The organism is Priestia sp. Y58, assembly GCF_029522095.1.
GTDB lineage: Bacteria > Bacillota > Bacilli > Bacillales > Bacillaceae_H > Priestia > Priestia megaterium_E.
Genome location: NZ_JAKWFL010000001.1, coordinates 746,178 through 861,520, shown reverse-complemented (window position 1 = coordinate 861,520; position 115,343 = coordinate 746,178). Strand labels below are relative to the sequence as shown.

The window sequence follows — 115,343 nt, the reverse complement described above, 5'->3', positions numbered from 1 at the left end:
GGATCAACATTAACTATGCCTTGTGAAGTATGTGAAGGAACCGGTAAAATGATTGATTCCAAAACGGCTGCTTTTCAAATTGAACGTGTAATTTGGGAACATCGCGGCGCGGAAGAAGAGGCTATTTGGATTGAGACGCGAAGTGATATTATAAATGAAATGAAGGCTCAAGGATTTCTCAACGCTTTAGAGAAAATGGTAAAAAAAATCATATATCTTACACCAAGCGATGATTATACAAACGCATTTGTTTTGCGTCAATTGGGGTCGAATGAGCAGATCCAAAAAAGGGTCTCTGCTTCTATATAAAATTTTAGAAGAAAACATGAATTCCAATTGACACTAACCTTTGATTTGTAGTAAGATTTAATATGTTGGTTTGTAGCACCCGTGCTACAACCGCTCAGAACAGGTTTTAAGTTCACTTGAACACCTGTGATGGCGAGTCTTAGTTTTTAGAGGAGGTGCAGAGAATGTACGCAATTATTGAAACTGGTGGTAAGCAAATTAAAGTAGAGGCTGGTCAAGCAATCTACGTTGAAAAACTTGCTGGTGAACAAGGCGAAACAGTTACTTTTGACAAAGTATTATTTGTAGGTGGCGACAGCGTGAAAGTTGGTGTTCCTTTCGTAGAAGGTGCAACAGTTACGGCTAAAGTTGAAAAACAAGGTCGCGCTAAAAAGATCACTGTATTTAAATACAAAGCAAAGAAAAACTATCGTCGTAAGCAAGGTCACCGTCAACCTTACACAAAAGTTGTAATCGACGCTATCAACGCGTAATTATAACAAATGATTAAGGTGACGATTTCTCGTGATGCAAATAAGAAAGTTGACGGGTTCACGATGAGTGGACATGCTGACTTTTCCGAACACGGAAAAGATCTTGTTTGTGCGGGAGCATCTGCAGTTTCATTTGGGACAATTAATGCTATCTTTTCAATAAGTGGGGTTGAACCGCACTTAGAGCAAGGTGGAGATGGTGGGTATCTCCGTTGTGAGATTCCAAAAGATGTGGATTCGTTCACGTTGGAACAGATTCAATTGCTATTAGAAGGTATGGTTGTTTCACTGAAAACGATCGAATTAGATTACAGTAATTATATAAAAATTAACGACAACTAAACAGGAGGTGGATGTCATGTTAGTAAGATTAGACCTTCAATTCTTCGCTTCTAAAAAAGGAGTAGGTAGTACTAAAAACGGTCGTGATTCAATCTCGAAACGTCTTGGTGCTAAACGTGCTGATGGCCAATTCGTATCTGGTGGTTCAATTTTATACCGTCAACGCGGTACTAAAATTTACCCAGGTGCAAACGTAGGTCGTGGTGGAGATGATACTTTATTCGCTCAAATCGACGGTATCGTTAAATTTGAACGTTTCGGTCGTGACCGTAAAAAAGTATCTGTATACCCTGTTGCTCAAGAAGCATAAGATACAAAAAGAAAACTCTAACCCAAGTAGGTTAGAGTTTTCTTTTTGTAGAATATTTCACCTATTACCCATTGGAATTTGTTATAATCGAACATATCTAAGAAGATTGATACGAGATGTTTGTCAGCGTTGTGAAATACTTATGCTCGAGTCAAAGTTAGGAGTGCTAAGATGGAAAAAGAATGGGATGTCGTAGAGGTATTAAGATACGCGCGGCATGATTGGTTAAATAAGCTGCAATTAATCAAAGGCAATCTAGCGTTGAATCGGCTTGATCGAGCGAATGAAATCATTGAAGAAATTGTAAATGAATCCAAACATGAATCCAAGTTAACAAACATCAATATGCGACTGTTTGCGGGCTTTGTTATGACCTATCACTGGAATAACCATGCTGTTCGCTTAGATGTGGAAGTGCTCGGAGAATTGAAGGATTTATCACAATACGATGAGTTCGTATACAACTGGTGTTGCTATTTGACAGAAGCACTCGAAAAGTATGTTGATTATCATGCAGAAAACTATTTGAGTATTTCAGTATGCATTGAAGAACAGGGAATTCGTTTCTTTTTTGACTTTAGTGGAATACTAACAGATATACAGAAGCTACAAAACAAGCTACAATGTTATGAGTGCGCTCAAGGAGTTGCATTGGTTGAACAGCATATGTCTGAAGATGAATTTAGCCTTATGCTCACAATAAGTGAACAGCGCTTTTGCTATTGCAGGAGCTAAGATATAGAACGGAGTGAAAAAGAAATGTTTGTAGATCAGGTCAAGGTATATGTAAAAGGTGGCGACGGTGGAAATGGAATGGTTGCCTTCCGTCGCGAAAAGTACGTACCAAAAGGAGGCCCTGCAGGTGGTGATGGTGGTCACGGTGCAGATGTCATTTTTGAAGTAGAAGAAGGATTACGTACGCTGATGGACTTCCGTTATAAGCGTCACTTTAAAGCAAGCCGCGGTGAACATGGAATGTCAAAAGGACAGCACGGACGTAACGCTGAGCCGATGATTGTAAAAGTTCCACCAGGTACGGTTGTGTTAGATGAAGATACGAACGAAACGATTGCTGATTTAGTTGAGCACGGCCAGCGCGCAGTGATTGCTAAAGGTGGACGCGGAGGGCGTGGGAATACGCGTTTTGCTACACCTGCAAATCCAGCACCGGAGCTTTCAGAAAATGGAGAGCCAGGTAAAGAGAGAAATGTAATTCTTGAATTAAAAGTATTAGCGGATGTAGGATTAGTTGGTTTCCCAAGTGTTGGAAAGTCAACGTTATTATCCGTAACGTCTGCTGCAAAGCCAAAAATTGCTGAATATCATTTTACAACAATTAATCCGAATTTAGGAGTAGTTGAAACAGAAGATAATCGCAGTTTTGTGATGGCGGATTTACCAGGGCTAATCGAAGGTGCACATGAAGGGGTAGGATTAGGTCATCAGTTTTTACGTCACATTGAACGTACCCGCGTTATTGTCCATGTAATCGATATGTCAGGTTTAGAAGGCCGCGATCCATATGAAGATTACTTAACCATTAATGAAGAGCTGCGTCAATATAATATGCGTTTAACAGAACGTCCGCAAGTAGTGGTAGCAAATAAAATGGATATCCCGCAAGCCGAAGAGAATCTAGCTGCATTCAAAGAAAAAGTAGGAGACGAAGTGAAAGTCTTTCCAATTTCTGCAGCAACACGTGATGGAATCCGCGAACTGTTATTTACAGTAGCTGATCTTGTAGAAACTACGCCGGAATTCCCAATGCAAGAAGAGGAAGATCTATCTATGCACCGCGTACTGTACAAGCATGAAAAGAAAGAAGTGGAATTTGTTATTACGCGTGATAGTGATGGCTCATACGTATTAAGCGGTGAAAAAATCGAAAAATTATTCAAGATGACTGACTTCTCACGTGAAGAATCAGTTCGTCGATTTGCGCGCCAGCTTCGAGGCATGGGCGTCGATGAAGCCCTTCGTGAACGAGGAGCAAAAGATGGCGATATTGTAAAGCTGTTTGAATATGAATTTGAATTTATTGACTAATTGTTGTTCATAGGATAAGGGGAGGGGCTTTACTTGCATAAGAGCGATAAGCAGTTTTATTTAGTTCGCGAAGATGTATTACCAGAAGCGATGAAAAAAACATTGGATGCGAAGCTGTTAATTGAACGGGGAAAAGCTGAATCGGTAGCAGATGCCGTACAAGCCGTAGACTTGAGTCGCAGTGCTTTTTATAAGTACCGCGACACGGTCTTTCCGTTTCAGACGGTTGTCAAACAGCGAATTATTTCACTATTTTTTCATATTGAAGATCGATCAGGAACTTTATCACATTTATTGAGCACCGTTGCATCATCGGGATGCAATGTGTTAACGATTCACCAAACCATCCCTTTACAAGGGCGTGCCAACGTAACTCTTTCATTAGATACAGCAAGCATGAATGTTGAATTAAATGAAATGCTGCGAAGACTGAAAAGCTTAGAGTTTGTAGATAAAGTGGACGTGCTTGGTTCAGGGGCATAATGGCAAACAGATATAGATAAGGAGAGGCATGATTGTGGGGAAAGTAGGATATTTAGGACCAAAGGCAACATTTACACATGTAGCCGTCCAAGGCGTATTTAAACAGCACGACCATATTCCATACAAAACAATTCCAGCATGCATTGATGCAGTGGATAACGGAGAAATTGAGTATGGAATTGTACCGTTAGAAAATGCACTTGAAGGATCTGTAAATTTAACACTTGATTATCTTATTCATGAACGTCGTCTGCCGATTGTTGGGGAAATTGTGCTTCCAATTCGTCAGCATTTAATGGTTCATCCATCTCGTGCAAAACAGTGGAAAAACATTGAAACGATTTATTCTCATCCTCATGCAATTGCGCAGTGTCATAAATTTTTACACGGAGAATGTACGTCAACTGCAGTAGAAGAGATGACGTCAACGGCGTTTGCTGCGAAGTATGTAAGCGAACACCCTGAGCTTAATATTGGAGCTATTGCGAATGGGTTAGCAGCCCATGAATATGGATTACATATTGCCTGCCCGAACATTCATGATTATGATCATAATACAACAAGATTTGTTATTTTGCATAAAGATGGAGGGCAAGAGGTGCCATTTTTAGCTGGAAACGGGTGCAAGACAACGTTAATGATTACACTTCCATCTGATCAGGCAGGAGCGCTTCATCAAGTGCTTTCAGCCTTCTCCTGGCGTAAGCTAAATCTGTCTAAAATTGAATCCCGTCCTATGAAAACAGGGCTTGGAAATTATTTCTTTATCGTTGATATTGAACAAAAAATGGATGAAGTATTAATCCCTGGCGCTATGGCTGAACTTGAGGCATTAGGCTGTAGCGTAGAGCTGTTAGGAAGCTATCCTCATACACTACTTGAAACAGAAATCCCGCTTTAAAGCGGGATTTTTTTGTTATAACACCTTTTTACTCATTCGAAACTAAATAGCCTTCCGCTTCAAGAGCTAAGCAGGCAGCATTCAGTTTTTCAATTGTATCTGCTTCAATCGTATGAAGGTGAATCCCATCTGTTAGCTGAGATAAATAAGTTGCGTTTGTTTCTTGAATTTTTTCTATGAACGTTTCTACTTCTTTTCGGGTTTGAATCATAACGGAAGCCGTTAATTCACCATACACAGGGTGTTCAACGGTTACATCTTTTACGAGAACGCCGTGGTCAACAAGCAGAAGAAGCTCCTTTTCAGCATCTTCTGGCGTATGCTGACAGGCAATAATTCGCTGATGCACGGTAGTTTGAGATGGGTTTTGAATATAAATATATCCTTGGCTTGTTGCGATAATGGGCTCATTTTTAGCTTTAAGCAGCGAAATATCTTGTACAATGACTTGGCGGCTAACGTTTGTTCGTTTCGAAAGTTCACTGCCTGTCATTGGTTTATTCTCTGTTTTTAACCATTGTAGAATAAGTCCTCTTCTTTCTTCTCCAAGAATTTTCTTTTGAGTTCCTAGCACCTTTAATCCCTCCTTTTACACTGTCATAAATTCTTGCTGTAATAAATGAAAAACGGATATGAGTCGATCAATATGCTTAAACGTTGAATGTTGACTGAATGAAATACGGACAAAATTCTTAGCATTCGCAGTCGATTTGCCAATCGCAAGTAGAGAAGCTAATGGTTCCTGCTGATTTACATGACAGGCACTTCCCGTAGAAATAGCAATTCCGTGACGATTACATTGTAACATAACATATTGACCCTGTATGTTTGAAAACGTTAGTCCCATAATTCCAGGAAAATGAGAGTTGCCAAGGCCTTCTACTTCTATAAAAGGAGCAAGAGGCTCTAGGTTTTCCAGTAAGTACGATTTTAAGCGCTCATAATGGCTTTGAGCGGTCTTCATTTCTGCATATGCGTATTCAGCTGCTGCAGTAAAGGCAGCAATGCCCGCTGTATTTACAGTCCCAGGGCGAAAGCCTTTTTCATGAGTTGCTTTATGGTAAATAGGCTTCCAAGAAGAACTTGAATTCATGTATACCATTCCTACACCTTTTGGTCCGTAAATTTTATGACTAGAGACTGAGATGCTATCAGCTTTCAGCTTTTTAACATCAATAGGAAGCTTACCGAAAGATTGAACACAATCACAGTGAAAGAGAATTTCTTTTTTAGATAAAAAACGGCCAATATCCTCAACTGGCTGAATTGTACCGAGCTCATGATTGATGTGCTGAATAGCTACTAGCACAGTGTCAGGTCGAATCGTCTTATTTAAGTCGTCTACACACACAACTCCGTTTTGATCTACAGGTACGTAAGATAGGGAAAATCCTTCTTTTTCAAGCTGCTGCAACGTATGAAGGACCGAAGAATGTTCAAGCTTCGTTGTCACTATATGTTTTCTTTCATCATTTTTTCCTTTTAAAAGAGAATGAATAGCTAAGTAATTAGCTTCTGTTCCCCCGCTTGTAAAAAAAAGATCATCCTCTCGACAATTTACTAACAGGCTTAATTTTTTTCTGCATAGCGTAAGTAAATTTTCTGCTTGTGTTCCAAGTGTGTGAAGACTGCTGGAGTTTCCATAATAGCTTGTGGCCGCTTCAGTATATACCTCAATTGCTTCTTGTCTCATTGGCGTTGTTGCTGCATAGTCCAGATAAATCATTTTCTCCCTCCGATAAAAAAACTTCTTGTCTTTCATTTAATAATATGTAAATATAGGTGTCAAGACACATGTAAATAAAGAGGTGTAAAATGTTAGAGGCGGATGTTTTAATTATTGGAAGCGGATTAGCAGCGTTTTCTGCAGCTTATGAACTGTGTCGTCATAACAGAGTTGTAATGGTAACGAAAGGGAAACTTGACCGCAATAACTCAGTTCTTGCTCAAGGCGGAGTAGCAGCTGCTATTGGAAGCAGCGATCACTGGAGTGAACATCTCTATGATACGTTGGTTGCGGGCAATAAGCATTGCAATGAACAAGCGGTACGCACTTTAGTGGAAGAAGGTGCGGCTGTAGTAAATGAATTGATTCATAAAGGAATGAAGTTTGATAAAAATCCAGATGGTACGCTGCATTTTGGAAAAGAAGGAGCCCATCGTGTCAATCGTATTCTGCATGCAGGTGGGGATGCAACAGGACAAGCGCTGTTCGCTTTTTTGAAAAAAGAAGTACTGCCATATATTACAGTGATTGAAAACGAAATGATTCAGCATTTAGTAACTGTAGATGGAACGTGCAGAGGCGCTATCGGACAAGGTAAAAACAACAAAATTACTATATATCATGCTCGTCAAACGGTTATTGCTACCGGAGGAATCGGCGCCTTGTACAAGCATACCTCTAACCAGCCGCTTGCGACAGGAGATGGGCTAGCGCTTGCGTACAGGGCTGGAGCAAAATTAGCGGACTTAGAATTTGTTCAGTTTCATCCGACGCTTTTGTATCAAAAGGAAGCGAAAGGTCTAGTATCCGAAGCGGTTCGAGGTGAAGGTGGCGTACTGGTAAATGAATGGAATGAACGCATAATGGAAGGCGTTCATCCCTTTAAGGATTTAGCACCGCGAGATGTTGTAGCAAGGACAATTTTTAATGAAATGAAAAAAGGAAGATCCGTATTTTTAGACATTGAAAAAGTGGCTCATTTCCAACAAAAATTTCCTACGATTACGGCACTGTGTCGGAAGTATAAAATTCAACTGGACAAAAAACGAATACCTGTTACTCCCGGCGCACATTTTTTAATGGGTGGAATTGAAGTAGATGGTTACGGACAAACAAGCGTTGAAGGATTGTATGCCGTTGGGGAAGTTTCTTCTACAGGCGTTCATGGAGCAAATCGTCTAGCAAGCAATTCATTGTTAGAGTGTCTTGTATTTGGAAAACGGACAGGGCGTCATATTTTACATAAAGCGAGAACGGTATCTCGTTATGTCCCCGTCCGTTACGTCTATAAAGGCATGCCTAAAATACTGCCTGCCACAAGACAAATTCAGCATAAAATGATGGATTGTGTAGGAATCATTCGTCATGAAAACGAATTGGCTACTATTGTGCATGAATTCACAAATTATCTGGATGGAATACCCCTTGATCAAGAAGTTATATATTCGAGGGAAGCTGCGACCATCTGCAATATGCTAACTGCAGGTTTGCTTATTGCAGAGTCCTCTCTTGCAAGAAAAGAAAGTAGAGGAGGTCATTACCGAAGTGACTTTCCGCATGAAAACCAAGAATGGGAGCATAAGCGAATTATTAAGCAGTCTGCTGCTTCAACAAAACAATCATTGATTTTATAAGCAAGGAAATCTAAAAAGAAAGGTGAAGGTAGCACAATGAACACGTTGAAATTACAAAAACTATTGCAGTCTTTTTTTATAGAAGACATTGGAGATGGAGATATAACCTGTGAAACTATTTTTTCTCCGTCTGACCAAGGGAAAGCTGTGTTCACGGCAAAGCAATCAGGTATTATCGCAGGAGTGGAATTGATTAAAGAAGGATTTCATTTAATAGACCCTGACGTGAAAGTGAATTTCGAGAAAAAAGATGGAGATGTTCTTAATCCTGGAGATAAAATAGCTACCGTTTCAGGACCCGTGCGATCTATTTTGACCGGTGAACGGGTAATCTTAAACTTACTTCAAAGAATGAGTGGCATTGCCACGATGACGCACAAAGCCGTAGCGCTGCTTGGCAGCTCACATACGCGCATATGTGACACGCGAAAAACAACGCCTGGTATGCGAATGTTAGAAAAGTATGCTGTTCGTGCTGGAGGAGGTTATAATCATCGTTTTGGATTGTACGATGGCGTCATGTTAAAAGATAACCATATTGCACATGCAGGATCTATTCTAGACGCTGTTGTGAAAGTAAGAGAGCAGGTTGGACATATGGTTAAGGTGGAAGTAGAAATTGAAAACAAAAGTCAATTGCTAGAAGCAATAGAGGCAGGAGCAGATGTCATTATGTTCGATAACTGTTCTCCAGAAGTCATTAAAGATTGGATACCACTGGTTCCCGCTCATATTGTCACAGAAGCATCCGGTGGAATTACGCTTGGCACGCTCCATTCTTTTAGAGACAGCGGAGTGGACTATATTTCACTTGGAGCTTTAACGCATTCAGCAGGGGCTATCGATATCAGCTTGGACTTATTAACAGAAAGGGGAACAGGAAATCATGAGTTTATTACAAACGCTTCAGCAGCAAACGCTGCCCGCTAAATATACGGAGCTCACAGAAAATGAAATGAAAAGAAGAGTACTAGACATCAAGAAAAAGCTCGGAAGCAAATTGTTTCTGCTCGGCCACCATTATCAAAAAGACGAAGTGTACGAGTTTGCAGATGCGGTAGGAGACTCCTTACAGCTGGCTCAAATAGCAGCTGAAAATAGAGAAGCTGAGCATATTGTGTTTTGCGGCGTTCATTTCATGGCAGAAACAGCTGATATTTTAACTGCTGAAAATCAAAAAGTCATTTTACCCGATATGAGAGCTGGCTGTTCAATGGCTGATATGGCTACTATTCAGCAAACAGAAAAGGCATGGCCTGTCTTACAGGATCTTTTCGGAGATACAATTATTCCGCTTACGTATGTGAATTCTACAGCTGCAATTAAATCTTTTGTAGGCGAACATGATGGTGCAACAGTAACATCTTCAAATGCAAAAAATATGGTGGAGTGGGCATTTTCTAAAAAAGAGCGTATTCTCTTTTTACCAGATCAGCATTTGGGCAGAAACACAGCTTATGATTTAGGTGTTGGACTAGATGAAATGGCCATTTGGAATCCTATTGAAGAAATGCTTGAATATGAAGGCGATATAAACAACATCAAGGTGATTCTATGGAAAGGTCACTGTTCTGTGCACGAAAATTTCACGGTTAAAAATATTGATTATTTACGCGAGAAGCAGCCTGAGATGAATATTATTGTTCATCCGGAGTGTTCTTATGAAGTGGTGCAAAAATCAGATTATGCAGGTTCTACAAAATATATTATTGATACAATTGAAAAAGCTCCTTCAGGCTCTAAATGGGCCATTGGCACAGAAATGAACTTAGTAAAACGGATTATCAACAGTCATCCAGATAAAGAAATTGTTTCGCTTAATCCCTATATGTGTCCTTGTTTGACGATGAACCGAATTGATTTGCCTCACTTGCTGTGGGCTTTAGAAAGCATCGAAGAAGGAAAAGAAGTAAATCAAATCAAGGTGGATAAACATACAGCAGAAGGCGCTATCAAAGCCCTAACGAATATGTTAGAACGGGCATAAAGATTTTTAAGACAATTAAACAAAGAAGGTCTAAAAGAAGACTTATTGACATATTGTTTGTGTTGATAAGTCTTTTTTTCTTTATCATAAAAACTTGAACCAAACTGTGGGCAAAATGAATAAAAAAATGGTTCAAGGCATATCTTGTGATGAACAAACAGAACTTACTTTGATTTTGCACATATAGATGGCAGAGACTCTACTCGGGAGGGGAATGACGTTGAAAATCCATATCGTTCAAAAAGGGGATACCCTTTGGAAAATCGCTGAAAAGTATGGGGTTAATTTTGAAGAGTTAAAAAAAGCGAATTCTCAATTAAGCAATCCAGACATGATCATGCCTGGAATGAAAATTAAAGTGCCGACAAGCGGAGTGCCTGTTCAAAAAGAAGGAGCTCCTTCACCTGGGATAAAAGAAATGCCTAAAGTTCAACACCCTTATAGTGACCAATCCACAAAAGCTTATCCAGTAACGGAAATTGATGAAAGTCCAGATGAGAAAAAGTCAGCTAATCAGCCTGCTCAAACACCGTTTATGCAACCGATAAAAGAAGCACCAATTGCACAGCCAAAGAAAGAAGCACCGATTGCTCAACCGAAAAAGGAAGCGCCGGTCGCCCAGCCTAAAAAAGAAGCACCAATTGCGCAGCCTAAAAAAGAAATGCCAGTTGCGCCAAAGCTTCCTAAATTAAAGCCAATTGCACCTGAGATTGATATTAACAATTATTACACCGTTAATATGGCGATGCAGGCTCCGAAAAAAGAAGCGCCAAAAGAACTACCTAAGCATGAATCGCCAGAAAGTCCTGAGATGGAGAGTATAGAAATGCCTCCTCAAATGCCATGTTACCCAATCATGCCGATATCGCCTGTAATGCCAGGCTGCGGGTTTAATTACATGCCGTGTCCTCCGCCAATGTATGCACCGCAGCCATATCCAATGCCAATGTATCAACAGGCTCCAATGTATCATCACGGTTATGAAAACGAGTCGTTTGAAGAACATGCAATGGGCGCTCACATGGCACCGATGCCAATGTATCCAATGATGCCACACAGCTGCTATGGACCGGTACAATGTTCTCCTTGTCCGCCTCCATGGGGATATCAGCAGCCTGTTTATCCGGCCTATCATCAAGCACCGATGTATCCACAAGTGCAAGGAGCTATGACAGGTGGCCATTATGAAAGTTCTTCCGATGGTTTTGGAAACGCGCCTTACCATTATGGGCAATACTATGCGCCACAGCAGCAAGGAGACTGCGGCTGCGGTGAACCAAGACCTGAAGACTATGCACCACAGCAGCCTTATCCACAGTACCAACAGCAGGTACCTTATGGCTTTCAGGACCCAAGGGCACCCTATCCAGCCCCATATGGCATGATTGGTGTACCTCCGTATCCTGCGTTTGATCCAAATGCATTTAGTATTCCAGAATACGATGAGTACGACGAAGATGAAGATTGATTATTATACACGAGACGATTTTAATTTAAATCGTCTCTTTCTCTATTTGAAAAAAAGAGATATTCACGTTGAGACCTATCGTATGAAAAAGCCTCATGTCATCATAGCGGATACGAATAAAGGAAAAAAAGTAATAAAAGCATACAGAGACAAAGGTAAAATTGAACATGTTTATCATTTTTTGTCTCAGATTCAACAAGGGTATGCTGTTAATTTCGAAGCTTACCCAGAAGGTGAACTTTATATAAAGGACCGTCATTTGTACTGGGCGATGATGCCTTTTGTTAAGCAAGTAAAAGAGGTAACGTATGAAAGTTTTCAGGATCGGGAAGAAGTATTACAAACATTGATCCGCTATCATGGAGAAGTTCATAAAAAGAAACTAGCCGCGTATACAAAGCTCTCTGAGTATGACCTTATTTTAAAATGGAAAAAGCGGCTTTCCTCTTTTCGAGAGACATCACATGTATTTAGGGAATTTAATCAATTTCATGTATATAAAGACATTGTGACTTGGGGAGAAAAAGCTTTAGTCTTAATGGAGCGCTTCAAAGATAGTGGGCTAAACTGTTCCATTATTCACGGTGACGTTGCTTCACATAATTTCTTGAAAACAAACCACTTGGGTATTGTTATGATTGATTTTGACTTATCGGCTAAAGCTCCTGCTCTCTATGACTATGTTCAGCTTGCCCAGCGCTTTTTGCCTTACGTCCAGTGGTCGATGAAAGAACTACTTCAACATTCGAAAATAAAAGAATTAAGCAAGCAGCGTTTTTTTCTTGCTTCTTTGCTATTTCCATCGATGCTGATGAGAAACTGGAATATAAATGCCTCTGCTTTATCATGGGCAAACCGTCAAAGATTAATGCAGCAATCGGTTGAAGAATGGTCCCAGCGTACTCGGTTTTATCGAGTGATTTACCAGCACTTACAAAACCTACATGACATGTAAAGAGTTTATAAACACTTCATCGAATAAGAAACGGCTCGTCTTTTAATCCTAATAGTAAGCTCAGAGTAAATAGAGCTTAAATTAGGGGGCGATTATGTTGAATAGGTATGTAGCAACTTCTTTAGCTTTTGCATGTATGATGGGACTTGGCGCTTGCAATAACAAAGACCAAGGTATGGAACAGCGCTATACAGATACGACACAGCCTGTTGGCTATCATACAAATGAAAAAGCGAATGAACATCGCGTAGATAATCCGAAAGGTCCAATGACTGAAGTTTTAGATGGGAATGGAACACCTAATTATCCGTTAAACGTAAGTGATGGACGTTTTGACAATCCGACAAACCCTTATGGAAACATCAATAATACAAATGATCGTACAAATGGCGTTGCTAATATGTATTATGGTGAAGATTATCCAAGAGACTTTACGGAAAAAGTGGCTGATCGAGCTGCAAGCGTTAAAGGTGTAGAAAATAGCCGCGCCGTTGTCCGTGGAGATCAGCTATTAGTTGCTGTAGATCCGGCCAAAGACATAAATAACGGCCGTTTAAAACAAAACGTGCTGGATAAAGTAAAGCCTATTGCAAAGGACTACAATGTTCAAGTAAAAGTAGATCATGGTGTATTTATGAACGCTCGTTCTCTTGATGACGATATTCGAAATGGAAAAGACCGAAATACGATTCAAACTAATTTCAACGGTCTATTTGAATCAGTTGATGAGAATGTCAATCATAAACATCGTTAAATGAAGAAGCAGCTGTCTGTGAAGGACGGCTGTTTTTTTGATGAGAAGACATATAAAAAAGCTGCCATTGAAGCCAGGCAGCTATTCCTCGAACATGTAACTATTAATTTTTCTTGTTAGAAGCAGATTTGCTTGTTGTTTTTGATTCCGCTTCTTCCTTTTGAGCATTAGTTTCATTTTGTTTGAGGCGACCTTCTCTTTTTTTCGTATCTGCTGGTGCCGTAGCGACACTCTTTGTATTTTTTACATTTTTTGCAGAAGAGCTTGTCTCATTAGCTTGTGTGTTTGGCTTCTCGTTGTTAGTTGTCTGACTATTATCGTATTCAGCTTCCACGTCGCTTGCTAGAGCTGCAGAAACTTGAGCGTAAGTATGGTCTGTATAGTTCATCATATTTTCGTATACTTCAGGGCTCGCGAGTCCATCAGGTTCTACGCTTGCTTCTTCTTTCTTAATCGTTTCAGTCCATTCTTTTGTTTCTTGAATAAGTTTTTTTCCTATAATTACTTCTTCAACAATAACTGGTCTTTTGGTTATTTCTACTCGTTCTTCCATGATTGGAACACGAATAATTTCATCTTCTGTAAGTGGCCCAGCGTTATAGTCTCCGTCAACTACAGGGCGACGTTCAATATAAAACTCTTCTCTCGTAACAGGAACGTGTACAGTTCTTTCTTCCTCTATTACTTTTTTGTGGAGTTTTACTTCACCGACTTGGACGCGTTCTTTTAAGACATCTAATTTTTCTTCACGTAGTTGGACGGCTCTATGCTCGTTGTGTTCCGTATAGGTTCCGTACGCTGGAGTTTGTTCAGAGCTTACGGCATCTATCAAGATTAGAATTTTACCAGCAGCTACATCTGTCTCGCACTGCACGGCTGAGAAGTCGGGTATGCCCATGCGGATTAATTTTGATTTCAAGCCGTTTCCTTGTTTGAGCCCCATGCCGCCTGTCATCATGGTAAAAAAGTTATCCATCATGACGCCAGCTAATGAACTTACGGCAGGTGAACCAGCTTCAATAATTACATTTGTATCGTGACCTATTTGAAATGTATTGCTTTTACTGTTAGAAATAACCATAATGTCTGTTTCTCGATAACCTTGACGCTTTAAATTGTGGATAACATCTAAAGCTTCTTTCTCTGAAAAAAAAGTTCCGACTACACGTTTATTCATTCTCATTACTTCAGCTCCCTTTTTTATGAAAATAGATAATAGAAGTCCTTACAATTACTTCCACTATGTACATACCCTGCGAAAATTTAATTAAAACGTTCAAGAGAAAATTTTACAAATAGTGTGCAAATGTAACAAATACTCCATGTTTTCTTAACATAATATCGTAAAAGGGATTTACTTCATAAAATAAGAGGATAAAAGAAAATAAGTAGGTCAAACTATTAGTGTAGATTTTCACAAAACCTTTTTAGATAATACTAAAAAGAGTATGATTAACGTGTGAGGTGAAGGTGAGTGAAGAGAGTCATTCATCAAGCAGCTTTTTTAATGTTAGTAAGTGTTGTGCTTTGTATAATGCCATACCGTGCAGATGCGAATGAAAAGGAGCCGATGACATTATTTCTTGAGCGCGTGTATGTGGATGGAGTCGTAAGTCAAGAAATGATCAAAAGCCCTTCTATGACAAAAAAACAATTAATGAAAAAATATAAAAATTGGCGACTGCTTAAAGAAACGGATCAAGAGCTAGTTTTTAGAACAAGCATAGACGATATTTCACCTATTTTAAAAGAGAACGGTTATGTAGGGCTTTCTGTTAACGGTATTCTCTCAGCATTTGAAGGCAAACCAGCTTCGTCGCAGCACATTATACAATCATTTTTTCAAATTGACATCAAAAGGCTTGAGAGCTATCAGCATGAACAATTAAAGAAAGGTATTCGCGTTCAATCAAAAGATGAATATCTTTCCCTCATTAATTTCTATAAAATCTATCAGCTCCAGCAGCGGCCGCTTTCGATCAAGCAGCCGTTTTTTAGTATGGTAAAATAATTATTGAATTCAACATTCTAAATTGCTTCTATTTGCTTTTGGCGATATGTTAAAATGGTATTCAGCAGTCTAGTATTGTATATATTTTAAAAGGTCATTCATCAGCACAAGTGGGCGGTTCTATTTTTTATAGATATTGTAAAATGGGTTGTCAAAGATGAAAAGAGGCAAACGTTCTCTTGAACGTCTTTTTAAAAAGCAACTTTAAAGGAAAATAGAGAACGATGCGGGCAGGATTCTTCGGAGAGAAAGTTGAAGGTCACTGCCCGCGCGTACGTGATTAAGGAGAGAGCTTATTGTTTGATTATATCAAAGGCACTGTTACATATATAAATCCTGAGTATGTAGTAATCGAAAACAACGGGATAGGCTATCAAGTCTTTACGCCGAATCCCTATGTATTTTCAATTGATGAACAGCCAAAGACGGTTTACACCTATCAATATGTAAGAGAAGATGTAATTGCACTTTACGGGTTTGCTTCTCGAGAACAAAAGGATTTATTTATGAAGTTAATTAGCGTGTCAGGAATCGGTCCAAAAGGCGGTTTAGCTATTTTAGCGTCAGGTAATCCAGCGCAGGTTGTCCAAGCTGTGGAAGAGGAAGACGAGAAGTTTTTAGTTAAGTTTCCAGGAGTAGGTAAAAAAACAGCTCGGCAGATGATTTTAGATTTAAAAGGAAAGCTGCATGATATTGTACCAGATGCTGTTCCTTCTCTATTTGCAGATTTGGACGCACAAGAAGTCAAATCTCAAAGTTCAGAAGCACTCGATGAAGCGATTGAAGCACTTAAAGTATTAGGTTATGCAGAAAGAGAAATCAAAAAAATTGTTCCGGCTTTAATGAAGGAAACGATGACAACGGATCAGTATATTAAAGAAGCGCTAAAACGATTATTGAAACAATAAGTAAGGGAGGAGTAAAATGGACGATCGTATTGTAACGGGAGATGTTCTTGGTGAAGAAGAAATCATCGAGCAAAGTTTGCGGCCGCAAACCTTACAGCAGTATATTGGTCAGCATAAAGTAAAATCCCATCTGGACATTTTTATTAAAGCTGCCAAAATGCGAAGCGAAACGTTAGATCACGTGCTCTTATATGGTCCTCCAGGATTGGGGAAAACAACCCTTGCTACTATTATCGCTAATGAAATGGGCGTGCAAATCCGAACGACCTCAGGGCCAGCCATTGAGCGTCCAGGCGACTTAGCCGCAGTTTTAACCAGCTTAGAGCCTGGAGATGTGCTTTTTATTGATGAAATTCATCGGTTAAATCGTTCGGTTGAAGAAGTACTATACCCAGCAATGGAAGATTTCTGTTTGGATATTGTTATTGGAAAAGGACCGAGTGCACGCTCCGTCCGTCTGGATTTGCCTCCGTTTACGCTAGTAGGTGCAACGACAAGAGCCGGGCTTTTATCTTCTCCTTTGCGTGATCGCTTCGGCGTTTTAAGCCGTTTAGAATATTACCAAGAAGAAGATCTTGCTTCGATAGTAGAAAGGACAGCCGCTATTTTAGATGTAGAGATTGATGAGAAAGCTACGTTTGAGATGGCTAGGCGTGCTAGGGGAACTCCGCGTATTGCGAATCGCTTGCTTCGAAGAGTCAGAGATTTTGCTCAGGTCAAAGGAGACGGAGCCATAACCGAAAGGCTTGCCAACGAAGCATTAGAAATGTTGCAGGTGGACCGTTTAGGTCTTGATCATATTGACCATAAATTATTAAGAGGGATTATCGAAAAATTTAGGGGCGGACCTGTAGGGTTAGACACAATATCGGCTACTATTGGTGAAGAGTCTCACACAATTGAAGACGTATACGAGCCGTATCTATTGCAAATCGGCTTTTTGCAGCGAACGCCCCGAGGACGAATTGTGACGCCTTTGGTCTATGATCATTTTCAGCTGGAGGTGCCTGAGCAGTGAATGATATGCCTAAGATGCTTATCACATTAGGGGGCATTTTAGTCGTCATTGGACTGTTATGGCAGTTCGTTGGCAAGCTTCCTGGCGATATTTTTATCAAAAAAGGAAATACAACCTTTTATTTCCCGATTGTGACATGTATTCTAGTAAGCGTTGTATTATCACTTATTTTTTATGTAATTGGCAAATTTAAATAATTAAGTAGAAACAGGTGAACATTTTGAAAGTAGATTTATTTGATTTTCATTTACCAGAAGAATTGATTGCCCAAACGCCGCTTGAGCAGCGAGATGCGTCAAGACTCATGGTATTAAACAAAGAAACAGGAAATGTGAAGCATCATATGTTTCATGACCTTCTTGATTATGTGCAAGAAGGAGATTGTTTAGTGTTAAACGACACGCGTGTTCTTCCTGCACGATTATTTGGGACAAAAGAAGATACAGGTGCTAATATTGAAGTATTGCTTTTAAAACAAACACAGGGCGATACGTGGGAGACGCTTGTAAAACCGGCTAAACGAGTAAAAGAAGGCACGGTTATTTCGTTTGGTGACGGACGTCTGACAGCTGTATGTAAAGAAACGAGCGACCAAGGCGGACGTTTATTAGAATTCAACTATGAAGGCATCTTTTATGAGGTTCTAGAACAACTGGGAGAAATGCCGCTGCCGCCTTATATTAAAGAGCGCTTGGATGATCAAGAGCGCTACCAAACGGTTTTTGCTCGCGAACAAGGTTCTGCAGCAGCGCCAACAGCAGGTCTTCACTTTACAGAAGAGATGCTTGAACAGTTAAAAGAAAAAGGTGTGCATATTGCATTTTTAACGCTTCATGTTGGATTGGGTACATTCCGTCCAGTCAGTGTTGACGACTTAGAAGAGCACGATATGCACTCAGAGTTTTATCAAGTGAGTGAAGGAACCGCTGCTTTACTAAACAACGTACGCGAAAAAGGCGGTCGTATTATTTCAGTAGGCACAACTTCTACCCGTACCCTTGAAACGATTGCAACTGAGCATAACGGCAAATTTGTTGCTTCTTCAGGATGGACCAATATTTTTATCTTCCCAGGGTATGAATTTAAAGCAATTGATGGAATGATTACAAATTTCCATCTTCCAAAATCTACGCTCATTATGCTTGTAAGTGCCTTAGCAGGAAGAGAAAACGTTATTTCTGCCTATGAACAAGCTGTAGCAGAGAAGTATCGTTTTTTCAGCTTCGGCGACGCGATGCTAATTTTGTAATTTAACATGAAAGGAATACATCAATGACAGCAATTCGTTACGAACATATAAAAACTTGTAAACAAACAGGAGCGCGTTTAGGGATTGTCCATACGCCTCACGGCTCATTTGAAACGCCTATTTTCATGCCAGTAGGCACATTAGCTACAGTAAAAACAATGTCTCCGGAAGATTTAAAAGCAATGGGGGCAGGCATTATTTTAAGTAATACGTATCATTTATGGCTTCGTCCAGGTCATGAAATTGTTAAAAAAGCGGGAGGCCTTCATAAATTTATGAACTGGGATCGTCCCATCTTAACGGATTCAGGCGGCTTCCAAGTTTTTAGCTTAAGTGATTTGCGCCGTATTGAAGAAGAAGGCGTTCATTTCCGCAACCATTTGAATGGAGACAAGCTTTTCTTATCTCCAGAAAAAGCGATGGACATCCAAAATGCGCTTGGGTCTGATATTATGATGGCATTTGATGAATGCCCACCTTATCCAGCAGAATATGACTACTTAAAACGTTCAGTTGAACGCACAAGCCGCTGGGCAGAGCGATGCCTTGAGGCTCACAGCCGCCCTCAAGACCAAGGTCTTTTTGGGATTGTTCAAGGCGGAGAGTTTGAAGATTTACGCCGTCAAAGTGCAGCTGATTTAGTTTCAATGGACTTCCCAGGTTATGCTGTGGGAGGGCTGTCAGTTGGAGAACCAAAAGATGTAATGAATCGTGTGCTTGAGTTTACGACGCCATATTTACCAACCGACAAACCACGTTATTTAATGGGAGTGGGATCACCTGACTCGTTAATTGATGGAGCGATTCGCGGGATTGATATGTTCGATTGCGTATTACCAACGCGTATTGCACGTAACGGAACGCTTATGACAAGCGAAGGTCGCCTTGTTGTTAAAAATGCAAAATATGCAGAAGACTTCGGTCCGATTGATCCAAACTGTGACTGCTACACGTGTCAAAATTATTCAAGAGCGTATATTCGCCACTTAATTCGTTGTAATGAAACGTTTGGAATTCGTTTAACATCTTACCATAACTTATATTTTCTGCTAAACTTAATGGAGCAAGTCCGTGAAGCCATTCGCGAAGACCGACTTGGCGATTTCCGCGATGAGTTCTTTGAAAAATATGGGTTTAACGGCCCGGACGCAAAGAATTTCTAGGTCACTACAGGAATTTTCATCAAATTTATGAATGAGTACCTGTTGATAATATAAATAAAAGGAGGAGTTTTCATGGGTGTTTTACAAAATATTTGGCCATTGCTTTTAATGTTTGTCATTTTCTATTTCTTGTTAATCCGTCCACAGCAAAAACGTCAAAAAAACGTACAGCAAATGCAATCAGCACTTAAAAAAGGTGATAAGGTTGTTACAATTGGCGGTATGCACGGTTTGGTAGACGCAATTGATGAGTCACAAGTTGTGGTTCGCAGCACTGACGGTTCAAAATTAACGTTTGACCGCAATGCTATTCGTGAAGTAAGAAGCGTAGATTAATAAAAAAACGTCACGTACATGTACGTGACGTTTTTTTATGCTTCTCGTGAACCGGCAATGTTTACGCCAACAATTCCCCCTAGAATAGCGACTCCAATAAATCCAGCGTGAAATAAGAGCTGCTGTGCAGAAAACAGGTGACTATAGCCGAGGAATTGTAGTAAAAACATTAAAAAAGAATAAGAAACACCAGTGGCTCCTCCAACGAGAAGTCCCTTTGAACCGTTTCGGCCTCCCGCGATAAATCCTCCGATAAACAGTGTAATAAATGAGAGAATAAGTAAAAATAAACGTACGGATTGTTCTTCAAGCGATGTAAATTTTAAAATAAGCGAAAAGATAATGCTAATCGCTAAAGCCATCACTAAGATTGTTGCTACTCCTGCAAATACAGCGTTGCTCATTCGTTTTGCACCCAACTTGTTTCCCCCTCATGAAATAAAAAGATAGGTGAACCCTTAGTACGAGCATATTCGGGATGACTTCAAAATAGACGCATAAAAGTAAGGCTATTTTAAAATAAATGGTACAAACTACAAGGGAATACATAAAGGAGGTCTTTGCAGTGGAACTATTGATCATGGTTGCGCGAACCGTTCTTTTATATGTAGTAGTTTTAATTATTTTTCGCGTTATGGGCAAAAGGGAAATAGGGGAGCTGAGCATATTGGATTTAGTGGTCTTTATTATGATTGCTGAAATGGCAGTAATGGCTATTGAAAATCCAAAAGATCCTTTGCTGCATTCAATTCTTCCGATGTTAACGCTTCTTATTATTCAAATCGGCTTAGCTATATGGTCTCTTAAAAGCAATCGAATGCGAAATTTTATTGATGGCAAACCTAGCATTATCATTGAAAATGGAAAAATAAACGAACATGAAATGAAAAGGCAGCGATATAACTTCAATGATTTGCTCGTGCAGCTGCGAGATAAAAATATAAAAAATGTAGCTGATGTTGAATTTGCCATTTTAGAATCTTCAGGAAGGCTATCCGTGTTTCAAAAAGATCAGCAATCAGGTGAAAAAGGCAATTTGAATTTGCCTTTTATCATTGACGGCATTATTCAAGAAGAGCATCTGCTGCATGAACATAAAACAACGGAGTGGTTAAGGACAGAACTGACAAAACGTGGGTATTCAAACTTAGATAAAATTTCATATTGCAGCTATGACAACGGAAATTTTTTTATAGATTTAGTAGATGTAAAACAATAAAACGCGGATTGCTCCGCGTTTTATTTTCGTTTAAAATAGCGTAAAACAGAAAAACGGTTTAATTCTTCCTTTGTTATCAGTCTAAAAAGCAGCAAAAACAGTACGTATACAACGCTTGTCAGTGCAATTGATAAAACGGTTCGTAAGCTCAAAGGAATGGAAGTGAAAAGGTTCATATAAGCAAAGTGTCCGATAAAACCTGATATTCCCATTACAGCAAAACTGCGGAGATACTCAAACACATGAAGCTTATACGTAATTTTTTTCATGACGGTAGACAGGTGTAAAAGAGTGACAAGCATCATTCCCACAACAATTGCAAGGCCAGCTCCCATAATACCTAGATTTGGCTGAGTTGCGAGTAAGAAGATAAGAGATGTTTTGACCGCTGCTCCTATAAAACTGTTAATCATGGCGGCTTTTGCAAGGTCTAGCGCCTGCAGAACAGCTTGAAGCGGCCCTTGAAAGTAATAAAAGATAAAAAAAGGCGCCATGACTTTGACAAAAATAGCAGCTTTGTCAGAACCATACATCAATTCCATTACCGGATTAGCAAATACATAAAGAACAACAACAGCCAGCCCGCCTGTTACAAACGACAAGCGGAGAGCTTGATGAAGCCGATATTCGATTTGCTTCATTTGATTCTGTGCAAGAGATTCACTGATTGCGGGAACCAAAGACGTGGATAGAGACACCGTTACAAAAGAAGGCAACATCAGGAGAGGGAGTGCAAAGCCTGTTAATTCTCCGTACTGCTTCGTTGCTACCGCTGTCGCTACTCCTGCGATTGCTAAACTTTGAGCTACTACAATCGGTTCTAAAAACCAAGAAATTGACCCAATCATGCGGCTTCCTGTCGTGGGAAGAGCGATTCGCATTAAGTCAAGGAACGTATCTTTGCCTGCATGTAAAGAAGCAAAAAATTTTCGTCTTACCGTTATTTTCTTCTTTCGCTTGAACATAAACACCATATAAAACAGTGAAGCTAGTTCTCCAAATACGGAAGAGAGCATAGCGCCAGCCGCAGCGTACTCAATTCCATAAGGCAAAAATGCTTTTGTACATACGGCAATTAACGTAATGCGCACCACTTGTTCGATAATTTGAGAATAAGCGGCAGGCTTCATTTGCTGCTTTCCTTGAAAATATCCGCGGATGACAGACGAGACGGCGATGATTGGAATAACTGGAATAATCGCAAGCAGCGGATAGATCGTACGTGAATCTGTAAAGAAGGTTTTTGCTACAACGGGAGCGAATAATATTAGTCCGAGCGTAAATAAAACGCTCAGCGTACACGTAATACTTAAAGAGACGACAAGTATTTTTTTTATTCTATGCCTGTCACCTAAAGCTTCTGCTTCTGCCACTAACTTGGATATGGCAACCGGTAGCCCAAGCTGTGTTAAGGTGATTACTAATACCAGCGTGGGGACCGCCATCATATAAAGTCCCACACCTTCGTCTCCAATCATTCGAGCCACCACAATTCGATTGACAAACCCGAGTACACGTGTAATTAAGCCAGCAATTATTAAAATAATAGTTCCCTGTAAAAATTTAGACATATACTCACTGCTTTCTTGAGGTTTATACAGTGAATATATGCGCCCCCGGTGTCCAAGCATGACAAGTATTCCTCATACGAGAAAGAAATTTTACGCAAAATGTCAAACGGAAAGGAGGATCGATATGACACATCCATTTATTTCAGCTTCGAAAGAACTTATACAGCCTGTCTTATCCAGCAAAATGGAAGAATTTCATATGCTTGGATATGAAGAAGTAACGGAGAACGATTTATTGAGTTATTTGGAAATGAAAAAATGGAAAAAAGAAAAGGAGCTATCTCTCCATCAAGTGGTAAATGATATTTTATCTGTTAAGATCACGCAGGTAATGAGCTATGTAACAATTGAATCTTATAAATCTGATATGTTCTCAAGTGTTAATAATGGAGAAGACTGGAAAGAATTATTAAAGTAAAGTTTGTAAACTACATGTATTAAAATTTAATAAGGTCTTTATTTGACAGACATTAGGTTATGAATGATAATTAGATTGGTCATTTATCTATTGTTATCATTTCATGTTTTTTACATAAGAAGGAGGATTTTCTGTCGATGGTTAAAAGAGGACGTATCGTTGCCTTTTTCCTCTTAGTACTGCTTGTGTTTAGTACAATCGGAACAACGATGACTGGAATTACAAAAGACATTAAACTTGGCCTCGACCTTCAAGGTGGATTTGAAATTTTATATAAAGTCAGTCCAGCTAAAAAAGGCGATGTCATTGACAAAAAAGCACTTAACAGCACGGTTGAAGCTCTGCGTCAACGTGTCGATGTACTGGGAGTTAGTGAGCCCAGCATTCAAATTGAAGGAAACGACCGCATCCGCGTTCAGCTAGCTGGTGTCACGAATCAAAAGCAAGCCAGGGATCTGTTATCAACTCAAGCAAACTTAACGTTCCGCGACGTGAACGATAAGGTGCTGATGGATGGTACAGACTTAGCGCAAGGCGGAGCAAAGCAATCGTTTGACCAAAGCAATCAGCCTAGCGTCTCACTAAAGTTAAAAAATGCGAAAAAATTTGAAAAGATCACGCGAGAGCTTTCTCAAAAACCAGCACCTAACAATTTAATTGTCATTTGGCTGGATTATGAAGAAGGAAAAGACTCGTATCAAAAAGAAGCGACAAAACAAAATCCGAAGTATCTATCTGCAGCCTCTGTTAGCAGCGTGTTAACACAGCCAGATGTTGAGATTTCAGGTGGCAACTTCACAGTGAAAAGCGCAACGCAGCTGGCGGAATTGCTAAATGCCGGATCGCTGCCGGTTAAATTAGATGAGCTATACTCTACATCCGTTGGAGCACAGTTTGGAGAAGAAGCCCTTCACACCACTATATTAGCGGGTATTATCGGCATCGGAATTATCTTCCTTTACATGCTGTTTTTCTATCGTTTACCGGGGCTTATTGCCGTTATTACACTCAGTTTTTATATCTACTTAAACTTAGTGGTATTTGACTGGATGCACGTGGTTATGACGCTTCCAGGTATTGCGGCTCTTATTCTAGGCGTAGGTATGGCAGTAGATGCGAATATCATTACCTACGAGCGGATTAAAGATGAACTGAAAACAGGGAGATCCGTTATATCGGCTTACCGGGCAGGAAATCGTCGTTCACTTGCGACCATTTTTGATGCTAATATTACAACGATGTTAGCGGCTCTTGTATTATTCTTTTATGGTCAAAGTTCAGTAAAAGGATTTGCCACAACGTTAATGATCGGGATTGTGCTAAGCTTTGTAACTGCTGTTTATGGTACTCGTTTACTAATGAGTCTCTTAGTAAACAGCCGCTGGTTTGATAAAAAACCAGGTTACTTTGGCGTGAAGAAAGAGCAAATTCACGATTTGAGCAAAGATGATGGCACAACCGTGTTACCTACAGCGTGGGATAAAATTGACTTTGTTAAATACCGTAAAGCATTTTTTACGTTCTCAAGCGTGCTCGTCATTATCGGTATTATCTCGGTTGCTGTGTTCAGGCTGAACCTCGGTATTGACTTTACGAGCGGAACTCGCATAGAGATTCCGGCAAATCATACCGTTACGCAGGCTGAGATACAGCGCGAAATGAAGTCTCTTGATATCGAAACGGATGACGTAGTTATTACAGGAAAAAGTAATGATACGGGTGTCGTACGTGTAGTTGGGGTCTTGAATAAAAAAGAAATTGCGAATTTAAAAGATCACTTTAAAGATAAATACGGTTCTGAACCAAATGTAAGCACCGTTTCACCGACAGTTGGAAAAGAACTGGCGAAAAATGCGATGCTTGCAATTGTAATTGCTTCAATCGGAATTATCATTTATGTAACGATTCGATTTGAATTTTACATGGCGCTTGCAGCCGTGCTTGCCCTGTTGCATGATGCGTTCTTTATCGTTACGGTCTTCAGCTTAACGAAGTTAGAAGTTGATTTAACGTTTATCGCTGCAGTCTTGACGATTGTTGGTTACTCAATTAACGATACGATTGTTACGTTTGACCGCATTCGTGAAAATATGCAGAAATTTAAATCCAAAACGTTTGACGATTTGGCGTTTATCGTAAATCTAAGTTTGCGTGAAACGTTTACTCGCTCAATGAACACCGTGTTAACAGTTGTAATTGCAGTTGTAGCACTTCTTCTATTCGGAAGTGAATCGATTCAAAACTTCTCAATTGCCCTGTTAGTAGGCTTAGTCCTTGGTGCATATTCATCTGTGTTTATTGCTGCTCAGCTATGGCTTGTGTGGAAAGGAAAACAGTTGAAGCGTGAGGAACAAAAAGAAGTAGAAAGCAAGTAATTCAAAAACGTGCGAAGTATTCGCACGTTTTTTTTGTGCATAAAAATTCAAGACGTACTGTCAGAAAAATATGCTTATTTTCTTTCGTTGCTCCATTTCATCCACTCTAGTATAATAATGTGGGTTAAGGGGTGAAGAGACATGTTACAGTCAAAAAAACGTTGGAATGTTCAAGAATGTGATGAACAACTTGTTAATGAATTTGTAGAAAACCTCAATATTACACCTCTAGTAGCTTCGTTATTACTTAATAGAGGCATGACAACAGTAGAAGCGGCGCGTGAGTTTTTACACGTTGATGCACAAACGTTCCACGATCCGTTTTTATTGCACGATATGGACAAAGCAGTAGCTCGTATTCAGCAAGCAATTGATCATAATGAAAAAATTATGATCTATGGAGATTACGATGCTGACGGCGTCAGCAGCACTTCTGTTATGTTATCTGCTTTACAGCAGCTTGGCGCTGATGTTGATTTTTATATTCCTAATCGCTTTACAGAAGGTTATGGGCCGAATAAGGCGGCATTTGATAAAATAAGCGCAGGCGGCTATCAGCTGGTGATTACGGTAGACACAGGTATTTCGGCAGTCGAAGAAACTGCGTATGCACGTGAACTAAACTTTGATTTAATTATTACTGATCACCACGAGCCGGGGCCGGTTTTACCGGATGCTTATGCAATTATTCATCCAAAGCTGCCGGGAAGTACATATCCATTTAAAGAACTGGCAGGTGTAGGAGTCGCTTTTAAACTCGCTCATGCGCTGTTAGGGGAGCTTCCAGAACATTTGTTAGAACTAGCAGTAATTGGGACGATTGCTGACTTGGTTCCTTTAGTCGACGAAAACCGCTTAATTGCTCGCAAAGGTCTTGACTATCTCAAGCTCACGAAGCGCACCGGAATTGAAGCGCTGCTGAGCGTATGTGGAGTAAAACGTGAAGAAATTAATGAGGATACAATCGGATTTGCGATGGCTCCTCGTATTAATGCAGTAGGACGTCTCCAAGATGCCGATCCAGCTGTTCATTTGCTTATGACGACAAATGCTGAAGAGGCAAAAGGTTTAGCTAAAGAAATTGATGCGTTAAACAAGGAAAGGCAGCAAATCGTAAACGATATTACAGAAGAAGCCGTTGAATTTGTGGAAGATATGTATCCTCCGGATGAAAGCAGCGTTCTTATTGTAGAGGGAGAAGGATGGAATGTAGGCGTTGTTGGAATTGTCGCTTCTAGGCTCGTAGAAAAGTTCTACAGACCAACAATTGTATTAAGTATTGACTCTGAAAATCGTATTGCTAAAGGTTCAGCAAGAAGTATTGAAGGCTTTGACTTATTCGCGAACTTATCTAAATGCCGTGACATTCTGCCGCATTTTGGAGGGCACCCAATGGCAGCCGGCATGACATTAAACAGCGATGATGTAGAAGAACTGCGCAGACGCCTTAATGAACAAGCAAGCAACGTGTTAACTCAACAGGATTTTATTCCAATTACATCAGTTGATACAGTATGCACCACAGAGGAAATCACGCTGGAAAACATTGAACAAATGAGTGCGCTTGCTCCATTTGGTATGCATAACCCGAAGCCAAAAGTTCTCATTAAAGATGTTCATACAACATCTATGCGGAAAATTGGTGCTAATAAAAATCATTTAAAACTTGTATTTGAAGACAGCGGTGTATCGGTTGATGCAGTAGGATTTGGGTTAGGCTATATATTAGATGAAGTATCTCCTATAGCTAAAGTATCATTAGTAGGTGAACTATCTATTAATGAGTGGAACAATATGCGAAAGCCGCAGCTGATGGTGGAAGATATTTCTGTAGATGAATGGCAGATGTTTGATTATCGCAGTGCAGTTGATGTCAAACGTTTCTTTCAGCAGGTGTTTACGGATCAAATGAAAGTTGTTGCTTTTCACGCTTCAACAATTGATAAATACAAGTCGCTGCTGCCGATGGAGCATGTTGTTCTTATTCAAAATGAAGAACAGGCAAAAGCATGTGTGTTTGCAGAGGAACAGATCGTTTTATTAGATTTGCCTCCTTCACAAAAGTGGCTTGAATGTTTATTTGTTCAAGGTATCCCTTTTAGAATATACGCTATTTTCTTAACGGAAGAAGACCATTATTTTGATACAATCCCAACTCGCGATCATTTTAAATGGTTTTACGGCTTTTTAGCGAAAAAGGGTCCATTTGATTTAAAACGCTACAAAGAGGATTTAGCGATTCATAAGGGCTGGTCAAAAGAAACGATTGATTTTATGGCAAAGGTGTTTTTTGAGTTAGAATTTGTTACAATAAACAATGGCTTAATTTCGTTAGTGAAAAATTCTGCGAAACGTGATTTAATAGAATCTGCGACTTATCGCCAAAAGCAGCAGCAGATTGAAATAGAAAAAAACTTTATTTATACGTCATATGTACAGCTTAAAAATCAATTTCAAGATATTTTTAAGCGTTCGATTGAATGAGGAGGCAACATTAGAATGAATTTTAAAGATTATATTACAATTGTACCTGACTGGCCAAAACCAGGTATTACATTTAAAGATATCTCAACATTAATGGATAACGGTGATGCATACCGTGCCGCAACGGATGAGATTGTAAAATATGCTAATGATAAACAAGTTGATATTATCGTAGGACCGGAAGCTCGCGGATTTATCGTTGGTTGTCCAGTAGCATATGCGTTAGGTATCGGTTTTGCACCTGTTCGTAAAGAAGGAAAATTACCGCGTGAAGTAATCAAAGTAGATTACGGTTTAGAATACGGTAAAGACGTATTAACGATTCACAAAGATGCAATTAAGCCAGGTCAGCGCGTGTTGATTACAGATGATTTATTAGCAACAGGCGGTACAATTGAAGCGACAATTAAGCTTGTCGAAGAATTAGGCGGAATTGTTGTTGGAGCTGCGTTCTTAATTGAACTTTCTTACCTTGACGGCCGTGACAAACTAGACGGTTACGATGTATTCACATTAATGACGTATTAAGAAGAACGATCACATAAAAAAGAGTACCTGATACAGGTGCTCTTTTTTCGTTAAAAAACGTTAATACGTAAAATGGAAATGATGTAAATTTGATAAATTAAACGCAAAGGCTTTACATCCTTGGATTTTTTCAAGATAATAGTTACAATATGAATTAAAAATGCTAGTTGATAAAAGGTGATTTCATGGCAAATGAGCAAGTCCTAACAGCGGAACAGGTCATTGACAATACGAAGCGATATTTAAGTGAAGAAGACGTGGCTTTTGTACAAAAAGCATATGATTTTGCAAAAGAAGCTCACAAAGAACAATATCGCAAGTCGGGTGAACCATACATTATCCACCCGATTCAAGTCGCAGGAATTTTAGTTGATCTAGATATGGATCCAGCAACAATTGCAGCTGGATTTCTACATGATGTGGTTGAAGATACAGAGATAACACTAAAAGATTTAGAAAAAGCTTTTAATGAAGAAGTAGCAATGTTAGTAGACGGCGTAACGAAACTGGGGAAAATTAAATATAAGTCTAAAGAAGAGCAGCAGGCTGAAAATCACCGCAAGATGTTTGTAGCAATGGCTCAAGATATTCGAGTCATACTGATCAAACTTGCGGATCGTCTTCATAACATGCGTACGCTAAAGCATTTACCGCAGGAAAAGCAGCGACGCATTTCAAATGAAACGCTTGAAATTTTTGCTCCTCTTGCTCATCGTCTTGGTATTTCAAAAATTAAGTGGGAGCTTGAAGATACAGCTTTACGTTACTTAAATCCTCAGCAATATTATCGCATTGTAAATTTGATGAAGAAAAAGCGTGCGGAACGCGAGCAGTATTTGGCTGAAGTTATCGATGAAGTTCGAGAGCAAGTAGATGAAGTATCGATTAAAGTTGAAATTTCAGGACGTCCAAAACATATTTATTCCATCTATCGTAAAATGGCACTGCAAAACAAGCAGTTTAATGAAATTTACGATTTACTAGCTGTGCGCATTATTGTAAATAGCATTAAAGACTGCTATGCGGTGTTAGGAATTATTCACACGTGCTGGAAGCCAATGCCAGGACGTTTCAAAGATTATATTGCAATGCCAAAACAAAATATGTACCAGTCTCTTCATACGACGGTTATCGGACCAAAAGGTGATCCGTTAGAAGTTCAAATTCGAACGTTTGACATGCACCAAATTGCTGAGTATGGAATTGCTGCTCACTGGGCTTACAAAGAGGGGAAAACAGCTGAGCATGCTTCATTTGAAGAAAAGTTGACGTGGTTTAGAGAAATTTTAGAATTTCAAAATGATGCAAACGATGCAGAAGAGTTTATGGAATCTCTAAAAGTTGATTTGTTTTCTGACATGGTTTACATTTTTACGCCAAAAGGCGACGTCATTGAGCTTCCTTCGGGTTCTGTTCCAATTGATTTTTCCTATCGTATTCACTCTGAAATCGGAAATAAAACCATTGGAGCAAAAGTCAACGGCAAGATGGTTACGCTTGATTACCGTTTGAAAACGGGGGACATTATCGAAATTTTGACGTCTAAGCATTCGTATGGTCCAAGCAAGGACTGGTTAAAGCTTGCTCAAACGTCTCAAGCCAAAAATAAAATTCGCCAATTCTTTAAAAAGCAAAGCCGCGATGAAAATATTGAAAAAGGCAAAGAGCTGGTTGAAAAAGAAATTCGTCAAATGGAGTTTGACTTAAAAGAAGTATTAACAGCTGATAATATCAAACGAGTAGCGGAGAAGTTTAATTTCTCAAACGAAGATGATATGTATGCAGCTATTGGATATAACGGATTAACTGCGGCTCAAGTAGCTAATCGTTTAACCGAGAAGTGGAGAAAGCAGCGCGATCAAGAACAAGAGATCCAAATTGATGATATTGCACGCGACACTGCGGCCAAGCGTGTTCGCCAGCATAAACGAAAAGATTCCGGGGTTATCGTACCGGGTGTAGAGAACATGCTGATTCGCTTGTCTAAATGCTGTAATCCAGTTCCTGGAGATGAGATTGTTGGTTTTATTACAAAGGGGCGGGGAGTATCTGTTCATAGAGCAGATTGTTTAAACGTTCACACAGATGATGCTGAAAGTCGTCTTATTCCTGTAGAGTGGGAAACACATATTAAAGAAGGCAAAGAGTTTAACGTGGAAATTGAAATTTCAGGATACGACCGCAGAGGCTTACTAAATGAAGTTCTGCAGGTTGTAAACGAGACTAAAACGAATATTTCAGCCGTTTCAGGAAAATCGGACCGAAACAAAATGGCTACGATTCATATGTCAATTTCTATTCATAACATCAGTCACCTTCATAAAGTGGTTGAGCGCATTAAGCAGCTCCGAGACATTTATTCAGTTCGCCGAATTATGCATTAAGAAAGGTCGTTATACATGAGAGTAGTCGTACAAAGAGCAAAGAATGCAAAAGTAACTGTTGCAGGTGAGACGGTCGGTGAGATTAAGCACGGATATATGCTTTTAGTGGGCATTACCCATGACGATACTGAAGCTGATGCAGAGTATGTAGCGGATAAAATTGTGAATTTGCGAGTGTTTGATGATGAGTCTGGCAAAATGAATTTGTCGCTTCTAGATATAGAAGGAGAAATTTTATCGGTATCTCAATTTACGCTTTACGGAGATTGCCGAAAAGGCAGAAGACCAAACTTTATGGGAGCTGCTAGGCCAGATCATGCTGTAACGCTTTACAACTATTTTAATAAAGTATTATCAGAAAAAAATGTTCGAGTAGAGACCGGCGCATTTGGTGAAATGATGGACGTATCATTTACAAATGACGGACCGGTCACACTTATTGTAGAAAGCAAAGAAAAAACGCAGGATCACAGATGAGCCTGCGTTTTTTCTTTGCTTTGAAAGTAATGATTTAACCCTTCAGCGATAGCGGACGTAATCATTTGCTGATAACTGATGGAATTAATATATGTTTCTTCCCGTTCGTTGCTTAAAAAGCCCAGCTCAATTAATGTACTCGGACGTGTATTTTCGCGAAGAACATAGTAGTTTCCAAAACGCTCTCCTTTGTCTTTCAATTTTGCATGATTAATAAGGGACTGATGAATAGAATGTGTGAGTGGACTGTCCTGATGCTGATGGTAATAATACGTCATAAGGCCAGTTAGCTGTGAGCTGTTCGTACTGTTGTAGTGAATGCTTATAAAAGCATCTGCTTTAGTCGATTGCAGCGTGCGCTGTGAAAGTAGAACGTACTCATCATGGGTGCGGGTTAAAATGACGTGTGCGCCTTCTTTTTGAAGTTTGTCTTGTAAAATAAGTGCTGTTCGGAGAGTGAGGTCTTTTTCATACGTGCCTTGTGTGCCGATGGCTCCTTTGTCTTTTCCTCCATGGCCTGCATCAATAATAATTGTTTTGCCCTTTAGGTGCTGCAAGCTTTTACTCAGCGTATAAACAGGCTGGCGTTGCGCTACTTGCATGCTAGGCTGAACGCTGCGGAGCGCTACGGTTTTCGTGAATTTTTTAAACACCCAGCCTTGAATACCCGAGTTTTCTACATAGTACCAATCTCCTTGACGGTCTGAAACGGATAGTCTTGTATTCTTCGTCAATTTATTTGTAATTGAAAATGAACGTCCTGGACCGCTGCGTACATGAAGAGAGTCAGCTGTTACAATAATGGGTTGATGCACCGGTACATTTGGGCGCTCAAATGAGGAAGAGCACAATAACAAAAGGATACTTGCAGCCAAAACAGATACCGACTTCATGTTAAGATGGCGAATAGATAGACCTCCTTTTTATAACAAAATAGAGTATTCGATGAAAATAAAAAAAATCCTTTCTCTTATGTAAAAACATCTTTTTTGGGCAATGCTAATAAAAGGATAAGTAAGTGTAGGCAGGGAGGAAGAAACGATGAAGTTTAGTGAAAAAGGTGAACAATCATTTCAGCAGGTAAATCCGGTATTTGGCATTCATTTTCATGATTTTATTGATAGAGAAAGTGAAGCTTCATCCCTTGAATTGGCTTCGGAATTTGGTTTAACGCTTCGAGATATTCAGAAACTAAGAAAACAATTAGACCGCTCTTAACATGAAAGGTGCTTGACAACTGCTCATTTCATTCGTAATATAGAAAGCAATTGCTAAATTAAAATGAATGTATAAAATTTTTATATTGATAAGCCAAAGATCGAGAAAAGTAGTAAAGATGACACATGGCTAGAGAGGAAATGTCTTAGGCTGAAAGCATTTCTACATGATGACTTTATGAAAGAACACTCAGGAGGCTTCACTCTGAAAAGGGAAACTTAGTAGGAGATGAACGTGTTCGTGCGTTAACGAAATGAGTGGAAACATGTCATATGTTTCAATTAGGGTGGTACCACGTGAGATCAACTCTCGTCCCTACTATGGAAAAATAGTAGAGGCGAGAGTTTTTTTGTATTGTAAATTTTAAATATAGGAGGCATATCACGTTATGTCAGTTCAAATACCTAGAGGAACACAAGATATTTTACCGGGCAAAGTAGAATATTGGCAGTTTGTTGAACAGCGAGCAAGAGAAATCTGCCGTGCGTTCAACTACCAAGAAATTCGTACACCAATGTTTGAACACACTGAATTATTTTTGCGCGGAGTGGGAGAAACAACAGATATCGTGCAAAAAGAAATGTACACATTTAAAGATCGAGGTGACCGCAGCTTAACGCTTCGCCCAGAAGGAACAGCTGCAGTTGGACGATCATTTGTTTCAAATAAAATGTTTGGAAATCCAACGCAGCCAACCAAGCTGTTTTATATTGGCCCTATGTTTCGCTATGAACGACCTCAAGCGGGACGTTTCCGTCAATTCGTTCAGTTTGGTGTAGAAGCATTAGGGGTAAATGATCCAGCTATTGATGCTGAAGTTCTTGCCCTGTTAATGAGCTTTTACCAATCGCTTGGATTGAAAAAATTAAAGTTGGTTGTTAACAGTTTAGGAGATACAGAAAGTCGTCAAGCTCACCGTCAAGCGCTTATTGACCACTTTGCACCTCGCATTGGAGAGTTTTGCAGCGACTGCCAAAGCAGATTGGAGAAAAATCCTCTTCGTATTTTAGACTGTAAAAAAGATCGGGACCATGAACTGATGGCTACAGCGCCGTCTATTCTTGATTATTTAAACGACTATTCAAAAGAATATTTTGAAAAAGTACAGCAGTACTTAACCGATTTAGACATTGACTATGTTGTAGATCCGACGCTAGTACGCGGGTTAGATTATTATAATCACACAGCATTTGAACTAATGAGTGAAGCAGAAGGATTTGGCGCCATTACAACTCTTTGTGGCGGAGGCCGTTATAATGGGCTGATTCAAGAAATCGGCGGACCTGAAACACCGGGTATCGGATTCGCTTTAAGTATCGAACGCTTATTATCTGCATTGGAAGCAGAAGGAATTGAGCTTCCGGTAGAAACAGGCGTAGATTGCTATGTAGTAACCATGGGCGATGAAGCAAAAGAAAAATCCGTTTCAATTGTAAATACGCTTCGACGTGCAGGCTTTGTAGCCGATAAAGATTATCAAGATAAAAAAATGAAAGCTCAGTTTAAAGCAGCTGATCGTGTACAAGCAAAATTTGTTGTTGTTCTAGGTGAAGATGAGCTAGCAAAACAAGTTGTAAACGTAAAAAATATGGAATCTGGCGAACAGCAAGAAGTATCAATTGATGAATTGGTCAGCTATTTGCAGGAACAAGTATAAGGGGGAACCATGATGACAAAACGTTCATACTACTGTGGAGATGTAACAGAACAAGCAACTGGCGAAACAGTTCTATTAAAAGGATGGGTTCAAAAACGCCGTGATTTAGGGGGATTAATCTTTATTGATTTACGCGACCGCGGCGGAGTTGTACAGGTTGTATTTAATCCTGAAAAATCTGCTGAAGCGCTAAAAATTGCTGAAGATGTACGTAATGAATTCGTATTAGAAGTGCAAGGAACTGTTGTAGCTCGTGAAGAGGGAACCGTTAACTCGAACTTAAAAACAGGTAAAATTGAAGTTCACGCTGAGCAGATTACGGTGTTAAACAAAGCCAAAACACCTCCTTTTGCCATTGCAGATCAAACGGAAGTATCAGAAGATGTTCGATTAAAATATCGTTATTTAGACCTTCGACGTTCTGAGATGTTTAACACGCTTAAAATGCGCAATGACATTACAAAAACAATTCGTGACTTCTTAGATCAAAATGACTTTTTAGATATTGAAACACCTATTCTAACGAAAAGTACGCCAGAAGGCGCACGTGATTATCTTGTGCCAAGCCGCGTGCACGAAGGGGAGTTTTATGCTCTTCCTCAATCACCGCAAATCTTTAAGCAGCTGCTAATGGTAAGCGGAGTTGAGCGTTATTATCAAATCGCTCGCTGCTTCCGCGATGAAGACTTGCGTGCAGATCGTCAGCCTGAATTTACTCAAATCGATATTGAAACATCATTTTTATCTCAAGAGGACATCATGACAATGACGGAAGAAATGATGTCTAAAGTAATGAAGCGCGTAAAAGATTTAGATGTAACGACGCCTTTCCCGCGCATGTCATATGATGAAGCGATGAGCCGCTACGGTTCGGATAAGCCGGATACACGTTTTGAAATGGAGCTAGTCAACTTATCAGAGCTTGTGAAAGACTGCGGGTTCAAAGTATTTAGCGCAGCAGTTGAAAACGGCGGAGAAGTAAAAGCGATTAATGTAAAAGGTGCCGCTTCTGGCTATTCACGTAAAGATATCGATGCTCTAACAGAGTTCGTGAAAATTTACGGTGCTAAAGGGTTAGCATGGCTGAAAGTTGAAGCTGACGGCTTAAAAGGACCGATTGCAAAATTCTTCAATGAAGATGAGCAAAAGCAATTTGCTGAAGCTCTTCAAACGGAAGAAGGAGATTTACTTTTATTTGTAGCTGATAAAAAGTCAGTTGTAGCAGATGCACTTGGCGCTCTTCGTCTAAAGCTTGCAAAAGAACAAGGAATTATTGATGAAACGAAATTTAACTTCCTATGGGTAACAGATTGGCCTCTTCTTGAGCATGACGAAGAAGACAACCGTTACTACGCGGCTCATCATCCATTCACAATGCCAGTTCGTGAAGATTTACCAATGTTAGAAAGCGATCCTGGACAAGTCCGTGCACAAGCATATGACTTAGTATTGAATGGTTACGAACTTGGCGGAGGATCTTTACGTATTTACGAGCGTGATATTCAAGAAAAAATGTTTAAAACGCTTGGATTTACATTAGAAGAAGCATATGAGCAGTTCGGTTTCTTACTTGAAGCATTTGAATACGGTACTCCTCCTCACGGTGGAATTGCGTTAGGTCTTGACCGTTTGGTTATGCTTCTAGCAGGACGCACAAACTTGCGTGATACAATTGCCTTCCCTAAAACAGCAAGTGCAAGCTGTCTATTAACAAACGCACCTGGTGAAGTAAGTGAAGCGCAATTAGACGAGCTTCATTTGCAGGTAAAAAAGCAAAAAACAGAAGCGTAATCGATTGAACCGTCTGTTAAATCGAGCCTGTCACTGGAACATGACAGGCTCGATTTTTTTTGTTTTACTTATTAATTGCAAAGTGATTTTTTCTGTGATAAGATACTTTCAAGAACTAAATAGTCCTGATGTGTTCGTCCTTAATCCAGTTTTGACCGAACAATTTTTTGCTTGGGAGCTCGGAGTTTTTAACGAGCGTACATGCCTCATCTCGAGGACTTACAATGGTTAAAGCAGAGCACCCACCTGCCGAGAGCGGGTTCAAAACGAAGGCACTCGAGACGGCACGATCGGGACTAGCATACATATAAGAAATCCTCTATGTAATTATTTGCATAGAGTTTTTTTATGGATAAATAACGAATGCTCATGTTCGTTTTGCTAAAAATATGGTATAGTCAATTTCGTTGTTTATTTGAATTAATCGTACACGTTGGTGTATTTAATAGAGGAGTGTTTTAACATGTTGCATCAGTTTTCGCGTAATGAACTGGCGATAGGAAAAGAAGGGCTAGCTACTTTAAAAGGCAGCACAGTTGCTATTTTAGGGATAGGAGGAGTAGGGTCATTTTCTGCTGAGGCTTTGGCTCGGTCAGGAGTAGGGCGTTTAATTCTTGTAGATAAAGACGATGTTGATATTACAAACGTAAATCGTCAAATTCATGCGCTGCTTTCTACGGTAGGTCAGCCCAAGACAGAATTAATGAAAAAGCGTATTTTAGATATTAATCCAGACTGTGACGTTGTTTCTCTTCAAATGTTTTATACGGAAGAAACATATGAAGAGTTCTTTAGTTACAAACCGGACTTCGTAGTGGATGCATCCGATACGATTTCGTATAAGATTCATTTAATGAAAGAATGTTTAAAACGTGATATTCCGATTATTTCAAGTATGGGTGCTGCGAATAAAATGGATCCAACACGTTTTAAAATTGCAGACATTTCAAAGACACATACAGATCCGATTGCAAAAGTGGTTCGTACTCGTCTGCGTAAAGAAGGAATTCGCAAAGGAATTAACGTCGTTTTTTCTGATGAGCGTCCAATCGTTATTCGTGAAGAAGTTCGCAAAGAAGTAGGAAACGATCAAGCGCAAATTCGCAAAGCGAAAATGCCCCCATCTTCTAATGCTTTTGTTCCATCTGTAGCAGGGTTAATTATGGGCGGTCATGTTATCAATGAATTATTAAGTGATATTAAGATTCGCCGCGTAGGTGATGAATAAAAAGAAGGCTATCGCAGCCTTCTTTTTTTTATGGAAATATCTGTTCTATTTATGCTTTGGATGGAATCTTCTGTTTGATATGTATAAAAAGTACTAATAAATTGAAAAATATGGCTTGAAGGTGAATTTACACTGTATTAAAAAAAGAGATTTATGTAAATTTATTTAACGCTTTATTTACATAAAATTTACGTTTTGGCTTTCTTTCTTTTGTATCTTCTACAGTAATATTCAGAAAGTCTTATATATCAAGGGTTTCGATAGAAATAAGAAAAAATAAACCCCAAATAAGTAAGTTTACAGTAACTTAAAATTCACTTCATATAAAGACAACAATCTACTCGTATAATGTGTCTTGTACCTGTTGTTCGAGTACAAAGGACTAGTACTAATTACACATATATTTATTGGAGGGTAATGTAATGAAAACAAAGGGTTTTAAAGTAACATTAGCAGCTTTTTTAATGGTAGGAGCACTAGCAGCATGTGGTAAAGACGGAGCAAGCAACGATAGTGGTTCGGGCAGCAAAAAAGAAGTGTCAGGTACGTTAACAGCGGCGGGATCTACAGCTTTACAACCACTTGCAGAAGAAGCAGCGAATGGAATTACTGAAAAATATCCAAACCTTTCAGTAACGGTACAAGGTGGAGGTAGTGGAACTGGTGTTAACCAAGTAGCATCAGGAGCAGTTGACATTGGAAACTCTGACGTTCCAGCAGCCGATAAAATCGAAGATAAATCAAAAGCAGATAAACTTGTAGATACGAAAGTAGCGGGCATTGGGTTCGCACTTGTTGTAAATAAAGATGTAAAAGTAGAATCGTTAACAAAAGAGCAAATTCAAAAGATTTTCTCTGGCGAAATTAAAAACTGGAAAGAAGTTGGCGGAAACGATGAAAAAATTAACGTAATCAACCGTCCAGCATCATCTGGTACACGTGCTACATTCGAGAAAACATTAATGGGTGACGCAAAAGTAAATGATAGCGTCGGTACAGCTCAAGATTCAAACGGAGCGGTTGAGCAATCAGTAAACTCAACTCCGGGAGCAGTAAGTTACCTTGCTATGTCGTATTTAATTGGCGATAAAAAAGAAAGTTTAAAAATGCTTAATATTGATGGTGTGGAGCCAACAACAGAAAACATTGTTTCTAAAAAATATCCGTTTTGGTCTTATGAGTACATGATTACAAACGGTGAGCCAAAAGATGGTGCAAAAGAGTACATTGACTATGTAGCTGGTAAAGACTTTGCTAAGCAAGTAGAAGATATGGGATATATCCCAATGACTGAGTTCAAAAAATAAGAGTGTTTTTAAAAAGAATAGGGCTGACTAACACAGTCAGTCTTATTCTATTTGAATGTTAATAAAGTATATAGCAAATAAAAAGAAAAGCGAATATATACTGAATATGTAAGGAGACAGAGCGATGAAGGGGAAAAAATCCATTAATTATGTAAAAAGCGAATACATTGGCCGTACGCTTTCTACATTTTGCGGTATTTTAATTGTACTTGTTACGTTAGCTATTATCGTATTTATTTGTGAAAAAGGCATACAGTCATTTTTACAAAGTAATATATCAATCGGTGAAATGTTGACTTCAACAAAATGGAGCCCAAACAATAAAGAATACGGGGCACTTGTGTTTATTCTGGGTTCCATGCTTGTATCAATCGGAGCCGTTATTATAAGTGCTCCAATTGGAATTGCTATCGCCATTTTTAACAACTATATTTCGCCTAAATTTGGGTCAACGGTTTTACGACCGGTTTTAGAACTTTTAGTCGGAGTTCCTTCAGTGGTATACGGCCTTTTAGGGGTTACCATTTTAGTGCCGCTTCTTCGCGATAACTTCGGCGGAGTGGGCTTTAGTTTGATTGCCGGAATTATTGTCTTAAGCGTCATGATTCTTCCGACAATTGCAAGTATTGCTGACGATGCAATTCGAAGCGTAGCACCTGAATATTTAGAAGCTTCTTATGGACTAGGTTCAACAAGATGGCAGGCAATTAGCCGAGTTATTATTCCATCTGCTAAAACAGGTATTTTAACAGGTATCGTGTTAGGGCTTGCCCGTGCATTCGGAGAAGCGCTAGCTGTTCAAATGGTTATCGGAAATACGGTTAAGCTTCCTGAAAGCTTATATAGCCCAACGGCAACATTAACAGGTATTTTAACAATGGATATGTCTAATACGTTAAACGGAACGGCATGGAATAACGCATTGTGGACGTTAGCTATGATTTTACTGCTTATTTCTTTCGTGTTCATTTTAATTATCCGAGCAATTGGGAAACGAGGTGCTCATCAATGAGAAACAAAAATGCACGCACAGTAAATAATATATGGACAGGTATTTTTTATGGCATTGCCGCTCTAGTTGTGTTGCTATTAGTGTATTTAGTTGTTGAAATTATCGCTAAAGGCTGGGGATTTTGGGATCCGAACTTTTTATTTGGAAAGCCAAGCAATACGATGGCAGGAGGCGGTATCGGACCCCAGCTGTTTAACTCGTTCTACATGCTTGTTTTAACGTTGATCATTTCTATTCCTCTTGGTTTAGGAGCCGGAATTTACTTAGCGGAGTACGCGAAGCAAGGTCGTTTCTTAAATTTCGTCCGCTTATGTATTGAAACAATGGCGTCATTACCGTCCATTGTAGTTGGTTTATTTGGATTATTAATTTTCGTCACATTTTCCGGCTGGGGCTATACGCTTATCGGCGGAGCACTTGTGATTACAATTTTGAATTTACCGGGTTTAACGCGCGTATGTGAAAGTGCAATTGCATCTGTTCCTGCGAGTGTGAAAGAAGCAAGTTTAGGTTTAGGTGCAACTAAATGGCAGACAATTGTCAAAGTCGTCATTCCATCAGCGATTCAACAAATTATCACAGGCGTTATTTTAACAGCGGGACGAATCTTTGGAGAGGCAGCTGCATTGATTTATACGGCTGGCCTAACGACGCCGATGTTAAATTCAAATGCCGACTTAACGAGTCCTGTAAATCCGTTTAATATTTTTCGACCAGCAGAGACGCTTGCCGTCCACATTTGGAAATTAAACTCTGAAGGAATCGTACCTGATGCAAGATTGATTGCAACAAAGTCAGCTGCTATTCTAATCATTATGGTTCTGTTGTTTAACATAGTCGCTCGTTTAGTCGCTAAACTTTTAGACAGCTACTTTAAAGGTTCAACAAAAACGAAAAAACGAAAAGACGTTAAAAGTGCAGCTTAATAGATAAAAACAAAAAAGAAAATGGCTTTGAAACTGTGCAACAGTTTCAGCCATTTTCTTTTTTTAATGTCTCTAAACGATTGAAAACTTTTGAAAAGTATTTTTCTTGTCCATTTTGTTTAGGATGAAAATATTGTTTGTTTTTGATGCGATCCGGTAAATACTGTTGAAGGACCCATCCGTTATCAAAATCATGCGGGTATTGATATTCAACGCCTCGGCCAAGGTTCTCTGCTCCTTTGTAATGAGCATCCTTCAAATGAGGGGGAACGTCGCCGGACAGCCCTTTTTTAATATCACTTATCGCTTCATCTAATGCTTTGTAAGCAGCGTTGGACTTCGGCGATAGGCAAAGCTCAATAACGGCGTTTGCAAGCGGGATACGTGCTTCTGGGAGTCCTAATCGCTCAGTTGCTTGAATAGCTGCGAGAGTTCTCATGCCGGCATCCGGGTCAGCTAGTCCAATGTCTTCATAGGCAACGACTAAAAGGCGACGATTGATGCTGATTAAGTCTCCTGCTTCAATTAGCCGTCCTAAATAATGAAGAGCAGCATTTACGTCGCTGCCGCGAATCGATTTTTGAAAAGCCGATAATACATCATAGTGAGCGTCACCATTTTTATCATGTGAAAAATATTTTTGCTGCAGACATTCTTCTGCCGTCTGTAAGGTAATAACGATTTTACCATCGCTTTCACCTGTTGATAAAACAGCCAGTTCCAGAGCATTCAAAGCCGAACGCACGTCACCGTTACAGCTGTTGGCAAAGTGGTTCATGGCGTCATCTTCTACGATGATTTTTCTATCCCCAAATCCGTTGGATGAGTCGTTGAGTGCTCTTGTCAGCGCCATTTTGATATCATCTGGCCTAAGAGATTTTAATTCGAAGATTTGACACCTGCTTCGAATAGCAGGATTAATCGCGTGATAAGGATTGCTTGTTGTCGCTCCGATTAGAATGATCATGCCATTTTCTAAATAAGGAAGCAAAAAGTCTTGCTTGGCTTTGTCAAGGCGATGAACTTCATCTAACAGCAGAATTACTTTGCCTGACATTTTGGCTTCTTCGGCGACAATTTCCATATCTTTTTTATTGTTTACAACGGCATTTAACTGACGAAACGCCGTGTTGGTTGTTTTTGCAATAGCTGTGGCAATTGTTGTTTTTCCAACGCCTGGAGGTCCATATAAAATCATCGAGCTTAAGTGATTTGCTTTTACCATTCGATAAATCATTTTATCTTTGCCAACTAAATGCTGCTGTCCGATAACGTCATCTAAATCAGTCGGACGCATTCGAAATGCGAGAGGTTTTGTAGCCATGTTTTTCTCCTTTTTTTTCTTTCACTGTATCACAAGAGGTGAATAGGTGGTGGAAATTTATCTTATAGGCATAGTATGTTATAATATCAACAGTTGCATTTGCAAGAAATGCGTATAGAGAAGTTCATATAGCTTAGTAAAAAACGACTCATCACAGCATTCAGTGACAACGTGAGGGTCTTATTTTTTTCATAAATAAAAAAAGTGTATTGAAGGAGTGTATCGTATGAAAATTTCAACAAAAGGACGCTACGGTTTAACGATTATGATTGAGCTTGCGAAGCGCTTTGGCGAAGGTCCTATCTCGCTTAAAACTATTGCTCAAACGCATGACTTATCTGAACATTATTTAGAGCAGCTTATTTCACCGCTGCGTAACGCTGGGCTTGTAAAAAGCGTGCGCGGAGCTTATGGAGGTTACATCTTGGCACATGAACCTGCTAACATTACTTCTGGCGATATTATTTCTGTTTTAGAAGGTCCTATTAGTCCTGTAGAAGGAATCGAAGATGAAGAGCCTGCAAAACGCGAGCTGTGGATTCGTATTCGAGATGCAGTTAAAGAAGTGCTAGATAGTACAACGCTTGAAGATTTAGCCAATCATTCTGATGATGATCAAGCGTCTTATATGTTTTATATTTAATAATGAGCTAGGAGGCGTTTATTTTGGAACGTATTTATGTTGATCATGCAGCAACGTCTCCAATACATCCAGCAGTCGTTGAGAAAATGACGACTTTTATGCATGAGTACTTTGGAAATCCGTCTAGTATTCATCACTACGGGCGGGAAAGTCGACGCTATTTAGACGAAGCTCGCCAAACGATTGCAGCAAGTATTGGAGCACACGAAAATGAACTGATTTTTACAAGTGGTGGGACAGAAGCAGATAATATGGCACTGATCGGAGTCGCTCTTGCAAACCGCCATAAAGGAAATCATATTATTACCACGCAAATTGAACACCACGCTGTGCTTCATACGTGTGAATATTTAGAAACACAGGGCTTTGAAGTGACTTACTTACCAGTTAATGAGTACGGACAAGTATCTGTGGATGAAATAAAATCAGCCCTAACGGATCAAACAATTCTTGTGTCGGTGATGTTTGGAAATAATGAAGTAGGTGCTATTCAGCCAATTGGAGAAATTGGAGTTCTATTAAAAGAGCATGGAGCATATTTCCACACGGATGCAGTGCAAGCTTATGGATTAATTCCGTTAAATGTGCAACAATTAGGTGTCGATCTTTTATCCGTTTCGGCTCATAAAATTAACGGACCAAAAGGGATGGGCTTTTTATATGCAGCTGCTCACGTTTCACTGTCTCCTTTGCTATTTGGAGGAGAACAAGAGCGCAAACGACGAGCTGGAACTGAGAACATGACAAGTATTGTCGGATTTGAAGAAGCTGTGAAAATTTCGCAACAAACGCTGCAAACACGTGCAGATGAATATAGAAGATACAAAGAAATAATGGTAGCTGTTTTGAAAGAAGAAGGTATTTCATTTGAAATTAACGGACATCTTGAAAATGCTCTGCCACATGTGTTAAATTTATCATTTCCAAAAACAAATGTTGAATCGATGCTCGTAAATTTAGACTTAGCAGGAATTGCGGCATCGAGCGGTTCAGCTTGCACAGCGGGAGCAATCGATCCTTCTCATGTGCTTGTAGCTATGTTTGGAAAAGGGTCTGAACGTTTAACAACTTCTATTCGATTTAGCTTTGGCTTAGGAAACTCTGCTGAGCAAATTGAAAAAACCGCACGTCAAACAGCAAACATCGTTAAGCGACTAACGATGTAAATAGCAGCCATCAGTAGGGTCTTCATCCCTCACTGATGGTTTGTGTCGTTTCTTTCGCTTTTTAGCGAACAATTTAATTAAAATGAAGAAAACGGAGGTGGCGAAGTTGACAAAATCACCTAAAGATACACGTGTAGTAGTCGGAATGAGCGGAGGCGTCGATTCATCTGTAGCAGCTCTTTTATTAAAACAACAAGGATACGATGTGATCGGAATCTTTATGAAAAACTGGGACGATACGGATGAAAACGGCGTTTGTACTGCGACTGAAGATTATAACGATGTTATTCGCGTATGTAATCAAATTGGTATTCCCTACTATGCAGTCAACTTTGAAAAACAATATTGGGATAAAGTATTTACCTACTTTTTAGATGAATATAAAGCAGGTCGTACACCGAATCCTGATGTAATGTGTAATAAAGAAATTAAATTCAAAGCCTTTTTAGAGCATGCAATGACGCTAGGAGCAGATTATCTAGCGACAGGACATTATGCACGCGTTGCGTACCGCGACGGGGAGTATAAAATGCTTCGAGGCGTAGATGGAAATAAAGATCAAACGTATTTCTTAAATCAATTAGGACAAGATCAGCTTTCCAAAGTAATGTTCCCAATTGGTGAAATTGAGAAATCAAAAGTGCGTGAAATTGCGAAAGAAGCAGGCCTTGCTACAGCAACGAAAAAAGACAGCACAGGTATTTGCTTTATTGGTGAACGCAACTTCAAAGAATTTTTAAGTCAGTATCTTCCTGCTCAGCCAGGTGTAATGCAAACGCTTGACGGCGAAGTGAAAGGCAAGCATGACGGTCTCATGTACTATACAATTGGCCAACGCCATGGTTTAGGTATTGGAGGCAGCGGTGAACCTTGGTTTGTAGTCGGAAAAGATTTAGAAAAAAATGTTTTGTACGTCGATCAAGGCTTTCACAATGACTTGCTCTATTCTACATCTCTTACAGCAACCAATGTCAGCTGGGTAAGCGACCTTGACTGGTCGTCACCAATGACGTGTACAGCAAAATTCCGCTATCGTCAAACTGATTCAGCAGTAACTGTTGAAAAAGTCGATGATGATACAATTAAAGTTATTTTTGCTGAACCTGTTCGCGCAATTACGCCAGGTCAAGCAGTTGTGTTTTACAAAGACGATGAATGTCTTGGCGGAGCAACAATTGACAAAGTATTTCAAGAAGAAGAGCAAATCTGGTACGTATAATTCATATAAGCAAGAACGAAAAACCTCGGCCGTATATAGCTGAGGTTTTTCTATGATATACTTTACTTATTGGGTAAACTAATAACTTACATATTCTAGATTTTCATGATGTGAAAATCTCTTAAATCATAACTAAAACAGTGGAGTGAACGAAAAAATGACAGATAAAAATCAGCTAGGAATTCAGTATATGCAGGAAGGGAAATTTGAAGAGGCTGCTAAAACATTTTCAGAAGCAATTGAAGATAATCCAAAAGATCCAATTGTGTATGTGAATTTTGGCAATTTGTTAGCGGCTGTTAGTGAGATGGATCGTGCTTTGAAATTTTATGAACGTGCGATTGAATTAGATGAAGAAACGGCAACAGCGTATTACGGAGCAGGAAATATTTATTTTAATGCAGAGCAGCTTGAGCAGGCAAAGCACTACTTTGATTTAGCAATCAAAAAAGGCTTAGATTCATCCGATGCGTACTTTATGCTTGGTTTAACGCTGTTTCATATGGAAGAGATTCGTTTTGCGATGCCTTATCTTCAGCGAGCGGTAGAACTAAACGAACATGATGTAGAAGCAAAATTTCAGTACGGTCTTTGTTTAGCACAGCTCGAAATGGTAGATGAAGCGATTGCTGAATTTCTTAAGGTAGTCAATCAAGAGCCAGAACACGCCGATGCTTTTTATAATTTAGGCGTAGCGTATGCCATGAAAGATGACAAAGACAAGGCGATTGAGATGTTAGATGAAGCTTTAAATGTGCAGCCAGATCACGTAATGGCAGCAAATGCCAAACAAGTTCTGTCTACATTAGAACATTAAGAAAGCGGGTAAAGGAAGGATAACATGAACGAAGAACAAGTGAACCCTTCACAGCCAGAACGTCATTATATAAGCGGCACGTCGATTGTAACGGTCTTTCATAACGAAGAAAACTTATATAACGTTACGCGGATACGGATCAAAAAAACAAATTTAGAGATTGAAGATAAAGAAACGGTCGTTACAGGCTATTTTCCTAAGCTGAATGAAGATGAAGTATACACGTTTTACGGTGACTTCAAAGAGCATCCAAAGTTTGGTCTGCAGTTTCATGTTGAACAGTTTAAAAAAGAACTTCCGCAATCAAGGCAAGGGGTTGTTCAGTACCTGTCTAGCGATTTATTTCACGGAATCGGTAAAAAAACCGCTGAAAACATTGTGGACGCCCTAGGAGAACGCGCTATTTTTCGTATTTTGCAAAATGAGTCTGTGCTAAAAGAGGTTCCGAGGCTTTCAGCCGACAAGGCAGAAGCTTTAGTCACGCAGCTTCGTGAACATCAAGGGTTAGAAGAAGTAATGGTAAAGCTGACAGACCTCGGGTTTGGACCGCAGCTTTCGATGAAGATTTTCCAAGCGTACAAACAAGAAGCGCTTGAAATTGTTCAAAATAATCCTTATCAGCTCGTAGAAGATATTCAAGGTATTGGCTTTAGCAGGGCCGATGAACTTGGAAAGAGACTTGGTATGGCAACCAATCATCCTGATCGTTTGCGTGCAGGTATTTTATATGTCATTGAGCAAGAATGCAATCAAATGGGACATGTATACGTCACGGCAGATCAGCTGTATGGAAAAACAGCAGAGCTTCTTCGAAAAAGCAGGCATGAGAATCTGTCTGAAATGGATCTTACAAGAGAAGTGGACGCATTAAAAGCAGACAAAAAGCTTATCATTCAAGACGAAAAAATTTATTTTCCGCCCCTATTCTATGCTGAAAAAGGGCTGGTTAAAGCTATTCAAAAAATTATGGCTCAAACGCAGTACGAAGAGCAGTTTCCGGAATCAGAATTCTTATTGGCACTGGGTGAACTAGAAGAGCGGTTAGACGTGCAATATGCACCTTCTCAGCGCAAGGGCATACAAACCGCTTTAATGTCTCCGATGCTTCTTTTAACAGGTGGACCAGGTACAGGGAAAACAACGGTTATTAAAGGAATAGTCGAACTCTATGCAGAACTTCACGGATGTTCGTTAAATCCAGGGGATTATAAAAAAGATGAAGCTTTTCCTGTTTTACTTGTGGCACCTACGGGACGAGCTGCTAAACGAATGAGCGAAGCGACGGGACTTCCGGCAGTTACAATCCACCGATTATTAAAATGGAACGGACAAGAAGGATTTGATCATAATGAGGAGAATCCAATTGACGGAAAATTACTGATTGTGGATGAAGTATCAATGGTAGATTTGTGGCTTGCTCATCAGCTGTTTAAATCTCTTCCTGCTAATTTACAGGTTATTTTAGTTGGAGACGAAGACCAGCTTCCTTCAGTAGGTCCGGGACAGGTGTTAAAAGATTTACTGAGCTCAGAAGTAATTCCTACCGTCCGTCTGACGGATGTATACCGGCAAGCCGAAGGATCTTCAATTATTGATTTGGCTCATGAAATAAAAAAAGGAAAGCTTCCGGAAGACTTATCAAGGCAGCAAGGAGATCGTTCTTTTATTCGTTGTCAAGGACCGCACATTACGAACGTCGTGCAACAAGTTTGCGGGAATGCGTTAAAAAAAGGCTATACGGCTAAAGATATTCAAGTTCTAGCTCCTATGTATAAAGGTCCTGCAGGGATTGATAAGCTGAATGAAGTTCTTCAGGAATTATTCAACCCGGCTTCTGAGCAAAGAAGAGAGCTTAAGCACGGAGATATTACGTACCGAGTCGGAGATAAAGTGCTGCAGCTTGTAAATCAGCCGGATAGCAACGTATTTAACGGAGATATGGGAGAAATCGTCTCGGTTTTCTTTGCCAAAGAAAATACGGAAAAACAGGATATGCTGGTTATTTCATATGAAGGAAATGAAGTAACTTACACAAAGCAAGATTTTAATCAAATAACTCATGCATACTGCTGTTCCATTCATAAATCACAGGGAAGTGAATTTCCCATTGTTGTGCTTCCAATTGTTAAAAGCTATTACCGGATGCTGCGACGCAATTTACTTTATACCGCCGTTACGCGAAGCAAACAGTTTTTAATTTTATGCGGCGAAGACGAAGCGTTTCAGCTTGGAGTCAGCCGAAATGAAGACAGCGTCCGACAAACGAATTTACAGCCCTTGCTTCGAGAAAGCTTGGATAACGACATAGAAGATCCCGAAATTCCCTTTATGAAAGATGCAAATATTGGGATGGAAAACGTTACGCCGTATGATTTCATGTAACCTTTCGCATGCTAACAAAGAGTTAAATAAACTCCTTTGTTGCCATCCTTCTTTGCTAATTGTCAGAAAATAAAGTATGGGCATGGAAAGAAGTGGACATAATGCGTTTATATAAGTAGAACGTATAAAGAGGTGTCGACTTTGTTTAAATGTCCAAACTGTAAAAGTATTGACGTTGGCAAAATTGGTGTAAATCAGTATTACTGCTGGAATTGTTTTATTGAAATGACTATTTCAAAAGGACAAATTAATACTCACCAAGTAGAAGAAGATGGAACATTGAGCTCGCTTGATGATTTGTTCTCAGACGACGAGCGCACAATCAATTTCTAATTCTTTTTTACCGGGAGGAAGAGCAATGGGCAGAATCATTCCGTCAGTAGTCGCTTTCGGTCTTGGAGCTTATGCATTTAAAATGGCAGATGATCGAGAGATGTTTACAAAAAGAAATATGAAAAAAATGCGTAAACGTATGATGAAAGCTATTCACTAATAAAAAAAGCACTATTGCACTTAGCTGCAATAGTGCTTTTTTGCAGGCAGAAGAGACAACTGCATGTATAAACTCCTTTCTTTATCAAAAAATAGAGGAGAGGAGGAGTTTACGTTGAAAGATAGTTCATTCAAATGGTTCTATAGATTCGGACTGCTGTTATTAGCGCTGCTGTGCATATTAGTCTTTTTTAAAGTCCAGTTTTTATGGCTTCCTGTTATTTACATGTTTTTAAAAGCACTGCTGCCTTTTTTTATTGCAGCATTCATTACATATTTACTTCATCCGCTTATTGAAAAAACGCATGATAAAGGCGTGCCTCGTCCTCTAGCTATTTTACTGATCTACATCATCTTTTTTGGAGGAATTGGGTTTGGAGCCTATAAGTCGTACCCTATTTTTGTGGAACAAGTAAAAGATTTAAACGAACAGCTGCCTCATTTTACGAATACATATAGACATTGGGTAGAATCGATTCATGATCGTACAACTTCACTTCCAAACGGTGTACATGAGAAAATTGAAGGCAGCATTGATGATGTAGAGGCTACGCTCAACGTGTGGCTTACAAAAGTGGCCGAAGGATTAAAGTCATTGATTACCTCTTTTTTGATTTTAATCATTATTCCATTTATTGTTTTTTATATGCTGAAGGATTTTTCCTCTATTAAGAAAGCAACAGCTTATGTTACGCCTAAAAAGTGGCACAAACCAGGCGAACGTTTTTTATCGGATGTGAATGAATCGCTCGGCAATTACATTAGAGGGCAGTTTTTTGTTTGTCTCATTATTGGTGTGATTGCCACGGCGGCACTGTGGTTCTTTCATGTACCTTATGCACTTCTTTTAGGCTTCATTATTGGCGTAACGAATATCATTCCTTATTTTGGCCCGATTATTGGTGCGGTTCCAGCAGCTATTATTGCAGCCACAATCTCGATAAAGTTGGTTATTACCATTGTCATTATAATCTTTGTGCTGCAGTTTCTAGAGGGAAATGTGCTGTCTCCGCTTATCGTAGGAAAGAGCCTTCATATTCATCCTTTGTTTATCATGCTTGCGCTCCTTTTAGGAGGAGAATTTGGAGGAGTATTGGGTCTCATTTTGGCTGTGCCAATTTTAGCAGTCATTAAAATATCTATTTTGCATATCCGCTCTTATACGCTCAAACATTGACAAAGAGCGGTTAATTTGTCATAATATCGCCATAAGAAAACGCTACATATTTTAAACACAATGATGGATCGAGTACGTTGCACACTGGTTTTTAGAGAAGGGCTTCCTTGGCTGAAAGAAGCGCTAAACAAAGAGCAGCTGAACGCTAGTCCAGAGTGCAGGCTAAAACCTGCCGTGTCAGCAACGTTAACGCTATGAAGGTGATAAATGCTTTTGGCATTTATAATCAGGGTGGTACCGCGAGTTCAACTCTCGTCCCTGCTACAGGGATGAGAGTTTTTTTGTGTGCAAATAACTAGCAATTGCTTTTGTACACAGAGAAAATAGATGCTTTTATGTCATCATTTTTTTGTCTATAAATAAGAAGAGTATTAAAGGAGGACCAATCATGAAAAAACTGACGTCAGCACAAGTTCGTCAAATGTATTTAGATTTCTTTAAAGAAAAAGGCCATGATGTAGAACCAAGCGCATCTTTAGTTCCGCATGAAGATCCATCTTTATTATGGATTAACAGTGGAGTAGCTACATTAAAAAAATATTTTGATGGTCGTGTTATTCCTCAAAATCCGCGTATTTGTAACGCACAAAAATCCATTCGTACAAACGATATCGAAAACGTAGGTAAAACGGCTCGCCATCATACGTTTTTTGAAATGCTTGGTAATTTCTCTATCGGTGATTATTTCAAAGAAGAAGCCATCCAATGGGCATGGGAATTCTTAACGAGCGATAAATGGATTGGATTCGACGCAGATAAGCTATCTGTAACAGTTCACCCTGAAGATGAAGAAGCATTTAAGATTTGGAATGAAAAAATGGGCGTGCCTAAAGAGCGCATCATTCGTTTAGAAGGTAATTTCTGGGATATAGGAGAAGGTCCGAGTGGTCCAAATACAGAGATCTTTTATGATCGCGGAGAAGCATATGGAAATGACCTAACTGATCCGGAATTATATCCAGGCGGGGAAAATGAGCGTTATTTAGAAATTTGGAACCTTGTATTTTCTCAATTTAATCACAATCCTGATGGCACGTACACGCCGCTTCCAAAGAAAAACATCGATACGGGAATGGGCTTAGAGCGTATGGTTTCTGTTATTCAAGACGTGCAAACAAACTTTGATACAGATTTGTTTATGCCAATTATTGAAGCAACAGAAAACATTTCAGGCGCTAAATATCGTACAAATGATGAGCAAGATACGGCATTTAAAGTCATTGCTGACCATATTCGTACGGTAACATTTGCTGTAGGTGATGGTGCGCTTCCTTCAAATGAAGGCCGTGGATATGTGCTGCGCCGTTTGTTACGCCGAGCAGTTCGTTATGCTAAAAAGTTAAACATTAATCGTCCGTTCATGTACGAGCTAGTGCCGGTAGTAGGTGAAATCATGGTTGATTTCTATCCGGAAGTAAAGGAAAAAACGGATTTTATCCAGCGCGTAGTAAAAAATGAAGAAGAACGTTTTCACGAAACGTTAAATGACGGACTAGCTATTTTGGCAACTGTTATTAAAAAAGAAAAAGCGCAAAACAGTGATACGGTACAAGGCGAAGATGTTTTCCGTTTATATGACACGTATGGATTCCCTGTTGAATTAACGGAAGAATATGCAGAAGATGAGAACATGAAAATTGATCATGCAGGTTTTGAACGTGAAATGGAAGCACAGCGTGAGCGTGCGCGTGCTGCTCGTCAAGATTCTAGTTCTATGCAAGTTCAAGGCGGGGTACTTGGTGAAGTAACCGTTGCAAGTGAGTTTGTTGGTTATGATAAAAATGAAGTAAAAACAGTTGTTGAAGCAATTATTGTAGACGGTGAGCTTGTTGACCGCGCTGAAGCTGGAACAGAAGCGCAAGTCATCTTAAGCCACACGCCATTCTACGCAGAAAGTGGCGGTCAAATTGCGGACCAAGGTACGATTCAAAGTGCTTCAGGAACAGCGGAAGTAAAAGACGTTCAAAAAGCGCCAAACGGCCAAAATGTCCAAACGGTAGCTGTAACAAACGGTGAGCTTGTAAAAGGCGAAACATACACGGCAACGCTTGATGAAGAAAACCGCAGTGCGATTGTGAAAAATCATACGGCAACGCATTTATTGCATCAAGCATTAAAAGATACGTTAGGAACGCATGTTAATCAAGCGGGTTCTTTAGTAACAGCGGATCGCTTGCGCTTTGACTTCTCTCACTTTGGTCAAGTGACACAGGAAGAGCTTGAGAAAATTGAACAAATCGTTAATGAAAAGATTTGGGACAGCATCTCTGTACAAATTGAAAACAAAGCAATTGACGAAGCAAAAGCGATGGGTGCAATGGCGCTATTTGGTGAGAAATACGGAGATATCGTGCGCGTAGTACAAGTAGGCGACTACAGCTTAGAATTATGTGGTGGATGTCACGTGCCAAATACATCCGTTATCGGTTTATTTAAAATTGTATCAGAATCGGGAATCGGTGCAGGTACTCGACGCATTGAAGCTGTAACTGGAAAAGCTGCCTACCAGTTAATGAACGATCAAGTAGGCTTACTAAAAGAAGCTGCGGCAAAAGTAAAATCCAACCCGCGTGATTTAGTAGGGCGCGTTGAAGGGTTACTAGAAGAAATTCGTAATCTTCAGCGTGAAAATGATTCATTATCTACAAAGCTTGGCAATATTGAAGCTGGCAATCTTGTTGACCGCGTGCAAAACATTAATGGTGTGAATGTCCTAGCAGCAAAAGTGAATGCAACGGATATGAATAACCTTCGTGCAATGGTTGACGATTTAAAACAAAAATTAGAATCCGCTGTGATCGTATTAGCTTCTCCACAAGGTGAAAAGGTAAATATCATTGCAGGTGTAACAAAAGATTTAATTGCTAAAGGCCATCATGCTGGCAAACTTGTTAAAGAAGTAGCGACGATTTGCGGCGGAGGCGGAGGCGGACGCCCTGACATGGCGCAAGCTGGAGGAAAAGACGCTAGCCAAATTGAAAAAGCACTTGGCACTGTAGAAGAATGGGTTAAATCCGTTTAATTCTCCTCTTTCTTGGTGTACAATATAAATAAGACTTAGCATAGTGCACAATGTGTTCACAAATTAAGAGAGTGAGGTGGGACCGTGAGTTCATTTGATAAAACCATGCAATTTAATTTTCAAGATGAGCCAGCTGAAACAAACGTACATGAAGTATTGTTTACGGTTTATGACGCACTGCAAGAAAAAGGCTACAACCCAATCAACCAAATCGTTGGGTATTTGTTATCAGGAGACCCTGCTTACATTCCTCGTCATAACGATGCGAGAAACACAATTCGCCAGTTAGAGCGAGACGAGCTCATTGAAGAACTTGTTAAATCTTATTTACAACAGCATCGAAAGGATTCATAAATGCGCGTATTAGGATTAGATGTAGGAACCAAAACAATTGGTGTGGCAGTTAGTGATGAAATGGGATGGACAGCGCAAGGAATTGAAACAATTAAAATTGCAGATGAGCAGATGGAGCAATCATATCCTCGTTTACAGCAGCTAATTGACGAATATTCCGTAGAGAAAATCGTAGTGGGTCTTCCTAAAAATATGAATGGTACGATTGGCCCTCGAGGCGAAGCGTGCATTGAGTTTGCTGACAACGTCAAAGAAAAACTTAACATTGAAACGATGATGTGGGACGAGCGCTTGTCGACGATGGCAGCAGAGCGAGTACTGCTGTCTGCCGATGTAAGCCGCAAGAAACGCAAAAAAGTAATCGATAAAATGGCAGCTGTTATGATTCTTCAAGGATACTTAGACAGCAAGCAGTAAGAAAAGCAGCAGGCTTTGCCTCAGCTGAAAAGTTATGAATTTCCCTTTTGCATATTCTTTTGTACGTAAAAGGGAAGTGAAATAACTGAACGGCTTGCTTTTCGCTGAAGAAAAAGTTAAGCTAAGAGCTTACAATATAAAATGAGGTGCAAACATGAGCGTAGAAGAAAATAAAATTACAATCGTCGATGAGAATGGAAATGAGCAACTATGCGAAATTTTATTCACATTTGATTCTGATCAATATAACAAATCATATGTAATTTACTATCCAATCGGAGCAGACCAAGATGATGAAGAGGAAATTGAAATTCATGCATCTGCTTTCACACCAAGTGAAGATGGTCAAGACGGTGAGCTTCAACCGATTGAAACAGAAGAAGAGTGGGACATGGTTGAGGAAATGGTTAATACATTCCTTGACGAAGAAGGTGAATAATTATAGTGAAAAAGCTGATGACAATCGTTATCAGCTTTTTTTTACATAGCGGCTGTTCTTTTTAGATATAAAAAGGTTTTTCCTTGCATTCTTAGGGCAGATTGTATGATAATGACGAAAAATAGGATAAATTGTAGTATAATAATTCCTGCGTGTGAGAGTGCATTTTAATAAAAGAATTCATTGTTTGAACGGATGAAACTAGACTTTGGGCAGACAATAACATAAATCATGGAAAAAATTTAGAAGAGGCGAGAGTTTAAGGAAGCGATACCATCTCACACCTATAGGCGATACGAATGAATCGCAATCTCATGTCTCCTCTCTGTTCATACTTATAAAAAATCAAGAAGAAAAGAGGTGAAACTGGTTGTATCTTCTTTTACAGAAGTAGATTTAACCAGGAAGCTGCTTGTCGCAACAAACATTTTTACCACCTAATCGTTCAAGAAAAAAACGAGTTATTTTTATTACAATTATCGTACTTCTTTTACTAGTTGGCGGTGCATTTTTCTATGCTCAATCCCGCTTAACGCCCGTGGATCGAAATAGCAATAAAAAAGTAAATGTGACCATTCCACAAGGTTCTTCCGTCCAATCGATTGGTACGGTATTGAAAAAAGAAGATTTAATTAAAAGTAAAAGTGCATTTCGCTATTACGTAAAATTAACCCATGTGTCTGGATTTCAAGCTGGAACGTATTTATTTTCTCCTTCCATGAGCTTAGGGGAAATGGTTGAAAAAATGGAAAAAGGCGAGGTTTCAAAACAACCTGATATTCGTGTCACGATTCCAGAAGGACGCCAGCTTGTCGAAATTGCTGATATCATTGCTAAAAATACAAAGTTTACAAAAGACGAAGTCATGAAAAAGCTAGACGATAAGGCATTCGTCAATAAAATGAAAGAAAAATATCCAGATTTAGTAACGGATGAAGTGATGCAAAAAGATATTAAACATCCGCTAGAAGGTTATTTATATCCCGTTACGTATGATTTTTATGATAAAAATGTGTCGTTAGATGAAATATTGGATAAAATGGTAGGGAAAACAAATAATGTATTAGGTCAGTACAGTGGGCAAATGGAGAAGAAAAAATTCAGTGCACATAAATTGTTAACAATGTCTTCTCTGATTGAAGAGGAAGCAACTGCAAAAGTCGACCGAGAAAAAATTGCCAGCGTCTTTTATAATCGCCTTGAAAAAAATATGCCTCTTCAAACGGATCCAACCGTCTTATATGCCTTAGGAGAGCATAAAGACCGCGTGTTCTATAAGCATTTAGAAGTGGACTCTCCTTACAATACGTATAAAGTAAAAGGGTTGCCTCCAGGACCAATTGCCAGCTCTGGTTTGATGTCAATCAAAGCTGCGTTACATCCAGCCAATACAGATTATTTATACTTCTTGGCCACACCTGAAGGAAAAGTTATTTTTACCAAAACGTTAGAAGAACATAACAAAGAAAAAGCCAAGCATATTACAGGTAAAGAAAAGCAAAATACCGAAAAATAATTGGAAATTTAAAATTGGGGAATCGCGATACTTCGCATTCCCCATCTTTTATGTTAAAATATATCGGGTTTACGTAAAAACGAAAAAAACTTATAATAGACTAGTTGTCTTACTATTTTGCAGTAATGAAACGTTATGAAAACATAATGTAAAATGTACTTCTGAGAACGGAGGAAGTGTTTTGCTTTTACAAAACGTAGAGCAGTATGTGGAAAAGCTTATTCCTAAGCGCCAAGAGCTTATTGAAGAAATGGAAGCTTATGCAAAAGAACATCACGTTCCGATTATGGAATTGATTGGTGTTGAAACGCTATTGCAAATTCTTCGTCTTCATCAGCCAAAACATATATTAGAAATTGGAACAGCGATTGCATATTCGTCTATCCGAATGACCCATGCGCTTCCAGAGGCACGAGTGGTTACGGTAGAACGAAATGAAGAGCGTTACCAAAAAGCGCAAGAATTTATTGAACGGGCGGGAAAACAAGATAAAATTGTGTCGTTGTTTGGAGATGCACTAGAGCTTAGAGATGAGATTGAACGTCATGGTCCTTATGATGCAGTTTTTATTGATGCAGCTAAAGGTCAGTATCAGCGTTTTTTTGAACATTATGAGCCGATGCTATCTTCTAAAGGAATGATTATTTCGGATAACGTACTATTTAAAGGTCATGTAGCGACCGATTTGGCCGAAGTAGAAACACGTCGACGCCGCAGCTTAATTAAAAAAATTCAGGCATACAATACGTGGCTGATGAATCATCCCGATTATTATACAACTATTCTCCCTATTGGAGACGGAATCGCGATTAGTATTAAAAGAGGTGACCAAGAATGAAAAAACCAGAACTATTAGTGACACCAACTGCAGTTTCAGAAATCGAATCATTACTACAAGCTGGAGCAACAGCTATTATGGTTGGTGAACAGCGCTACGGTTTGCGTTTAGCAGGTGAATTCAAACGTGAAGATATCGTAGAAGCTGTAAATATTTCTCATCAGCATAATGCAAAAGTCTACGTAGCGATGAACGGATTATTTCACAATGATAAAATCGCCGAACTAAATGAATATATTTTATTCTTAAAAGAAGCAAGCGTGGATGCGATTGTCTTTGGAGATCCTGCTGTATTGATGGCAGTGCGTGAAACAGCTCCAGAAATGAAGATGCACTGGAGTACTGAAACAACGGGAACAAACTGGTATTCATGTAACTACTGGGGGCGTAAAGGAGCTAAGCGTGCAGTTCTTGCTCGTGAGTTAAGCATGGATAGCATCATTGATATCAAAGAAAAAGCCGAGGTAGAAATTGAAGTTCAGGTGCATGGCATGACGTGTATGTTCCAATCAAAACGTTCACTTCTTGGCAACTACTTTGAGTATCAAGGAAAAGTCATGGAAATTGAAAATCGTAAAGTAGAAAAAGATATGTTTTTACTTGATAATGAGCGAAACAATAAGTATCCAATTTTCGAAGATGAAAATGGAACGCACATTATGAGTCCAAATGATATGTGCATTATCGATGAGCTGTCGGAAATGATTGACGCTGAAGTAGATGTATTCAAAATTGACGGCGTATTAAAGTCACCGCAATATATTTTAGAAGTAACAAAAAAATATCGTCAAGCGATTGATTTATGTGTAGATGACCGTGAAGAATACGAAAACGTTAAAGACGATTTGTTAGAAGAAATTGAAAGCTTGCAGCCAATTAACCGCCCGTTAGACACAGGGTTTTTCTTTAAAGAAACGGTATATTAAAAAGCTTGCAAAGAAAGATAAACAAAGGAGGTACAAACGATGGCTGTTCAAATCGATACTGTAGTAGAAGGTAAACGAGTTATTACTAAGAAGCCTGAGTTGTTAGCTCCAGCCGGTAACCTTGAAAAATTAAAAGTTGCCGTACACTATGGAGCAGATGCTGTGTTTATCGGAGGAAAAGAGTTTGGCCTTCGTTCAAATGCAGATAACTTTACATTTGAAGAAATGGCAGAAGGTGTTCAGTTTGCAAACAAATACGGCGCACGTATTTATGTTACAACAAACATTTTTGCTCATAATGAAAATATGGACGGACTTGAAGATTATTTAATGGGATTAGAGCGCGCTGGTGTTTCTGGAATCATCGTAGCTGATCCGTTAATTATCGAAACCTGTCGACGCGTTGCACCTAAGCTTGAAGTACATTTAAGTACGCAGCAATCACTTTCAAACTGGAAAGCCGTTCAGTTCTGGAAAGAAGAAGGATTAGAACGTGTTGTGCTTGCTCGTGAAACGGGTGCTGAAGAAATGCGCGAAATGAAAGAAAAAGTGGATATTGAAATTGAAGCTTTTATTCACGGAGCGATGTGTATTGCTTATTCAGGCCGCTGCGTGCTAAGTAACCATATGACAGCACGTGATTCAAACCGCGGAGGCTGCTGTCAATCATGCCGTTGGGACTATGATTTATTTAAAGTAGAAGACGGTAAAACGGAAACGGCTTTATTTGATGAGCAAGACGATCCGTTTGCAATGAGTCCAAAAGACTTAAATTTAATTCAATCTATCCCTCAAATGATTGAGCTGGGTATTGATAGCTTAAAAATTGAAGGACGTATGAAGTCGATTCACTATATTGCAACAGTGGTGAGCGTATATCGCAAGGTGATTGACGCATACTGTGCAGATCCTGAGAATTTTGTGATTCAAAAAGAATGGCTTGATGAGCTAGACAAATGTGCAAACCGTGATACGGCTCCTGCCTTTTTTGAAGGAGTTCCTGGAGTGGATGAGCAAATGTTTGGCGTACACGGCAAGAAAACAAAATTTGATTTTGCTGGTTTAGTATTGAATTATGATGAAGAAACAAGCATCGTGACATTGCAACAGCGTAACTATTTTAAACCGGGAGAAGAAGTGGAATTTTTCGGTCCGGAAATTAAAAACTTTACGCAAAAAATAGATAAAATTTGGGACGAAGATGGCAATGAACTAGATGCTGCGCGTCATCCGCTGCAAATTGTGAAATTTAAAGTGGACCAACCTCTATTTTCATATAACATGATGCGAAAGGGGATTTAAATATAAAATGGGGAAAAAGCCCGTTGTAATCGGTATCGCTGGTGGATCCGGTTCTGGTAAAACAACTGTAACCAAAGCTATTTATGAGTATTTTAAAGGGCATTCTATTATGCTTCTTGAGCAAGACTATTATTATAAAGATCAAAGCGATGTACCGTTTGAACAGCGTTTGCAAACAAACTACGATCATCCTTTAGCATTTGATAATGATTTGCTGATTGAACACTTGCAAAACTTATTAAATTATGAGAGCATTGACAAACCGGTATATGATTACGCAATTCATACGCGTTCTGAGAAGGTAATTAGAGAAGAACCAAAAGATGTTATTATCTTAGAAGGTATTCTTGTACTAGAAGATCAGCGCTTGCGTAATTTAATGGATATCAAGCTATACGTAGATACAGATGCGGATCTTCGTATCATTCGTCGTATGCTTCGTGATATTAAAGAACGAGAGCGTACGCTTGAGTCAGTTGTTGATCAGTACGTATCTGTCGTTCGCCCGATGCATAATCAGTTTGTTGAACCAACAAAACGTTATGCAGATATTATCATTCCTGAAGGCGGTCAAAACCACGTAGCAATTGACTTGATGGTCACTAAAATTCAAACAATTCTTGAACAAAATGCCATTTTATAATAACATAGCATAGATGCAGGAATTTTTTTGAAGACAATGCAGACATATTCTGCTAACTAAACACAAACATTATAAAGAATAGAGAAACGAGCAGCTTCTATTTTGAAGCTGTCATTTCTCTATTAACTGATTTTTCCACAGAGTGGAAAATTTTTTGTACATACAGAAATGGACTGTATACACTAGAGATTTTGAGTTCAAGAAGGAGTGAAGGGATTATGGCACAAGAAAAAGTATTTCCAATGACAGAAGAAGGAAAGCTAAAGCTAGAGCAAGAGCTAGAATATTTAAAAACAGTAAAACGTAAAGAAGTTGTAGAGCGTATCAAAATTGCCCGCAGTTTTGGAGATTTATCGGAGAACTCTGAGTACGATTCTGCAAAAGACGAGCAGGCTTTCGTAGAAGGCCGTATTACAACGCTTGAAAATATGATTCGCAATGCGAAAATTATTGAAGAAGATGTAGAAAATTCTTCTATTGTATCATTAGGTAAATCTGTAACATTTGTAGAGTTGCCAGATGGTGACGAAGAAACGTATACAATTGTAGGGAGTGCAGAAGCAGATCCGTTTGAAGGGAAAATTTCAAATGATTCGCCAATTGCTAAAAGTCTAATGGGCAAACAAATTGGAGATCAAGTAACTGTTCAAACTCCTGGTGGAGATATGTCAGTGAAAATTGTATCTGTTAAGTAAAACATATGGTTGGAAGCGTTCTACTGAATGCTCGTAAGTAAAAAAGCTGACACGCGTCAGCTTTTTTTATATGATTTTAAAAAACGGAGAGAATAGAAAAGATATGCAAGAAAGGAAAGATGAAGATGAAAGATATCGATTTTACTAAAACAGCGCTTGTTTTAATTGATTTACAAAAAGGGATTGTTCCAATTGGAGGAGACGAAATTGTGGAGAAATCTGTTCAGCTTGTGAATCGTTTCAGGGAACAAAATGGATTTATTGGCTTTGTACGAGTAGATTTTCAAGATGGAAAAGATGCATTGACGCCAGAAACGGATCAAAACCCATCTGTTCCTCAAGAAAGACCTGCAGACTGGGCGGAATTCGATCCAAGACTTAATGTTCAAGAGAATGATTACGTTGTGACAAAACGTCAGTGGGGAGCCTTTTTTGGGACAGATTTAGACCTTCAGCTTCGCCGAAGAGGAATTGATACAATTGTCCTTTGCGGAATTGCAACAAATATTGGTGTGGAAAGCACAGCTCGTGAAGCATTTCAGTATGGGTATAATCAAATTTTTATCACGGATGCCATGGCGACATTTACAAAAGAAGAGCATGAAGCAACTCTTTCTTACATCTTTCCGAAAATAGGAAAGCTAAGAACGACTCAACAATTTTTAACGGAAAATTAATAATAAAAACTTGCTGAATCAGCAAGTTTTTTTGTGAAATGAAAAAAAGAATGAATATTTCTTAAGATAATGGTTTTAAAAGTAATGGCGACGTCGACACTTGTAAAGAGTGAGGTGTAGTCATGAAAATAATTCACAAGCGAATTTATATTACTCTTATTTTTATTTTATTATTAATTAGCGGACTGGGAGCACGTCTTGTTCAACTCCAGCTTGTCAGCACAGAATCTTTTACTGACAAAAAGATTAACTTAATCGAAGGAAGCGTAAAACAGCGTACGCAGGAAATGGTGGTAGACGACGGGCGAGGGAAATTTGAAGATAAAAATGGACAGTCTTTAACATCTATCACGCATAATCGCTTAGTCCTGTTTCCATTTTTAGAAAAAATGAAGTGGCCTGTTCAGCAAGTAAGCGAAATCGTGGGAATACAACCAAAGGAACTAACGAACAGACTAGCGAATGCTAAAACACCGGTTATTATTACAAAAGAATTATCCCATGCACAAGTCGAACAAATAAATGCATTAAAGGTGCCTGGCGTATTTGGAATTCCTCTAAAAGATGAGCGTCCAGTTCCTCTTGCTGAACATTTAATCGGACTAGAGGCACAAAGCAAACAAATAATTGAAGAGAAGTACAGTGACAAATTGAAAAATGGAGCCATTAAATCAACTACGCCTGTAGGTATCTCAGGGATGCAGAGGGCTTTTGACGAGTTTTTGCTGCCTGAACAGGAGTCTAAGCTCCTTTATCATGTTGATCGCCTAGGTGGGCCTATGTTTGGCATCGATGTAAAATACACGGGCACAGCTAACCCTTATTATCCAGTCAGTGTGCGTACGACGCTTGATTTGTCTGCTCAGGAGCTAGTGGAGAATACATTAAATCATTATAAGTTAAAAGACGGAGGAGCCGTCTTAATTGATATAAAAAGCAATAAAGTAATTGCGATGGCCAGCAGGCCTTCGATTAATAAGAAAGATCCATTTAAAAAGCAAAACGGTTCAGACAGCGTAGAAAATCGTTTGCTGACGCCACAAACTCCTGGATCTATATTTAAAACCGTAACAGCAGCTGCAGCGCTTGAGCAAAATAAAATTCAGCCTTCTTTGACCTATAACTGCGATAAAAGTATTTATGGCAATAATGTAGAAGAAGATCATCAAAAAGGGCAGCTGACGTTTGAAGAAAGCTTCGCGCAAAGTTGTAATGCAACGTTTGCCCAGCTAGCAAAAGAAATGATAATATCTAATCCGAATATCCTTGAACAATATGCTGATAAGTTAGGACTTATTCAGCCTGTAGGATGGACGGGTGATGTGTTTCACTTTGAACATTTTAAGCAGTTTTTAGGAGAGAAGTCGGGAAGAGTTTGGACAAATGCAAGAGAAAAAAAAGTACCAAATGCTGTAGCTCAAACGGCAATTGGACAGCTTGATGTAAAAGTGACTCCGCTTGCAGTAGCAAATATGATGGCGACAATTGCACGCGGAGGAGAAAAGAAACAGGTAAAAGCTGTAGATGCGCTAGAGTACAAAAACAACACGTCATTGTATACGTTTAAAGAGCATGAGCTAAAAGGAGATACCATTAATAAAGCCACAGCTGCTTCTATGCAGCAGCTTTTAAAAAGTGTCGTACAGAGCGAAAAAGGAACAGGAAGAAGATTTCAAACGCTTCCTTATGAAGTGGCAGGAAAGTCAGGAACTGCTGAAATCAATGTGAAAGACGATATCGTCAATAAATGGTTTGCGGGTTACTTTCCTGCAGATGATCCAAAATATGCAATGGTAGTAGTGGATTTAAATACAAAAAGTGCGATATCTCCCACAAACAGCGTATTTTATGATATTGTTAAAGGGATGTATGACTTAAATACACGTTAAAACAAGAAGAATTTGTAAAAAATATTACAAATATACTTCAAATAAATTTTGATGCTTCATGTATAAGAAAACACATGTTAGAATAAAGCATTATAAAAGTTGGAGGAAATTGTAGCAATGAATAACAATCGTTCTTCAAGACACGAAAACAAAGAAAAAAAAGTAAACCGATTATATAATCTGTTAATTGCTGTCGTAGCAGTTTTAATTGTATTTGTCGGTGGTACGATGATTCTTGGAAACAAGGATAAATCGGATAACCAAGCGGAAACAACTCAAAACAATCCGCAAACAAATGACCAAAAAACGGACAAGACGGCTAAAAAAGACGATGATTCTTCGAAAGATGATCAAGCGACAGATGATCAAGCAACGGACGATCAAAGTTCTGAAGATGACCAAAGCTCTGAAGATGATCAAGCAACAGATGAAGAATCAAACGACTCAGATTCACAGGCTGAAGTAGAGAAAAATCCAGAGCCTGGTGTGGCAGAACGCAAGGTAGATCCTTCATGGGATTCAGTAGGTACGTCACAAGATGCACCTGCAGCAACATATAAAAAAGGATCAACGGATTGGAACGAAATGCTAAAAGCTGTAGGCGAAGGGTCAGGCATTAGCCCAAGCAATATGACGGTATGGCGTTTAGGGAATAACGGTGGCGTAGGTAAAGCCGTAGCTACGGTTAGTCCTAAAGGCAACTCATCAACAAAGTACCGCGTTCAGATTGAATGGGTAGATGGAGAAGGCTGGAAGCCCGCAGTAGTGGATAAGCTTCAATAAGAAAAGCAGCGCGCTAGCGCTGCTTTTTTAATTTGAAATGAACAACTGCAGAGTAAAGCTTTTTACCTTGTTCATAATCCACAGACATTTGGTGAGATATGCTATGCACCTCAAGCAAAATCGCTTTATTTTGGTCTATTTTTTCCGCAATTTGTTTTTCAAGCATTTTAACGTCAGGCGCTTCAAAAAATTCTATTTTATCTTCAATCATTTCAAATTCAAAATTCATCTTACGACCTCCTTACCTCATTACTATAGTATAGCAAATAGAAAGTTAAAAGCTTAAAATATTTGTAAATGAAGAACAAAAGATAGCTAAAAACATACTATATCCATAAGAATTATTAGTTATAAGGAGGCGTTTTTATGGGTCTAGAGTTTTTAGATATCTTTGAAAAGTGGGCGAATGAGTATGATGCATCGGTAAGCGGGAAAGATGAACAGTATAGAGAAGTGTTTCGCAATTATAATGAAATCTTAGAATATGTAGCAGACCGTTCAATAGGGCATGTGATAGAATTTGGAACAGGGACTGGAAACTTAACAAAAAAACTGTTAGAAAAAAAACTGACTGTAGTAGGAATTGAACCTTCAGTACCAATGAGACAATTGGCACACCAGAAATTAGGGGCAGATGTTTTAGTTACACCAGGAGACTTTTTACAATTTGATACATCATTGTTTCCAGCAGAGAGCTTAGTTAGTACGTATGCTTTTCATCATTTAACAGATAAAGAAAAAGAAGAAGCTGTGATAAACTATGGAAAGTTACTTCAAACCGGTGGTAAAATAGTGTTTGCTGATACAATGTTTGAAACAGCAGATTCATTTGCTGATACCATTGTTCAGGCAAAACAAAAAGGATATACGCAACTAGCAGAAGATCTCGAGAGGGAATACTATACAACGATTCCCGTCTTAAAGCAAATCTTTGAAAGCAATGGTTTTCACATAACCTTTACACAATTTAATCACTTTGTGTGGGTATTGGAGGCAACGAAACAATAGTAGAAAGAGGTTTTAAAATGAAAGTAGCAATCATTGGAGCAATGGAAGAAGAAGTGACGATTTTACGCGATAAAATTGAGAATCGTCAAGAAACAGTAATCGCAGGATGTGAATACTCGACAGGAACAATCAGCGGCGTGGAGGTTGTATTATTAAAATCAGGTATTGGAAAAGTAAATGCTGCGCTATCTACAGCCATCTTACTAGAGAAGTTCAAACCTGATTACGTTATTAACACAGGATCAGCAGGCGGCTTTCATCCAGAGTTAAACGTAGGGGATGCGGTCATTTCAACAGAAGTTCGTCATCATGATGTAGATGTAACGGTATTCAACTATGAATACGGTCAAGTGCCAAACTTGCCTGCAGCTTTTAAAGCAGATGAAAAACTAGTTCGTCTTGCTGAAGAAAGCGCTCTTGAAGTAACGGATATGAAAATTGTAAAAGGACTAATTGCTACAGGAGATTCGTTCATGAACGATCCTGTGCGCGTAGAGTTTGTTCGCTCTAAGTTTCCAGACCTGTATGCAGCTGAAATGGAAGCGGCGGCTGTTGCTCAAGTATGCTATCAATTTGGCGTGCCGTTTGTTATTCTTCGTGCTCTTTCTGACATCGCCGGCAAAGAATCAAATGTTTCTTTTGAGCAATTTTTAGAAAAAGCGGCTGTTAATTCAACGAAATTAGTATTGAATTTTATTACAAAATTAAAATAAGCTGTTCGTAAAATATAGAGTTTGTTTTCGTCTACACTCTGCATCGTTTGTCATAACATGGGGTGTAGACTATATTTTTATCTTAATTCCTACTTTATTTATAGGTTAAGTTATATTATTTCGATAGCGAGGTGTTCAAGATTATGAAGGTAGTCAAAAACGTTCATGAATTGATTGGAAACACACCTATGATTGAGATTACACAATTTGATTTACCTAGGGAAATCAGGATATTTGCCAAACTGGAATATGTTAATCCAGGAGGAAGTGTAAAAGATCGTTTAGGAAAAGAACTGCTGCAAGAAGCTCTTGGCTCTGGAAGACTGAAGCGAGGGGGAACGGTGGTTGAGCCTACTGCTGGGAATACGGGGATCGGGCTCGCTTTAGCTGCTCTTCAGCACGACATAAACGTCATACTTTGTGTTCCAGAAAAATTCAGTATTGAAAAACAGCAGCTTATGAAGGCTTTGGGGGCAACGGTGGTTCAAACGCCTACTGAAGCTGGTATGAAAGGTGCTATAAACAAGGCTCAAGAGCTGCTGCGTGAAATACCTGGTTCTTATTGCCCTCAGCAGTTTGCTAATCCGGCCAACCCTATGACTTATTACAAAACCTTAGGGCCAGAAATATATGAACAGCTTGATGGAAAAGTTGACGTGTTTGTAGCTGGGGCAGGTACAGGGGGAACATTTATGGGTACAGCGAAATTTTTGAAAGAAAAAAATCCTTCTCTAAAAACAGTCATTGTGGAGCCAGAAGGTTCAATTTTAAACGGAGGGAAATCCGGCCCTCACTTAACTGAAGGAATTGGAATGGAGTTCATCCCTGATTATATGGAGCAGTCTTATTTTAATGCTATTCATACTGTTGAAGATGTTTATGCTTTTCAAAGAGTGAAAGAGCTGGCTTTAAAAGAGGGGTTACTAGTAGGGAGCTCTTCAGGAGCAGCCTTCGAAGCAGCCCTGATCGAAGCAAAAAATGCAGAAAAAGGGGCTCATATCGTCACGATTTTTCCGGATAGCAGCGAACGGTACTTAAGTAAAAATATTTACAGTGGAGGAAGATAAGATGAAACGCAAAACACAGTTGATTCATGGTGGAATCGTTGGCGATGAACAGACGGGTGCTGTCTCTGTTCCTATTTATCAAGTGAGTACTTATAAACAAGAGGGAGCAGGAAAACATACGGGATATGAGTATTCGAGAACCGGTAACCCTACACGGCATGCCTTAGAAGAACTTATCAAAGAAATTGAAGGAGGGTATGCTGGGTTTGCGTTTGGATCTGGTATGGCCGCTACTACTGCCGTGTTCATGCTGTTTAACAGCGGAGATCATGTGTTAATTACAGATGACGTATACGGAGGAACGTATCGAGTGATCACAAAGGTACTAAGCCGTATCGGCATTGAGGCTACTTTTATTGATACAAGCGATATCGAAAATATCGAGAAAGAAATTCGCCCTAACACAAAAGGCATTTTTATTGAAACTCCAACGAATCCTCTTCTAAAAATTACTGACTTGCAGCATGCTTCTTCAGTAGCTAAACAACACCATTTACTTACCATCGTTGACAACACATTTAGTACGCCGTATTGGCAAAATCCTATCGAAAAAGGCGCAGATATTGTTCTGCACAGTGCAACTAAGTATTTAGGGGGACACAGTGACGTTGTAGCAGGGCTAGCAGTGGTGAATTCGCCTAAATTAGCTGAAGACCTTCATTTTATTCAAAATGCGACTGGAGGCATTTTAGGACCTCAAGATTCTTGGCTTTTAATGAGAGGGATTAAAACATTAGGAATACGAATGGAAGAACATGAATTCAATACGGGGAAAATAGTAGAATTTTTACTTGCTCATCCTGCTGTTACAAAAGTATATTATCCAGGATTAAAAACCCACCCAAACCACCTCATTGCTAAAAAGCAGGCAAGAGGTTTTGGGGGAATGGTTTCGTTTGATGTGGGAAGCGAAGAGAAAGCGGAAGAAGTACTGAGCAAAGTGAAGTATTTTACATTAGCAGAAAGTTTAGGAGCCATCGAAAGCCTCATTTCCATTCCTTCTAAAATGACTCATGCTTCTATACCGAGCGACCGACGTAAAGAGCTAGGAATTACAGATGGATTAATTCGTATTTCTGTAGGCCTTGAAGATGTAGAAGATTTAATTGAAGACTTAGAAAGAGCATTGGAATAAAGGTGGTAAAAATAGGATTTTCATAGACCTATAGATCTATGATAGAGTAGAGTTATAACATTCTACTGAGAAGGTGATTGTATGAAAGCTCAACACATCAAAGCAAAAATTGAAGATTACAGCCGCTTTATTTACGTCCTTCTAGCCGTAAGTACATTCTTGTACATTGGTGTTATGATTGGCCAAGGTGAAAAAAGTGATATGCAGCTTGGAATAATGGAAGCAATCGTTATTCTTTTTGCCGCCCTTGCCTTTTATTTTAGTTATCAAACTAAAAAACTGAAAAAAGAACTAATGAAAGAAAAAGAATAATAGATATAAAAAGACGATCATACATCGTCTTTTTTTTATGAGGGTTGAAAAAAATAAAAAAATTCCCTATTTTTCAAAAAAACAGTTTACTTTTTATGAGTTCGTGGATATAATTACCATTGTAAGGAAAATACTTTATTAAAAGGAGGTCGAGTCATATGTTAAGACGTTTATCAGTTATGGATCATCCAGTTTCAGCTATGTTCAAAAATCGTCTATATACGTATACTATTCGGCCGTGTTCCTGTATCAAGTAACTTTCTTACCTTGATCATTAAAACACGTTAATTCACCACAGGTGCGAATAGTATCCCTGTGGTTTTTATTATTTTTCAGCCACAGGATGCTTATGCATTACTGTGGCTTTTTTGTGTATAAGGAGGTGATTGTAATGACACTGAACATTTTCTTTTTAACTATTACCATAAAGTCCCGTCAATACTCAGAGGCAGAAATTAAGCATGAACAGTATGTAAGACAATTAGAAGAAGAAATAAAAGACCGCAAGTATGAGTTTTATCGTCATTTCTAATTTGAACAGTGGAAAGGAGTGGATGAATGATGATTAATCAAAAAGGATATATCGTTGTATGGCTGCTTGTGGAGAAAGATTCCACCTAAATGATTAGTAGGGGGAGTAATGATGTGTTTGCTACGGATTATTATTTGGAAATTATTTTAAAAAAAGAGCGGAAAGAAGGATTAATTCTCCTTCTTTCCGCTCTTTTTTTTCTCTTTTTCGGCTCTGTAAAATTCGTGAAACATTTTCATCAGCGCTCGCTTTTCAATTCGCGAAACGTAACTTCTTGAAATATTTAATTCCTTTGCAATTTCTCGCTGGGTTTTTTCATCCTGCAGATCCAAACCGAAGCGGCCAACAATTACTTCCTTTTCTCGATCATCGAGGATATCGATGTATTCTTTTATTTTTTCTAATTCCATATTTAGTTGAATCATATCAATTACATCGTCTGATTCTGATTTTAATACATCAATCAAACTGATTTCATTTCCTTCTTTATCCTGGCCAATTGGATCATGCAGCGACACATCTTTTTTTGTTTTTTTGAGCGCTCGCAAGTGCATCAATATTTCATTTTCAATACAGCGTGCGGCATAAGTAGCTAATTTTGTTCCTTTTCCTTGCGAATAACTTTCGATTGCTTTAATTAAACCGATTGTCCCAATTGAAATTAAATCTTCCGCATCCTCTCCCGTGTTTTCAAACTTTTTAACAATATGCGCAACGAGTCGGAGATTGTGTTCAATAAGAAGATTTCGTGCTTCTTGATCTCCTTGTTCCATTAAAGATAAATATCTCTTTTCTTCAGCAGCAGACAAGGGTTGAGGAAACGCATTGTTTTTTACGTAGGAAACAAGGAAAACCAATTCTTTAAAGAAATAGCCTAGTGCGGTAAATAATGCAGACATCTCTTCACCTCCATAAGGGGATATCAACCTGTGAGAGACTAACATTACACTATATGTAAAAAGAAGGATGTCTTTGCCTGTACGTTTAAAATTCCCCTCGGGGACAAGAGAGTTTGAAAAAGTCCACAGATTTCTCTTTAGAGATAGTTACCAGCCTATACAGAGAAAAAGTGTGTACATACGCTAGTAGTAGTTCATAGTGTAAGGAGGGAGAGTATGTACGGTTACGGAGGCTGCTGTTATCCTAATTATCCAGCTTACCCATGCGGAGGAGGCTTCGGCTGGGGACTTGGATTGTTGATTGTTCTATTTGTTCTGTTATTAATTTTCGGAAGCTTCTATTGGTTTTTTAGCTGCTGGTGTTAAAAAAAACTCATGCATGTGCATGAGTTTTTTTAGGTGACATATCCTACCGAATAGAAACATTCATTTTTAAGAATTCTTAAGGAATTTTCGCTTTGTTTCTTAAAGAAGATGATTTATTCTATAATTAAGAAAAGAAGCAAGATGATAATATTCCTCTGTAAAAGTAAATGGAGCTCTATACTTTTTTTAGCTTGAAAGTACTAATCATCAAGCAAGCGAGTACGATAATTAAAAACATATAAAAGTGTGAAGGTAAATAAGGGACGCCCAAGTAGCTAAGAGTTAATAAACAACCTGCTGCAGTAATAGGGAGCCCTGTAAAATACCCAGTATTTTCTGTGATGTTAAAGCGGGCAAGACGAAGTGCTCCGCAAGCAATGTAACAGATGGTAACAATTGAACCTGCAGCACCAAAGTGAGACAAAATACTCTGATAAAGTAGTAGAGCTGGAGCGATGCCAAATGATATAATATCGCACATGGAGTCCAGTTGTTTTCCAAGTTCAGATTCAATTTGCAGCTTTCTGGCTACCATGCCGTCGAATCGGTCTGCTAACGCTGCTAAAAAAATTAGTAATAAACTTAAGTTCAATTCATTTTTCATGACAAATAAAATAGCAAAGCTTCCTAAACTTAAATTAACAATGGTTAAGGAGTTTGCCGCTTGGGATCTCAGCTTTTTAATTGTATGATCTAGATAGTCTAATAAAAACAATTTCCTCACTCCTTTAAAGGATGGAATGAACTAAAGGTAAAAATAATGGTAATTTCATTGTAGACGCAAACCTTATTCTAGTAAAGAACTATTCAGTATGTGGAGGTAAAATTATTGTTGCAGCACCTGTATCGAACGTTTATTGAGCTTACGAATCACCAAGGATCATCGAAGCTCATTCGAAAATTCACTTTCTCTAAATGGAGTCGGTTTGTTATACCCTCCTATACAAAAGTTTTTAAAGTAAATAAAGAAGAAATGGACAAGCCTCTGCATCATTATCAAAACTTACACGAGCTATTTATTCGCCGTTTGAATCCTTCTGCCCGTCCGGTCGATCAGCAGAAAGACAGCGTTGTCAGTCCTGTAGATGCAAAGATAGAAGCATATGGAGTCATTACGCCTCAAAAAGAAATGATTGTAAAAAACAAACCTTATTCTATACAGGAAATGGTTTCAAATGATCTCATTCTTGAAAAATATATAGAGGGACAGTTTATTATCCTCTATCTTAGTCCGAAAGACTATCATCGCATTCACAGTCCTCTTAAAGCCCGAGTAGGGAATACGTGGACCGTTGGACAAAAGTCTTATCCAGTAAATTCATTAGGAATCAAGTACGGGAAAGAACCGCTGGTGAAAAATTTCCGGAAGCTCACGGAGTTAACATTTGAAAATGGTCACATGCTGATGGTAAAAGTAGGAGCCATGTTTATCAACAGCATTGAAGCGGTTTCTAAAAAAGAAGTAGTCGAAAAAGGGGAAGAAATGGCTTACTTCACGTTTGGTTCGACTGTCATTTTATTATTTGAGAAGAACTCAATCACTTTTGATTCTAACGTTCACTCAGGTTCTTATGTAAAGTATGGAGAACCAATTGCTCATTTGAAAAAATAGAGCCTATATAATAAAAGAGTAGATAGATAAATGAAGATGCAGCTTTCTTTTATTAAGAAGGCTCTTTTATTCGTTAAGAAGGAATTTGTATGTTAATCTTTAATGATCTTCTTTCAATTTCCTCTTCAATTAATTTTATAAAATCAGGGCTTAATTGCAGTTCGGTTGCTTTGCTGTATGATTCAATAAGCAGCTCATCTGATAATTTTCTCATAAGATTGCCGCCACCTCCTACTAAAATAAATATCCTAAAAAGTTATATTTAAATGCTAATAAATTCCTTATTTATAATCTAACATGAATCAAATAAAGGAACAATCGTTCTGTTATCCACAGCTTTCGGTGGATAAAATGTGGGTATGTTGTTTATAATTACCATTAATTGCTGAACTATAACAGAGGATAATGTGTATAAACTTATCCACATAATTAGGCTTATCATTTTTTGTCGAAAACTTTTAACAGAATTTGTTTACCACTTACCCTATTTGATAAGTAATAAACGTTTTCTGCACTATTTTTTATTTTAAGTTTGCAGAGAGTGAATATATCGTAAGCCCACGAACAAATAGAGGTTTGCTACCTTTTGTCAATAACTTTCTGTATAAAGTTAAAGCATTCACAAGGCATATCCTTTATACTAAGAAAAGACCTGTTTTTGAAGAGAATAAAATTTTAGGTTGGAAAATAGCAAGAAGTCGTTATAATGATAGACGGCGTTAATTTTAGTATGTAACTATATATTCGAGGTGCATGATACGTGTTGAAACTTTTTTTACCAAATGAACATGTGAAAAACGTGTTTCAAATTAAGCCAGACGATTTGAAAGAGCGCGGAATAAAAGGAATTATTACCGACTTAGATAACACGTTGGTGGAATGGGATCGCCCTGATGCCACTCCGGAATTAATTGAGTGGTTTCAGTTAATGAAAGATAGTGGAATTAAAATTACGATTGTATCGAATAATGTGGAGAAACGAGTCAAGCTGTTTTCAGATCCAGTTGGACTTCCATTTGTATATAAAGCACGCAAACCGATGCGTAAAGCATTTAGAAGAGCTCTTCGTGATATGGAGCTGCAAAAAGATGAGGTTGTAGTTATTGGCGACCAGCTTTTAACGGATGTATTAGGAGGAAATCGCCTAGGCGTATATACGGTTTTGGTTGTACCAGTTGCGCAAACAGATGGATTTGTAACGAAATTTAACCGTAAAATGGAACGAAGAATTCTAGGTTGGATGAAACGAAAAGGTATGATTAACTGGGAGGATTAAAACGTGAGTGAAGAAAAATTACAGTGCGTAGGATGCGGAGTGGAGATTCAAACAGAACGACCGGATGAACTTGGCTATGCTCCAAAATCAGCACTAGAAAAAGAAGCTATTATTTGCCAGCGATGCTTTCGCTTGAAGCATTATAATGAAGTACAAGATGTTTCCTTAACAGACGATGATTTTTTAAAAATCTTAAATGGAATTGGTCAAACGGACGGTTTGGTTGTAAAAGTTGTAGATATCTTTGACTTTAACGGCAGCTGGTTACCTGGTTTGCATCGATTTGTTGGAAATAACAAGGTTCTTTTAGTGGGAAATAAAGCAGACTTACTGCCAAAGTCTATAAAGAAAAATAAACTAATTCATTGGATGAAGCGAGAAGCGAAAGAGCTTGGGCTAAAATCAGTGGATGTGTTCCTCATGAGCGCGCAAAAAGGACAAGGAATTCGCGAAATTGCCGAAGCCATTGAACATTACCGCGAAGGTAAAGATGTATATGTTGTGGGATGTACAAACGTTGGTAAATCAACATTTATTAATGCCATTATTAAAGAAGTAACGGGAGAAGAAGATATTATTACTACATCTCAATATCCGGGTACAACGCTGGATATGATTGATATCCCGCTTGATAACGGCGCGTCTTTATATGATACGCCTGGTATTATTAATCACCATCAAATGGCTCACTATGTAGATAAACGAGACTTAAAGTTAATTTCTCCTAAAAAAGAAATAAAGCCGAAGGTTTATCAGCTAAATGAAGGGCAAACGTTATACTTTGGAGGACTGGCGCGCTTAGATTATGTACAGGGAGGCCGCAAGTCATTAACATGTTATGTATCGAACGATTTGCATATTCATCGTACGAAGCTTGAAAAAGCAGATGAGTTGTATGAAAAGCAAGCAGGTGAACTGCTTCAGCCGCCGCGCCCAGAGCAAATGGATGAATTTCCTGAACTGGTTGCACATGAATTTACAATAAAAAATGAAAAAACGGATATTGTTTTTTCAGGGCTTGGCTGGGTGACGGTTAATGAGTCAGGTTCAAAAGTTGTGGCGCATGCACCAAAAGGAGTCGGCGTATTTGTGCGCGATTCTTTAATTTAAACAAAAAGGGGAAAAAATCTTGAGTACATTATATGGGCTAGTTGGTTATCCGCTTGGGCATTCACTATCGCCATTGATGCAAAATGATGCCTTTAAACGTCTGAATATGGATGCTCATTATGAAGCTTTTCCAATTGAACCTGTTCATTTTGAGTCAGCCATTGGAGAGCTAAAAGATAAAAACATTCAAGGATTTAATGTCACGATTCCTTATAAAGTTGATATTATGAAGTATTTGGATGAAGTCGATCCATTAGCAAAGGCAATTGGCGCTGTAAATACAGTTGTTAATCAAGATGGCCGTTATATTGGATACAATACCGACGGAGAGGGGTATGTGACGTCTTTACTCAAAGCAGTAGAAGGAAGCTTATCCCAAAAAAGAATTTTAATTATTGGAGCTGGAGGGGCTGCAAAAGCTATTTTTTATACAATTGCAGCTCAGCATGCTCCCGAGGTAATTGCGATATGCAATCGTACCGTCGAAAAAGCAGCTGTATTAGCTAACGAGCTGCCTTTTTCGACGAAAACGGCGGCGATGTCTATTTCTGATGCAGAAAAACAATTAGATACATTTGATATTATTATTAATACCACTTCAGTGGGGATGTATCCTAACGTTGATGAGCTGCCTTTAGCACTTACTTTATTGCAAAAAGAAGCCGTAGTCAGCGATATTATTTACAACCCTTTAAAAACAAAGCTTTTAAAAGAGGCTGAAGCAAAAGGGGCAGGCATTCATAACGGTGTCGGTATGTTTGTACTGCAAGGTGCACTTGCATTTGAAAAGTGGACGAACGTCCGTCCTGACGAAGAGGCAATGGAACACATTGTTCTTTCAACACTAACTAAGAGATAAGATACAACGGAGGTTTTTATGTTAACAGGTAAACAAAAACGTTTTTTACGTTCAAAAGCACATCATTTAAATCCAATTTTCCAAGTAGGAAAAGGTGGAGTCAATGAAAATATGATTGGTCAAATTGCTGATGCATTAGAAGCAAGAGAATTATTAAAAGTAAGCATTCTGCAAAACTGTGACGAAGATCGTGACACGGTTGCTGCTCGATTAACAAAAGGAACAAAAGCAGAGCTTGTACAAGTGATTGGAAATACAATTGTATTATATAAAGAATCACGCGAAAATAAGCAGTTAATGCTTCCAAAAGTGAAATGAAATAGAGCGGGGAAACCCGCTCTATTTAAAAATGAAGTAAATTAAAGGAGTCGGGGATTGTTGAAGAGTATTGGAATTTTAGGTGGAACATTCAATCCGCCTCATTTGGGGCATTTAATGATGGCAAATGAGGTTTTGCATGCCTTGAAATTAGATGAGATATGGTTCATGCCGTCGTATATTCCACCTCATAAAACAATCAAAGAGCCTATTGAGCCATATCATCGTTTACAAATGCTAAAGCTAGCTATTGAAGAACATGATCAATTTACCTTGCAGCCGATTGAATTTGAGCGCAAAGAGCCTTCATATACATATGATACGATGAGAATACTAACAGAAAAATATCCAACGTATCAGTTTCATTTCATCATTGGTGCTGATATGGTAGAATATTTGCCGAAGTGGTATGAAATTGATGAATTAGTCAATTTGGTTACATTTGTAGGTGTAAAACGCCCGGGGTATACCATTACGTCCCCTTACCCGATAAAAGAAGTAGAAGTTCCGCAGTTTGATGTCTCCTCTTCCTTTATTCGCAAACGAGTAGTAAAGAAAGAAACCATTCGTTATTTTATACCTGCTGGTGTTAAACAATATATCGAGGAGAATCAATTATATGAATCGAACTGAGGCATTAGAAATTGTAAAGAAACAGTTAACAGAACGTCGTTATATTCATACTGTCGGGGTAATGGAAACAGCAATTGAATTAGCTAAGCGTTTTGAAGCAGACGAAAAAAAAGCAGAACTGGCTGCTATTTTTCATGACTATGCCAAGTTTCGTCCAAAGGAAGAGATGAAGCAAATTATTATTGATCAAAACATGAACCCTTTTTTATTGGAATACAATACCGAATTATGGCATGCTCCAGTAGGCGCGTTTTTAGTGAGAAATGAAGTAGGGATTATGGATAAGGAAGTATTGGATGCAATTGCTTACCATACATCCGGAAGACCTGGCATGACGTTACTTGAAAAAATCGTGTACGTTGCTGATTACATTGAACCCAGAAGGAGATTTCCAGGTGTTGATGAAGTGCGGGAGTTAGCTAAAACCGACTTAAATGCAGCACTTATTCAATCACTGAAAAACACCATTTCTTTTTTAATGACTAAACATCAGGCCGTTTATCCCGATACGATGATGACATATAATGATTTAATCTTAGGAGGTCAAACACATGACTGAACGTGAATTGCTATCTCTTGTTGTAGAAGCAGCAGACGATAAAAAAGCAATCGATATCGTAGCGTTAAATATGGAAGGAATCTCACTTGTGGCAGATTATTTTGTTATTTGTCACGGTAACTCAGATAAACAAGTGCAGGCAATTGCTCGTGAAATTAAAGAAAAAGCACACGAACAAGGCATTTCTGTGAAGCGTTTAGAAGGATTTGAGCAGGCTAAGTGGGTTCTTGTTGATCTTGGAGATGTTGTGGTTCACATTTTCCATAAAGATGAGCGCGGATATTATAACTTAGAACGCTTATGGGGAGATGCACCATTTGTAAGTTCAGAAGAGCTACAGCTATGAGCAGGTACGGAGAATTTGCCTACGTATATGATCAGCTAATGGCAGACGTTCCGTATGACGATTGGGCTGAATTTTTTAATCAGCAGGTGGCAAAAGCGAAAACAAAGCCTGACAGTATATTAGACCTTGCCTGCGGCACGGGAGAACTCTCCGTTCGATTTGCAAAAGAAGGTTTCTCCGTAGTAGGCGTTGATTTGTCTGACGATATGCTTATGGTAGCCCAGGAAAAGGCGGCAGAAGCAGGGGTAACGCTATCTCTTTTTCAGCAAAACATGGCGGAACTTGAGTTATTGAAAGAGTTCGACTGTGTAGTAATCTTTTGTGATTCTTTGAACTATTTGCAAAGTGATAAAGAAGTTCAAGAAACCATTCAACGTGTATATAAGCACTTAAAACCAGGTGGGCTCTTTATATTTGATGTTCATTCAGTGCACAAGATGAAGGACGTATTTGGAAATCAATCTTTTTCTTACGTAGATGAAGACGTGTCATATATTTGGAACTGCACCTATGACGATACAGACATGCGCGTAGAGCATGATATTACGTTTTTTGCTTATGATGAAGAAATGGATGCATATCATCGCTTTGATGAGATGCATGCTCAACGCACTTGGTCGATTGACCATTATCAATCATGGCTGAGCGAAGCTGGTTTTATAAATATAGAAGTAAGTGCAGATTTCAAAATGAGTGAGCCTACTTCAAACAGTGAGCGCATCTTTTTCTCTGCGCAAAAAAAAGAAGCCGAGTAGAGGCTTCTTTTTTTGTTTTGAAGCAGGATTTTCACAGAAATTATGGAATAAGATTATCAAACTGATTGTGAACAAGCTCAATGTCTTCGTCAAATTTTTCATGTGTTTTTTGAAATACGTGCACAAACATCTCTCCGAGTTCAGCTTCTAAAACTTTAATACCTTCTCCGGTTACACCGCCTTTTACGCATACTTTATCCTGTAAGGTAGGAAGCGTAAATATTTCTTTTTCCAACAGTTTTCCCATTCCAATAATCATATCACTGGCCATGACGGTAGCTTCTTCTTCAGAAATATTTGTTTCTTGAACTGCTGCATCAATAAAGCGTTGAAGCAAAAAGCTGAAAAATGCAGGACCGCAGCTTACGATATCGGATGATACGCGCGTAATCGTTTGATCAATAGCCACAGGCTTTGACATAGATGAAAATAATTCATGTAAATAACTTTGGTAAAAAGGCGTACATCTTTCTCCAAACGTGAAAAGAGAAACACCTGCTAATGCCCGATTCGTAATGCTAGGGATAATTCTAGCTGCTTGACTCGGAATGAGGCGTTCGATTTGTTCTACGCTAATTGGACTGGTAATGGATACAATGCAATGGTCTTTCGTCAGCAGTGGTTCTAATTTTATTAAAAGGGGGTGAATATCCAATGGCTTAACACAAATAAAAATGACTTTGGATGCGTGAACAACTTCTTCAGCTGTATCAGCAACATGAATTTTTTTATGCTGCTGTTGAATCTCTTTCGCTCTTTTTTTTGTGCGATTCATAATAGTAATTTTAGAAGGACGTACGGCTTTTGATTCAATAAACGCATCAATTAATATTTTCCCCATGTTTCCTGTTCCGATAAACCCTATGTTCACTGATTCATTCCCTCCTTCAAAAGCCTTTTCTTCTAAACACTATGAAGACATAATGGAATTTATGACGTTACTTCAAAATTCAAAGGAGTGTACAATTTGACTTTTTCAAAAAAACAATGGCTAATTGGGTGCATTTGTTTAGCAGCTGGATTGGCTTTTTATATCTATCGCACAGGCGGAGAGAAACCGGAAAGTCCTCTTCAAACCTCAGATATTATAAGGGCAGAATCATCTGCTGCAAAAAAAGAAGGAGGGTCGTCTGATCAAGTAATTTCGAGCCAAGATTCTCCGTTTGTTATGGTGGATATTAAAGGAGCTGTTCAGAAGCCTGGTGTATACCAGCTTCCGAAAGATGCAAGGGTAAAAGATGCTCTAGCACAAGCCGGAGGCGCTACGAAAGAAGCGGACTTAAGACAGCTCAATTTAGCTAGCAAGCTACAAGATGAAATGGCAGTTTACATTCCAGCTGCTGGAGAAGAAATCCCCCCTTCATCTCCTGTTTCTTCAATCTCTTCCTCAGGAACTTCAAACGATCAGCCCCTTGTTAATATCAATACAGCGAACACTGATGAACTGCAAACGTTAAATGGCATTGGACCTTCAAAAGCGAGTGCCATCATTTCATATCGAGAGGAAAATGGCTTGTTTCAAACAGTAGAGGATTTGGGGCAAGTATCAGGTATTGGCGAGAAGTCGCTAGAAAAAATCAAAGCTCAAATTACGGTACAGTAGAGACTTATTGACGAAAAAGGAAAAGAAACGCTACACTATGAAAGAGACAAGTATAATTATAATTATTCAGTTTTAAATAAAAAGGTAGGGAATGAGATGAACCGGATTTCATGGGATCAATATTTTATGGCACAAAGCCATTTGCTAGCTTTAAGAAGCACTTGTGAACGTCTGGCTGTTGGGGCTACAGTGGTGCGTGATAAACGTATTATAGCTGGAGGATACAACGGCTCGATCAGCGGAGGCGTGCATTGTGCTGACGAAGGCTGTTATGTGATTGATGGACACTGTGTAAGAACTGTCCATGCAGAAGTGAATGCACTGCTACAGTGTGCTAAGTTTGGTGTGAAAACAGAAGATGCGGAAGTATACGTCACGCATTTTCCGTGCTTAAACTGCTGTAAAGCCCTTATTCAAGCGGGAATTAAAACAGTATATTACGCTAATGATTACAAAAATCATCCTTATGCTGTTGAGTTATTTCAACAGGCGGGGGTGAAAACAGCAAAAGTTGAACTTGATGAAGCAGTCATTGACTTAAAAAGTAAAGAGAAGCTTCAATTTGTGACGGATGTTCTCGCTCGTTTAGAAAAAAGCGGAGCGGACGAAGCAGAAGTGATGAATTTACAGCGTGAAGCTCTCGCTTTATTTACGGCAAATTAAAGGTAAAAGAGGTTTTTTACTTGGTAACAGTAAGAAGCCTCTTTCTTTTAAGAAGAAAGGAGCTAAAAGTGAAAGGATATTATATTTACTGTGCTTTTAGCATGATGATAGCTTTATATGTATATGATAATCATTCCGCTGTAAGCCTGTTTTTGCTAATCGTGCTTTTCATTTTTCAATGGCTACAATGTCCGAGGAAAGTGGTTATTGCTTCTGCACTGTTGAGTGTTTTGTGCGTCTACCTATTAGCTGAGACAAATAAGCATAACAAAACGATTCTTTTAGCTGAATCTTCTTCTTTTACAGGCGAAATTTCATCTGTGCCGCATAGTGACGGCGACAAGCTTACTTTTAAGTTTACGGTTCAAAATGAAGAAGTCATGGCTTTTTATAAACTAAAAACGTTGGAAGAGAAACAGCAGCTCGAAAAGCTAACGATTCATCAAGTTTGTCAACTAGCGGGGCAATTAACTTCTCCTTCACCTGCTCGCAACCTTCATTCATTTGATTATCAGCAATATTTGTACCATCAGTCCATTCATTGGCAGCTTAACGTTAAGAGACTTGATTTGGTAAAATGCCACCTCCCCACTTTAACTCCACTTACGTACCTTACCTTTATTCGTCAAAAAGGAATTAATTATATTCAACAAACTATGTCGGATCCAGGCGCTGGGTTTATGCAAGCACTAATTTACGGCGAGCGCACTGGTATCGAAGAAGAGAGTATCAAGCGCTATCAGCAATTTGGTTTAATACACTTGCTTGCCATATCAGGTCTTCATGTTGGACTGCTGACAGCAATGTGTTTTTATTTGCTCATTCGGATTGGAATAACGCGCGAGCGAGCCATTACGCTTTTACTTGTGCTTCTTCCTGTATACATGGTTTTGGCTGGTGGCAGCGCTTCAGTTGTCCGAGCTGTTTTTATGAGTATGCTGATGCTTATATCGATAAAAATACAAAGAAAAATTCTTTTAGTTGATAGCATCAGCCTTGCTTTTATGGCCATGCTGCTTTTTAAGCCGTACTATTTATTCGATGTAGGATTTCAGCTTTCTTTTGCCGTTAGTTTTGCATTGATTTTATCCAGTCAGACGATTTTACCTCGTTTTCATTCTTCTTTCAGCCAGCTCATGGCTGTTTCAGCGATTGCACAAGTCAGTTCACTTCCTTTATTGCTGTACTATTTTTATGGAGTATCTCTCCTCAGTTTGCCATTAAATATGGTTTTTGTACCGTTGTTTTCTCTTGTTGTATTACCTCTTTGTTTGCTCATTCTTTTTGTTCGTATCCTCTTGCCGGGAGTGAGTGAACTGCTGGAGCAAATTCTTCATGTTCTTTTACTTTTTTGTGAAAAATTGCTTGGCTTTTTTGAGTGGATTCCCGCTGATTTTATAACGGGGAAACCCCACATTGTTCTGTTTTTGGGCATGTACTTATGCATTTATGCTTTATTTGTGGCGGTCGAAGAAGGAAAATTTTTCGTTCGCTATATGTTTCTTCTCGTGGCATTGTTAGCCGCCCAATGTACGTATCCTTATTTGAATCCAAAAGGAACGGTCACAATGGTTGATGTAGGACAAGGAGACTGCTTTATCATTGAGCTTCCTTATCGAAAAGGTGTGTATATGATCGATACCGGAGGAACCGTTTCATTTCCAAAAGAACCATGGCAAAAACGTCGTTCTTCTTTTGACGTGGGAGAAGACGTACTTATTCCCTTTTTGCATTCAAAAGGAATAACAAGGGTAGATAAAATGATTATCACACACGGCGATTATGATCACGCAGGGGCGGCACAGCATTTATTTTCACAAGTGGATGTCGGAGAGCTGGTGCTTGGGGAAAAAGCTGAATTAAATGACGTAGAGACTGGCTTGGTGATCGCTGCTCAAAAACAAAGCATGCCTGTTCAAATTGTTCAGCAAGGAGATAGCTGGCAAGGAGGAGGTGTCGTATTTCAGATTATTTCTCCGACAGGTTTCGAAGAAACGAGCAACAACGGCTCAATTGTAATAGACGCTAAGTTAGGAAATTTAAGATGGCTATTCACCGGAGATTTAGAAAAGGAAGGAGAACAAAGAATATTGAAAGACTTTCCAAACCTTAAAGCAGATGTATTAAAAGTTGGGCATCATGGCAGTAAAACCTCAACTTCAGAAGAGTTTGTTCAACATTTAAATCCTAAAGTAGCGCTTGTTTCAGCGGGACAAAAAAATCGTTATGGTCATCCTCATCAAGAAACATTAGAGCTTCTGAAAAGCTACGGGGTGTATATTTATCGAACGGATGAAGATGGTGGAGTAATGTATGAATTTACAAAAAAGTCAGGAACGTTTTCGCAGCAACTTCCATAGTCTATAGTAAGAAAAACGAACTAAAAAAGACTGCTAAGAAGCAGCCTTGAAGCAATTTTACGAACCCAAGTAGTGAATCACAGTTGCAATAACAAATAAGGCAGTGAAAAAGCCAAATGAAACACCAAATCCTACGGCAGAATCGACAGCGTCGTTGCGTTTACTTTGGACACTTTCTTCAAATTGGTTCATTAACACCCCTCCTGTTTACAGTATAATCTAACTTTTTTTAAAAATCTAGACAATTTAAAAGCGTTTTCACAAACTGACAACAGTTAACAACTATACTTTACGAGCATGAGGAGAAAATAGAGATAAGGGTTTAATCATTAACAAATAAGTAACCTAGGGCTTATATTGTTGATGTTTATCATAAACTGAGGAATTGTCGCTTTAAGGCAATTCCTTTTGTATTGTTGCCAAAAACTCATAACACCTTTACGATAGAAATTGTATTTTGTTTATCAGTAACTATACATAATCAATATAGATGAATAAAAAAGAGGAGCGTATATACGTTGGCAGTTGATAGCTTAAAAAGTATTACCAAAAATAATATAGCCCCCGTTTACTTAATACACGGGGTCAATGCATTTATGAGTAAAAAGATTAGAGATAAAATCGTCGACTATACGTTGAATGAAGAAGATAAAGAATTTAACTTGTCACTATACGATTTAGAAGAAACATCGATTGATCAAGTTCTAGAAGATGCTGAAACGCTTCCTTTTTTAGGAGACAAGCGTGTAGTAGTTGCGAAAAATGCAGCATTTTTAACGGCTGAAAAATCGAAAGATAAAGTAGAGCATGATCTAGCAAAACTTCAGCAATATGTGGAGCAGCCCCCGTCTTTTTCAACGTTAATTCTGCTAGCTCCTTATGAAAAGCTGGATGAAAGAAAAAAAATAACAAAATTATTAAAAAAACAAGCAGCTTACATCGAAGCGAACGAATTTGGTGAAAAAGAAATGAAGCAGTGGATTCATAATTTACTTTCAAAAGATGGAGTGAATATGGATGAAGATGCTGTGACGCTGCTTATTCAGCTTGTGGGTCTTAATGTAACGCTTGTGACGAATGAAATTGAAAAAATGGCGTTATACGTTGGACAAGGCGGAGTTATTACAAAAGAAGTTGTGCTTAAGCTTGTGGCAAAAACGCTTGAACAAAATGTATTTACGCTTATTGACGCTGTTATTCAGCGAAAGGTTTCTACTGCTTTAAATATGTATCAGGATTTACTTCGTAATAACGAAGAGCCTATTAAAATTTTATCTTTGTTAGCGACACAGTTTCGTTTGATTTATCATACGAAGCAGCTGTCTAGTCAAGGGTACGGTCAGCAGCAAATTGCTCAAACGATTAAGGTACATCCGTTTCGTGTGAAAATTGCTTTGCAGCAGAGCAGAAGTTTTGAGGAACAGCAGCTTAAAGAAATTTTAAAGGATTTAGCAGAGGCAGATTATGAAATGAAGACGGGAAAAATGGATAAAGCGCTTATTTTACAGCTGTTTTTATTAAAAAGAGCGCAATAAAAAAACGATCCTAATGGGATCGTTTTTATCTCAATTATGCAGATAAACCGTTAAGTTTTACTGCTAAGCGAGATTTTTGACGAGCTGCAGCATTTTTGTGGATAATACCAGATTGTGCAGCTTTGTCTAATTTTTTAGAAGCAACAGCAAATGCTGCTTTTGCGTTATCTACATCGTTGTTTTCAACTAAAGCTTCAAAGTTTTTGATTGCAGTACGCATAGCTGATTTAGCTTGAATGTTATGAGCACGGCGAGCTTCAGTAGTTTTTACACGTTTGATAGCTGATTTAATGTTTGGCATCCGTTTCACCTCCCGAAATGATAACAATCGAGATTATATAGAACTCGACATTCTTCACAATAAGAACAAAAGATATTTTATCAAACACAAGGACAGAATGCAATAGCCTTGACAAGGAATTTTATATGACAGACCTTTCTTTAAAAGCTTGTAGCTGATATTACGCCCTTCCTTCCACTTTTCATTTCTTAAATGCATGAATCTGCCAGTCCTCGGTGACAATAATTTCAACAAAGATTGTCTAGGAGGTTAAGAAATGGAAAAAGAACTTGATTTAAGTCAATATAGCGTGCGTACGGATTTAGCTGTCGAAGCAAAAGACATAGCGTTAGAAAACCAGCCTAAACCGAATAACCAGTCAGAAATCAAAGGCGTAATTGTAAAAGAAAAAGAAGAACAAGGTGTCAAAATTTCAATGGTAGAAATTACGGAAGAAGGCGCAGAAGCAATCGGTAAGAAAAAAGGCCGATATGTAACCCTTGAATCGGTAGGCATTCGCGAACAGGATACCGAAAAGCAAGAGGCCATGGAAGAAGTATTTGCTAAAGAGCTGAATTTTTTTATTAAAAGCCTCAACATTCCAGATGATGCTAGCTGTCTTGTAGTGGGTCTTGGAAACTTAAGTGTTACACCAGATGCGCTTGGACCAAAGGCAGTAGATAATTTGCTGATTACAAGACATTTGTTTGAGCTACAGCCTGAAAGCGTGCAAGATGGCTTTAGACCTGTTAGCGCCATTGTTCCGGGAGTAATGGGAATGACGGGTATTGAGACAAGTGATATTATCTTTGGCGTTGTAAAGAAAGTGAATCCAGATTTTATCATTGCAATTGATGCGCTTGCCGCTCGTTCGATTGAACGGGTAAATGCTACCATTCAAATTTCAGATTCGGGTATTCATCCGGGATCTGGCGTTGGAAACAAGCGCAAAGAAATCAGTTATGAAACACTTGGCATTCCAGTTATTGCAATAGGTATTCCAACCGTGGTAGATGCTGTTTCCATTACAAGCGATACAATTGACTTCATCTTAAAACATTTCGGCCGAGAAATGAAAGAGCAGGGAAAGCCGTCTAAGTCGCTGCTTCCGTCCGGTATGACGTTTGGAGAAAAAAAGAAGCTCACGGAGGATGATCTTCCCAATGAAGAGCAGCGTCAAACGTATCTCGGTATGATTGGCACTCTTCCCGATGAAGAAAAAAGACGTCTTATCCACGAAGTGCTTGCGCCTCTAGGCCATAACTTGATGGTCACGCCAAAAGAAGTGGATATGTTTATTGAAGATATGGCCAATGTAGTTGCAGGAGGACTCAACGCTGCTTTACATCATGAAGTAGATCAAGAGAACTTTGGGGCGTATACTCATTAATACGCTTTTAGATGAATGAGTTTTTCAGAATATAGTCATAATGGTTAGTACCTACAGAAGATCGAGAAGTAAGGGGTCTAATAATATGATTAAATTTACTTTAAAATCAGTGGTGCTAACTGTCTTTTTACTGTGCGTCGTATTTTTGGGAATGCAGACGGCTCAGCAAGGGTTAATTAAAATGAAGGGATATAATGATCCTTCGATTGAACACGTTATTAATGTGTCTAAAACGTCAGATGGTCAGGTGGAAGCTGCTGTTTTAGGTTCAAAAAAAGTCGTGAATATTGATGAAAAACAGCAGTTTTTAGAAAAACGAAAGGCTTTTAACTTTTTCTCCTCGCTAGGTCAAAGTCTAGCGGAAGGCGTGAAAAGCACAATAGGAAAAGCTTTTGAGGCTATCCATCATCTTCTTAATTAAAAGCAGAATCTCTTTCTGCTTTTTTGTATGGAAAAATCCCCAATGGAATGCTTATTGAATGTTGACGAATGTGTTGTTATAATTTAGTTTAGTGTATTTTGCCGATTTTCAGTAGGAGTGAAAAAAATATGGATAGAGAAGCAAGATTGAAACGACAATCGAAAATCAGAAACTTTTCGATTATTGCTCATATAGACCACGGTAAGTCAACATTAGCAGACCGTATTTTAGAAAAAACAAATGCGTTAACACAGCGAGAAATGAAAGCTCAGCTTTTGGATTCGATGGATTTAGAACGTGAACGTGGAATTACCATTAAATTAAATGCTGTGCAGCTTCAATACAAAGCAAAAGATGGAGAAGAGTATACTTTTCATCTAATTGACACACCGGGACACGTCGATTTTACATATGAAGTGTCACGAAGTTTAGCGGCGTGTGAAGGTGCTATTCTAGTAGTAGATGCGGCTCAAGGTATTGAAGCTCAAACACTAGCAAACGTGTATTTAGCACTTGATAACAACCTTGAAATTTTACCTGTCATTAATAAGATTGACCTGCCGAGTGCAGAGCCAGAGCGAGTGCGCCAAGAAGTTGAAGACGTAATTGGATTAGATGCGTCGGAAGCTGTATTAGCTTCAGCTAAAGCAGGAATTGGTATCGAAGAAATTTTAGAACAAATTGTTGAAAAAGTTCCTGCTCCTGAAGGGGATCCAGATGCACCGCTTCAAGCGCTAATCTTTGATTCATTTTATGATGCATACCGAGGTGTAGTTGCATCTATTCGTATCGTACAGGGACGAGTAAAAGTAGGCGACAAAATTAAAATGATGGCAACAGGAAAAGAGTTTGAGGTAACGGAGCTAGGTGTGTTAACGCCAAAAGCCGTTGCTAAAGATGAACTTTCTGTTGGCGACGTAGGGTTTTTAACAGCAGCTATTAAAAACGTTGGAGATACGCGAGTAGGGGACACGATTACTCTTGCTAAAAATGGAGCAAGTGAACCTCTTCCTGGTTATCGTCGTCTGAATCCAATGGTATACTGCGGGCTGTATCCAATTGATACAGCGAAGTATAACGATCTTCGTGAAGCACTAGAAAAGTTAGAGCTAAATGACTCTGCACTTCAGTTTGAACCAGAGACGTCTCAGGCCTTAGGGTTTGGTTTCCGATGTGGATTCTTAGGGTTGCTTCACATGGAAATTATCCAAGAGCGTATTGAGCGCGAATTTAAAATTGATTTAATTACAACAGCTCCAAGCGTTATTTATGACGTGTATTTAACAGACGAGACTCATCTGTCTGTAGATAACCCGTCTAATATGCCGGACCCACAAAAGATTGAACGCGTGGAAGAACCGTATGTGAAGGCAACGATGATGGTACCAAACGATTATGTTGGTGCTGTGATGGAGCTTTGTCAGAAGAAGCGAGGCAACTTTATTGATATGCAGTACTTGGATGCTAATCGCGTGAGTATTGTATACGAAATTCCGCTAGCTGAAATTGTATATGATTTCTTTGATCAATTAAAATCAAATACAAAAGGCTACGCGTCGTTTGATTACGAGCTTATCGGATATCAGCCTTCGAAGCTTGTGAAGATGGATATTCTCTTAAACGGCGAAACGGTCGATGCACTGTCCTTTATCGTGCACAGAGATTCAGCTTACGATCGTGGTAAAGTCATTGTAGAAAAGCTTAAAGAGCTTATTCCACGTCAACAGTTCGAAGTGCCGATTCAAGCGGCAATCGGTCAAAAAATTGTGGCACGTTCAACAATTAAAGCCATTCGTAAAAACGTTTTAGCAAAATGTTACGGAGGAGATATCTCTCGTAAACGTAAACTTCTTGAAAAACAAAAAGAAGGTAAAAAACGTATGAAGCAGGTCGGTTCTGTTGAAGTACCGCAGGAAGCATTTATGGCTGTGCTTCGCATGGACGAAGATTAATAGCTGAAATTCTATTATTTAACATGTCGAATTAGTTTTGAAAATCAAGCTAATCTGATACGATAGTAAAGAGTTTTGAGCGCTGTAAATAAGTGTGAACGAACATAGATAAAAATACCGCAGAGAGACTCTGCGGTATTTTTATCATTTATAAATGTGATTGAGGTGAAAGTCCATGGTGAAGGCAGCATATCTGCATATCCCGTTTTGTCATCATATTTGTCACTATTGTGACTTTAATAAAGTGTTTTTTAAAAATCAGCCTGTTATGCCGTATTTAAAAAGCATGCGAGAAGAAATGAAACAAACAGTCGAACGTTATCCAACGACCAATTTAAACACGATATTCGTTGGGGGTGGGACGCCCACAGCGTTAGATGAACAGCAGCTAGAGTATTTTTTAGAATCCATTCGTATGTATCTTCCTTATGACGAAAAAGGTGAGTTTACATTTGAAGCGAATCCGAATGAATTGACAAAGGAAAAGCTTCAGCTTCTTCATGATTATGGCGTGAATCGTTTAAGCATTGGTGTACAAACGTTTAATGAAAGATTATTGGAGAAAATTGGACGTGTGCATTCAAATAGACAGGTATTTGATTGTGTTGAGCAAGCGAGAAAGATTGGAATGTCGAATATAAGCTTAGACTTAATTTATAGCCTGCCGGAACAAACGGTGGCCGATTTCTCTTCTACGCTTCAAACCGCTTTTTCATTAGAGGTAGAGCACATGTCTGCCTATTCGTTGATTATTGAACCTAAAACGGTATTTTATAATTTAATGAACAAAGGAAAGCTTCCTCTGCCTGCTCAAGAAGAAGAAGCAGCTATGTATGAGCTGCTCATGAAAGAAATGGACAAACAAGGTTTTCATCAATATGAAATCAGTAATTTCGCAAAGCCAGGCTACGAGAGTATTCATAATCTAACCTATTGGAACAACGACGATTATTACGGAATTGGCGCAGGCGCACATAGCTATATAGACGGAATAAGACGAGCAAATATTGGACCATTAAAAAAGTACATTGATTCGGTCGAGCAAAACGGAAATGCATATCTCAATGAAGTGAGCGTGACCGAGGCTGAAAAAATGGAAGAAGAAATGTTTTTGGGCCTTCGTAAAACGAAAGGAGTCTCAAAAGAGGAATTTAAGAAAAAATTCAATCGAGAATTAAAAGATGTATTTGGAGAACCTATTCAAGAATACAAAGAGAAAGGACTTTTGGGTGAAGACAATGGCTCAGTCTTTTTAACACACAATGGTCGATTTTTGGGGAATGAAGTTTTTCAAGCCTTTATTGGGATAATCTAATATCAAATCGTTGACATCGCTATAGTGATTTGGTAATTTATTATTAGATTTAGCACTCAGAGTTTTAGAGTGCTAACAGAGGTGATGAAGCGTGCTTACTGATCGACAGTTATTAATTTTACAAGTCATTATTGATGATTTCATTCGATCTGCGCAGCCGGTAGGCTCTCGAACATTATCTAAGAAAGAAGAGTTTAATTTTAGTTCGGCTACGATTCGTAATGAGATGTCAGACCTAGAAGAACTTGGATTTATTGAAAAAACTCATACTTCTTCAGGGCGCGTTCCGTCTGAGAAAGGTTATCGTTATTATGTTGATCATCTAGTGTCCCCGCAGCATTTGAAAGCAAGCGACGTCTCGACGGTACGTTCGGTATTTGCTGAACGCATTGTAGAACTGGAGCAGCTCGTTCAAAAGTCAGCGCAAATTTTATCTGATTTAACGAGTTTAACGTCCATTGTGCTAGGGCCAAAAGCGGTCAGCCATAAGTTAAAACAGCTGCAGATTTTACCTTTAACGGCTCAGTCAGCTGTTGCCATTATTGTGACCGATACAGGACACGTTGAAAGTCGGACGATTACGCTGCCGAGCAGTATTCAACCTTCCGATATTGAAAAGATGGTTAACATTTTGAACGAAAAGCTCATCGGCGTTCGCATTACTGATTTACATGATAAAATGTACAAAGAAGTAGCGACGCTTTTAAAAAGCCACATTCAAGGGTATGAGCAGACGATGGATATGCTCAATGATGCATTAAAGCTCAACATGAATGGCAAATTAGTAGTTGGCGGCAAAACGAATATGTTTGCTCAGCCGGAATTTCATGATCTTAATAAAATTCGCGGGCTGTTTAACATTATTGAACATGAACAGCAGTTTTATAAGCTGTTAAGCCCAAATGAGGCTGGCATACATGTGAAAATTGGTCATGAAAATAAATTGAATGAAATGGTAGGATGCAGCTTAATTACAGCTAGTTATTCCTTTGGTCACGAACAGCTCGGCACAATTGCTATACTGGGACCGACCCGTATGGAATATGCACGTGTAATTAGTTTGCTTACATTGCTATCATCAGATATGTCTCAAGTGTTAACAAACTTGTATAAAGAATAAAGGAATCGGGTGGAATATATTACTTCCATCCTTTCCCTGTGATAAAATAAAAATCGTTGTTTAAAATGTGAAAATGTGTGTAAACATTTAAGGGAGGTGAATGAATTGTCAAACGAAAAGCAAGTAGAAGAACAAAACGAAGAAGTGGTTGAAGAAGTTCAAACAGAAGCTGCTGAAGCAACTGAAGCTGAAGCGTCTGAGGAAGTAAACCCTCTTCAACAAGAAAATGATCAATTAAAGCAACAGCTTGAAGAAGAAGAGAATCGCTACTTACGTCTACAAGCTGATTTCGATAATTTCCGTCGTCGTTCACGTCTCGATGCAGAAGCTGCTCAAAAATACCGTGCTCAATCATTAGTTGCGGATATTTTACCAGCACTTGATAACTTTGAACGTGCATTACAAGTTAACACAGCGGACGAACAAACTAAATCTGTGCTGCAAGGTGTAGAAATGGTATACCGTCAATTGGTAGAGGCACTTCAAAAAGAAGGTGTTGAAGCAATTGAGTCAGTTGGGAAAACATTCGATCCATACGAGCATCAAGCAGTGATGCAAGTAGAGGACGATGAATACGAATCGAACACGGTAGTAGAAGAACTTCAAAAAGGTTACAAATTAAAAGATAAAATCATCCGCCCTGCGATGGTTAAAGTGAATCAATAACACTACATATTATGAAGGAGGTCATTGTCAATGAGTAAGATCATTGGTATCGATTTAGGTACAACTAACTCTTGTGTCGCTGTATTAGAAGGCGGCGAACCAAAAGTAATTCCAAATCCAGAAGGAAACCGTACAACGCCATCAGTTGTGGCATTCAAAAACGGTGAGCGTCAAGTTGGGGAAGTAGCGAAACGTCAAGCTATTACAAACCCTAACACAATTATTTCAGTTAAACGTCATATGGGTACAGACCATAAGGTGGAAGCTGAAGGCAAGCAATACACGCCGCAAGAAATGTCAGCTATCATTCTTCAACATTTAAAAGGTTACGCTGAAGAGTATTTAGGTGAGCCTGTAACAAAAGCTGTTATCACAGTTCCTGCTTACTTTAATGATGCTGAGCGTCAAGCAACAAAAGATGCTGGTAAAATTGCTGGTTTAGAAGTAGAGCGTATTATTAACGAGCCTACTGCAGCAGCGCTTGCATACGGATTAGAAAAAACAGATGAAGATCAAACAGTTTTAGTTTACGACCTTGGTGGCGGTACGTTTGACGTATCTATTCTAGAACTTGGCGACGGCGTATTTGAAGTTCGCGCAACTGCAGGCGACAACCGCCTTGGTGGTGACGACTTTGACCAAGTAATCATCGACTATTTAGTAACTGAATTCAAAAAAGAAAACGGCGTTGATCTAAGCAAAGATAAAATGGCGCTTCAACGTTTAAAAGATGCGGCTGAAAAAGCGAAAAAAGATTTATCAGGCGTAACATCTACACAAATTTCTTTACCATTTATCACTGCTGGAGAAGCTGGTCCTCTTCACTTAGAGGTATCTTTATCACGTGCTAAATTTGACGAGTTATCAGCAGGTCTTGTTGAACGTACAATGGCCCCTGTGCGTCAAGCTTTAAAAGATGCAGGTCTTTCTGCAAGTGAGCTTGATAAAGTAATCTTAGTTGGTGGCTCAACTCGTATCCCAGCGGTACAAGATGCAATCAAAAAAGAAACTGGTCAAGATCCTCATAAAGGTGTAAACCCTGATGAAGTAGTTGCACTTGGTGCAGCAATTCAAGGTGGCGTATTAACTGGTGATGTAAAAGACGTTGTATTACTAGACGTAACGCCTTTATCACTAGGTATCGAAACAATGGGTGGCGTATTTACAAAGCTAATTGAGCGTAATACGACAATTCCAACAAGTAAATCACAAGTATTCTCAACGGCTGCAGATAGCCAAACGGCTGTAGATATTCACGTTCTTCAAGGTGAGCGTCCAATGTCTGCAGACAACAAAACGCTAGGTCGTTTCCAGTTAACTGATATTCCTCCTGCACCACGCGGAGTACCTCAAATCGAAGTATCATTCGATATTGATAAGAACGGTATCGTAAACGTTCGTGCAAAAGATTTAGGTACAAACAAAGAGCAGGCTATTACAATTAAATCTTCAACTGGTTTATCAGATGACGAAATCGAACGCATGGTAAAAGAGGCGGAAGAAAACGCAGATGCTGATAAGCAGCGTAAAGAAGAAGTGGAACTACGCAACGAAGCAGATCAATTAGTGTTCACAACTGAAAAAACATTAAAAGATCTTGAAGGAAAAGTAGAAGAAGCTGAAGTAACAAAAGCTAACGAAGCAAAAGATGCTTTAAAAGCTGCGATTGAAAAGAATGACCTTGAAGAAATCAAAGCGAAAAAAGATGAACTTCAAGAAATCGTTCAAGCGTTAACTGTAAAATTGTATGAGCAAGCTCAACAAGCTCAGCAAGCAGGTGAACAAGGCGCTCAAAATGATGATGTTGTAGATGCAGAGTTTGAAGAAGTAAACGACGACAAAAAATAATGCATCTTGACGACTAACGTGAATGACGCCATGGTGCGATTCACATCTTTTTAAAAAGTCAAAGTCAAGCTTATTTCTTGGCTTTGACTTTTTTAACGTGGAAAAGCGAAAGGGAAAGTTTTTCTCTTGGCTCTCTGCGTGCACGGGAGCAATAGAAAGTAACTTTTATGTTGCTATGGAATTATTAATAATGATACAATTACGTTTATGTGAAACGATTCGGGAGTGAGTATTGATGAGTAAGCGAGATTACTATGAAGTACTCGGTATCAGTAAGAGCGCTACAAAAGATGAAATAAAAAAAGCATACCGCAAGCTTTCTAAACAATATCATCCAGATATTAACAAAGCGGAAGATGCTGCTGACAAATTTAAAGAAGTAAAAGAAGCGTATGAAGTATTGAGTGATGACCAAAAAAAAGCACAATACGATCAATTTGGTCATACTGATCCAAATCAAGGCTTTGGCGGCTTTGGTGGAGGCGGCTCAGACTTTGGCGGCTTCGGCTTTGAAGATATTTTCAGCTCGATCTTTGGTGGTGGTGGTCGCAGACGTGACCCTAATGCTCCGAGACAAGGTGCCGATTTACAATACACGATGACACTTTCTTTTGAAGAAGCTGTTTTCGGAAAAGAAACAACAATTGAAATTCCACGTGAAGAAACGTGTGAAACATGTCACGGTTCAGGTGCAAAACCTGGAACAAAAGTCGATACATGTTCGCACTGTAATGGTTCAGGTCAGTTGAACGTTGAACAAAACACGCCGTTTGGCCGCGTAGTAAATCGACGTGCGTGTCATCATTGTAATGGTACGGGAAAAATCATTAAAGACAAATGTGCAACGTGCCACGGTGACGGTAAAGTAACAAAACGACGTAAAATTAATGTTAAAATTCCGGCTGGTGTAGATGATGGTCAACAGCTGCGCGTAAGTGCTCAAGGAGAACCAGGGGTAAATGGTGGTCCTCCAGGAGATTTATACGTAGTGTTCCACGTGCGCACTCATGAATTCTTTGAACGTGATGGAGACGATATCTACTGCGAAATGCCTTTAACGTTTGCTCAGGCAGCGCTGGGTGATGAAGTAGAAGTACCAACTCTACACGGCAAGGTGAAGCTGAAGATTCCAGCTGGTACACAAACGGGAACGAAATTCCGTTTAAAAGGAAAAGGTGTGGCAAACGTACGAGGATATGGTCAAGGAGATCAGCATATTCACGTTCGAGTTGTAACTCCAACAAAAATATCAGAAAAACAAAAACAATTATTGCGTGAGTTCGCTGAACTGAGCGGTCAAGAAGCCGTTGATGAGCAGCATGATTCCTTTTTTGCAAAAGTAAAACGAGCAATTAAAGGAGAATAATTGTCTTTCATAGTAAACAGAGACAGGTTGGTAAAGGTACTTTGCCAACCTGTCATCTGTCATGTTCATATTTAAAATCCTATATTACTGAAGGCAGAAAGGATGAAGTTGGTAGCAATGAAATGGTCTGAAATTTGTATTCATACAGCGCAAGAAGCAATTGAACCCATCTCTCATATTTTACATGAATCAGGAGCTAGCGGGGTAGTCATTGAAGATCCTGCTGATTTAGTGAAGGACAGAGATACAACTTTTGGTGAAATCTACGATTTAAACGTAGAAGACTACCCAGAAGAAGGTGTAGTGATTAAAGCATACCTTCCAGTTAACAGCTTTTTAGCAGAAACTGTGGATGGTATCAAAAAAGAAATTAATGGACTGCTTGTTTACGACTTTGATTTAGGAGCTAACAAAGTTACGATCAGTGAAGTGAACGAGGAAGAGTGGGCCACTGCTTGGAAAAAATATTACCATCCCGTGAAAATTTCAGAGCGTTTTACGATTGTACCAACTTGGGAAAACTATGAAAAAGTAAGCACAGATGAATTGATTATTGAGCTTGATCCCGGAATGGCTTTTGGAACAGGTACGCATCCAACGACGGTTATGTCTCTTCAAGCATTGGAAAGAACAGTGAAAGCAGGAGATACTGTTATTGACGTGGGTACAGGTTCAGGAGTGCTAAGTATTGGCGCAGCTCTATTAGGAGCAAGTAATGTACAAGCTCTAGATCTTGATGAAGTAGCGGTACGTTCTGCCCGCGAAAATATTGAACTAAATCAAGTTGGGAACGTCGTAACAGTAGGTCAAAACAACTTATTGCAAGGTATAGAAGGACCGGTTGACATTGTTGTGGCGAATATTCTAGCTGAAGTAATCGTTCGTTTTGTAGACGATGCTGCAAAAGTATTAAAGCCAGGAGGCATGTTCATTACATCAGGCATTATTAGTGCGAAAAAAGAAGATGTCAAAAAAGCATTAACGGGAGCGGGCTTTGTTATTCAAGAAGTCACGCTTATGGAAGACTGGGTAGCAATTATTGCTCAAAAACAAGCTTAACAAGTGAGAAGGTGTCAAGATGCAACGTTATTTTCTGCCAAATGATCAATTTCAAGGGCAAAGTGTCATAGTGATACAAGATGATGCCCATCATATCTCACGCGTCATGAGAATGAATGAAGGATCACAGTTTATTGCCTGTAATGAACAGGGGCAAGCTGCTTTGTGTGAAATTGAAAATATTTCCGCTAACGAAGTGAAAGCATCTATTATAGAATGGATAAGCGAAGAAAAAGAGCTTCCAGTCCATGTTACAATTGTGAACGGTCTGCCTAAAGGGGATAAGCTCGAGCTTATTATCCAAAAAGGGACAGAACTTGGGGCGTATAAGTTTATCCCTTTTATTGCGGCTCGTTCAGTTGTTAAATGGGATGATAAAAAGAGTCAAAAAAAATTAGATCGCTGGAACAAGATTGCTAAAGAGGCTGCAGAACAATCTCATCGTACGATTGTACCAGCAGTAGAAACCCCAATTTCTTTTAAGAAACTAGTAGAAATTAGCGGTGACTATACTCATAAAGTTGTAGCCTATGAAGAAAGAGCAAAGCAAGGAGAAACATCTCATCTGCACGCTGTTCTTTCGGCTTTAAAACCCGGCAATTCCGTGCTTGTGGTTGTAGGCCCCGAGGGTGGTTTGACCGAGCAGGAAGTAGAAGTATTAGAAGAAAATGAATTTACAATAAGCGGATTTGGTCCGCGAATTTTACGAGCAGAAACAGCTCCTTTATATGCGCTGTCTGCTATATCTTATCAAACTGAGTTAATGAGGTGACGATTATGTCAACAGTTGCTTTTCACACGCTAGGGTGTAAAGTAAATCACTATGAAACAGAAGCAATTTGGCAATTGTTCAAAGGCCAAGGCTATGAGCGTGTTGAATATGAACAAACTGCCGATGTATATGTAATTAATACATGTACGGTAACAAATACAGGAGATAAAAAAAGCCGTCAAGTTATTCGCAGAGCTGTGCGAAAAAATCCAGATGCGGTTATTTGTGTAACTGGGTGTTATGCTCAAACTTCGCCAGCTGAAATTATGGCCATTCCTGGTGTTGATATCGTAGTAGGTACACAAGATCGCGTTAAGATGCTTGATTATATTGAACAATTTAAAAAAGAGCGTCAGCCGATTAACGGCGTAGGAAACATTATGAAAACACGCGTGTATGAAGAGCTAGATGTACCGGCTTTTACAGACCGTACGCGTGCTTCGTTAAAGATTCAAGAAGGCTGTAACAACTTCTGTACATTTTGTATTATTCCATGGGCGCGCGGTTTAATGCGATCTCGTGATCCTAAAGAAGTAGTAGCACAAGCACAGCAGCTAGTGGATGCGGGCTATAAAGAAATCGTGTTAACAGGTATTCACACTGGCGGATACGGAGAAGACATGAAAGATTACAATCTTGCCCAGCTTCTTCGTGATTTAGAGTCTCAAGTAAAAGGATTAAAACGCATTCGTATTTCGTCAATTGAAGCAAGTCAAATTACGGACGAAGTGATTGAGGTACTAGATCAATCAGAAATGGTTGTACGTCATTTGCATATTCCTCTTCAATCAGGTTCAAATACGGTATTGAAGCGCATGCGTCGTAAGTATACAATGGAGTTCTTTGGTGAGCGCTTAAACCGTCTGAAAGAAGCTCTTCCTGGATTAGCGATTACATCAGATGTGATTGTTGGCTTCCCAGGTGAAACAGAAGAAGAATTTATGGAGACGTATAACTTTATTAAAGAGCACGGTTTTTCAGAGCTTCACGTATTCCCGTATTCTAAACGTACAGGTACGCCAGCAGCTCGTATGACCGACCAAATTGATGAAGAAGTAAAAAATCAACGTGTGCATCGTTTAATCGAACTTTCAAATCAATTGGCAAAAGAATATGCTTCAACGTTTGAAGGAGAAGTACTAGAAGTAATTCCGGAAGAAAAATATAAAGAAGATCCTGAAAGTGGTTTATATGTAGGATATACTGATAACTACTTAAAGGTTGTGTTTAAAGCGTCTGAAGAAATGGTTGGAAAGCTTGTAAAAGTGAAAATTTCAAAAGCTGGATATCCTTATAATGAAGGTGAGTTTGTTCGCGTGCTAGATGAGGTTCATCTTCAAGATCAGGTGAAAATGAGCTCATAACACTTATTGGAAAGCTGCGTGTTTACGCAGCTTTTTTCATACGTGTAAAAAAGCTGAACGAGTAATGTTTTATCGAGAAAGTTCATAAAATAAAGGGGGAATAACTGCATTACTTTATGTAAAGCGGTTGACCTTAAGGAATCATTATATTATAATTGCAAAAGACATGTCTAACATGTCATTTCATTATGATGTTAGTGGTTTTGTTCGGAGGGAGGGAATTAGAATGTCAAGAACAGTTGTTCGTAAAAACGAATCGCTTGAAGATGCTCTTCGTCGCTTCAAACGTTCAGTTTCAAAAACTGGTACGTTACAAGAAGCAAGAAAGCGCGAATTCTATGAAAAGCCTAGCGTAAAGCGTAAGAAGAAATCTGAAGCTGCTAGAAAACGCAAGTTCTAATAAGAGGGTGGATTTATGAGTCTTCTCGAGCGTTTAAATAGTGATATGAAACAAGCGATGAAAAACAAAGAGAAAGAGAAGCTTGGGGTCATTCGTATGGTCAAAGCATCTCTTCAAAACGAAGCCATTAAGTTAGGCACTGACCTAACTGAAGCAGACGAGTTGACGGTTATTTCTCGCGAATTCAAACAACGTAAAGACTCCCTCCATGAATTTGAGAAAGCAGGTCGTCAAGATCTTGTTGATAAAATTCATTCTGAATTAGCGGTTTTAGAAGTTTACGCTCCTAAACAGCTAACTGAAGAAGAGTTATCTGAAATTATTAAAACGACGATTGAAGAAACGCAGTCTTCCTCTAAAGCTGATATGGGGAAAGTTATGGGAGCGCTTATGCCGAAAGTAAAAGGCAAAGCGGATGGCTCTCTTGTTAATAAGCTTGTCCTTCAACACTTATCATAAAAAACACCTTACCTTGTGTAAGGTGTTTTTTATATGGATAACAATCGAACGTATGTTTTGCTTTTCTGGTGCAAAGAATAAAATAGATAAATTTTAAAAAATTTGAAACTATTGTTAAAGTTATTCGTATATACAGATACATGCTCATACTATCTATGGAAGGAGGGAAGTGTATTCGGTGAAAACCTTATTTTCTTTCGTGTGCTTTCTTATCTTAGCCACTGGGTTATTCCCCACTATTAGCACCGCTGACGTGAAGCGTGTACACGTTATTCCTGTAAATAAAACAGTAGAAAATGGACTGCTTTCTTTTCTAAACAGATCCATTGAAGATGCGGAAAATGACGGTGCAGATTTGATTATATTGGACATAGATACTCCTGGAGGAGCTGTAGATGCAGCTTCTGAAATAGCTAAAAGCTTAACCTCAACACCTATTCCTACCGCTGCTTTTGTCGATAAAAAAGCATTATCGGCCGGAGCGTATATTGCACTTAACGCCGATCAAATTTATATGACACCCGGTTCTACAATGGGATCGGCAGCTGTGATTGACCAACAGGGAAATGCCGCAGGAAAAAAAGCTCAGTCCTACTGGTTATCGGCTATGAAGAGCGCAGCAGAACAAAATAACCGAAACCCTAAATATGCAGAAGCGATGGCAAATATAAAGGTGGTAATACCTGAGCTCAACTTAAAAGGGAACGAATTGCTGACGCTCACTCCGAAGCAAGCCGAGCAAGTTGGTTATTCAGAAGGGACTGTAAAAAATTTAGACGATCTCCTAAGCGTACTTGGCTATGAAGATGCTAAACTGACGTATGCAAAAATGAGTGTAAGTGAACAAATTGCTCGTTTTCTTACCCATCCGCTTGTTGTACCCATTTTATTATCCATTGGTGCTTTAGGAATTGTAATTGAATTGTTTACGCCTTCATTTGGTATTGCGGGCTCTATTGGAATAGCTTCACTTCTTTTATTTTTCTATGGTCATATGGTAGCAGGATTAGCTGGAATGGAAGCGCTCGTTTTATTTATAGCGGGAATTATATTGCTTCTGTTAGAGATTGTAGTACCAGGCGGAGTTTTAGGACTGCTAGGACTTGGAGCTATCATTTTAAGTTTTTTTATGTCAACAGATAATAATGTCGAAATGGGAATTTCTCTTGTAATTGCAATAGTGGTGGCACTGGGAGGTGCGTTTGTGATGATGAAATTTTTTAAAAAAAAGCTTACACCTTTCAAAAAAATGGTGCTTAATGATTCACTTAATACCGAATCTGGCTATGTGTCGAATCAAAATCGTTATGAATTAATAGGAAAACAAGGCAAAACAACAACACCGCTTCGTCCTTCAGGTACCGTGCTCATCGATGAAGAGTATGTGGATGTAGTCACTGAAGGCGGATATTTAGACAAAGATGTGTTAGTAAATATTATAAAAGTAGAGGGATCAAGGGTTGTGGTGCGGAAGCTTACAGAGCCTTTGAAAAAGGAGGACCTTAATTAATGGAAGTAGGTAGCGTATTGTTTTTTGTAGTTATTGGTCTAGCAATTATTGCTTTAGCTGTTTTTTTCACTTTTGTACCAATTATGCTATGGATTTCAGCATTAGCAGCAGGCGTTCGTATTAGTATTTTTACACTGGTCGGAATGAGACTTCGTCGAGTGATACCATCTCGCGTTGTGAACCCGTTAATTAAAGCAAGTAAAGCAGGTTTAGGTATTACCATTAATCAATTAGAAAGCCACTATTTAGCAGGGGGTAATGTTGACCGCGTGGTAAATGCGTTGATTGCAGCGCACCGAGCAAATATTGAGTTAACGTTTGAGCGCGGAGCAGCTATCGACTTAGCGGGCCGTGATGTGCTAGAAGCTGTACAAATGAGCGTTAATCCAAAAGTTATTGAAACACCTTTTATTGCAGGGGTGGCTATGGATGGAATCGAAGTCAAAGCAAAAGCCCGAATTACCGTTCGTGCAAACATTGATCGACTAGTAGGGGGAGCCGGAGAAGAAACGATTATTGCCCGTGTTGGCGAGGGGATTGTTTCTACAATCGGTTCGCAAAAAGATCACAAAAAAGTATTGGAAAATCCCGATATGATTTCTCAAACGGTGTTAGGAAAAGGGCTGGATTCAGGAACAGCGTTTGAAATCTTATCTATTGATATTGCTGACATCGATATTGGTAAAAATATTGGGGCAGTTCTTCAAACAGATCAAGCGGAAGCAGATAAAAATATTGCACAAGCAAAAGCCGAAGAACGTCGTGCTATGGCCGTTGCTCAAGAACAAGAAATGCGTGCAAAAGTAGAGGAAATGCGTGCAAAAGTAGTAGAAGCAGAAGCAGAAGTACCGTTAGCGATGGCAGAAGCACTGCGCTCTGGCAATATTGGTGTCATGGATTATATGAATATTCAAAACTTGACTGCTGATACGGATATGCGTGATTCGATTGGAAAAATGTCTAAAGAAGACGATGAGAAATAATGAATCAGCTTAACAAGGAGGTTTTCTCCTAATGAATATCGTTGAAACGCTTATTAAACTAATTATTAATAATGCTTTCATTTTTGTCATCATTGGAGGGATTATTTTTAACGTTGTGCAGCGTTTTATGGCTCAGTCAAAAGAGGAAGAACAGCAGCGTTCTAAAAGAGCTCCTATGCCTCCTGTAAACAATCCTTCAAGGCGGGAAAGACCTAGATATCGTCCTGTCAAAGAAGAGCCAAAAACAGCTCGTATGGAGCCGGAAACTGTTCCTTCAGCAGAAACAAATCCTTTACAAGAAAAATTGGAAGAGCTAAAAAATCGTCCGCATCATGAACCGTCTATTCAAAAGAAAATCACGGTTGACAAACCAAAAATCACGGGTGAGAAAAACGTTCTCAAGCCCATTTCTCGTAAAGAAGCTGTTCAAGGAGTGGTATGGTCCGAAATTCTGGGGCCGCCAAAATCGAAACAACGTAAATATAAACGATAAATAGATGTGATACATTAACCCCCTTTCTCATAAACATGAGATGAAAGGGGGTTCTTTTTATGAGCAAAAAGTGGAGACACCAAATGAAAAGATGGATGACAAAAACAATGGAACTACCCGCTGATGTATTAATGGATCTTCCCCGTATTACGTTAGTTGGACAAATACACATTTATATTGAAAATCATAAAGGTTTATTAGCCTTTTCTGATACTGAAATACGCGTGTTACTAAAACAGGGACAAATGTTAATTCGAGGTGAAGGACTGGTCATTAAAGTAATACTGCCAGAAGAACTGGTTTTAGAAGGTAAAATCAATCAAGTTCTTTATTTAGAACAATAACACAAGGAGGAAAAAAATGAAGAATGGATGGACAAACTTTGTTATTGGTACCGTACGTATTCGAATTGTTGGAAAAGGAATTGAACGTTTCTTAAATAATTGTGTGAGACAACAGATTATGATTTCGAATGTCCATAAAGTTGACGGTCAGCTAGCGACAGCAACGATATTATTGAAAGATGTAAAGAAAATTCGTATACTAATTCGCAACGCAGATTGTAAAATTTATTTTATAAGAGGCAGAGGTTTTCCTTTTTTAACAAAACGAGTGATCAAAAATAGCGGGTTTGCTTTAGGTTTTCTTTCTTTTTTTATTATTCTTGGTTTGCTTTCTAACATGGTGTGGAAAGTGGAGATTAGCGGTGCAGAACCACAAACAGAACATCAAATGACGAAGCAGCTCGCCAAAATAGGTGTAAAAAGAGGAGAGTTTCAATTTCTGTTAGAGAGTCCTGAAAAAATTCAGCGCTATTTAACGGATAATATGAACAATATTACCTGGGTGGGAGTAGAAGTGCGCGGCACTTCTTATCACTTCCAAGTGGTTGAAAAAAATGAGCCCAAGCCTCAGCAAAAAACACCTTACCAACATTTAATTGCTAAAAAGAAAGCCATTATTACGAATTTGTTTGTCGAAAAAGGACAACCTTTAGTCAAGGTTAATGATTTTGTCAATGAAGGCGAGGTCCTAGTTTCCGGTATTATTGGAAACGAAAAAAATAAAAAAGTAGTAGCTGCTAAAGGGAAAGTCTACGGTGAAACATGGTATAAGTCTGAGGTAGAAGTGCCTTTAAAAACTGATTTTCAGGTATTAACGGGTAATGGATATACGAAGCACTATTTAGATTTTCAAGCTTTTAAAATGCCTCTTTGGGCTTTTAACAAAGAAAAATACGGTTCAAAGGTGACAGAAAAAGTGGAGCATCCACTCTATTTTTTTAAATGGAAATTACCTCTGTCGTATGAGAAAGTTGCTGTACGAGAAGAACAGAACTCTCAGCGCGTCTATTCTAAACAAGAGGCGGTGGAAAAAGCTTTGGAAATCGGTCGAAAAAAATTACTATCAACTTTAGGTGAGGATGCTAAAATAAAAGGTGAAAAAGTTTTGCACCAAGAACAGGACAATGGTAAAGTTAGATTATCAATACATTACCAAGTTATAGAAAATATTGCGAACACTCAACCAATTATTCAAGGAGATTGATGAATGTCAGAACAGCTAGTAACAATTAACGTACAACTTGATGATTCAAACGAAGCCATTTCATTATTTGGCGTACAAGATGCGAATTTAAAGCGAATTGAAGAAGAAATGCAGGTCTCTATCATTTCAAGAGGTGAGACTGTTGTAGTCTCGGGAAGTACAGAAAATGTTCAGCTAGTGGAAGAAATGCTTAAAAAGTTACTGAACATTATCCGAAAAAATATTTCCATATCTGAACGAGATGTTGTGTATGCGATTCAATTAGCTAAGAAAAATTCTCTCGAGTTTTTTGAAGATGTATATGAAGAAGAGATTGGTAAAAATGTAAAAGGTAAGACTATTCGTGTTAAGACATTAGGACAAAGTCAATACATTTCTTCTATTAAGAAAAATGATTTGGTATTTGGAATTGGGCCTGCTGGTACCGGTAAAACGTATTTAGCCGTTGTCATGGCCGTTAATGCTCTTAAAAATGGTCACGTACAGCGTATTATTTTAACACGTCCTGCTGTTGAAGCAGGTGAAAGTCTTGGCTTCTTGCCAGGAGATTTGAAAGAAAAAGTAGATCCTTACTTGCGGCCTCTGTACGATGCATTACATGATGTATTAGGAACAGAACACACGCAACGCCTAATCGAACGCGGAGTTATTGAAATAGCACCCCTTGCTTATATGCGAGGTCGTACACTAGATGATGCGTTTGTTATCTTAGACGAAGCGCAAAACACCACGATGGCGCAAATGAAGATGTTTTTAACACGACTAGGATTTGGGTCCAAAATGGTGATTACAGGAGATATTTCACAAATTGATTTACCAAAAGGAGCTCAGTCTGGTCTAGCAGCTGTCTCGAAAATCCTGACCAATGTTAAAGGTATTTCATTTGTTCATCTAGAACAGTCAGATGTTGTGCGCCATCCACTTGTGGGACGCATCATTCAAGCGTACGAACAAGCTGACCAAAAGACCCTTTCTTAATAGGGTCTATTTTTTGTAAAAGGGGGTACGTTTGTGTCAACGTTTCGGATAATCAAGCAAACAATGGCACAGATCGAGCGATTACGGTTAATTCAAATTGGGTTATATGCCTTGTTAGGTGTAATGATGTTTGCGTCTATGTATAGCAATGTAAAGCCGCAGGAATTAGATCTCAGATTACTGTCTATTTCCCCGCAAACCATTTACTCACCCGTTACCATTGAAGATAAAGAGAGTACAGAGAAAAAACGGGCAGAGGCAGAACAAGCCGTTGAAGATGTGTATACACAAAAAACAGAATACGCACAGAACCAAGTCGATCTTGTTGCATCTATTTTTGATGCGATGATGGAAGTTAATACAGAATATGAAAAAGAAGATCATGAAGATGACAGTATCGATGCCGTATTAAAAACCAAACAAAAAATGCTAGAGGACAAGCTTCCTGAAGACATTCAAAAAAACTTGCCAAAGGATACCATTAAGCAGCTGCTTCAGTCTTCTAACAGTGATTTATCGATTGCAAAAGATGCTGTAGTCACGGCCGTTCATCATGTGATGAAAGATCAAGTGAAGATTAGCGATGTAGAAGAGAAAAAAGACCAGGTAGAAAGTCAGCTTGTTTACACCAATGTCAGCAATTCCCTGAAGGATTCAATGAATGCAATTGCTAAATTCGCTATCATTCCAAATGTGATTTATGATCCACAAAAAACAGCTGAAAACCGTCAAGCAGCTGTGGAAAAAGTGGAGCCTGTCCGAATCAAACAAGGCCAAATTATTGTAGAAGAAAATCAGCTTATTAATCCCGATATATATCGTCAGCTCCAGCTCGCGGGATTGTTGAATAATAAAGGATCTATTCAGCCTTTTGCGGGGTTAGCTTTGCTGATTGTAATGATGATAGCGGGCCTCATTTACTATTTGCGTGAATTTCACACCAAGACATATCAGCCCTTGCTGTTGTATGTATTGGTAGCAACCATTACGATTGGCCTCATGAAAATCTTAAGCTTGTTTCAGCAAATTGATTTATCGGAAATTGGTTTCTTAGCTCCTGTTGCGGTGGGAGGTTTGCTGATTCGAATTTTAATGGATGAACGCATTGCTATTTTATCAAGCATTGTATTTGCTATTTGTGGAAGTATTATTTTTAATGGTGAATTGACAACCTCGTTTAATATGAACATCGGGATCTACTTTTTAATTAGCAATATTGCTGCTATTTTATTTTTAAGCAGGCAGCACAGACGTTCACGGATTTTGCAGGCAGGTCTATTTGTGGCTATGGTAAACGTAATTATCAGCTTTGCGATTATTTTTATTAAAAATGGCCAAATCGGCACTGTAGAGCTTGGCTATTACAGCATGATGTCAATTGCCTCTGGTGTTATTGCTTCGGTTTTAACTATAGGTTTGCTTCCGTTTTTTGAAAGTGGATTTGGCATTTTATCTACGATGAAGCTGATTGAATTATCGAGTCCTAATCATCCGCTATTACGCAAAATCTTAACCGAAACACCTGGAACATATCATCATAGTGTAATGGTGGCAAACTTATCTGAAGCGGCGTGCGAAACGATAGGAGCTAACGGTTTATTAGCGAGAGTCGGAGCTTATTACCACGATATCGGTAAAACGAAGCGACCGCAGTATTTTATTGAAAATCAAATGAATATTACTAATCCGCATGATAAACTAAGTCCTAAGACTAGTAAAAATATTATAATCGCACATGCTACAGATGGAGCTACTATTTTGCGGAATCATAAGTTTCCAAAAGAGATTGTAGATATTGCAGAGCAGCATCACGGAACGACCTTGCTTAAGTTTTTCTATCATAAGGCACTTGAACAGACAGAAGAAAAAATTGATGAAAAAGAATATCGCTATCCTGGACCAAAGCCTCAGTCGAAAGAAGCAGCGGTTATCTGCATAGCTGATAGTGTAGAAGCAGCCGTAAGGTCAATGTCCAATCCGACTCCGGAAAAAATTGAGAACTTGGTTCGAAATATTATTAAAGATCGCTTGCAGGATGAACAGCTTAGCGAGTGTAACGTAACGCTCAAAGAGCTAGAGTTAATTCGCCAAGCACTATGTGAAACTTTAAATGGGATTTTTCATTCCCGAATCGAATATCCAGAGATAAAAAAAGAGAAGGTGAAGGTATGAGTTTAGTTATTGATTTTATTGATGAAACAAACGAAGTAAGTGAAGAACAGCAAAAAGAGCTTGAGCAGCTGCTTGAAGCTGCTGCTATATATGAAAATCTGCAAGAGGATGCAGAAGTATCCGTTACATTTGTGGATAATGATCGAATTCAAGAAATCAATCATCAATACCGCCATAAAAATCAGCCAACGGATGTAATATCGTTTGCGCTAGAAGAAATGGGCGAAGATGAAATGCAAATTATCGGAGATGAGATGCCAAGAGTCCTAGGGGACATTGTCATTTCGATTCCAAAAGCTCATGAGCAAGCAGAAGAATACAATCACTCATTTATGAGGGAACTAGGATTCTTAACGGTTCACGGTTTCTTGCATTTGCTTGGATATGACCATGAAACATCAGAAGATGAAAAAGAGATGTTTACACGTCAAAAAGATATTTTAGAACAATATGGACTCTCGCGATAAAAAGGGGATAGCTAAAGTTGTCAGTAGCTTTGGTTATGCAATAGAAGGGTTTCTTTATGTTTGTAAAACACAGAGAAATATGCAAATTCACGTAGCAGCTTCTTTCATCGTCCTTTTCTTAGGCACCGTGCTGTCAATTACAGCTGGTGAATGGACGGTTGTGCTACTTCTGATTGCAGGCATGTTCAGCTTGGAGTTAATGAATACAGCGGTTGAAAAAGTTGTCGATTTAGCTTCTCCTGAATATCACATACTAGCAAAACACGCAAAAGATGCAGCCGCAGCCGCGGTGTTGGTCTATGCGTGTTTTGCTGTCCTTATAGGAGGAATTATTTTCTTAAAGTATTTGTTTTAAAAAGGATTCTTTTTGGTTCTTTACACCCCCGTGGTATAATAAAAAAGGACAAGTTAAAAGACATGTAGAAGCGCAAAAGGAGAGCGGATAAATGGATAAGACCGGACTGATTGATGAGGCGAAAAAGGCTCGTGAAATGGCTTATGTACCGTATTCAAAATTTAAAGTTGGTGCAGCTTTATTGACGAAAGATGGAAAGGTTTATCGCGGCTGCAATATTGAAAATGCAGCTTATAGCATGTGCAATTGTGCTGAGCGTACGGCTTTATTTAAAGCCTATTCAGAAGGTGATAAAGAGTATGCAGCACTTGCTGTAGTAGCTGATACTGATCGTCCTGTTTCTCCGTGTGGAGCATGCAGACAAGTAATCTCTGAGCTTTGTCCAAAAGAAATGAAAGTTATATTAACCAATTTAAAAAATGACATACAAGAATTAACTGTGGAAGAATTACTTCCAGGAGCATTTTCATCGGAGGATTTACATGAGTAATAATAAATTTAAGTCAGGTTTTGTTTCAATTATTGGAAGACCCAACGTAGGGAAATCAACTTTTTTGAACCGAGTAATTGGTCAAAAGATTGCGATTATGAGTGACAAACCGCAAACAACTAGAAATAAAATTCAGGGTGTGTACACGGAAGATCAGGCGCAAATTGTGTTTATTGATACACCAGGAATTCATAAACCCAAGCATAAATTAGGCGACTTTATGATGAAGGTAGCGCAAAATACGCTTAAAGAAGTAGATTTAATTTTATTTATGATTAACGCAACAGAAGGCTTAGGTCGAGGCGATGAATTTATTATCGAGCGTTTAAAGGATACAAAAACGCCTGTTTTCCTTGTGATTAATAAAATTGATGAAATTCATCCAGACGAATTGTTTTCAATTATCACGAATTATAAAGACTTATATCCTTTTGCTGAAATTGTGCCAATTTCAGCTTTACAAGGAAATAACGTGGAGCGTTTGCTTGATCAAATTAAGCAGCGATTGCCGGAAGGTCCGCAATATTATCCGGCAGATCAAGTGACAGATCACCCAGAGCGCTTTATTATTACGGAATTGATTCGTGAAAAAGTACTGCATGCAACGAGAGAAGAAATACCTCATTCTATTGCCGTTGTGATGGATTCTATGCAAAGACGAGATAATGGTGCTGTTTACGTCGGCGCTACAATTATCGTCGAAAGAGATTCACAAAAAGGCATCGTAATTGGAAAGCAAGGAAAGATGTTAAAAGAGGTAGGAAGAAAAGCAAGAGCAGACATTGAAGCCCTTTTAGGTTCAAAAGTATTTTTAGAACTATGGGTAAAAGTGCAAAAAGATTGGCGAAACCGATCGTCGCATCTCCGTGACTTTGGATTTAGAGAAGACGAATACTAATCATTTAAGTTCTTGTTTGCATTGATTTATATCCCTTCATAAAAGAAGGTAATTTGTAAAAAATTGTGTTACATGATTTTACGTCGGAAGGCTATTCTAAACATAAGGAATTGAAATATGTATCTGATCTTTATGGTTAGAAAGGTGGGAGTTCTATGTTGAATTTTACTTGGAACATTTTTTCACAAACAGGTAGCATTGATACTTATCTCATTTTTAAGGAACTTGAAAATGAAGTGAAAGAAAGACCCGAAACATATGAGGACAACAGCGAAAGTCTCAATTCTCCCTTGTCTTAGCCTTCTGTAAGATGGCGGTGATGATGATTGTTTAAAAAGTGTGAAGGAATTGTCATTCGAACGAATGATTACGGTGAATCAAATAAAATTGTCACCATTTATTCACGTGAACTCGGAAAAGTGGGTCTCATGGCAAGAGGGGCAAAAAAGCCCAGTAGTCGCTTAGCTTCCGTCACACAATTATTTACGTATGGATACTTTTTTATACAAGCAGGTTCAGGAATGGGTACTCTCCATCAAGGAGAAGTTATCTCATCTATGAGAAGCATACGCGAAGATATCTTCACAACAGCGTATGCTTCTTATATTCTTGAATTAACGGATAAAGCTACTGAGAACAATAAACCAAATCCATTTCTTTTTGAACTGCTGCACCAAACCATTCATTATATGAACGAAGAGTATGATGCAGAGATCTTAACATTTATTTATGAAATGAAAATGTTAAACGTTCTAGGTCTTCATCCTACATTAAATGAATGTGCAGTCTGCCACCAAGGTGAAGGAACATTTCATTTTTCCATTCGAGAAGGCGGGTTTATTTGTCATCGATGCTTAGAAAAAGATCCTTATCATTTGAAAATTAGTCCGATGACGGTTAAACTATTAAGGCTATTTTATTATATTGATTTAAAGCGGTTAGGTTCTATTTCTGTTAAGCCTGAAACAAAAAAACAATTAAAGTTTGTAATTGATCAATATTACGAAGAATATTCAGGATTGTTTTTAAAAACAAAGCGGTTTTTGAATCAGATGGAGTCTTTAAAACAATCGCTCTCTGATGAGAAATAGAAAAGATAATCAGTGATATGCAAGGAATTGCTGTCGCTAGGGTGCCTCGTAGTGTGTAGAGGACACCCTTTTTACTGTGGAGCGAAGGGGCAGTTTCACTTGTTGTAAGCGTAATGCCTGCTTTTTTTGAGAAGCCGTGGTAAAATAAACGGCATTCTAAAAAGATAAAATGCTAAAATTAATAAGTTATAGCTTTTACTTTTGCTTAAAAAGTATATAATGTTTTATAAATAGTATGTCACATTTAATGATTAGGTGGTGAGTACAATCGAACTGAACAAACGACAAGAACAAATTTTGCAAATTGTCAAAGACGAAGGCCCTATTACAGGCGAGCATATTGCAGATCAGCTTAGCCTTACGCGGGCAACGCTAAGACCGGACTTGGCTATTTTAACAATGGCTGGTTATTTAGAAGCGCGACCGCGCGTAGGTTACTTTTACACAGGTAAAACAGGAGCACAGCTTCTTACAGATAAAATAAAAAAAATACAGGTGCAAGAATATCAGTCTATCCCGGTAGTCGTGAACGAAAATGTGTCGGTATATGATGCTATTTGTACAATGTTTCTAGAAGACGTGGGGACCCTTTTTGTAGTGGATGAGAAATCCCAGCTAGTGGGAGTACTGTCGCGTAAAGATTTATTGCGCGCGAGTATCGGAAAGCAAGAGCTCACATCTATTCCTGTTCATATTATCATGACGAGAATGCCCAACATTACATATTGCTATCGCGAAGATTTGTTAATTGATATTGCTAAGATCTTAATTGAAAAACAGATTGATGCTATGCCCGTTATTAAAGAGGGAGACGGCAATTTTGAAGTGGTGGGACGCATTACCAAAACAAATATTACAAAATTACTAGTAGCATTAGCAAATGATGAAGTATTATAAGTGAAAAAGGATTAAAAAGGGGATGCACAAAATATGAACAACCCATGTCTTTATGTCATTTCGGATTCTGTAGGTGAGACAGCTGAACTAGTTGTAAAGGCTGCATCAAGTCAGTTCAATATGACGGACTTTGTAATTAAAAGAGTACCTTACGTAGAGGACATCGCAACACTTTCAGAAGTGGTTTCAGTAGCGAAGTTGAACAACGCTATTATTGGCTTTACGCTAGTAAAGCCCGAAATGAGAGAATTTTTAATTCAAGAAGCGTCCAAGAACGGGGTAGAGGTATTTGATATTATTGGACCTTTAATTGATAAAATTCAATCTTCTTATCAACTTTCTCCTCGCTATGAGCCTGGAATGGCTAGAAAATTAGACGAAGATTATTTTAAGAAAGTAGAAGCAATTGAATTTGCAGTGAAATATGATGATGGGCGTGATCCGAGAGGCATTCTTAGAGCGGATATCGTATTAATCGGAGTATCAAGAACATCTAAAACACCTCTTTCTCAATTTTTAGCACACAAGCGTTTGAAAGTAGCTAATGTTCCAATTGTACCTGAGGTAGATCCACCAGAAGAGCTGTTTCATGTATCACCTGAGAAGTGCATAGGGCTTACTATTAGTCCTGAAAAATTAAACGATATTCGTAAAGAGCGTTTAAAGTCTCTTGGGCTAAACGATAAAGCAATTTATGCTAATATTGGCCGTATTAAAGAAGAACTTGAATTTTTCCAAGGGATTGTAGATAAGATTGGCTGTGAAGTGGTGGACGTATCCAACAGAGCCGTAGAAGAAACAGCTGGTATCATTCTCAATACCATCAAAAAGAAATAAACGATGGATCTCCTCTGTGCGTGACAGAAAGGAGATTGCTTTCTTATGTTTGTATGCTGTAAGCCTAAGAAAATATACCAAAGATGAATATGACAGAACTTTTAAAAACAAGTGACTTTGGTATAGAAAATATAGGTTGTTTATATTATAATAAAAAATTGTGATAAAAAAGAATAGTTTTAGGTTTAGACTTTGTTAAGAACGAATAAACTATTTATATAAAAGTCAAGTCAAAATCGAAAAAAGTATTCGACAAATGCCATCTACAGGAAATAACAAATTGTTAGAAGGAATCTCTGGAGGGATGTAGAATACAGAGTTATAGCAAAAGAAAAAGTAAAGTTTTTGTCGATGCTGATGCATGCCCTGTTAAAGCAGAAATCGTTGAACTTACACATACATATGACATCGAGCTTGTATTTGTTGCTTCCTATGCTCACATGCAAACAAATCCTACACCAGGAAAATGGGTCTATGTGGATGCAGAAAAGGAAGCCGCAGATTTATATATTTTAAATCACGCAGTCAAGCAGGATATTGTTGTAACTCAAGATACTGGCTTAGCAAGCATGTTAGTAAGTCGAGGGGTTTACGCACTGTCTCCTCGTGGAAAGTACTATAATGACGACGAAATGAATACGGTGCTTTTCTTTCGCTATGTTTCTGCAAAAGAGCGACGGTCAGGCCGTCATACTAAAGGCCCAAAGGCATTTAGTGAAGAAGATCGCCAGCATTTCATTCAAGCTTTTGAAAAAATGTTGTCGAAACTTGCAGGAATTTAGCACTTAGTGAAGAATATTATATGAAATACGGAGCTGTTACTATGGCAAATCGAATTCCTGATGAAGTAATCGACCGTATTCGGCATTCAGTAGATATTGTCGACGTCATAAGCGATTATGTACAACTAAAAAAACAAGGGCGCAATTATTTTGGACTCTGTCCGTTTCATGGGGAAAGCACACCGTCTTTTTCAGTATCGCCTGATAAACAAATTTATCATTGCTTTGGATGCGGTGCAGGAGGGAATTCATTTTCATTCGTAATGGAATTAGAAGGACTGTCCTTCACGGAAGCAGCCCAGCAGCTTGCTGAAAAAGGAGATATTCCTTTCGAACATGAGATACATCCTCATGAAGAAGATAATCAAAAGCCTAGCAATAAAATGATTGAAGCACACGAGCTTTTAAAGAAATTTTACCATCATTTATTGGTAAATACAAAAGAAGGCCAAGATGCTTATGATTATTTAATAAATCGAGGGTTTTCACGAGAAATTATCGATGAATTTGAGATAGGTTTTGCTTTAGATTCGTGGGAATTTGTAAGTAAGTTCTTAACAAAACGTGGGTTTAATCCGCAAGAGATGGAACATGCAGGTTTAATCATTAAACGCAACCAAGATGAAACGTACTTTGATCGTTTTCGTGATCGAATTATGTTTCCTATTGCTGACTTGCAAGGCAAAACAATTGCATTTTCAGGGCGCCTGCTAAAAGAGATAAAAGGGCAGCCTAAATATTTAAACAGTCCCGAAACTTCTATTTTTAACAAAAGTCGCACACTCTACAACTTTCACCGCGCTAAAAAACATATACGCAAAAATCAGCAGGTTATTTTATTTGAAGGATTTGCAGATGTTATTTCGGCTGTTAAAGCCGGTTGCCCGAACGCAATTGCAACAATGGGAACTGCCTTAACAGAAGAACAAGCCAAGATTATTCGCCGAAATGTAGAGTCCGTTATCATTTGCTACGATGCAGATTCTGCTGGAATTGAAGCAGCGCACAAAGCAACTGCTATCTTAACAAATGTGGGTTGTACCGTTAAGATTGCTGTGATGCCGGATGGTTATGACCCGGATGATTATATTAAAGAATACGGGGCAGAGAAGTTTCAAAATGATGTTATTAATAGCAGCTTGACCTTTATGGCATTTCAAATGAGGTATCTTCGCCGAAAACGAAATCTACAAAATGAATCTGAACGTATGCAATACATTGAAGACGTTTTGAAGGAAATAAGCCTCCTTACGAAAGCCGTAGAGCGAGATCATTATTTACGCCAATTGGCACAAGAGTTTTCCATTTCATTAGATGCGCTTAAAGAACAGCAGTATCAAGTGTATCGAACTGAAAAAAAGAAAAAGGATAATGATTCTCCAAATCGAAATAATATAAATAGACAACCAGTCGTAAAGAGAAGCTTATTACCGGCTTATCAAAATGCAGAACGTTTTTTGATCGCTCATATGTTGAAAGATAAGGATGTAGCATTTAGAATTCAAGACCGACTTCAAGGTCAGTTCAATGTCGAGGAACATCGTGCGCTTGTTCTATATTTGTATGCTTATTACGAGGAAGGACACGAGCCTAATCCGAGCGGATTTATCGAGCGGTTGCCCGAGTCTTCGTTGTCTAGTCTAGCTTCAGAATTGGCGATGATGTCAATCAATGATGAATTGTCGGAGCAAGCTTTGAATGATTATATCCAAACGATATTGATTTACCCACAAAGGGTAGCAATAGAAAAAAAAGAAGCAGAAAAGCAAGAAGCAGAGCGTCAAAAAGATTATTTAAAAGCTGCGACAATAGCAATGGAAATTTTACAGTTGAAAAAAACGTTAAAATAAACGATATTGCGTATTAGTCCCACTTTTAGAAGGTTTTCCTTAAAATTTTGGAAGGAGGGGATCTGATGGCTGAAAAATCAGCTCAATCAAAACAACTTGATTCAGATTTAACAATTGAACAAGTAAAAGATCAATTGACCGAAATCGGAAAAAAACGTGGTGTACTCACATACGAAGAAATTGCAGAGCGTATGTCGAACTTCGAAATTGAATCCGATCAAATGGATGAATATTATGAATACCTTGGAGAACAAGGTGTTGAAGTAATGAGTGAATCTGAAGCAAATGATGACGATGCCGATCCCGATATTCAAGAACTGTCAAAAGAAGAAGAGTTTGATTTAAATGATTTAAGTGTACCTCCTGGTGTGAAAATTAATGATCCAGTTCGTATGTACTTAAAAGAAATCGGACGCGTTGACTTATTGTCAGCAGAGGAAGAAATCAATTTAGCAAAACGTATTGAAGAAGGCGATGAAGAAGCGAAACGTCGTCTTGCTGAAGCAAACTTACGTCTTGTTGTAAGTATCGCTAAACGCTATGTCGGGCGCGGTATGCTGTTTCTTGATTTAATTCAAGAAGGAAACATGGGTCTTATTAAAGCGGTAGAAAAATTTGATTATCGCAAAGGTTATAAATTCAGTACGTATGCGACATGGTGGATTCGTCAAGCTATTACTCGTGCAATTGCTGACCAAGCAAGAACGATTCGTATTCCCGTTCATATGGTTGAAACGATTAACAAGCTAATTCGTGTTCAACGTCAGCTTCTACAAGATTTAGGTCGCGAACCATCTCCTGAAGAAATTGCAGAAGATATGGATTTAACACCAGAAAAAGTTCGTGAAATCTTAAAAATTGCTCAAGAGCCGGTTTCTCTTGAAACACCAATTGGTGAAGAAGATGATTCTCATTTAGGTGACTTCATTGAAGACCAGGATGCAACATCACCTTCTGAACATGCTGCATATGAATTATTAAAAGAGCAGTTAGAAGACGTCCTGGATACGTTAACAGATCGCGAAGAAAATGTTCTTAGACTCCGCTTTGGTCTGGACGATGGACGTACGCGTACGCTTGAAGAAGTAGGAAAAGTATTTGGCGTAACGCGTGAGCGTATTCGTCAAATTGAAGCTAAAGCGCTTCGTAAGCTTCGTCATCCTAGCCGAAGCAAACGTTTAAAAGATTTCTTAGAATAGATAAAAGCGTAAATAACGCTTATGAGATAGCTTCTTTCCTAGAGGAAAGGGGCTATCTATTTTTTTTATGGAACAAATTTCATAAAAACACATTTTGAAGAAGTATATTGATTTTTTTACCAACTTTTCTTCTTTCATATATTTTACTGAATTGTCCTTCGTTTTGCAAATGCTCCTTTATATTATTTTGTTACAGAGCATAAGCTGTTCAAATTCCTTTTAAACATCCGAAAAATGGAATCGCTATCATTTTATTCATGCTTTGATTAGTACTTCTCTATTATAACATGAAAAAATTAAAACGTTTTAAAAGTTGAGAAAATTTACAAAAATGAATTATAATTAAATAATGTAAGCGTATACATTTTTTTAGGGGGAATAAAAATGAATTTTGAATTAACCAATGAACAAAAGATGATTCAAAGGACGCTCAGAGAGTTTTCAGAGGCGGAAGTAGCACCGAATGCATTAGAGCGCGATCGAAGTAAGCAATTTCCGCTTGATGTTTTTAAAAAGTTAGGTGAGCTTGGGGTAATGGGTCTTCCTTTTCCTGAAGAATATGGAGGCGGAGGAGCAGATACGGTTAGTTTTGCTATTGTCGTAGAGGAATTAAGTAAAGCTTGTGGCTCTACAGGAATTACATACTCAGCTCATGTTTCGCTCGGAGGCGCACCTATTTATTTATTCGGAACAAAGGAGCAAAAAGAACAGTACCTACCTGCTTTATGCTCCGGAGAATCTTTTGGAGCGTTTGGTTTAACCGAACCGAACGCAGGAAGTGACGCGGGGGGAACGGAGACAGAAGCAGTGTTGAAGGATGGAACATTTAGGATTAATGGAAGTAAATGCTATATTACGAATGCCAGCTATGCAAAGTTTTTAGCTTTAACAGCTGTTACAAATCGTACAGAAGGGAAAAAAGAAATTTCAGCTATTATCGTGCCTACAGAAGCTCGAGGTTTTACTGTAATAGACAATTACGAGAAAATGGGTCTACATGCTTCAAATACAACTGAACTCGTTTTAGAGGATGTTGAAGTGCCTGAAGAGAATTTACTCGGTGTAAGAGGAGAAGGCTTTAAACAATTTCTAATGACGCTTGACGGGGGAAGAATTGGAATTGGCGCAATGGCCGTTGGAATCGCCCAAGCGGCTTATGAAAAAGCACTGTCATATGCGCAGGAAAGAAAGCAATTTGGGAAAGCTATTTCATCGTTTCAAGCGATTCAGTTTAAATTAGCTGATATGGCGATGAAAATTGAGTTAGCAAGAAATATGGTGTATAAAGCAGCGTGGTTAAAAGACCAAGGAAAGCCATTTACGAAAGAAGC

At 38.8% G+C, this 115,343-nt stretch carries 122 protein-coding genes, 1 other RNA gene and 2 other annotated features (2 of these 125 cut by a window edge); of the genes, 109 read left to right on the top strand and 14 right to left on the bottom strand.

Annotated elements, in window-relative coordinates; genetic code table 11:
• The 8 genes from MMB68_RS04575 to pheA all read left to right on the top strand — a co-directional run.
• Positions 1-309, top strand: the end of a protein-coding gene (locus tag MMB68_RS04575; RefSeq protein ID WP_277548289.1) for an Rne/Rng family ribonuclease. 1,161 nt of this gene lie to the left of the window's left edge; the window shows 309 of its 1,470 coding nt (coding positions 1,162-1,470); its start codon lies beyond the left edge, outside the window; the stop codon is at positions 307-309.
• 78 nt (positions 310-387) lie between these two features.
• Positions 388-459 (top strand) — a sequence feature (ribosomal protein L21 leader region).
• Positions 460-473: 14 nt separating this feature from the next.
• Positions 474-782: a 50S ribosomal protein L21 gene (gene rplU / locus MMB68_RS04570; protein WP_013059337.1), complete on the top strand. Its 309-nt coding sequence runs from the start codon at positions 474-476 to the stop codon at positions 780-782.
• A 9-nt stretch (positions 783-791) separates the two neighbouring features.
• On the top strand, positions 792-1,124 hold the full coding sequence (locus MMB68_RS04565; protein ID WP_013059336.1) for a ribosomal-processing cysteine protease Prp: 333 nt from the start codon (positions 792-794) through the stop codon (positions 1,122-1,124).
• A gap of 16 nt (positions 1,125-1,140) precedes the next feature.
• Entirely contained in the window at positions 1,141-1,434 is a 294-nt protein-coding gene (gene rpmA / locus MMB68_RS04560; protein ID WP_013059335.1) for a 50S ribosomal protein L27, read from the top strand.
• 171 nt (positions 1,435-1,605) lie between these two features.
• Positions 1,606-2,169, top strand: coding sequence for a Spo0B C-terminal domain-containing protein (locus tag MMB68_RS04555; protein WP_221784629.1), 564 nt, complete (start codon positions 1,606-1,608; stop codon positions 2,167-2,169).
• Between the two features lie 24 nt (positions 2,170-2,193).
• Positions 2,194-3,480 carry a GTPase ObgE gene (gene obgE, locus MMB68_RS04550; RefSeq protein ID WP_045292154.1) on the top strand — a complete coding sequence of 429 codons (1,287 nt, stop codon included), beginning with the start codon at positions 2,194-2,196 and terminating at the stop codon, positions 3,478-3,480.
• Between the two features lie 33 nt (positions 3,481-3,513).
• A complete protein-coding gene (locus tag MMB68_RS04545; protein WP_013059332.1) occupies positions 3,514-3,963 on the top strand; it encodes an ACT domain-containing protein in 450 nt (149 codons plus the stop codon).
• 28 nt (positions 3,964-3,991) lie between these two features.
• Positions 3,992-4,864, top strand: a complete 873-nt coding sequence (pheA, locus tag MMB68_RS04540; RefSeq protein ID WP_013059331.1) for a prephenate dehydratase — start codon at positions 3,992-3,994, stop codon at positions 4,862-4,864.
• Positions 4,865-4,892: 28 nt separating this feature from the next.
• On the opposite strand, the gene MMB68_RS04535 is transcribed toward pheA, so the two are convergent.
• Complete coding sequence (locus MMB68_RS04535; protein ID WP_221784628.1) at positions 4,893-5,438, bottom strand: transcription repressor NadR; 546 nt, start codon at positions 5,436-5,438, stop codon at positions 4,893-4,895.
• Positions 5,439-5,453: 15 nt separating this feature from the next.
• Positions 5,454-6,590 carry an IscS subfamily cysteine desulfurase gene (locus tag MMB68_RS04530; RefSeq protein ID WP_221784627.1) on the bottom strand — a complete coding sequence of 379 codons (1,137 nt, stop codon included), beginning with the start codon at positions 6,588-6,590 and terminating at the stop codon, positions 5,454-5,456.
• 89 nt (positions 6,591-6,679) lie between these two features.
• Between MMB68_RS04530 and nadB the strand changes: the two genes are divergently transcribed.
• The 6 genes from nadB to MMB68_RS04500 all read left to right on the top strand — a co-directional run bounded on the left by nadB (position 6,680) and on the right by MMB68_RS04500 (position 13,388).
• Entirely contained in the window at positions 6,680-8,224 is a 1,545-nt protein-coding gene (gene nadB, locus MMB68_RS04525; protein WP_221784626.1) for an L-aspartate oxidase, read from the top strand.
• A 36-nt stretch (positions 8,225-8,260) separates the two neighbouring features.
• Positions 8,261-9,154 carry a carboxylating nicotinate-nucleotide diphosphorylase gene (gene nadC, locus MMB68_RS04520; protein WP_221784625.1) on the top strand — a complete coding sequence of 298 codons (894 nt, stop codon included), beginning with the start codon at positions 8,261-8,263 and terminating at the stop codon, positions 9,152-9,154.
• On the top strand, positions 9,111-10,211 hold the full coding sequence (nadA, locus tag MMB68_RS04515) for a quinolinate synthase NadA (protein ID WP_264408592.1): 1,101 nt from the start codon (positions 9,111-9,113) through the stop codon (positions 10,209-10,211). The genes nadC and nadA overlap by 44 nt, the downstream gene beginning before the upstream one ends.
• Before the next feature lie 214 nt (positions 10,212-10,425).
• The gene (gene safA / locus MMB68_RS04510) at positions 10,426-11,679 is read left to right on the top strand and encodes a SafA/ExsA family spore coat assembly protein (protein WP_277548285.1); all 1,254 of its coding nucleotides are present in this window, start codon (positions 10,426-10,428) and stop codon (positions 11,677-11,679) included.
• Positions 11,669-12,634, top strand: coding sequence for a phosphotransferase (locus MMB68_RS04505; protein WP_260506751.1), 966 nt, complete (start codon positions 11,669-11,671; stop codon positions 12,632-12,634). Before safA ends, MMB68_RS04505 begins: the two co-directional genes overlap by 11 nt.
• 94 nt (positions 12,635-12,728) lie before the next feature.
• Positions 12,729-13,388, top strand: coding sequence for a YhcN/YlaJ family sporulation lipoprotein (locus tag MMB68_RS04500; protein ID WP_264408590.1), 660 nt, complete (start codon positions 12,729-12,731; stop codon positions 13,386-13,388).
• A gap of 103 nt (positions 13,389-13,491) precedes the next feature.
• Here MMB68_RS04500 and MMB68_RS04495 read toward each other — a convergent pair whose 3' ends face one another.
• A complete protein-coding gene (locus MMB68_RS04495; RefSeq protein WP_264408589.1) occupies positions 13,492-14,571 on the bottom strand; it encodes a YsnF/AvaK domain-containing protein in 1,080 nt (359 codons plus the stop codon).
• A 291-nt stretch (positions 14,572-14,862) separates the two neighbouring features.
• On the opposite strand from MMB68_RS04495, the gene MMB68_RS04490 reads away from it, so the two are divergent.
• The 7 genes from MMB68_RS04490 to yajC all read left to right on the top strand — a co-directional run bounded on the left by MMB68_RS04490 (position 14,863) and on the right by yajC (position 20,073).
• A complete protein-coding gene (locus MMB68_RS04490; protein WP_221784621.1) occupies positions 14,863-15,399 on the top strand; it encodes a BofC C-terminal domain-containing protein in 537 nt (178 codons plus the stop codon).
• 296 nt (positions 15,400-15,695) lie between these two features.
• Positions 15,696-16,307, top strand: coding sequence for a Holliday junction branch migration protein RuvA (gene ruvA / locus MMB68_RS04485; protein WP_013059321.1), 612 nt, complete (start codon positions 15,696-15,698; stop codon positions 16,305-16,307).
• Between the two features lie 16 nt (positions 16,308-16,323).
• Complete coding sequence (ruvB, locus tag MMB68_RS04480; RefSeq protein ID WP_221784620.1) at positions 16,324-17,325, top strand: Holliday junction branch migration DNA helicase RuvB; 1,002 nt, start codon at positions 16,324-16,326, stop codon at positions 17,323-17,325.
• Complete coding sequence (locus tag MMB68_RS04475) at positions 17,322-17,522, top strand: DUF2905 domain-containing protein (RefSeq protein ID WP_013059319.1); 201 nt, start codon at positions 17,322-17,324, stop codon at positions 17,520-17,522. The genes ruvB and MMB68_RS04475 overlap by 4 nt, the downstream gene beginning before the upstream one ends.
• Positions 17,523-17,545: 23 nt before the next feature.
• Entirely contained in the window at positions 17,546-18,574 is a 1,029-nt protein-coding gene (gene queA, locus MMB68_RS04470; protein WP_264408588.1) for a tRNA preQ1(34) S-adenosylmethionine ribosyltransferase-isomerase QueA, read from the top strand.
• Positions 18,575-18,597: 23 nt separating this feature from the next.
• Positions 18,598-19,737 (top strand): tRNA guanosine(34) transglycosylase Tgt, encoded by a 1,140-nt coding sequence (tgt, locus tag MMB68_RS04465; RefSeq protein WP_013059317.1) that lies wholly within the window; start codon positions 18,598-18,600, stop codon positions 19,735-19,737.
• Between the two features lie 72 nt (positions 19,738-19,809).
• The gene (gene yajC / locus MMB68_RS04460) at positions 19,810-20,073 is read left to right on the top strand and encodes a preprotein translocase subunit YajC (protein ID WP_013059316.1); all 264 of its coding nucleotides are present in this window, start codon (positions 19,810-19,812) and stop codon (positions 20,071-20,073) included.
• A gap of 35 nt (positions 20,074-20,108) precedes the next feature.
• Here yajC and MMB68_RS04455 read toward each other — a convergent pair whose 3' ends face one another.
• Positions 20,109-20,492, bottom strand: coding sequence for a TIGR04086 family membrane protein (locus MMB68_RS04455; RefSeq protein ID WP_013085105.1), 384 nt, complete (start codon positions 20,490-20,492; stop codon positions 20,109-20,111).
• Positions 20,493-20,638: 146 nt separating this feature from the next.
• Here MMB68_RS04455 and MMB68_RS04450 point away from each other — a divergent pair, with 146 nt between their 5' ends.
• Positions 20,639-21,292 (top strand): DUF421 domain-containing protein, encoded by a 654-nt coding sequence (locus MMB68_RS04450; protein ID WP_406626925.1) that lies wholly within the window; start codon positions 20,639-20,641, stop codon positions 21,290-21,292.
• Positions 21,293-21,312: 20 nt separating this feature from the next.
• Here the strand turns inward: MMB68_RS04450 and spoVB are convergent, their stop codons facing one another.
• The gene (gene spoVB / locus MMB68_RS04445) at positions 21,313-22,923 is read right to left on the bottom strand and encodes a stage V sporulation protein B (RefSeq protein WP_264408587.1); all 1,611 of its coding nucleotides are present in this window, start codon (positions 22,921-22,923) and stop codon (positions 21,313-21,315) included.
• A 64-nt stretch (positions 22,924-22,987) separates the two neighbouring features.
• On the opposite strand from spoVB, the gene MMB68_RS04440 reads away from it, so the two are divergent.
• The 6 genes from MMB68_RS04440 to dtd all read left to right on the top strand — a co-directional run bounded on the left by MMB68_RS04440 (position 22,988) and on the right by dtd (position 31,529).
• Positions 22,988-23,281 carry a post-transcriptional regulator gene (locus MMB68_RS04440; protein ID WP_025750585.1) on the top strand — a complete coding sequence of 98 codons (294 nt, stop codon included), beginning with the start codon at positions 22,988-22,990 and terminating at the stop codon, positions 23,279-23,281.
• A 137-nt stretch (positions 23,282-23,418) separates the two neighbouring features.
• Positions 23,419-25,656, top strand: a complete 2,238-nt coding sequence (gene secDF / locus MMB68_RS04435; protein ID WP_257041500.1) for a protein translocase subunit SecDF — start codon at positions 23,419-23,421, stop codon at positions 25,654-25,656.
• Positions 25,657-25,797: 141 nt separating this feature from the next.
• Entirely contained in the window at positions 25,798-28,140 is a 2,343-nt protein-coding gene (recJ, locus tag MMB68_RS04430) for a single-stranded-DNA-specific exonuclease RecJ (protein ID WP_264408586.1), read from the top strand.
• A 15-nt stretch (positions 28,141-28,155) separates the two neighbouring features.
• Positions 28,156-28,668 carry an adenine phosphoribosyltransferase gene (locus MMB68_RS04425; RefSeq protein ID WP_013059309.1) on the top strand — a complete coding sequence of 171 codons (513 nt, stop codon included), beginning with the start codon at positions 28,156-28,158 and terminating at the stop codon, positions 28,666-28,668.
• A 185-nt stretch (positions 28,669-28,853) separates the two neighbouring features.
• A complete protein-coding gene (locus tag MMB68_RS04420; RefSeq protein WP_014458138.1) occupies positions 28,854-31,052 on the top strand; it encodes a RelA/SpoT family protein in 2,199 nt (732 codons plus the stop codon).
• Between the two features lie 15 nt (positions 31,053-31,067).
• A complete protein-coding gene (gene dtd, locus MMB68_RS04415; RefSeq protein WP_221784616.1) occupies positions 31,068-31,529 on the top strand; it encodes a D-aminoacyl-tRNA deacylase in 462 nt (153 codons plus the stop codon).
• Here dtd and MMB68_RS04410 read toward each other — a convergent pair.
• Positions 31,520-32,404: an N-acetylmuramoyl-L-alanine amidase family protein gene (locus MMB68_RS04410; RefSeq protein WP_260506748.1), complete on the bottom strand. Its 885-nt coding sequence runs from the start codon at positions 32,402-32,404 to the stop codon at positions 31,520-31,522. The genes dtd and MMB68_RS04410 overlap by 10 nt on opposite strands.
• Before the next feature lie 166 nt (positions 32,405-32,570).
• Here MMB68_RS04410 and MMB68_RS04405 point away from each other — a divergent pair, with 166 nt between their 5' ends.
• The 8 genes from MMB68_RS04405 to pstA all read left to right on the top strand — a co-directional run bounded on the left by MMB68_RS04405 (position 32,571) and on the right by pstA (position 40,668).
• Entirely contained in the window at positions 32,571-32,747 is a 177-nt protein-coding gene (locus MMB68_RS04405; RefSeq protein WP_013059305.1) for a hypothetical protein, read from the top strand.
• Between the two features lie 87 nt (positions 32,748-32,834).
• Positions 32,835-33,067: a binding site (T-box leader), on the top strand.
• 68 nt (positions 33,068-33,135) lie between these two features.
• Positions 33,136-34,404 carry a histidine--tRNA ligase gene (gene hisS / locus MMB68_RS04400; protein ID WP_221784614.1) on the top strand — a complete coding sequence of 423 codons (1,269 nt, stop codon included), beginning with the start codon at positions 33,136-33,138 and terminating at the stop codon, positions 34,402-34,404.
• A 12-nt stretch (positions 34,405-34,416) separates the two neighbouring features.
• Positions 34,417-36,195 (top strand): aspartate--tRNA ligase, encoded by a 1,779-nt coding sequence (gene aspS, locus MMB68_RS04395; protein WP_221784613.1) that lies wholly within the window; start codon positions 34,417-34,419, stop codon positions 36,193-36,195.
• Positions 36,196-36,314: 119 nt separating this feature from the next.
• Positions 36,315-36,496: non-coding RNA, 6S RNA (ssrS, locus tag MMB68_RS04390), on the top strand.
• A 162-nt stretch (positions 36,497-36,658) separates the two neighbouring features.
• On the top strand, positions 36,659-37,423 hold the full coding sequence (locus MMB68_RS04385) for a tRNA threonylcarbamoyladenosine dehydratase (protein WP_013059302.1): 765 nt from the start codon (positions 36,659-36,661) through the stop codon (positions 37,421-37,423).
• A 422-nt stretch (positions 37,424-37,845) separates the two neighbouring features.
• Positions 37,846-38,730 carry a phosphate ABC transporter substrate-binding protein PstS family protein gene (locus tag MMB68_RS04380; RefSeq protein WP_260506747.1) on the top strand — a complete coding sequence of 295 codons (885 nt, stop codon included), beginning with the start codon at positions 37,846-37,848 and terminating at the stop codon, positions 38,728-38,730.
• 124 nt (positions 38,731-38,854) lie between these two features.
• The gene (pstC, locus tag MMB68_RS04375) at positions 38,855-39,742 is read left to right on the top strand and encodes a phosphate ABC transporter permease subunit PstC (protein ID WP_013059300.1); all 888 of its coding nucleotides are present in this window, start codon (positions 38,855-38,857) and stop codon (positions 39,740-39,742) included.
• On the top strand, positions 39,739-40,668 hold the full coding sequence (gene pstA / locus MMB68_RS04370) for a phosphate ABC transporter permease PstA (protein ID WP_028410590.1): 930 nt from the start codon (positions 39,739-39,741) through the stop codon (positions 40,666-40,668). Before pstC ends, pstA begins: the two co-directional genes overlap by 4 nt.
• 46 nt (positions 40,669-40,714) lie before the next feature.
• On the opposite strand, the gene MMB68_RS04365 is transcribed toward pstA, so the two are convergent.
• The gene (locus MMB68_RS04365; protein ID WP_264408585.1) at positions 40,715-41,992 is read right to left on the bottom strand and encodes a replication-associated recombination protein A; all 1,278 of its coding nucleotides are present in this window, start codon (positions 41,990-41,992) and stop codon (positions 40,715-40,717) included.
• A gap of 226 nt (positions 41,993-42,218) precedes the next feature.
• On the opposite strand from MMB68_RS04365, the gene cymR reads away from it, so the two are divergent.
• The 21 genes from cymR to MMB68_RS04260 all read left to right on the top strand — a co-directional run bounded on the left by cymR (position 42,219) and on the right by MMB68_RS04260 (position 63,389).
• Positions 42,219-42,635 carry a cysteine metabolism transcriptional regulator CymR gene (gene cymR / locus MMB68_RS04360; RefSeq protein WP_013059297.1) on the top strand — a complete coding sequence of 139 codons (417 nt, stop codon included), beginning with the start codon at positions 42,219-42,221 and terminating at the stop codon, positions 42,633-42,635.
• A gap of 23 nt (positions 42,636-42,658) precedes the next feature.
• The gene (locus MMB68_RS04355; protein WP_028411684.1) at positions 42,659-43,801 is read left to right on the top strand and encodes a cysteine desulfurase family protein; all 1,143 of its coding nucleotides are present in this window, start codon (positions 42,659-42,661) and stop codon (positions 43,799-43,801) included.
• A 106-nt stretch (positions 43,802-43,907) separates the two neighbouring features.
• Positions 43,908-45,020: a tRNA 2-thiouridine(34) synthase MnmA gene (mnmA, locus tag MMB68_RS04350; protein ID WP_277548278.1), complete on the top strand. Its 1,113-nt coding sequence runs from the start codon at positions 43,908-43,910 to the stop codon at positions 45,018-45,020.
• Between the two features lie 157 nt (positions 45,021-45,177).
• Complete coding sequence (locus MMB68_RS04345; RefSeq protein WP_013085089.1) at positions 45,178-45,837, top strand: tetratricopeptide repeat protein; 660 nt, start codon at positions 45,178-45,180, stop codon at positions 45,835-45,837.
• 24 nt (positions 45,838-45,861) lie between these two features.
• Entirely contained in the window at positions 45,862-48,219 is a 2,358-nt protein-coding gene (gene recD2 / locus MMB68_RS04340; RefSeq protein WP_277548276.1) for an SF1B family DNA helicase RecD2, read from the top strand.
• Positions 48,220-48,360: 141 nt separating this feature from the next.
• Positions 48,361-48,552, top strand: coding sequence for a hypothetical protein (locus MMB68_RS04335; RefSeq protein ID WP_013059292.1), 192 nt, complete (start codon positions 48,361-48,363; stop codon positions 48,550-48,552).
• 25 nt (positions 48,553-48,577) lie between these two features.
• A complete protein-coding gene (locus MMB68_RS04330; RefSeq protein ID WP_013059291.1) occupies positions 48,578-48,712 on the top strand; it encodes a YrzQ family protein in 135 nt (44 codons plus the stop codon).
• Positions 48,713-48,826: 114 nt separating this feature from the next.
• Positions 48,827-49,888: an AI-2E family transporter gene (locus tag MMB68_RS04325; RefSeq protein ID WP_013059290.1), complete on the top strand. Its 1,062-nt coding sequence runs from the start codon at positions 48,827-48,829 to the stop codon at positions 49,886-49,888.
• 388 nt (positions 49,889-50,276) lie between these two features.
• Entirely contained in the window at positions 50,277-52,910 is a 2,634-nt protein-coding gene (gene alaS, locus MMB68_RS04320; protein WP_264408582.1) for an alanine--tRNA ligase, read from the top strand.
• An 84-nt stretch (positions 52,911-52,994) separates the two neighbouring features.
• Positions 52,995-53,264, top strand: a complete 270-nt coding sequence (locus MMB68_RS04315; RefSeq protein WP_013059287.1) for an IreB family regulatory phosphoprotein — start codon at positions 52,995-52,997, stop codon at positions 53,262-53,264.
• The gene (gene ruvX / locus MMB68_RS04310) at positions 53,265-53,681 is read left to right on the top strand and encodes a Holliday junction resolvase RuvX (RefSeq protein WP_013059286.1); all 417 of its coding nucleotides are present in this window, start codon (positions 53,265-53,267) and stop codon (positions 53,679-53,681) included.
• Between the two features lie 154 nt (positions 53,682-53,835).
• Positions 53,836-54,120 (top strand): DUF1292 domain-containing protein, encoded by a 285-nt coding sequence (locus tag MMB68_RS04305; RefSeq protein ID WP_013059285.1) that lies wholly within the window; start codon positions 53,836-53,838, stop codon positions 54,118-54,120.
• Positions 54,121-54,532: 412 nt separating this feature from the next.
• Positions 54,533-55,636: an endolytic transglycosylase MltG gene (mltG, locus tag MMB68_RS04300; protein ID WP_063248491.1), complete on the top strand. Its 1,104-nt coding sequence runs from the start codon at positions 54,533-54,535 to the stop codon at positions 55,634-55,636.
• Between the two features lie 181 nt (positions 55,637-55,817).
• On the top strand, positions 55,818-56,474 hold the full coding sequence (locus tag MMB68_RS04295; RefSeq protein WP_013059283.1) for an O-methyltransferase: 657 nt from the start codon (positions 55,818-55,820) through the stop codon (positions 56,472-56,474).
• Positions 56,471-57,400: a peptidase U32 family protein gene (locus tag MMB68_RS04290; protein WP_028410597.1), complete on the top strand. Its 930-nt coding sequence runs from the start codon at positions 56,471-56,473 to the stop codon at positions 57,398-57,400. The genes MMB68_RS04295 and MMB68_RS04290 overlap by 4 nt, the downstream gene beginning before the upstream one ends.
• Before the next feature lie 39 nt (positions 57,401-57,439).
• Positions 57,440-58,702 (top strand): peptidase U32 family protein, encoded by a 1,263-nt coding sequence (locus MMB68_RS04285; protein WP_013059281.1) that lies wholly within the window; start codon positions 57,440-57,442, stop codon positions 58,700-58,702.
• Between the two features lie 7 nt (positions 58,703-58,709).
• Positions 58,710-59,345, top strand: a complete 636-nt coding sequence (gene udk, locus MMB68_RS04280; RefSeq protein WP_013059280.1) for a uridine kinase — start codon at positions 58,710-58,712, stop codon at positions 59,343-59,345.
• 218 nt (positions 59,346-59,563) lie between these two features.
• Entirely contained in the window at positions 59,564-60,040 is a 477-nt protein-coding gene (gene greA, locus MMB68_RS04275) for a transcription elongation factor GreA (RefSeq protein ID WP_013059279.1), read from the top strand.
• A 119-nt stretch (positions 60,041-60,159) separates the two neighbouring features.
• Entirely contained in the window at positions 60,160-60,717 is a 558-nt protein-coding gene (locus tag MMB68_RS04270; RefSeq protein ID WP_481861937.1) for an isochorismatase family protein, read from the top strand.
• A gap of 122 nt (positions 60,718-60,839) precedes the next feature.
• Positions 60,840-62,606, top strand: coding sequence for a peptidoglycan D,D-transpeptidase FtsI family protein (locus tag MMB68_RS04265; RefSeq protein ID WP_277548270.1), 1,767 nt, complete (start codon positions 60,840-60,842; stop codon positions 62,604-62,606).
• A gap of 117 nt (positions 62,607-62,723) precedes the next feature.
• The gene (locus MMB68_RS04260; protein WP_013059276.1) at positions 62,724-63,389 is read left to right on the top strand and encodes a YrrS family protein; all 666 of its coding nucleotides are present in this window, start codon (positions 62,724-62,726) and stop codon (positions 63,387-63,389) included.
• Positions 63,390-63,402: 13 nt separating this feature from the next.
• Here MMB68_RS04260 and MMB68_RS04255 read toward each other — a convergent pair whose 3' ends face one another.
• Complete coding sequence (locus MMB68_RS04255; RefSeq protein ID WP_221784608.1) at positions 63,403-63,618, bottom strand: DUF2536 family protein; 216 nt, start codon at positions 63,616-63,618, stop codon at positions 63,403-63,405.
• 137 nt (positions 63,619-63,755) lie between these two features.
• Between MMB68_RS04255 and MMB68_RS04250 the strand changes: the two genes are divergently transcribed.
• The 6 genes from MMB68_RS04250 (at position 63,756) to MMB68_RS04225 (ending at position 68,156) form a co-directional block, all read left to right on the top strand.
• Positions 63,756-64,397, top strand: coding sequence for a class I SAM-dependent methyltransferase (locus MMB68_RS04250; RefSeq protein WP_115654934.1), 642 nt, complete (start codon positions 63,756-63,758; stop codon positions 64,395-64,397).
• 17 nt (positions 64,398-64,414) lie between these two features.
• Positions 64,415-65,110 (top strand): 5'-methylthioadenosine/S-adenosylhomocysteine nucleosidase, encoded by a 696-nt coding sequence (gene mtnN / locus MMB68_RS04245; protein ID WP_028411671.1) that lies wholly within the window; start codon positions 64,415-64,417, stop codon positions 65,108-65,110.
• A gap of 143 nt (positions 65,111-65,253) precedes the next feature.
• The gene (locus tag MMB68_RS04240; RefSeq protein ID WP_221784607.1) at positions 65,254-66,177 is read left to right on the top strand and encodes a PLP-dependent cysteine synthase family protein; all 924 of its coding nucleotides are present in this window, start codon (positions 65,254-65,256) and stop codon (positions 66,175-66,177) included.
• Between the two features lies 1 nt (position 66,178).
• Complete coding sequence (locus MMB68_RS04235; protein ID WP_264408580.1) at positions 66,179-67,312, top strand: bifunctional cystathionine gamma-lyase/homocysteine desulfhydrase; 1,134 nt, start codon at positions 66,179-66,181, stop codon at positions 67,310-67,312.
• An 81-nt stretch (positions 67,313-67,393) separates the two neighbouring features.
• Positions 67,394-67,624: a YrhC family protein gene (locus tag MMB68_RS04230; RefSeq protein ID WP_013059270.1), complete on the top strand. Its 231-nt coding sequence runs from the start codon at positions 67,394-67,396 to the stop codon at positions 67,622-67,624.
• Between the two features lie 391 nt (positions 67,625-68,015).
• Positions 68,016-68,156 (top strand): YrzI family small protein, encoded by a 141-nt coding sequence (locus tag MMB68_RS04225; RefSeq protein ID WP_013059269.1) that lies wholly within the window; start codon positions 68,016-68,018, stop codon positions 68,154-68,156.
• 170 nt (positions 68,157-68,326) lie between these two features.
• Here the strand turns inward: MMB68_RS04225 and sigK are convergent, their stop codons facing one another.
• Complete coding sequence (sigK, locus tag MMB68_RS04220; protein WP_013059268.1) at positions 68,327-69,055, bottom strand: RNA polymerase sporulation sigma factor SigK; 729 nt, start codon at positions 69,053-69,055, stop codon at positions 68,327-68,329.
• 216 nt (positions 69,056-69,271) lie between these two features.
• Here sigK and MMB68_RS04215 point away from each other — a divergent pair, with 216 nt between their 5' ends.
• Positions 69,272-69,421, top strand: a complete 150-nt coding sequence (locus MMB68_RS04215; RefSeq protein WP_014458166.1) for a hypothetical protein — start codon at positions 69,272-69,274, stop codon at positions 69,419-69,421.
• 175 nt (positions 69,422-69,596) lie between these two features.
• On the opposite strand, the gene pssA is transcribed toward MMB68_RS04215, so the two are convergent.
• Positions 69,597-70,136, bottom strand: coding sequence for a CDP-diacylglycerol--serine O-phosphatidyltransferase (gene pssA / locus MMB68_RS04210; protein WP_013059266.1), 540 nt, complete (start codon positions 70,134-70,136; stop codon positions 69,597-69,599).
• A 114-nt stretch (positions 70,137-70,250) separates the two neighbouring features.
• Between pssA and MMB68_RS04205 the strand changes: the two genes are divergently transcribed.
• Positions 70,251-71,033: a phosphatidylserine decarboxylase gene (locus MMB68_RS04205; RefSeq protein ID WP_221784604.1), complete on the top strand. Its 783-nt coding sequence runs from the start codon at positions 70,251-70,253 to the stop codon at positions 71,031-71,033.
• Positions 71,034-71,106: 73 nt separating this feature from the next.
• Here MMB68_RS04205 and MMB68_RS04200 read toward each other — a convergent pair whose 3' ends face one another.
• Complete coding sequence (locus MMB68_RS04200) at positions 71,107-71,247, bottom strand: sporulation histidine kinase inhibitor Sda (protein ID WP_028410607.1); 141 nt, start codon at positions 71,245-71,247, stop codon at positions 71,107-71,109.
• A gap of 549 nt (positions 71,248-71,796) precedes the next feature.
• Here MMB68_RS04200 and MMB68_RS04195 point away from each other — a divergent pair.
• From MMB68_RS04195 to MMB68_RS04160, 8 genes are read left to right on the top strand one after another with little or no spacing between them, the layout of a single operon-like run.
• Positions 71,797-72,309, top strand: a complete 513-nt coding sequence (locus tag MMB68_RS04195; protein ID WP_013059263.1) for a YqeG family HAD IIIA-type phosphatase — start codon at positions 71,797-71,799, stop codon at positions 72,307-72,309.
• Positions 72,310-72,312: 3 nt separating this feature from the next.
• Positions 72,313-73,419: a ribosome biogenesis GTPase YqeH gene (gene yqeH / locus MMB68_RS04190; protein ID WP_269871084.1), complete on the top strand. Its 1,107-nt coding sequence runs from the start codon at positions 72,313-72,315 to the stop codon at positions 73,417-73,419.
• A gap of 19 nt (positions 73,420-73,438) precedes the next feature.
• Complete coding sequence (gene aroE, locus MMB68_RS04185; RefSeq protein ID WP_277548267.1) at positions 73,439-74,278, top strand: shikimate dehydrogenase; 840 nt, start codon at positions 73,439-73,441, stop codon at positions 74,276-74,278.
• Between the two features lie 18 nt (positions 74,279-74,296).
• On the top strand, positions 74,297-74,596 hold the full coding sequence (gene yhbY / locus MMB68_RS04180; protein WP_013059260.1) for a ribosome assembly RNA-binding protein YhbY: 300 nt from the start codon (positions 74,297-74,299) through the stop codon (positions 74,594-74,596).
• 60 nt (positions 74,597-74,656) lie between these two features.
• Complete coding sequence (locus MMB68_RS04175; RefSeq protein WP_116073727.1) at positions 74,657-75,229, top strand: nicotinate-nucleotide adenylyltransferase; 573 nt, start codon at positions 74,657-74,659, stop codon at positions 75,227-75,229.
• Positions 75,216-75,788, top strand: a complete 573-nt coding sequence (gene yqeK / locus MMB68_RS04170) for a bis(5'-nucleosyl)-tetraphosphatase (symmetrical) YqeK (RefSeq protein WP_277548266.1) — start codon at positions 75,216-75,218, stop codon at positions 75,786-75,788. The genes MMB68_RS04175 and yqeK overlap by 14 nt, the downstream gene beginning before the upstream one ends.
• A complete protein-coding gene (gene rsfS / locus MMB68_RS04165; RefSeq protein WP_013085071.1) occupies positions 75,781-76,134 on the top strand; it encodes a ribosome silencing factor in 354 nt (117 codons plus the stop codon). The genes yqeK and rsfS overlap by 8 nt, the downstream gene beginning before the upstream one ends.
• On the top strand, positions 76,131-76,889 hold the full coding sequence (locus MMB68_RS04160) for a class I SAM-dependent DNA methyltransferase (RefSeq protein WP_221784601.1): 759 nt from the start codon (positions 76,131-76,133) through the stop codon (positions 76,887-76,889). Before rsfS ends, MMB68_RS04160 begins: the two co-directional genes overlap by 4 nt.
• A 40-nt stretch (positions 76,890-76,929) precedes the next feature.
• Here MMB68_RS04160 and comER read toward each other — a convergent pair whose 3' ends face one another.
• Entirely contained in the window at positions 76,930-77,760 is an 831-nt protein-coding gene (comER, locus tag MMB68_RS04155; RefSeq protein WP_221784600.1) for a late competence protein ComER, read from the bottom strand.
• A gap of 96 nt (positions 77,761-77,856) precedes the next feature.
• Here comER and MMB68_RS04150 point away from each other — a divergent pair, with 96 nt between their 5' ends.
• From MMB68_RS04150 to MMB68_RS04140, 3 genes are all read left to right on the top strand, one after another.
• Complete coding sequence (locus MMB68_RS04150) at positions 77,857-78,492, top strand: helix-hairpin-helix domain-containing protein (protein WP_406626924.1); 636 nt, start codon at positions 77,857-77,859, stop codon at positions 78,490-78,492.
• Between the two features lie 96 nt (positions 78,493-78,588).
• Positions 78,589-79,155 carry a ComE operon protein 2 gene (locus MMB68_RS04145; protein ID WP_014458174.1) on the top strand — a complete coding sequence of 189 codons (567 nt, stop codon included), beginning with the start codon at positions 78,589-78,591 and terminating at the stop codon, positions 79,153-79,155.
• Between the two features lie 68 nt (positions 79,156-79,223).
• Entirely contained in the window at positions 79,224-81,515 is a 2,292-nt protein-coding gene (locus MMB68_RS04140) for a DNA internalization-related competence protein ComEC/Rec2 (protein ID WP_277548263.1), read from the top strand.
• Positions 81,516-81,572: 57 nt separating this feature from the next.
• Here MMB68_RS04140 and MMB68_RS04135 read toward each other — a convergent pair whose 3' ends face one another.
• Positions 81,573-81,707, bottom strand: a complete 135-nt coding sequence (locus MMB68_RS04135) for a YqzM family protein (RefSeq protein WP_013059251.1) — start codon at positions 81,705-81,707, stop codon at positions 81,573-81,575.
• Between the two features lie 326 nt (positions 81,708-82,033).
• Here MMB68_RS04135 and holA point away from each other — a divergent pair, with 326 nt between their 5' ends.
• Positions 82,034-83,050 carry a DNA polymerase III subunit delta gene (holA, locus tag MMB68_RS04130; RefSeq protein ID WP_221784596.1) on the top strand — a complete coding sequence of 339 codons (1,017 nt, stop codon included), beginning with the start codon at positions 82,034-82,036 and terminating at the stop codon, positions 83,048-83,050.
• A gap of 34 nt (positions 83,051-83,084) precedes the next feature.
• Here the strand turns inward: holA and rpsT are convergent, their stop codons facing one another.
• Complete coding sequence (gene rpsT / locus MMB68_RS04125) at positions 83,085-83,351, bottom strand: 30S ribosomal protein S20 (protein WP_013059249.1); 267 nt, start codon at positions 83,349-83,351, stop codon at positions 83,085-83,087.
• Between the two features lie 256 nt (positions 83,352-83,607).
• Here rpsT and gpr point away from each other — a divergent pair, with 256 nt between their 5' ends.
• The 32 genes from gpr to MMB68_RS03965 all read left to right on the top strand — a co-directional run.
• On the top strand, positions 83,608-84,720 hold the full coding sequence (gene gpr, locus MMB68_RS04120) for a GPR endopeptidase (protein ID WP_013059248.1): 1,113 nt from the start codon (positions 83,608-83,610) through the stop codon (positions 84,718-84,720).
• Positions 84,721-84,805: 85 nt separating this feature from the next.
• Complete coding sequence (locus MMB68_RS04115) at positions 84,806-85,141, top strand: DUF3679 domain-containing protein (protein ID WP_277548261.1); 336 nt, start codon at positions 84,806-84,808, stop codon at positions 85,139-85,141.
• 128 nt (positions 85,142-85,269) lie between these two features.
• Complete coding sequence (gene lepA, locus MMB68_RS04110) at positions 85,270-87,093, top strand: translation elongation factor 4 (protein WP_013059246.1); 1,824 nt, start codon at positions 85,270-85,272, stop codon at positions 87,091-87,093.
• Positions 87,094-87,268: 175 nt separating this feature from the next.
• Entirely contained in the window at positions 87,269-88,408 is a 1,140-nt protein-coding gene (gene hemW / locus MMB68_RS04105; protein WP_221784594.1) for a radical SAM family heme chaperone HemW, read from the top strand.
• Between the two features lie 91 nt (positions 88,409-88,499).
• Positions 88,500-89,528 (top strand): heat-inducible transcriptional repressor HrcA, encoded by a 1,029-nt coding sequence (hrcA, locus tag MMB68_RS04100; protein WP_277548259.1) that lies wholly within the window; start codon positions 88,500-88,502, stop codon positions 89,526-89,528.
• Positions 89,529-89,633: 105 nt separating this feature from the next.
• Positions 89,634-90,194 (top strand): nucleotide exchange factor GrpE, encoded by a 561-nt coding sequence (gene grpE / locus MMB68_RS04095; protein WP_221784593.1) that lies wholly within the window; start codon positions 89,634-89,636, stop codon positions 90,192-90,194.
• Between the two features lie 30 nt (positions 90,195-90,224).
• Positions 90,225-92,042, top strand: coding sequence for a molecular chaperone DnaK (gene dnaK, locus MMB68_RS04090; protein WP_221784592.1), 1,818 nt, complete (start codon positions 90,225-90,227; stop codon positions 92,040-92,042).
• A gap of 235 nt (positions 92,043-92,277) precedes the next feature.
• A complete protein-coding gene (dnaJ, locus tag MMB68_RS04085; RefSeq protein ID WP_013059241.1) occupies positions 92,278-93,408 on the top strand; it encodes a molecular chaperone DnaJ in 1,131 nt (376 codons plus the stop codon).
• A 117-nt stretch (positions 93,409-93,525) separates the two neighbouring features.
• Entirely contained in the window at positions 93,526-94,467 is a 942-nt protein-coding gene (gene prmA, locus MMB68_RS04080; RefSeq protein ID WP_013085059.1) for a 50S ribosomal protein L11 methyltransferase, read from the top strand.
• A 19-nt stretch (positions 94,468-94,486) separates the two neighbouring features.
• Complete coding sequence (locus MMB68_RS04075; RefSeq protein ID WP_221784591.1) at positions 94,487-95,239, top strand: 16S rRNA (uracil(1498)-N(3))-methyltransferase; 753 nt, start codon at positions 94,487-94,489, stop codon at positions 95,237-95,239.
• A 5-nt stretch (positions 95,240-95,244) separates the two neighbouring features.
• On the top strand, positions 95,245-96,603 hold the full coding sequence (mtaB, locus tag MMB68_RS04070; protein WP_025750549.1) for a tRNA (N(6)-L-threonylcarbamoyladenosine(37)-C(2))-methylthiotransferase MtaB: 1,359 nt from the start codon (positions 95,245-95,247) through the stop codon (positions 96,601-96,603).
• A gap of 226 nt (positions 96,604-96,829) precedes the next feature.
• The gene (gene rpsU / locus MMB68_RS04065) at positions 96,830-97,003 is read left to right on the top strand and encodes a 30S ribosomal protein S21 (protein ID WP_013059237.1); all 174 of its coding nucleotides are present in this window, start codon (positions 96,830-96,832) and stop codon (positions 97,001-97,003) included.
• A 15-nt stretch (positions 97,004-97,018) separates the two neighbouring features.
• A complete protein-coding gene (locus MMB68_RS04060) occupies positions 97,019-97,462 on the top strand; it encodes a GatB/YqeY domain-containing protein (RefSeq protein ID WP_013059236.1) in 444 nt (147 codons plus the stop codon).
• 178 nt (positions 97,463-97,640) lie between these two features.
• Positions 97,641-98,972 (top strand): NfeD family protein, encoded by a 1,332-nt coding sequence (locus MMB68_RS04055; RefSeq protein ID WP_221784590.1) that lies wholly within the window; start codon positions 97,641-97,643, stop codon positions 98,970-98,972.
• A complete protein-coding gene (gene floA, locus MMB68_RS04050; RefSeq protein ID WP_013059234.1) occupies positions 98,972-99,955 on the top strand; it encodes a flotillin-like protein FloA in 984 nt (327 codons plus the stop codon). The genes MMB68_RS04055 and floA overlap by 1 nt, the downstream gene beginning before the upstream one ends.
• A 31-nt stretch (positions 99,956-99,986) precedes the next feature.
• Positions 99,987-100,448 carry a hypothetical protein gene (locus MMB68_RS04045; protein ID WP_014458186.1) on the top strand — a complete coding sequence of 154 codons (462 nt, stop codon included), beginning with the start codon at positions 99,987-99,989 and terminating at the stop codon, positions 100,446-100,448.
• A 59-nt stretch (positions 100,449-100,507) separates the two neighbouring features.
• Positions 100,508-100,792, top strand: coding sequence for a sporulation protein YqfC (yqfC, locus tag MMB68_RS04040; RefSeq protein ID WP_013059232.1), 285 nt, complete (start codon positions 100,508-100,510; stop codon positions 100,790-100,792).
• Positions 100,793-100,808: 16 nt separating this feature from the next.
• On the top strand, positions 100,809-101,996 hold the full coding sequence (gene yqfD / locus MMB68_RS04035) for a sporulation protein YqfD (RefSeq protein ID WP_028411649.1): 1,188 nt from the start codon (positions 100,809-100,811) through the stop codon (positions 101,994-101,996).
• A 3-nt stretch (positions 101,997-101,999) separates the two neighbouring features.
• Positions 102,000-102,974, top strand: coding sequence for a PhoH family protein (locus MMB68_RS04030; protein WP_014458188.1), 975 nt, complete (start codon positions 102,000-102,002; stop codon positions 102,972-102,974).
• Between the two features lie 63 nt (positions 102,975-103,037).
• A complete protein-coding gene (locus tag MMB68_RS04025) occupies positions 103,038-105,146 on the top strand; it encodes an HD family phosphohydrolase (protein WP_035335158.1) in 2,109 nt (702 codons plus the stop codon).
• The gene (ybeY, locus tag MMB68_RS04020) at positions 105,143-105,613 is read left to right on the top strand and encodes an rRNA maturation RNase YbeY (RefSeq protein ID WP_014458190.1); all 471 of its coding nucleotides are present in this window, start codon (positions 105,143-105,145) and stop codon (positions 105,611-105,613) included. Before MMB68_RS04025 ends, ybeY begins: the two co-directional genes overlap by 4 nt.
• The gene (locus MMB68_RS04015) at positions 105,597-105,968 is read left to right on the top strand and encodes a diacylglycerol kinase family protein (RefSeq protein ID WP_277447063.1); all 372 of its coding nucleotides are present in this window, start codon (positions 105,597-105,599) and stop codon (positions 105,966-105,968) included. Before ybeY ends, MMB68_RS04015 begins: the two co-directional genes overlap by 17 nt.
• A gap of 91 nt (positions 105,969-106,059) precedes the next feature.
• Entirely contained in the window at positions 106,060-106,458 is a 399-nt protein-coding gene (locus MMB68_RS04010) for a cytidine deaminase (RefSeq protein ID WP_013059226.1), read from the top strand.
• Entirely contained in the window at positions 106,451-107,356 is a 906-nt protein-coding gene (gene era / locus MMB68_RS04005) for a GTPase Era (protein WP_221784589.1), read from the top strand. The genes MMB68_RS04010 and era overlap by 8 nt, the downstream gene beginning before the upstream one ends.
• 155 nt (positions 107,357-107,511) lie before the next feature.
• Positions 107,512-107,655, top strand: coding sequence for a YqzL family protein (locus tag MMB68_RS04000; RefSeq protein WP_014458193.1), 144 nt, complete (start codon positions 107,512-107,514; stop codon positions 107,653-107,655).
• A 27-nt stretch (positions 107,656-107,682) separates the two neighbouring features.
• A complete protein-coding gene (recO, locus tag MMB68_RS03995; protein ID WP_013059224.1) occupies positions 107,683-108,447 on the top strand; it encodes a DNA repair protein RecO in 765 nt (254 codons plus the stop codon).
• 258 nt (positions 108,448-108,705) lie between these two features.
• On the top strand, positions 108,706-109,344 hold the full coding sequence (ccpN, locus tag MMB68_RS03990) for a transcriptional regulator CcpN (protein WP_025750542.1): 639 nt from the start codon (positions 108,706-108,708) through the stop codon (positions 109,342-109,344).
• A gap of 33 nt (positions 109,345-109,377) precedes the next feature.
• On the top strand, positions 109,378-110,181 hold the full coding sequence (locus MMB68_RS03985; protein ID WP_014458195.1) for a pyruvate, water dikinase regulatory protein: 804 nt from the start codon (positions 109,378-109,380) through the stop codon (positions 110,179-110,181).
• Positions 110,182-110,492: 311 nt separating this feature from the next.
• Complete coding sequence (locus MMB68_RS03980) at positions 110,493-110,963, top strand: YaiI/YqxD family protein (RefSeq protein WP_080564741.1); 471 nt, start codon at positions 110,493-110,495, stop codon at positions 110,961-110,963.
• A gap of 41 nt (positions 110,964-111,004) precedes the next feature.
• The gene (gene dnaG / locus MMB68_RS03975) at positions 111,005-112,813 is read left to right on the top strand and encodes a DNA primase (protein WP_221784588.1); all 1,809 of its coding nucleotides are present in this window, start codon (positions 111,005-111,007) and stop codon (positions 112,811-112,813) included.
• 65 nt (positions 112,814-112,878) lie between these two features.
• Entirely contained in the window at positions 112,879-114,012 is a 1,134-nt protein-coding gene (gene rpoD / locus MMB68_RS03970) for an RNA polymerase sigma factor RpoD (protein ID WP_014458197.1), read from the top strand.
• A 384-nt stretch (positions 114,013-114,396) separates the two neighbouring features.
• Positions 114,397-115,343: the 5' portion of an acyl-CoA dehydrogenase family protein gene (locus MMB68_RS03965; protein WP_016765585.1), read on the top strand. The gene runs 193 nt beyond the window's last position; only the first 947 of its 1,140 coding nucleotides appear in the window; it begins with the start codon at positions 114,397-114,399; the stop codon falls past the right edge of the window.

Coding starts and splice junctions, on each gene's coding strand:
- obgE (WP_045292154.1), top strand. CDS start 2,194: ATGTTTGTAGATCAGGTCAAGGTATATGTAAAAGGTGGCGACGGTGGA.
- MMB68_RS04305 (WP_013059285.1), top strand. CDS start 53,836: ATGAGCGTAGAAGAAAATAAAATTACAATCGTCGATGAGAATGGAAAT.
- ruvB (WP_221784620.1), top strand. CDS start 16,324: ATGGACGATCGTATTGTAACGGGAGATGTTCTTGGTGAAGAAGAAATC.
- rplU (WP_013059337.1), top strand. CDS start 474: ATGTACGCAATTATTGAAACTGGTGGTAAGCAAATTAAAGTAGAGGCT.
- ybeY (WP_014458190.1), top strand. CDS start 105,143: ATGAGTTTAGTTATTGATTTTATTGATGAAACAAACGAAGTAAGTGAA.
- pstA (WP_028410590.1), top strand. CDS start 39,739: ATGAGAAACAAAAATGCACGCACAGTAAATAATATATGGACAGGTATT.
- MMB68_RS04330 (WP_013059291.1), top strand. CDS start 48,578: ATGGGCAGAATCATTCCGTCAGTAGTCGCTTTCGGTCTTGGAGCTTAT.
- MMB68_RS04145 (WP_014458174.1), top strand. CDS start 78,589: ATGAACCGGATTTCATGGGATCAATATTTTATGGCACAAAGCCATTTG.
- MMB68_RS04060 (WP_013059236.1), top strand. CDS start 97,019: ATGAGTCTTCTCGAGCGTTTAAATAGTGATATGAAACAAGCGATGAAA.
- safA (WP_277548285.1), top strand. CDS start 10,426: ATGACGTTGAAAATCCATATCGTTCAAAAAGGGGATACCCTTTGGAAA.
- MMB68_RS04285 (WP_013059281.1), top strand. CDS start 57,440: ATGGCTGTTCAAATCGATACTGTAGTAGAAGGTAAACGAGTTATTACT.
- MMB68_RS04135 (WP_013059251.1), bottom strand. CDS start 81,707: ATGAACCAATTTGAAGAAAGTGTCCAAAGTAAACGCAACGACGCTGTC.
- MMB68_RS04260 (WP_013059276.1), top strand. CDS start 62,724: ATGAATAACAATCGTTCTTCAAGACACGAAAACAAAGAAAAAAAAGTA.
- rpmA (WP_013059335.1), top strand. CDS start 1,141: ATGTTAGTAAGATTAGACCTTCAATTCTTCGCTTCTAAAAAAGGAGTA.
- yqfD (WP_028411649.1), top strand. CDS start 100,809: ATGAAGAATGGATGGACAAACTTTGTTATTGGTACCGTACGTATTCGA.
- nadA (WP_264408592.1), top strand. CDS start 9,111: ATGAGTTTATTACAAACGCTTCAGCAGCAAACGCTGCCCGCTAAATAT.
- era (WP_221784589.1), top strand. CDS start 106,451: ATGAGTAATAATAAATTTAAGTCAGGTTTTGTTTCAATTATTGGAAGA.
- mtnN (WP_028411671.1), top strand. CDS start 64,415: ATGAAAGTAGCAATCATTGGAGCAATGGAAGAAGAAGTGACGATTTTA.
- MMB68_RS04045 (WP_014458186.1), top strand. CDS start 99,987: ATGAATATCGTTGAAACGCTTATTAAACTAATTATTAATAATGCTTTC.
- MMB68_RS04215 (WP_014458166.1), top strand. CDS start 69,272: ATGTACGGTTACGGAGGCTGCTGTTATCCTAATTATCCAGCTTACCCA.
- MMB68_RS04500 (WP_264408590.1), top strand. CDS start 12,729: ATGTTGAATAGGTATGTAGCAACTTCTTTAGCTTTTGCATGTATGATG.
- MMB68_RS04225 (WP_013059269.1), top strand. CDS start 68,016: ATGACACTGAACATTTTCTTTTTAACTATTACCATAAAGTCCCGTCAA.
- rpoD (WP_014458197.1), top strand. CDS start 112,879: ATGGCTGAAAAATCAGCTCAATCAAAACAACTTGATTCAGATTTAACA.
- MMB68_RS04265 (WP_277548270.1), top strand. CDS start 60,840: ATGAAAATAATTCACAAGCGAATTTATATTACTCTTATTTTTATTTTA.
- prmA (WP_013085059.1), top strand. CDS start 93,526: ATGAAATGGTCTGAAATTTGTATTCATACAGCGCAAGAAGCAATTGAA.
- MMB68_RS04530 (WP_221784627.1), bottom strand. CDS start 6,590: ATGATTTATCTGGACTATGCAGCAACAACGCCAATGAGACAAGAAGCA.
- MMB68_RS04115 (WP_277548261.1), top strand. CDS start 84,806: ATGATTAAATTTACTTTAAAATCAGTGGTGCTAACTGTCTTTTTACTG.
- dnaG (WP_221784588.1), top strand. CDS start 111,005: ATGGCAAATCGAATTCCTGATGAAGTAATCGACCGTATTCGGCATTCA.
- yqeK (WP_277548266.1), top strand. CDS start 75,216: ATGAATCGAACTGAGGCATTAGAAATTGTAAAGAAACAGTTAACAGAA.
- nadC (WP_221784625.1), top strand. CDS start 8,261: ATGAACACGTTGAAATTACAAAAACTATTGCAGTCTTTTTTTATAGAA.
- MMB68_RS04385 (WP_013059302.1), top strand. CDS start 36,659: ATGTTGCATCAGTTTTCGCGTAATGAACTGGCGATAGGAAAAGAAGGG.
- dnaK (WP_221784592.1), top strand. CDS start 90,225: ATGAGTAAGATCATTGGTATCGATTTAGGTACAACTAACTCTTGTGTC.
- MMB68_RS04235 (WP_264408580.1), top strand. CDS start 66,179: ATGAAACGCAAAACACAGTTGATTCATGGTGGAATCGTTGGCGATGAA.
- lepA (WP_013059246.1), top strand. CDS start 85,270: ATGGATAGAGAAGCAAGATTGAAACGACAATCGAAAATCAGAAACTTT.
- ruvX (WP_013059286.1), top strand. CDS start 53,265: ATGCGCGTATTAGGATTAGATGTAGGAACCAAAACAATTGGTGTGGCA.
- greA (WP_013059279.1), top strand. CDS start 59,564: ATGGCACAAGAAAAAGTATTTCCAATGACAGAAGAAGGAAAGCTAAAG.
- MMB68_RS04010 (WP_013059226.1), top strand. CDS start 106,060: ATGGATAAGACCGGACTGATTGATGAGGCGAAAAAGGCTCGTGAAATG.
- pstC (WP_013059300.1), top strand. CDS start 38,855: ATGAAGGGGAAAAAATCCATTAATTATGTAAAAAGCGAATACATTGGC.
- hemW (WP_221784594.1), top strand. CDS start 87,269: ATGGTGAAGGCAGCATATCTGCATATCCCGTTTTGTCATCATATTTGT.
- spoVB (WP_264408587.1), bottom strand. CDS start 22,923: ATGCTTGGACACCGGGGGCGCATATATTCACTGTATAAACCTCAAGAA.
- MMB68_RS04555 (WP_221784629.1), top strand. CDS start 1,606: ATGGAAAAAGAATGGGATGTCGTAGAGGTATTAAGATACGCGCGGCAT.
- MMB68_RS04230 (WP_013059270.1), top strand. CDS start 67,394: ATGAAAGCTCAACACATCAAAGCAAAAATTGAAGATTACAGCCGCTTT.
- MMB68_RS04365 (WP_264408585.1), bottom strand. CDS start 41,992: ATGGCTACAAAACCTCTCGCATTTCGAATGCGTCCGACTGATTTAGAT.
- rsfS (WP_013085071.1), top strand. CDS start 75,781: ATGACTGAACGTGAATTGCTATCTCTTGTTGTAGAAGCAGCAGACGAT.
- MMB68_RS04290 (WP_028410597.1), top strand. CDS start 56,471: ATGAAAAAACCAGAACTATTAGTGACACCAACTGCAGTTTCAGAAATC.
- MMB68_RS03985 (WP_014458195.1), top strand. CDS start 109,378: ATGAACAACCCATGTCTTTATGTCATTTCGGATTCTGTAGGTGAGACA.
- MMB68_RS04030 (WP_014458188.1), top strand. CDS start 102,000: ATGTCAGAACAGCTAGTAACAATTAACGTACAACTTGATGATTCAAAC.
- pheA (WP_013059331.1), top strand. CDS start 3,992: ATGATTGTGGGGAAAGTAGGATATTTAGGACCAAAGGCAACATTTACA.
- dnaJ (WP_013059241.1), top strand. CDS start 92,278: ATGAGTAAGCGAGATTACTATGAAGTACTCGGTATCAGTAAGAGCGCT.
- MMB68_RS04440 (WP_025750585.1), top strand. CDS start 22,988: ATGACACATCCATTTATTTCAGCTTCGAAAGAACTTATACAGCCTGTC.
- recJ (WP_264408586.1), top strand. CDS start 25,798: ATGTTACAGTCAAAAAAACGTTGGAATGTTCAAGAATGTGATGAACAA.
- yajC (WP_013059316.1), top strand. CDS start 19,810: ATGGGTGTTTTACAAAATATTTGGCCATTGCTTTTAATGTTTGTCATT.
- MMB68_RS04420 (WP_014458138.1), top strand. CDS start 28,854: ATGGCAAATGAGCAAGTCCTAACAGCGGAACAGGTCATTGACAATACG.
- dtd (WP_221784616.1), top strand. CDS start 31,068: ATGAGAGTAGTCGTACAAAGAGCAAAGAATGCAAAAGTAACTGTTGCA.
- MMB68_RS04495 (WP_264408589.1), bottom strand. CDS start 14,571: ATGAGAATGAATAAACGTGTAGTCGGAACTTTTTTTTCAGAGAAAGAA.
- nadB (WP_221784626.1), top strand. CDS start 6,680: ATGTTAGAGGCGGATGTTTTAATTATTGGAAGCGGATTAGCAGCGTTT.
- MMB68_RS04240 (WP_221784607.1), top strand. CDS start 65,254: ATGAAGGTAGTCAAAAACGTTCATGAATTGATTGGAAACACACCTATG.
- MMB68_RS04075 (WP_221784591.1), top strand. CDS start 94,487: ATGCAACGTTATTTTCTGCCAAATGATCAATTTCAAGGGCAAAGTGTC.
- yhbY (WP_013059260.1), top strand. CDS start 74,297: ATGTTAACAGGTAAACAAAAACGTTTTTTACGTTCAAAAGCACATCAT.
- MMB68_RS04270 (WP_481861937.1), top strand. CDS start 60,160: ATGAAGATGAAAGATATCGATTTTACTAAAACAGCGCTTGTTTTAATT.
- rpsU (WP_013059237.1), top strand. CDS start 96,830: ATGTCAAGAACAGTTGTTCGTAAAAACGAATCGCTTGAAGATGCTCTT.
- MMB68_RS04565 (WP_013059336.1), top strand. CDS start 792: ATGATTAAGGTGACGATTTCTCGTGATGCAAATAAGAAAGTTGACGGG.
- MMB68_RS04345 (WP_013085089.1), top strand. CDS start 45,178: ATGACAGATAAAAATCAGCTAGGAATTCAGTATATGCAGGAAGGGAAA.
- MMB68_RS04160 (WP_221784601.1), top strand. CDS start 76,131: ATGAGCAGGTACGGAGAATTTGCCTACGTATATGATCAGCTAATGGCA.
- MMB68_RS04000 (WP_014458193.1), top strand. CDS start 107,512: ATGTTGAATTTTACTTGGAACATTTTTTCACAAACAGGTAGCATTGAT.
- aspS (WP_221784613.1), top strand. CDS start 34,417: ATGACAAAACGTTCATACTACTGTGGAGATGTAACAGAACAAGCAACT.
- MMB68_RS04250 (WP_115654934.1), top strand. CDS start 63,756: ATGGGTCTAGAGTTTTTAGATATCTTTGAAAAGTGGGCGAATGAGTAT.
- udk (WP_013059280.1), top strand. CDS start 58,710: ATGGGGAAAAAGCCCGTTGTAATCGGTATCGCTGGTGGATCCGGTTCT.
- MMB68_RS04255 (WP_221784608.1), bottom strand. CDS start 63,618: ATGAATTTTGAATTTGAAATGATTGAAGATAAAATAGAATTTTTTGAA.
- hisS (WP_221784614.1), top strand. CDS start 33,136: ATGTCAGTTCAAATACCTAGAGGAACACAAGATATTTTACCGGGCAAA.
- floA (WP_013059234.1), top strand. CDS start 98,972: ATGGAAGTAGGTAGCGTATTGTTTTTTGTAGTTATTGGTCTAGCAATT.
- MMB68_RS04405 (WP_013059305.1), top strand. CDS start 32,571: ATGAAGTTTAGTGAAAAAGGTGAACAATCATTTCAGCAGGTAAATCCG.
- recD2 (WP_277548276.1), top strand. CDS start 45,862: ATGAACGAAGAACAAGTGAACCCTTCACAGCCAGAACGTCATTATATA.
- alaS (WP_264408582.1), top strand. CDS start 50,277: ATGAAAAAACTGACGTCAGCACAAGTTCGTCAAATGTATTTAGATTTC.
- MMB68_RS04200 (WP_028410607.1), bottom strand. CDS start 71,247: ATGAGAAAATTATCAGATGAGCTGCTTATTGAATCATACAGCAAAGCA.
- rpsT (WP_013059249.1), bottom strand. CDS start 83,351: ATGCCAAACATTAAATCAGCTATCAAACGTGTAAAAACTACTGAAGCT.
- gpr (WP_013059248.1), top strand. CDS start 83,608: ATGGAAAAAGAACTTGATTTAAGTCAATATAGCGTGCGTACGGATTTA.
- secDF (WP_257041500.1), top strand. CDS start 23,419: ATGGTTAAAAGAGGACGTATCGTTGCCTTTTTCCTCTTAGTACTGCTT.
- mtaB (WP_025750549.1), top strand. CDS start 95,245: ATGTCAACAGTTGCTTTTCACACGCTAGGGTGTAAAGTAAATCACTAT.
- tgt (WP_013059317.1), top strand. CDS start 18,598: ATGACAGCAATTCGTTACGAACATATAAAAACTTGTAAACAAACAGGA.
- MMB68_RS04025 (WP_035335158.1), top strand. CDS start 103,038: ATGGCACAGATCGAGCGATTACGGTTAATTCAAATTGGGTTATATGCC.
- MMB68_RS04505 (WP_260506751.1), top strand. CDS start 11,669: ATGAAGATTGATTATTATACACGAGACGATTTTAATTTAAATCGTCTC.
- MMB68_RS04015 (WP_277447063.1), top strand. CDS start 105,597: ATGGACTCTCGCGATAAAAAGGGGATAGCTAAAGTTGTCAGTAGCTTT.
- MMB68_RS04425 (WP_013059309.1), top strand. CDS start 28,156: ATGAATTTTAAAGATTATATTACAATTGTACCTGACTGGCCAAAACCA.
- yqfC (WP_013059232.1), top strand. CDS start 100,508: ATGAGCAAAAAGTGGAGACACCAAATGAAAAGATGGATGACAAAAACA.
- sigK (WP_013059268.1), bottom strand. CDS start 69,055: ATGTCTGCATTATTTACCGCACTAGGCTATTTCTTTAAAGAATTGGTT.
- MMB68_RS04380 (WP_260506747.1), top strand. CDS start 37,846: ATGAAAACAAAGGGTTTTAAAGTAACATTAGCAGCTTTTTTAATGGTA.
- cymR (WP_013059297.1), top strand. CDS start 42,219: ATGAAAATTTCAACAAAAGGACGCTACGGTTTAACGATTATGATTGAG.